The 115,343-nt window shown below is 72.7% G+C and carries 91 protein-coding genes (1 of these 91 running past the window's edge); 46 read left to right on the top strand and 45 right to left on the bottom strand.

Annotation, left to right across the window (positions count from 1 at the left end):
• Positions 1-739 carry the 3' portion of a sugar phosphate isomerase/epimerase family protein gene (locus ACI79Q_RS04615; protein WP_456596597.1) on the top strand. It extends 269 nt beyond the left edge of the window, so 739 of the gene's 1,008 nt are visible here — the last part of the coding sequence; its start codon lies off the left edge, out of view; its stop codon occupies positions 737-739.
• 122 nt (positions 740-861) lie between these two features.
• On the opposite strand, the gene ACI79Q_RS04610 is transcribed toward ACI79Q_RS04615, so the two are convergent.
• From ACI79Q_RS04610 to ACI79Q_RS04595, 4 genes are all read right to left on the bottom strand, one after another.
• Positions 862-1,347 carry a hypothetical protein gene (locus ACI79Q_RS04610; RefSeq protein ID WP_456614280.1) on the bottom strand — a complete coding sequence of 162 codons (486 nt, stop codon included), beginning with the start codon at positions 1,345-1,347 and terminating at the stop codon, positions 862-864.
• Between the two features lie 160 nt (positions 1,348-1,507).
• Positions 1,508-3,079 carry a DEAD/DEAH box helicase gene (locus tag ACI79Q_RS04605; protein WP_456614279.1) on the bottom strand — a complete coding sequence of 524 codons (1,572 nt, stop codon included), beginning with the start codon at positions 3,077-3,079 and terminating at the stop codon, positions 1,508-1,510.
• Between the two features lie 295 nt (positions 3,080-3,374).
• The gene (locus ACI79Q_RS04600; RefSeq protein WP_456588429.1) at positions 3,375-5,006 is read right to left on the bottom strand and encodes a GMC family oxidoreductase; all 1,632 of its coding nucleotides are present in this window, start codon (positions 5,004-5,006) and stop codon (positions 3,375-3,377) included.
• The gene (locus tag ACI79Q_RS04595; RefSeq protein WP_456598718.1) at positions 5,003-6,556 is read right to left on the bottom strand and encodes an aldehyde dehydrogenase family protein; all 1,554 of its coding nucleotides are present in this window, start codon (positions 6,554-6,556) and stop codon (positions 5,003-5,005) included. The genes ACI79Q_RS04600 and ACI79Q_RS04595 overlap by 4 nt, the downstream gene beginning before the upstream one ends.
• A gap of 124 nt (positions 6,557-6,680) precedes the next feature.
• On the opposite strand from ACI79Q_RS04595, the gene ACI79Q_RS04590 reads away from it, so the two are divergent.
• Entirely contained in the window at positions 6,681-7,196 is a 516-nt protein-coding gene (locus ACI79Q_RS04590; RefSeq protein ID WP_456614278.1) for a hypothetical protein, read from the top strand.
• 6 nt (positions 7,197-7,202) lie between these two features.
• Here ACI79Q_RS04590 and ACI79Q_RS04585 read toward each other — a convergent pair whose 3' ends face one another.
• On the bottom strand, positions 7,203-7,634 hold the full coding sequence (locus tag ACI79Q_RS04585; protein WP_456588432.1) for an ATP-binding protein: 432 nt from the start codon (positions 7,632-7,634) through the stop codon (positions 7,203-7,205).
• Positions 7,635-7,768: 134 nt separating this feature from the next.
• Between ACI79Q_RS04585 and ACI79Q_RS04580 the strand changes: the two genes are divergently transcribed.
• Positions 7,769-10,759, top strand: coding sequence for a sacsin N-terminal ATP-binding-like domain-containing protein (locus tag ACI79Q_RS04580; protein ID WP_456614277.1), 2,991 nt, complete (start codon positions 7,769-7,771; stop codon positions 10,757-10,759).
• Between the two features lie 55 nt (positions 10,760-10,814).
• Here ACI79Q_RS04580 and ACI79Q_RS04575 read toward each other — a convergent pair whose 3' ends face one another.
• Positions 10,815-11,186 (bottom strand): hypothetical protein, encoded by a 372-nt coding sequence (locus tag ACI79Q_RS04575; protein WP_456598716.1) that lies wholly within the window; start codon positions 11,184-11,186, stop codon positions 10,815-10,817.
• Positions 11,187-11,395: 209 nt separating this feature from the next.
• A complete protein-coding gene (locus tag ACI79Q_RS04570; RefSeq protein ID WP_456588435.1) occupies positions 11,396-11,719 on the bottom strand; it encodes a hypothetical protein in 324 nt (107 codons plus the stop codon).
• A 207-nt stretch (positions 11,720-11,926) separates the two neighbouring features.
• Here ACI79Q_RS04570 and ACI79Q_RS04565 point away from each other — a divergent pair, with 207 nt between their 5' ends.
• The 3 genes from ACI79Q_RS04565 (at position 11,927) to fabG (ending at position 14,478) form a co-directional block, all read left to right on the top strand.
• Entirely contained in the window at positions 11,927-12,331 is a 405-nt protein-coding gene (locus ACI79Q_RS04565; protein ID WP_456588436.1) for an STAS domain-containing protein, read from the top strand.
• Between the two features lie 117 nt (positions 12,332-12,448).
• Positions 12,449-13,660 carry an acetyl-CoA C-acetyltransferase gene (locus ACI79Q_RS04560; RefSeq protein WP_456596608.1) on the top strand — a complete coding sequence of 404 codons (1,212 nt, stop codon included), beginning with the start codon at positions 12,449-12,451 and terminating at the stop codon, positions 13,658-13,660.
• A 47-nt stretch (positions 13,661-13,707) separates the two neighbouring features.
• Positions 13,708-14,478: a 3-oxoacyl-ACP reductase FabG gene (gene fabG / locus ACI79Q_RS04555; RefSeq protein WP_456588438.1), complete on the top strand. Its 771-nt coding sequence runs from the start codon at positions 13,708-13,710 to the stop codon at positions 14,476-14,478.
• Positions 14,479-14,550: 72 nt separating this feature from the next.
• Here the strand turns inward: fabG and ACI79Q_RS04550 are convergent, their stop codons facing one another.
• The gene (locus tag ACI79Q_RS04550; protein WP_456612397.1) at positions 14,551-15,417 is read right to left on the bottom strand and encodes a DUF1206 domain-containing protein; all 867 of its coding nucleotides are present in this window, start codon (positions 15,415-15,417) and stop codon (positions 14,551-14,553) included.
• Between the two features lie 35 nt (positions 15,418-15,452).
• Positions 15,453-16,304, bottom strand: coding sequence for a DUF1206 domain-containing protein (locus ACI79Q_RS04545; RefSeq protein WP_456614276.1), 852 nt, complete (start codon positions 16,302-16,304; stop codon positions 15,453-15,455).
• Between the two features lie 117 nt (positions 16,305-16,421).
• Between ACI79Q_RS04545 and ACI79Q_RS04540 the strand changes: the two genes are divergently transcribed.
• Genes ACI79Q_RS04540 through ACI79Q_RS04530 form a run of 3 tightly spaced genes read left to right on the top strand, consistent with a single transcriptional unit; the run spans position 16,422 to position 20,019 of the window.
• Complete coding sequence (locus ACI79Q_RS04540; RefSeq protein ID WP_456614275.1) at positions 16,422-17,084, top strand: hypothetical protein; 663 nt, start codon at positions 16,422-16,424, stop codon at positions 17,082-17,084.
• 42 nt (positions 17,085-17,126) lie between these two features.
• A complete protein-coding gene (locus ACI79Q_RS04535; protein ID WP_456588442.1) occupies positions 17,127-18,749 on the top strand; it encodes an SIR2 family protein in 1,623 nt (540 codons plus the stop codon).
• 40 nt (positions 18,750-18,789) lie between these two features.
• Positions 18,790-20,019 (top strand): cytochrome P450, encoded by a 1,230-nt coding sequence (locus ACI79Q_RS04530; RefSeq protein WP_456614274.1) that lies wholly within the window; start codon positions 18,790-18,792, stop codon positions 20,017-20,019.
• A gap of 80 nt (positions 20,020-20,099) precedes the next feature.
• Here the strand turns inward: ACI79Q_RS04530 and ACI79Q_RS04525 are convergent, their stop codons facing one another.
• Complete coding sequence (locus ACI79Q_RS04525; protein ID WP_456614321.1) at positions 20,100-22,400, bottom strand: HelD family protein; 2,301 nt, start codon at positions 22,398-22,400, stop codon at positions 20,100-20,102.
• A gap of 133 nt (positions 22,401-22,533) precedes the next feature.
• Here ACI79Q_RS04525 and ACI79Q_RS04520 point away from each other — a divergent pair, with 133 nt between their 5' ends.
• Complete coding sequence (locus ACI79Q_RS04520; protein WP_456614273.1) at positions 22,534-23,205, top strand: NUDIX domain-containing protein; 672 nt, start codon at positions 22,534-22,536, stop codon at positions 23,203-23,205.
• A 269-nt stretch (positions 23,206-23,474) separates the two neighbouring features.
• Here the strand turns inward: ACI79Q_RS04520 and ACI79Q_RS04515 are convergent, their stop codons facing one another.
• A complete protein-coding gene (locus ACI79Q_RS04515) occupies positions 23,475-24,224 on the bottom strand; it encodes a hemerythrin domain-containing protein (RefSeq protein WP_456614272.1) in 750 nt (249 codons plus the stop codon).
• Between the two features lie 255 nt (positions 24,225-24,479).
• Here ACI79Q_RS04515 and ACI79Q_RS04510 point away from each other — a divergent pair, with 255 nt between their 5' ends.
• From ACI79Q_RS04510 to ACI79Q_RS04490, 5 genes are all read left to right on the top strand, one after another.
• Positions 24,480-25,280: an alpha/beta fold hydrolase gene (locus tag ACI79Q_RS04510; protein WP_456588446.1), complete on the top strand. Its 801-nt coding sequence runs from the start codon at positions 24,480-24,482 to the stop codon at positions 25,278-25,280.
• On the top strand, positions 25,277-27,520 hold the full coding sequence (locus ACI79Q_RS04505) for a SpoIIE family protein phosphatase (RefSeq protein ID WP_456588447.1): 2,244 nt from the start codon (positions 25,277-25,279) through the stop codon (positions 27,518-27,520). The genes ACI79Q_RS04510 and ACI79Q_RS04505 overlap by 4 nt, the downstream gene beginning before the upstream one ends.
• 69 nt (positions 27,521-27,589) lie before the next feature.
• Complete coding sequence (locus ACI79Q_RS04500; protein WP_456588448.1) at positions 27,590-27,895, top strand: hypothetical protein; 306 nt, start codon at positions 27,590-27,592, stop codon at positions 27,893-27,895.
• Positions 27,896-28,006: 111 nt separating this feature from the next.
• Positions 28,007-29,167: an acyl-CoA dehydrogenase family protein gene (locus ACI79Q_RS04495; protein WP_456614271.1), complete on the top strand. Its 1,161-nt coding sequence runs from the start codon at positions 28,007-28,009 to the stop codon at positions 29,165-29,167.
• Positions 29,167-30,240 carry an acyl-CoA dehydrogenase family protein gene (locus ACI79Q_RS04490; RefSeq protein ID WP_456612389.1) on the top strand — a complete coding sequence of 358 codons (1,074 nt, stop codon included), beginning with the start codon at positions 29,167-29,169 and terminating at the stop codon, positions 30,238-30,240. The genes ACI79Q_RS04495 and ACI79Q_RS04490 overlap by 1 nt, the downstream gene beginning before the upstream one ends.
• Before the next feature lie 21 nt (positions 30,241-30,261).
• On the opposite strand, the gene ACI79Q_RS04485 is transcribed toward ACI79Q_RS04490, so the two are convergent.
• The 4 genes from ACI79Q_RS04485 to ACI79Q_RS04470 form a co-directional block, all read right to left on the bottom strand.
• Entirely contained in the window at positions 30,262-30,882 is a 621-nt protein-coding gene (locus ACI79Q_RS04485; RefSeq protein ID WP_456588451.1) for a hypothetical protein, read from the bottom strand.
• 110 nt (positions 30,883-30,992) lie between these two features.
• Positions 30,993-32,468, bottom strand: coding sequence for an HNH endonuclease (locus tag ACI79Q_RS04480; RefSeq protein ID WP_456614270.1), 1,476 nt, complete (start codon positions 32,466-32,468; stop codon positions 30,993-30,995).
• Positions 32,469-32,561: 93 nt separating this feature from the next.
• A complete protein-coding gene (locus ACI79Q_RS04475; protein WP_456598703.1) occupies positions 32,562-33,080 on the bottom strand; it encodes a hypothetical protein in 519 nt (172 codons plus the stop codon).
• A 397-nt stretch (positions 33,081-33,477) separates the two neighbouring features.
• The gene (locus ACI79Q_RS04470) at positions 33,478-34,020 is read right to left on the bottom strand and encodes a DUF6318 family protein (protein WP_456614269.1); all 543 of its coding nucleotides are present in this window, start codon (positions 34,018-34,020) and stop codon (positions 33,478-33,480) included.
• 199 nt (positions 34,021-34,219) lie between these two features.
• Here ACI79Q_RS04470 and ACI79Q_RS04465 point away from each other — a divergent pair, with 199 nt between their 5' ends.
• The 4 genes from ACI79Q_RS04465 to ACI79Q_RS04450 all read left to right on the top strand — a co-directional run bounded on the left by ACI79Q_RS04465 (position 34,220) and on the right by ACI79Q_RS04450 (position 38,554).
• Positions 34,220-35,755, top strand: coding sequence for a class I adenylate-forming enzyme family protein (locus ACI79Q_RS04465; protein ID WP_456614268.1), 1,536 nt, complete (start codon positions 34,220-34,222; stop codon positions 35,753-35,755).
• Positions 35,756-35,798: 43 nt separating this feature from the next.
• A complete protein-coding gene (locus ACI79Q_RS04460) occupies positions 35,799-36,848 on the top strand; it encodes an LLM class F420-dependent oxidoreductase (RefSeq protein WP_456612383.1) in 1,050 nt (349 codons plus the stop codon).
• A complete protein-coding gene (locus tag ACI79Q_RS04455) occupies positions 36,845-37,996 on the top strand; it encodes an acyl-CoA dehydrogenase family protein (RefSeq protein ID WP_456614267.1) in 1,152 nt (383 codons plus the stop codon). Before ACI79Q_RS04460 ends, ACI79Q_RS04455 begins: the two co-directional genes overlap by 4 nt.
• Positions 37,997-38,197: 201 nt before the next feature.
• Complete coding sequence (locus ACI79Q_RS04450; RefSeq protein ID WP_456588458.1) at positions 38,198-38,554, top strand: hypothetical protein; 357 nt, start codon at positions 38,198-38,200, stop codon at positions 38,552-38,554.
• A 172-nt stretch (positions 38,555-38,726) separates the two neighbouring features.
• On the opposite strand, the gene ACI79Q_RS04445 is transcribed toward ACI79Q_RS04450, so the two are convergent.
• Both ACI79Q_RS04445 and ACI79Q_RS04440 read right to left on the bottom strand, forming a co-directional pair.
• Entirely contained in the window at positions 38,727-39,152 is a 426-nt protein-coding gene (locus tag ACI79Q_RS04445) for a hypothetical protein (protein ID WP_456588459.1), read from the bottom strand.
• Positions 39,153-39,202: 50 nt separating this feature from the next.
• Positions 39,203-40,237: a glutathione S-transferase family protein gene (locus tag ACI79Q_RS04440; RefSeq protein ID WP_456614266.1), complete on the bottom strand. Its 1,035-nt coding sequence runs from the start codon at positions 40,235-40,237 to the stop codon at positions 39,203-39,205.
• Between the two features lie 113 nt (positions 40,238-40,350).
• Between ACI79Q_RS04440 and ACI79Q_RS04435 the strand changes: the two genes are divergently transcribed.
• The 3 genes from ACI79Q_RS04435 to ACI79Q_RS04425 are packed head-to-tail and all read left to right on the top strand — an operon-like array spanning position 40,351 to position 41,944.
• Positions 40,351-40,704 carry an ArsR/SmtB family transcription factor gene (locus ACI79Q_RS04435; RefSeq protein WP_456614265.1) on the top strand — a complete coding sequence of 118 codons (354 nt, stop codon included), beginning with the start codon at positions 40,351-40,353 and terminating at the stop codon, positions 40,702-40,704.
• The gene (locus ACI79Q_RS04430; protein ID WP_456588462.1) at positions 40,701-40,982 is read left to right on the top strand and encodes a hypothetical protein; all 282 of its coding nucleotides are present in this window, start codon (positions 40,701-40,703) and stop codon (positions 40,980-40,982) included. Before ACI79Q_RS04435 ends, ACI79Q_RS04430 begins: the two co-directional genes overlap by 4 nt.
• Positions 40,982-41,944, top strand: a complete 963-nt coding sequence (locus ACI79Q_RS04425) for an NAD(P)-dependent alcohol dehydrogenase (RefSeq protein ID WP_456614264.1) — start codon at positions 40,982-40,984, stop codon at positions 41,942-41,944. Before ACI79Q_RS04430 ends, ACI79Q_RS04425 begins: the two co-directional genes overlap by 1 nt.
• Before the next feature lie 39 nt (positions 41,945-41,983).
• Here ACI79Q_RS04425 and ACI79Q_RS04420 read toward each other — a convergent pair whose 3' ends face one another.
• Positions 41,984-42,403, bottom strand: a complete 420-nt coding sequence (locus ACI79Q_RS04420; RefSeq protein WP_456612380.1) for a DUF1810 domain-containing protein — start codon at positions 42,401-42,403, stop codon at positions 41,984-41,986.
• A gap of 21 nt (positions 42,404-42,424) precedes the next feature.
• Between ACI79Q_RS04420 and ACI79Q_RS04415 the strand changes: the two genes are divergently transcribed.
• The 4 genes from ACI79Q_RS04415 (at position 42,425) to ACI79Q_RS04400 (ending at position 45,694) form a co-directional block, all read left to right on the top strand.
• Positions 42,425-43,048 carry a TIGR03086 family metal-binding protein gene (locus ACI79Q_RS04415; RefSeq protein ID WP_456614263.1) on the top strand — a complete coding sequence of 208 codons (624 nt, stop codon included), beginning with the start codon at positions 42,425-42,427 and terminating at the stop codon, positions 43,046-43,048.
• Positions 43,049-43,149: 101 nt separating this feature from the next.
• Positions 43,150-43,458 (top strand): hypothetical protein, encoded by a 309-nt coding sequence (locus ACI79Q_RS04410; protein ID WP_456598691.1) that lies wholly within the window; start codon positions 43,150-43,152, stop codon positions 43,456-43,458.
• A gap of 120 nt (positions 43,459-43,578) precedes the next feature.
• Positions 43,579-44,985 (top strand): DUF4407 domain-containing protein, encoded by a 1,407-nt coding sequence (locus ACI79Q_RS04405; RefSeq protein ID WP_456598690.1) that lies wholly within the window; start codon positions 43,579-43,581, stop codon positions 44,983-44,985.
• 208 nt (positions 44,986-45,193) lie between these two features.
• Positions 45,194-45,694, top strand: coding sequence for a hypothetical protein (locus tag ACI79Q_RS04400; protein ID WP_456614262.1), 501 nt, complete (start codon positions 45,194-45,196; stop codon positions 45,692-45,694).
• A 52-nt stretch (positions 45,695-45,746) separates the two neighbouring features.
• Here the strand turns inward: ACI79Q_RS04400 and ACI79Q_RS04395 are convergent, their stop codons facing one another.
• From ACI79Q_RS04395 to ACI79Q_RS04385, 3 genes are all read right to left on the bottom strand, one after another.
• A complete protein-coding gene (locus ACI79Q_RS04395) occupies positions 45,747-50,249 on the bottom strand; it encodes an HAD-IC family P-type ATPase (RefSeq protein WP_456614261.1) in 4,503 nt (1,500 codons plus the stop codon).
• 89 nt (positions 50,250-50,338) lie between these two features.
• Entirely contained in the window at positions 50,339-52,240 is a 1,902-nt protein-coding gene (locus ACI79Q_RS04390; protein WP_456614260.1) for a S9 family peptidase, read from the bottom strand.
• 340 nt (positions 52,241-52,580) lie between these two features.
• A complete protein-coding gene (locus ACI79Q_RS04385) occupies positions 52,581-54,518 on the bottom strand; it encodes a primary-amine oxidase (protein WP_456614259.1) in 1,938 nt (645 codons plus the stop codon).
• A gap of 142 nt (positions 54,519-54,660) precedes the next feature.
• Here ACI79Q_RS04385 and ACI79Q_RS04380 point away from each other — a divergent pair, with 142 nt between their 5' ends.
• The 3 genes from ACI79Q_RS04380 (at position 54,661) to ACI79Q_RS04370 (ending at position 58,988) form a co-directional block, all read left to right on the top strand.
• Positions 54,661-55,194, top strand: coding sequence for an NUDIX hydrolase family protein (locus ACI79Q_RS04380; protein ID WP_456588472.1), 534 nt, complete (start codon positions 54,661-54,663; stop codon positions 55,192-55,194).
• Positions 55,195-55,341: 147 nt separating this feature from the next.
• Positions 55,342-57,138, top strand: a complete 1,797-nt coding sequence (locus ACI79Q_RS04375) for a putative bifunctional diguanylate cyclase/phosphodiesterase (protein ID WP_456588473.1) — start codon at positions 55,342-55,344, stop codon at positions 57,136-57,138.
• A gap of 101 nt (positions 57,139-57,239) precedes the next feature.
• Positions 57,240-58,988 carry a putative bifunctional diguanylate cyclase/phosphodiesterase gene (locus ACI79Q_RS04370; RefSeq protein WP_456612374.1) on the top strand — a complete coding sequence of 583 codons (1,749 nt, stop codon included), beginning with the start codon at positions 57,240-57,242 and terminating at the stop codon, positions 58,986-58,988.
• An 86-nt stretch (positions 58,989-59,074) separates the two neighbouring features.
• Here the strand turns inward: ACI79Q_RS04370 and fmdA are convergent, their stop codons facing one another.
• From fmdA to ACI79Q_RS04350, 4 genes are all read right to left on the bottom strand, one after another.
• Positions 59,075-60,328 (bottom strand): formamidase, encoded by a 1,254-nt coding sequence (fmdA, locus tag ACI79Q_RS04365; RefSeq protein WP_456598685.1) that lies wholly within the window; start codon positions 60,326-60,328, stop codon positions 59,075-59,077.
• Positions 60,329-60,394: 66 nt separating this feature from the next.
• The gene (locus ACI79Q_RS04360) at positions 60,395-61,078 is read right to left on the bottom strand and encodes an AmiS/UreI family transporter (protein WP_456614258.1); all 684 of its coding nucleotides are present in this window, start codon (positions 61,076-61,078) and stop codon (positions 60,395-60,397) included.
• Positions 61,079-61,140: 62 nt separating this feature from the next.
• Positions 61,141-61,425 (bottom strand): FmdB family zinc ribbon protein, encoded by a 285-nt coding sequence (locus tag ACI79Q_RS04355; RefSeq protein WP_456588477.1) that lies wholly within the window; start codon positions 61,423-61,425, stop codon positions 61,141-61,143.
• Positions 61,426-61,646: 221 nt separating this feature from the next.
• Positions 61,647-62,903, bottom strand: a complete 1,257-nt coding sequence (locus ACI79Q_RS04350) for an MFS transporter (protein ID WP_456614257.1) — start codon at positions 62,901-62,903, stop codon at positions 61,647-61,649.
• Between the two features lie 477 nt (positions 62,904-63,380).
• On the opposite strand from ACI79Q_RS04350, the gene ACI79Q_RS04345 reads away from it, so the two are divergent.
• A complete protein-coding gene (locus tag ACI79Q_RS04345; RefSeq protein WP_456588479.1) occupies positions 63,381-64,676 on the top strand; it encodes a hypothetical protein in 1,296 nt (431 codons plus the stop codon).
• A gap of 122 nt (positions 64,677-64,798) precedes the next feature.
• Here ACI79Q_RS04345 and ACI79Q_RS04340 read toward each other — a convergent pair whose 3' ends face one another.
• Positions 64,799-65,560 (bottom strand): alpha/beta fold hydrolase, encoded by a 762-nt coding sequence (locus ACI79Q_RS04340; protein ID WP_456614256.1) that lies wholly within the window; start codon positions 65,558-65,560, stop codon positions 64,799-64,801.
• Between the two features lie 145 nt (positions 65,561-65,705).
• Between ACI79Q_RS04340 and ACI79Q_RS04335 the strand changes: the two genes are divergently transcribed.
• Both ACI79Q_RS04335 and ACI79Q_RS04330 read left to right on the top strand, forming a co-directional pair.
• Positions 65,706-66,092: a hypothetical protein gene (locus ACI79Q_RS04335; RefSeq protein WP_456612369.1), complete on the top strand. Its 387-nt coding sequence runs from the start codon at positions 65,706-65,708 to the stop codon at positions 66,090-66,092.
• Positions 66,093-66,222: 130 nt separating this feature from the next.
• On the top strand, positions 66,223-68,940 hold the full coding sequence (locus ACI79Q_RS04330) for a S8 family serine peptidase (RefSeq protein ID WP_456614255.1): 2,718 nt from the start codon (positions 66,223-66,225) through the stop codon (positions 68,938-68,940).
• Between the two features lie 73 nt (positions 68,941-69,013).
• Here ACI79Q_RS04330 and ACI79Q_RS04325 read toward each other — a convergent pair whose 3' ends face one another.
• Together ACI79Q_RS04325 and ACI79Q_RS04320 are read right to left on the bottom strand one after the other, a co-directional pair.
• Positions 69,014-70,009, bottom strand: a complete 996-nt coding sequence (locus tag ACI79Q_RS04325; protein WP_456614254.1) for an alpha/beta-hydrolase family protein — start codon at positions 70,007-70,009, stop codon at positions 69,014-69,016.
• Positions 70,006-70,869, bottom strand: coding sequence for an alpha/beta hydrolase (locus ACI79Q_RS04320; RefSeq protein ID WP_456614253.1), 864 nt, complete (start codon positions 70,867-70,869; stop codon positions 70,006-70,008). The genes ACI79Q_RS04325 and ACI79Q_RS04320 overlap by 4 nt, the downstream gene beginning before the upstream one ends.
• Positions 70,870-71,036: 167 nt before the next feature.
• On the opposite strand from ACI79Q_RS04320, the gene ACI79Q_RS04315 reads away from it, so the two are divergent.
• Positions 71,037-72,302 (top strand): histidine kinase, encoded by a 1,266-nt coding sequence (locus tag ACI79Q_RS04315; protein ID WP_456614252.1) that lies wholly within the window; start codon positions 71,037-71,039, stop codon positions 72,300-72,302.
• Positions 72,299-72,982, top strand: a complete 684-nt coding sequence (locus tag ACI79Q_RS04310; RefSeq protein ID WP_456614251.1) for a response regulator — start codon at positions 72,299-72,301, stop codon at positions 72,980-72,982. The genes ACI79Q_RS04315 and ACI79Q_RS04310 overlap by 4 nt, the downstream gene beginning before the upstream one ends.
• A 78-nt stretch (positions 72,983-73,060) precedes the next feature.
• On the opposite strand, the gene ACI79Q_RS04305 is transcribed toward ACI79Q_RS04310, so the two are convergent.
• A complete protein-coding gene (locus ACI79Q_RS04305) occupies positions 73,061-73,963 on the bottom strand; it encodes an alpha/beta hydrolase (protein ID WP_456614250.1) in 903 nt (300 codons plus the stop codon).
• Positions 73,964-74,145: 182 nt separating this feature from the next.
• Between ACI79Q_RS04305 and ACI79Q_RS04300 the strand changes: the two genes are divergently transcribed.
• Together ACI79Q_RS04300 and ACI79Q_RS04295 are read left to right on the top strand one after the other, a co-directional pair.
• Complete coding sequence (locus ACI79Q_RS04300) at positions 74,146-75,102, top strand: helix-turn-helix domain-containing protein (RefSeq protein ID WP_456614249.1); 957 nt, start codon at positions 74,146-74,148, stop codon at positions 75,100-75,102.
• A gap of 66 nt (positions 75,103-75,168) precedes the next feature.
• Positions 75,169-75,921 (top strand): hypothetical protein, encoded by a 753-nt coding sequence (locus ACI79Q_RS04295; protein ID WP_456614248.1) that lies wholly within the window; start codon positions 75,169-75,171, stop codon positions 75,919-75,921.
• 82 nt (positions 75,922-76,003) lie between these two features.
• Here ACI79Q_RS04295 and ACI79Q_RS04290 read toward each other — a convergent pair whose 3' ends face one another.
• From ACI79Q_RS04290 to ACI79Q_RS04280, 3 genes are all read right to left on the bottom strand, one after another.
• Positions 76,004-76,624, bottom strand: a complete 621-nt coding sequence (locus ACI79Q_RS04290; RefSeq protein ID WP_456614247.1) for a hypothetical protein — start codon at positions 76,622-76,624, stop codon at positions 76,004-76,006.
• Between the two features lie 247 nt (positions 76,625-76,871).
• Positions 76,872-77,900 (bottom strand): patatin-like phospholipase family protein, encoded by a 1,029-nt coding sequence (locus ACI79Q_RS04285; protein WP_456614246.1) that lies wholly within the window; start codon positions 77,898-77,900, stop codon positions 76,872-76,874.
• A gap of 133 nt (positions 77,901-78,033) precedes the next feature.
• Positions 78,034-78,657 (bottom strand): hypothetical protein, encoded by a 624-nt coding sequence (locus ACI79Q_RS04280; protein ID WP_456614245.1) that lies wholly within the window; start codon positions 78,655-78,657, stop codon positions 78,034-78,036.
• Between the two features lie 289 nt (positions 78,658-78,946).
• Here ACI79Q_RS04280 and ACI79Q_RS04275 point away from each other — a divergent pair, with 289 nt between their 5' ends.
• The 3 genes from ACI79Q_RS04275 to ACI79Q_RS04265 all read left to right on the top strand — a co-directional run bounded on the left by ACI79Q_RS04275 (position 78,947) and on the right by ACI79Q_RS04265 (position 84,006).
• Positions 78,947-79,534, top strand: a complete 588-nt coding sequence (locus ACI79Q_RS04275; protein ID WP_456614244.1) for an excalibur calcium-binding domain-containing protein — start codon at positions 78,947-78,949, stop codon at positions 79,532-79,534.
• Between the two features lie 339 nt (positions 79,535-79,873).
• Positions 79,874-83,155, top strand: coding sequence for a TM0106 family RecB-like putative nuclease (locus ACI79Q_RS04270; RefSeq protein ID WP_456614243.1), 3,282 nt, complete (start codon positions 79,874-79,876; stop codon positions 83,153-83,155).
• A 104-nt stretch (positions 83,156-83,259) separates the two neighbouring features.
• Entirely contained in the window at positions 83,260-84,006 is a 747-nt protein-coding gene (locus ACI79Q_RS04265; protein WP_456614242.1) for an enoyl-CoA hydratase/isomerase family protein, read from the top strand.
• A gap of 896 nt (positions 84,007-84,902) precedes the next feature.
• On the opposite strand, the gene ACI79Q_RS04260 is transcribed toward ACI79Q_RS04265, so the two are convergent.
• The 5 genes from ACI79Q_RS04260 to ACI79Q_RS04240 all read right to left on the bottom strand — a co-directional run bounded on the left by ACI79Q_RS04260 (position 84,903) and on the right by ACI79Q_RS04240 (position 92,017).
• Positions 84,903-85,373: a DNA phosphorothioation-associated protein 4 gene (locus ACI79Q_RS04260; protein ID WP_456614241.1), complete on the bottom strand. Its 471-nt coding sequence runs from the start codon at positions 85,371-85,373 to the stop codon at positions 84,903-84,905.
• On the bottom strand, positions 85,370-87,427 hold the full coding sequence (locus tag ACI79Q_RS04255; RefSeq protein ID WP_456614240.1) for an AAA family ATPase: 2,058 nt from the start codon (positions 87,425-87,427) through the stop codon (positions 85,370-85,372). Before ACI79Q_RS04255 ends, ACI79Q_RS04260 begins: the two co-directional genes overlap by 4 nt.
• Complete coding sequence (locus tag ACI79Q_RS04250; RefSeq protein ID WP_456554588.1) at positions 87,424-87,588, bottom strand: hypothetical protein; 165 nt, start codon at positions 87,586-87,588, stop codon at positions 87,424-87,426. The genes ACI79Q_RS04255 and ACI79Q_RS04250 overlap by 4 nt, the downstream gene beginning before the upstream one ends.
• 29 nt (positions 87,589-87,617) lie before the next feature.
• A complete protein-coding gene (locus tag ACI79Q_RS04245) occupies positions 87,618-89,624 on the bottom strand; it encodes a DEAD/DEAH box helicase family protein (RefSeq protein ID WP_456614239.1) in 2,007 nt (668 codons plus the stop codon).
• 140 nt (positions 89,625-89,764) lie between these two features.
• Positions 89,765-92,017, bottom strand: a complete 2,253-nt coding sequence (locus ACI79Q_RS04240) for a sigma factor-like helix-turn-helix DNA-binding protein (protein ID WP_456614238.1) — start codon at positions 92,015-92,017, stop codon at positions 89,765-89,767.
• Between the two features lie 262 nt (positions 92,018-92,279).
• Between ACI79Q_RS04240 and ACI79Q_RS04235 the strand changes: the two genes are divergently transcribed.
• Positions 92,280-93,716, top strand: a complete 1,437-nt coding sequence (locus ACI79Q_RS04235) for a DNA phosphorothioation-associated putative methyltransferase (RefSeq protein WP_456614237.1) — start codon at positions 92,280-92,282, stop codon at positions 93,714-93,716.
• On the opposite strand, the gene dndA is transcribed toward ACI79Q_RS04235, so the two are convergent.
• A complete protein-coding gene (gene dndA, locus ACI79Q_RS04230; RefSeq protein ID WP_456614236.1) occupies positions 93,713-94,849 on the bottom strand; it encodes a cysteine desulfurase DndA in 1,137 nt (378 codons plus the stop codon). The two genes, ACI79Q_RS04235 and dndA, sit on opposite strands and share 4 nt — an antisense overlap.
• A gap of 164 nt (positions 94,850-95,013) precedes the next feature.
• Between dndA and dndB the strand changes: the two genes are divergently transcribed.
• The 4 genes from dndB to dndE are packed head-to-tail and all read left to right on the top strand — an operon-like array spanning position 95,014 to position 100,260.
• Positions 95,014-96,249 (top strand): DNA sulfur modification protein DndB, encoded by a 1,236-nt coding sequence (gene dndB, locus ACI79Q_RS04225; RefSeq protein ID WP_456614235.1) that lies wholly within the window; start codon positions 95,014-95,016, stop codon positions 96,247-96,249.
• Positions 96,246-97,832 carry a DNA phosphorothioation system sulfurtransferase DndC gene (gene dndC, locus ACI79Q_RS04220; RefSeq protein WP_456614234.1) on the top strand — a complete coding sequence of 529 codons (1,587 nt, stop codon included), beginning with the start codon at positions 96,246-96,248 and terminating at the stop codon, positions 97,830-97,832. The genes dndB and dndC overlap by 4 nt, the downstream gene beginning before the upstream one ends.
• A complete protein-coding gene (gene dndD / locus ACI79Q_RS04215; RefSeq protein WP_456614233.1) occupies positions 97,829-99,838 on the top strand; it encodes a DNA sulfur modification protein DndD in 2,010 nt (669 codons plus the stop codon). Before dndC ends, dndD begins: the two co-directional genes overlap by 4 nt.
• Entirely contained in the window at positions 99,835-100,260 is a 426-nt protein-coding gene (gene dndE / locus ACI79Q_RS04210) for a DNA sulfur modification protein DndE (RefSeq protein WP_456614232.1), read from the top strand. The genes dndD and dndE overlap by 4 nt, the downstream gene beginning before the upstream one ends.
• A 1,818-nt stretch (positions 100,261-102,078) precedes the next feature.
• On the opposite strand, the gene ACI79Q_RS04205 is transcribed toward dndE, so the two are convergent.
• The 5 genes from ACI79Q_RS04205 to ACI79Q_RS04185 form a co-directional block, all read right to left on the bottom strand.
• Positions 102,079-102,585, bottom strand: a complete 507-nt coding sequence (locus ACI79Q_RS04205; protein ID WP_456614231.1) for a hypothetical protein — start codon at positions 102,583-102,585, stop codon at positions 102,079-102,081.
• A 106-nt stretch (positions 102,586-102,691) separates the two neighbouring features.
• Positions 102,692-105,925: a UvrD-helicase domain-containing protein gene (locus tag ACI79Q_RS04200; protein ID WP_456614230.1), complete on the bottom strand. Its 3,234-nt coding sequence runs from the start codon at positions 105,923-105,925 to the stop codon at positions 102,692-102,694.
• Positions 105,922-108,984 carry a PD-(D/E)XK nuclease family protein gene (locus ACI79Q_RS04195; protein ID WP_456614229.1) on the bottom strand — a complete coding sequence of 1,021 codons (3,063 nt, stop codon included), beginning with the start codon at positions 108,982-108,984 and terminating at the stop codon, positions 105,922-105,924. The genes ACI79Q_RS04200 and ACI79Q_RS04195 overlap by 4 nt, the downstream gene beginning before the upstream one ends.
• A 134-nt stretch (positions 108,985-109,118) precedes the next feature.
• Entirely contained in the window at positions 109,119-110,093 is a 975-nt protein-coding gene (locus ACI79Q_RS04190; protein WP_456614228.1) for a DUF4268 domain-containing protein, read from the bottom strand.
• Between the two features lie 22 nt (positions 110,094-110,115).
• Positions 110,116-111,246: a hypothetical protein gene (locus ACI79Q_RS04185; protein WP_456614227.1), complete on the bottom strand. Its 1,131-nt coding sequence runs from the start codon at positions 111,244-111,246 to the stop codon at positions 110,116-110,118.
• A 278-nt stretch (positions 111,247-111,524) separates the two neighbouring features.
• Here ACI79Q_RS04185 and ACI79Q_RS04180 point away from each other — a divergent pair, with 278 nt between their 5' ends.
• Together ACI79Q_RS04180 and ACI79Q_RS04175 are read left to right on the top strand one after the other, a co-directional pair.
• Positions 111,525-112,208: a DUF6308 family protein gene (locus tag ACI79Q_RS04180; RefSeq protein WP_456614226.1), complete on the top strand. Its 684-nt coding sequence runs from the start codon at positions 111,525-111,527 to the stop codon at positions 112,206-112,208.
• A gap of 639 nt (positions 112,209-112,847) precedes the next feature.
• Positions 112,848-113,759 carry an EcsC family protein gene (locus tag ACI79Q_RS04175; RefSeq protein ID WP_456614225.1) on the top strand — a complete coding sequence of 304 codons (912 nt, stop codon included), beginning with the start codon at positions 112,848-112,850 and terminating at the stop codon, positions 113,757-113,759.
• 46 nt (positions 113,760-113,805) lie between these two features.
• Here ACI79Q_RS04175 and ACI79Q_RS04170 read toward each other — a convergent pair whose 3' ends face one another.
• The gene (locus tag ACI79Q_RS04170; protein ID WP_456614224.1) at positions 113,806-114,297 is read right to left on the bottom strand and encodes a protein-tyrosine phosphatase family protein; all 492 of its coding nucleotides are present in this window, start codon (positions 114,295-114,297) and stop codon (positions 113,806-113,808) included.
• A partial coding sequence (locus ACI79Q_RS04165) for an ADP-ribosylglycohydrolase family protein (RefSeq protein WP_456614223.1) occupies positions 114,219-115,343 on the bottom strand: 1,125 nt, incomplete at its 5' end. The genes ACI79Q_RS04165 and ACI79Q_RS04170, both read right to left, overlap by 79 nt.

The following is a 115,343-nucleotide window of genomic DNA, read 5'->3' as shown; positions in this document are numbered from 1 at the left end:
CATGGTGCACCCGCGGGTGTGGGGCGACGGCGACCCCGAGGGGGTGCGGCAGCGCGCCGCGGAGGAGATGAAGCTGACCGCCCGCGCGGCGGCCAAGCTCGGCGTCGACGTGGTCGTCGGGTTCACCGGCAGCAAGATCTGGAAGACCGTGGCGATGTTCCCGCCGGTCCCCGAGTCGATGATCGAGGACGGCTACCGCGACTTCGCCGACCGGTGGAACCCGATCCTCGACGTCTTCGACGAGGTGGGGGTGCGGTTCGCGCACGAGGTGCACCCGAGCGAGATCGCCTACGACTACTGGACGACGGTGCGCGCGCTGGAGGCGATCGGTCACCGGGAGGCGTTCGGGCTGAACTGGGACCCGTCGCACTTCGTGTGGCAGGACCTGGACCCGGTCGGCTTCCTGTGGGACTTCAAGGACCGGATCTACCACGTCGACTGCAAGGACGCGAAGAAGCAGGTGGGCAACGGCCGCAACGGCCGGATGGGCTCGCACCTGCCCTGGGCCGACCCGCGGCGCGGCTGGGACTTCGTCTCCACCGGGCACGGCGACGTCCCGTGGGAGGCGTGCTTCCGCATGCTCAACACCATCGGCTACGCCGGGCCGATCTCGGTGGAGTGGGAGGACGCCGGCATGGACCGGCTCGTGGGTGCGCCAGAGGCGCTGGAGTTCGTCCGCCGGCTGGCCTTCGACCCGCCGTCGGCCGCGTTCGACGCCGCCTTCGCCAGCGGCGGCTGAGCTCCGGCGGTCCGGCCGCCGGTGGGGTGCAGGGAACCGGGTGGGCCGGCGGGTGACGTCCCGCCGGCCCACCCGGCGGCGTTCTCCGGCGCGGCGCGGCGACGAGCGGTGCCGCGGCAGGGTCACTCCACCTGGACGGTGACCTCGATGCCTCGTTCCCGGTCGTCGCGCTGCGAGGAGTAGAAGACGTACTCGCCGGGATCCAGGGTGACGGTGAGGGTGCCGGTCAGCCCCGGCCGGATGACACCGGTGGTCGCGACCTGCTCCCCGTCGCGATCGACGGAGAGGTCGTGCTCCTGGCCGCCCTCGTTGACGACCTCGATCTCGTAGGGTCCCGCCGCCAGCTCGGTGGGCATGACGATGCCGCCGTCCTCCAGCCGCACCGTCTCGGTGAGGACGTCGGTCTCCACGCCGGTCGAGGTCGCCGACGGCGAGCCGCCACGCCCGGAGTCACCGGGCTGGGTGGGCAGCCCCGGCGCCGTCTCGGTCGGCACGGCGTCCTCCGTGGAGCCGTTCCCCCCGCAGCCGGTGAGCAGGCCCAGCCCGACGGCGAAGGCGGTCGCCGTGACCCGGCGTCGGTGGGACGGGGGACGGGGCGATCGGGGCACGGTGCCTCCTCCGGGTGCGGTGCCCCCGGCGCGGACGCCGTCGCCCGGCCCGCGCCGGATGAGCGTCGGATCCGACGTGCAGTCCAGTGCCCAGCGATGCGCGGACCAACCGTCGACCCCTCGCCCGCGGCGGCACCGGGTCGGCGCCGCCGCGGCGCGGTCAGCGACCTCGGCGGGACCGCGAGCTGAACGAGGCGGCCGAGGTCGTCCCGGCCCGCGCGGCCAGCTCGGCGCGGGTGCGGGCCGGGCCGCTCGCGCGACCGGAGCCCCCCGAACCACCGCGGCCGGAGGCCGCTGCGGGCTTGGTCGAGCCAGAGCCGGAACCCGAGCCGCCGCGACGGCGACGGCCGCCACCGGAGCCCTGCGGCTGCGGCTCCGGGGCCGGAGCCGGCTCGACGTAGGGCGCCGCCGGGCCGGCGAGCTCGGCGATCTGCTCGGCCCCGGGGCGGACCTGGCTGACGATCGGGGAGATCCCGGCCTGACGGGTCAGGGTGCGCACCTCGCCCACCATGTCGGGGGTCGTGATCGTGACGACGGTGCCGCCGGCGCCGGCCCGGGCGGTGCGGCCCGACCGGTGCAGGTAGGCCTTGTGCTCGGTCGGCGGGTCGACGTGGACGACCAGCGCGACGTCGTCGACGTGGATGCCCCGGGCGGCGATGTCGGTCGCGCACAGCACCCGGCTGGAGCCGTTGCTGAACGCCTCGAGGTTGCGCTCACGGGCGTTCTGGCTGAGGTTGCCGTGCAGGTCGACGGACGGGATGCCCGCCGCGGTGAGCTGCTTGGCCAGCTTCTTGGCCTGGTGCTTGGTCCGCGTGAACAGCACGCTGCGGCCCAGCCCCGACGCCAGCTGGCGCACGACCTCGGCCTTGTCCGCGCTCTGCACGTGGAAGACGTGGTGGGTCATCGTGCTGACCGGCGCCACCGCGGGGTCGACCGAGTGGGTCGTCGGGTTGTCGAGGTAGCGCTTGACCAGCACGTCGACGCCGTTGTCCAGCGTGGCGCTGAAGAGCATGCGCTGCCCGACTTTCGGGGTGCGGTCCATGATGCGCTTGACACCGGGCAGGAAGCCCAGGTCGGCCATGTGGTCCGCCTCGTCGAGGATGGTCACCTCGATGGCGCCCAGGTCGCAGTGACCCTGGCCGATCAGGTCCTCGAGCCGGCCGGGGCAGGCGATGACGATGTCGACCCCGCGGGCCAGCGCCTGCACCTGTGGGTTCTGGCCGACGCCGCCGAAGATCGTCGTCGCCGACATGCCCAGCGCCCGGGCCATCGGGTCGACGACCGCGAAGACCTGGTTGGCCAGCTCACGGGTCGGCACGAGCACCAGCGCGCGCGGGCGCTTGGCCTGGCGGCGGGTGCCGGAGGCGGCGAGCCGGGCGACCAGGGGGATGGAGAAGGCGAGGGTCTTGCCCGAGCCGGTGCGGCCGCGGCCGAGGACGTCGCGCCCGGCCAGGCTGTCGGGCAGCGTGGCGACCTGGATGGGGAACGGCGCGGTGATGCCGCTGGTCTCGAGCACCTCCACCATCGGCGCGGGGACGCCGAGGGCGGCGAAGGTGGTGTCGGTGGGGAGCACGGTCGCGTCGGCCCCGACGGGGACGACGACGGGCGCGGGGGCGGCGGCGGGCGCCGGGCGGTTCTGGTTCTGCTGCTCGCCGGCCGGGCGGGTGCCGCGGCCGCGGCCGCCACGACGGCGGCGGGCGCCGCCCTCGCTGGGGGCGGGGGTGTTCTGCATGGAGGTCAATGGAGTCCTTCGACGCTCGAGTGGCTGCGCGACCACCGCAGTCGAGCGAGCGCCGGCGCACCTGCGCGTGGGCAGGGCGGGCTCGCATCGTCGGCGAGACGTCGGTCAGCCGGGCGCACCAAGGTGGCGCAGCCTCAGCCCGACGTCGATTCCTGCCGCTCCGGATGAGCGAGGGCGGCGCCGGTACACACCACTCAACCAGACCCGGCCGCCGTGTGGTCCCACCGGGAGGGAGTGTCAGGTCACATCGGGTGAGGACGCGGCACCTCCCGGAGGCGCTTCCGGCTCAGTGCGCGGCGGCCGGCTGCCCCGCGGGCGTGCGGCCGAGGATCAGGTCGGCCGCCCGCTCGGCGATCATGATCGTCGGCGCGTTGGTGTTGCCGCGCACCAGCGTCGGCATGACCGAGGCGTCGACCACCCGCAGGCCCTCGATGCCGCGCACCCGCAGCTGCGGGTCGACGACGGCCATGTCGTCGGAACCGTCGTCGGTGCCCATCCGGCAGGAGGACACCGGGTGGTAGAGCGACTCGAGGGTGTCGCGCACCTTCTGCCGCAGCGCTTCCCGCCCGTGCACCGTGCCGCCGGGCGACCACTCCTCGGCCAGCACCGAGGACAGTGGGGCGACCGAGGCGATCTCGCGGGCCCGCTCGACGCCGGAGACCAGCGCGTCGAGGTCGCGCTCGTCGGTGAGGTAGCCGGCGTCGATGGCCGGGGCCCACGTCGGGTCGGCCGAGCGCAGCCGCACCGAGCCGCGCGAGTGCACCCGCACGAGCACGACGGCCGCGGTGAAGGCCTCGGCGTCGGGGTCGACCTCCGCCTGCTTCCAGAACTTCACCGGCAGGAAGTGCAGCTGCAGGTCCGGCTCGGCCACGTCGGGGCGGGACCGGGTGAACAGCCCTGCCTCGGCGAGGTTGGAGGTGAGCGGGCCGCGACCGGCCGCCTTCCACTTCGCGAGGTTGACCGGCGTCTCGGCCAGCCGCAGGGACCTCCCCGAGCGCACGGTCCAGATGACCGGCACCAGCGGGTGGTCCTGCAGGCCGGCGCCCACCCCCGGCAGGTCGTGGACGACGTCGACGCCGACCTCGCGCAGGTGATCGGCCGGGCCGATGCCGGAGAGCATCAGCAGCTGCGGGGAGTTGACCGCGCCGCCGGAGAGCACCACCTCCCGGGTGGCGCGCACGGTGTGCAGCCGGCCGCCGCAGCGGTACTCGACCCCGGTGGCCCGCCCGTTCTCGACCAGCACCCGGGTGGTCAGCGCCCCGGTGCGCACGGTCAGGTTCGGCCGGCCGGCGGCGGGGTGCAGGTAGGCGTCGGCAGCCGACCAGCGGCGGCCGCGGCGCTGCGTCACCTGGAACGGGCCGACGCCCTCCTGCGTGGCGCCGTTGAAGTCCGGGTTGCGCGGGTAGCCGCTGGCCACCGCCGACTCGACGACCGCCGTGGTCCACGGGTGCGGCGAGCGCAGGTCCTCGACCCGCAGCGGGCCGCCGACGCCGTGCCACTCGTCGGCCCCGCGGGCGTTGTCCTCCATCCGCCGGAACAGCGGCAGCACCTGCTCGTAGGACCACGACGGGTCGCCGGTCAGCTCGGCCCACTCGTCGTAGTCGGCCCGGGCGCCGCGGATGTAGATCATCGCGTTGATCGACGACGAGCCGCCGAGCAGCTTGCCGCGCGGCCAGAAGAGCCTCCGGCCGCCCAAGCCGGGCTGCTCGTCGGTCGTGTAGTTCCAGTCGTGCCGGGTGCGCCAGACCTTGTACAGCCCGGCGGGGATCTTGACCTCGAGGACGTCGTCGGGGCCGCCGGCCTCCAGCACGAGCACCCGCAGCGACGGGTCCTCGCTCAGCCGCCCGGCGACCGCGCTGCCGGCCGAGCCCGCGCCGACGACGACGACGTCGAACTCCGCTCCGTCCGCCGTGCTCACCGGTGTCGTCCGTGCAGCATGCCCATGACCCGGGCGAGCGCGTCGGCGGCGTTCGCGGGCCGGCCGAAGCTCATCAGGTTGACCGGCAGCGGCACGCGCTGGCGGGTGATGGCCTTGGCGCGGGTGAACTCCTTGAGCCCGTCCTCGCCGTGGATGCGGCCGAAACCGGAGTCGCCCACGCCGCCGAAGGGCAGGGCGGGGACCGAGGCGAAGGTGAGCACCGAGTTGATCGACGTCATGCCGCTGCGCATCCGGCGGGCGAGGTCCATCGCCTTGTCCTTGGAGGCCGAGAAGACCGCCCCGGCCAGGCCGTAGGTCGTGTCGTTGGCGCGCTGCAGGGCCTCCTCGGCGTCGCGCACCTTCGTGATGGTGAGCGTGGGGCCGAAGGTCTCCTCGCGGATCGCCGCCGAGTCCTCGGGGACGTCGAGCAGCACGGTGGGCGCCACGTAGCCCTGGGCCGGGAACGCCTCGGCGTCGGTGCCACCGGTGACCACCCGGGCGCCGGCGGACTCGGCGTCGGCGACGTGCGAGCGGACCACGTCGATCTGCCCGGGCATGGTCATCGGGCCGTAGGTCGCCCCGCCGTCGGCACCCGGTCGCAGGGTGCGCACCTGGGCGGTGACCGCGTCCACGAAGCGGTCGTAGACCGCCTCGGTTGCGTACACCCGCTCGATGCCGATGCAGGTCTGGCCCCCGTTGCTCATCGCGCCCCAGACGGCCGCGTCCGCGGCGGCGGCCACGTCGGCGTCGTCGTCGACGATCATCGCGTCCTTGCCGCCGAGCTCCATGAGCACCGGGGTGAGGGTCTCGGCGCAGGCGGCCATGACCTTCCTGCCGGTCGCCGCGGAGCCGGTGAAGGCGAGCTTGTCGACGGGCACCCGGCACAGCGCGGCGCCGGTGGACCCGAAGCCGGTGACGACCTGGAAGGCGTCGGCGCAGTCGGGGACGGCCGCCCGCCAGGCGGCGGCCAGCCAGGCGCCGACGGCCGGCGTGTACTCGGAGGGCTTGAAGACGACGGCGTTGCCGGCGGCCAGCGCGTAGGCGATCGAGCCCATCGGCGTGAACACCGGGTAGTTCCACGGGCCGATGACGCCGACGACGCCCAGCGGCTGGTACTCCAGGTAGGCGGCGTGGTTCGCGGCCAGCAGGCCGGGGTTGACCTTGCGCGGGCCCAGGGTCTTGCGCGCGTGCCCGGCGGCCCAGGCGAGGTGGTCGACGGCGAGGGTGATCTCGAGGATCGCGTCGGCATGCGGCTTGCCGTTCTCCCGGTGCACCAGGTCGGCCAGCTCGTGCATGCGCCGGGCCAGGTAGCCGCGGTAGGCCGAGAGCCGCTCCTTGCGGCCGTCGAAGCCCAGCGCCGCCCACTGCTGCGCGGCGGTGCGGGCCCGCGCGACGGTCGCGCCGACGGCGGCCTCGTCGTGCACGGGGAAGACGCCGACGACCTCGCCGGTGGCCGGCGCCGTCGACTCGAACGTCTCGGTGGTGGCGTGCCGGCCGACCGTTCCCGCGGTGGAGCCGGTGACCGTGTCCATCTGCTCGGCGAGCGACATGTGACGCACGTTACCCGCGAGTCACAGACATCGGCGCCGGGGTTCGCCCGGTCGGGGAGAGCCACCGATCCGAGACATCGCGGTTCCGCGCATGGCATCCTCACGAGGTGGTGCGGAGGGCGGCGTGGGTGCTGGCGGGGCCCTCCTGCTGAGCGGGTGCGCGCGGAGCCTCGAGGAGCAGGCGCACGATCGGTTGCAGGAGCGCGTCGGGTCGGTGCACGAGCACTACCTCGACGATCGCGCGCGCGACCCCCTGTCCACCGGCCGCGCCGCACTCGAGTCGCTGGACCCCTACGGCGAGGCGCTGGCGTCCTCGGCCGACGGGGACGAGATCCGGCTGCTTGTCGGCGTCGGCGTCACGGTGTCGGAGACGGAGGGGTGGAAGCCCCAGACGACCACCGCGTCGCTGGGCACCTGCCTGGAGGTGCTGATCACCGTCGGCGAGGGCGGGGACGACCGCGGGACGGTGCGCACCGAACCCGTCCGGTGCCCGCCCCGTATCGAGGTCCTCGGGGACGACAACTCGCCGGTGGATGCACTGACCACTGATCTGGACGGCCGGGAGGACGACGTCCCCGAGCCGCCGTACGACCGCCCGGTCTGCTACTCCGGCGGAGACTGCACCGAGGGCGGCGGCTGACCCGGTTCAGCCGCCACCGTCCACCACGGCCCAGGCGGTCTTGGCGCCGGGCTCGGCGAACCAGCCGTGGGCCAGCGAGAGGTCGGCCACCAGGTAGAGCCCGAAGCCGCCGAGCCCGGGGTCGCGGCCCTGGGCCGGGGCCGGCGGGACGTCGGCGGCGGAGTCGCGGACGGCGATCAGCCACCGGTCGCCGTCGCGGCCGAGGACCGCCGCGACCGGGGCGCCCCCGTGCCGGAGGGCGTTGGAGGTGAGCTCGTCGGCGATGAGCACCAGCCGCTCGGACCAGTGGTCGCGCTCGGGGTGGGCGACGGTGGGGCTGCCGGTCGTGGCGGTCCGCAGCCGGGCGCGCAGCGCGGCCAGCTCACCGAGCGAGGAGAGCTCCTGGCACCACACCTCGGCGAACCGGTCCGGGGGGCGCGCGGACTCCCAGAGCGCCACCCGTCACCGCCTCCTCGTGCCGGCTCCGCTGACCGGTCGTGGCGCCACCCTGCCCGTTCCGGCGCGGGTCGAATCCTCGTCCCACCCCGAAGAGGTGACCCGGGGGTGACCGGGCGGCTCTAGGGTCCGTGCGCATGGCCGCCAGCACCCCCGGGGACCCCCGCGACCCGTTCGGCACGGCCGGGCTGCGGCGCCGGGTGCTCGCGGCCTGGGCCGACTCGCCGGCCCGGTTCCGCGAGGACGCCAACGCCGAGGAGGACCTCGTCCGGGGTGGCTACCGCGACCGGCTGCTCGTGGAGCTGGCGCAGAACGCCGCGGACGCCGCGCTGCGGGCCGGCGTGCCGGGGCGGCTGCGCCTGCTGCTGGCCGGCGACGAGCTGCGGGCCGCCAACACGGGGGCGCCCCTGGACGCCGGCGGGGTCGTGGGCCTGGCCACGCTGCGTGCCTCGGCGAAGCGGGACGCCCCCGCCGCCGTCGGCCGGTTCGGCGTGGGGTTCGCCGCGGTGCTGGCCGTGAGCGACGAGCCGGCGGTGCTCTCCCGCACCGGGGGCGTCCGGTTCAGCGCCGGGCGTACGCGGGCGGAGGTGGCGGCGCTGCCGGAGCTGGCCGCCGAGCTGGCCCGCCGGGACGGCGCGGTGCCGGTGCTCCGGCTGCCCTGGCCGGCCGCCGGTGCGCTCCCGGAGGGGTTCGACACCGAGGTCGTGCTGCCCCTGCTCCCGGGCGCGCGGGACGGCGTCGTCGCGGCGCTCCGGGCGCTCCCGGCCGAGCTGCTGCTGGCGCTGCCCGGCCTGGCGGTGGTGGAGGTGGTGGTCGACGGCGCCCGCCGCGTGCTGACCCGGGAGGGGAGCGCGCCGGAGGTGCGGATGACCGAGGACGGCGTGCCGACGCGGTGGGCCGTCGCCGAGCGGTCGGGTGAGCTGCCGCCGCAGCTGCTCGCCGGTCGACCGGTCGAGGAGCGCGAGCGCCGGGCCTGGACGGTCGCCTGGGCGGTCCCGCTGGACGACGCCGGGCGACCGCGGCCCCTGCCCGGCCGGCAGGTGGTGCACGCCCCGACGCCCACCGACGAGCCGCTGCCGCTGCCGCTGCGGCTGATCGCGCCGTTCCCCCTGGGGCCCGACCGGCGGCACGTGCTCCCGGGTCCGGTGACCGACCTGCTCGTGGCCGAGTCGGCGCAGGCGCTCGCCGACCTGGTCGCCCGCCTGCCCGCTCACCCGGAGCTGCTGATGGTCCTGCCCCGGCCGGGGCTGGCCGGCGCCGCCCTCGAGGCCGCGCTCACCGGTGCGGCGCTGGAGCGGCTGCGCGCGACCGCGTGGTTGCCGGTGGCCGGCGAGGCGGGGGAGCGGCAGCCGCCCGCCCGCGCGGTCGTGCTGGACGGCGCCACCGCCGAGCAGGTCGCCGCGGTGACCGGGGTGCTGCCCGGGCTGCTGCCGGCGGGCTGGTCGCGGCGCGCCGACGGGCCGGTGCTCGCGGCGCTCGGGATCCGCCGGTCCGGGCTCGCCGACGTCGTCGAGGCGGTGCGGCAGGTGGCCCGCCCGGCCGGCTGGTGGGCCGAGCTGTACGCGGCCTTCGCCGACGCCGACCGGGAGGAGCTGGCGGCGCTGCCGGTGCCGCTGGCCGACGGGCGGACCGCGCACGGCCCGGCCGGGGTGCTGCTGCCCGAACCCGGCCTGCCGGTGGAGCGGCTGGCTGCCCTTCCGCTGCGCCTCGCCGACCCGGCGGCGGCGGGCCCCCGGCCCGCGCGCCGGCTGCTGGAGCGGCTGGGCGCGCGTCCGGCCACGGCGGAGGCGGTGCTCACCGATCCGGCGGTGCGGGCGGCGGTGGCGGGCTCGCTCGACGCGGCCGAGGAGGACGTCGCCGGCGCGCCCGACCCCGAGGAGCTGGCCGACGCGGTGCTGGCCCTGGTCGCCGCCGCCCCGGAGGTCGCCGGTGCGCCGTGGCTGGCCGAGCTGGCGCTGCCCGACGCCGCCGGCGGGTACGCGCCGGCGGGGGAGCTGCTGCTGCCGGGCTCGCCGCTGGCCGCCGTGCTGGAGGAGGGGGCGCTGGGCGTCCTCGACCCGGCCTTCGCCACGGCGGCGGACGCCGCGGCGCTGCGCGCGGTCGGCGTGCTCGACCGGTTCGCCCTGGTGCGCGCGGACGACCCCGACGAGCTCGACGTCGACGGCGCGCTCGACTGGGCCGACGCCGTGCTCGACCGGCTGGCCGGGGAGGAGCCGCCGGTCTGGCCCGCGCTGGTCGCCGTCCGCGACCTGGAGCTGGTGGCCGACTGGCCGGGGGCGCTCGCGCTGCTCGCCACGGCCCCGGCCGAGGCGTGGGCCGACGTCGTCGTCGGTGGTGTGCCGGTGCCGGGCTACCTGCGCTGGTGGCTGCTGACCCACCCGGTCCTCGACGGGCACCGGCCGGACCGCCTGGCGCACCCCGACAGCACCGAGCTCGCCGGCCTGTACGACCCCGCTCCCCTCGGGGAGCCGCTGCTGGGGCTGCTGCGCCCGCCCGCCGCGCTGGCCGACGTGCTGGTCGATCCCGACGGCGCCCGCGACCTGCTCGACCGGCTGGCCGACCCCGCGCGCACGGTCGCGCCCGCGGTGCTCCGCACGGTCCACGCGCGGCTGGCCGTCGCGCTGGACGGGTGGGACGTCGAGCCGCCGGCCCGGGTGCGGATCGCGCCGGACCGGGTGGTGGAGCGTGCGGTGGTGCTGGACGCACCGCACCTGCTGCCGCTGGTGGACCTGCCGGTCGTGCCGGCCGGCGGGGCACCGGGGCCGGTGGCCGACCTGCTCGACCTCCCGCTGGCCGGCGAGCTGGTGCGCCGGCCGCGGGTGACCAGCGAGCCGCTGCGCTCGTCGGCGTGGGCCGAGGTGCCCGGCGCCGCGCTGGCCGCCGCCCGGCTCGGCAGCGGCGCACTGACGGGATCGGTGGCGGTGCACGCACCACTCACCGTCGACGGGCGTCCGGTGCCGTGGTGGCCGGCCGACGACGTCGACCACGTCGATGGCACGCCGGGTGCGCTGGGGCGGGCGCTCGCCTGGCGGTCGGGCGCGTGGGACCTCCGCCAGGCGCTGGCCGAGGCCTTCGCCCTGCCCGACCGCGCCCTCGACCTGGCGGCCGAGGACGCGGTCGGCTGGTGAAGGACCCCGTCCCTCTCACCGCGCGCACGCTCGCGGCGAGCCTCCGGACGGGGCCTCACTGACCCCAGCGGGGGATGGCGGCGGCGCCGGGGGCGTGGCCGTGGGGAGACGGCCGGCCGCCGCCTCGCCGGTTGCCGGCGCTGGCCGCCCCGGGCGCCGGGGACACCGACTGCCAGCAGCGGAACAGCGACAGCCACCGGTCGGCGGTCAGCGCCGTCGGCCGGGTGGTGGGCGCGAGCCCTTCCTGGCGCAGCCAGCGGACGCCGGCCGTGCCGGGCAGCTGGGCCCGCAGGAGCGGACCCAGCGGCGCCGACGGCGAGGCGAGGACGGCGTGGGCGAGGCGGTCGAACGCGGCGGTCTCGTTCTCGGGCAGCGCCGCGCGGGCGTCGGCGGCGGGACCGGAGGGGACGGGGCTGGTGCGGGACACGGGGTGCCTCCGTGGCGGTGCGGTGCGGGGCGTCCCGCGAGCGCGACGAGGCCCGGCGGGGACGCGGGGGAGCGGGCGCCCGGAGGAACCGGGCGCGGACGGCGGGCGGGGGAACCGGCCCGCGGCGCGTCAGCTCAGGAGGTGCGCAGTCGCACGGAGTACCGCATGGGGAGGGACGCTAGGCCGTCGTCGTCCGGCCGTCCAACCATTTACCGGGTGGAGTTCCGCGCCGCCTTGCGCGCCTGGTGCGCCTCCCAGCGAGCGCGGTCGCGCGCCCGGGCGTCGGCGTTGCGCTCCCACTTCTCCTTGCGCCGGCGGGCCCGGGCCAGCTCCCGCTGCTCGAAGGTCGCGTGCGACTCCCAGCCGGAGGCGGCGACGGCCAGGGCCACGGCGGTGAGCGCGGCGATCGCCACCGCGGCCGCGAGGATCAGGTCCAGCACGACGAACGCGCCCACCGCCACCGCCACCCCGGCGACGCAGCCTCCGACGAGCAGGGGGGAGGGGCGGCGGGACGAGGGGCGGGGCTCGGTCACCGGCCCAGTATCCGCCTCCCGCCGGACCTGCGGCGGAGCACCTCGCACGCGTCGGCGTCCGGGCGGCGTGCCGACCCTTGTGCCCCGACCCCGCAATGCCTACGGTCGGAGGTGCGGTTCAGCAGCAGCCGCCAACCCAGTGCTGGTCGTCGTGTCGTTCGCGTCCGCAGGCTCACTGGTCCGGCATCCGCCCCGAGAGGCATATCCGTGACCGCTTCCTCGCTCGACCGTTCGCTCACCGAGTCCACCCCGGTCCCCGTCAGGCCGGACGTCCCCCCGGCGGTTCCCCTCGCGCTCGAGGTGGCCGGCACCGCCGCCCAGCCGCGGCTGACCGTCGCCGGCGAGGTCGACTGCACCTCCGCCCCCCGGGTCGGCGCCGTCCTCGACGAGCTGGTCGACGCCGCGCCCCGCGAGGTCGTGGTCGACCTGACCGCCGTCACCTTCCTCGACTCGGCGGGGCTCTGCACGCTGGCCGCCGCGCACCGGAAGGCGCTGGCCGCCGGTGGGCACCTGCGGGTGCTGGCCGCGACGCGCGCCGTCATCCGGCCGTTGCAGATCACCGGCCTCTGGAGCCTCCTGGCCGGCGAGCAGGTCGACGCCGCCGCCTCCTGACCTCCCGGGTCCCTGCCGGACAGGGGCCGGGGGCGCGCGCCGGTCGCCCGCGGGGCAGACTCGGCGCCACGCGGCGCCGTGCCGGGCGTCGGGAGCGGACGAACGAGGAGGACCACCGTGCGCGATGCGGTCATCTGCGAGCCCCTGCGGACGCCGGTCGGCGGGTTCGGGGGCTCGCTGCGCGACGTCCCCGTCCAGGAGCTGGCGGCGACGGTGATCCGGGCGCTGATGGAGCGCACCGGGCTGCCGCCGGAGTCGGTGGACGACGTCCTGCTCGGGCACTGCTACCCGACGATGGACGCCCCCGCCCTCGGCCGGGTCGCCGCCCTCGACGCGGGCCTGCCGGTGACGGCCTCCGGTCTGCAGATCGACCGCCGCTGCGGCTCGGGCCTGCAGGCGGTCGTCTACGCGGCCCTGCAGGTGCAGTCCGGTGCCTCCGACGTCGTCCTGGCCGGCGGCGCGGAGTCCATGAGCAACGCGCCGTTCTACTCGACCGCGATGCGCTGGGGCGTCAAGCCCGGGCCCGGCGTGCTGCTGGAGGACGGGCTGGCCCGCGGCCGGGTCACCGCCGGCGGCCAGAACCACCCCGTGCCCGGCGGGATGCTGGAGACCGCGGAGAACGTCCGCCGGGACTACGGCATCGGCCGCCAGGAGCAGGACGAGTACGCCGTCCGCAGCCACCAGCGCGCCGCGGCCGCCACCGCCGAGGGGCGGTTCGCCGACGAGATCGTGCCGGTGACGGTGAAGCACCGGAAGGGCGAGACCGTCGTCGACCGCGACGAGCACATCCGCCCCGACTCGAACGTCGAGACCCTCGCCAAGCTGCGCCCGATCCTGGGCAAGAACGACCCCGACGCCACGGTGACCGCGGGCAACGCCTCCGGGCAGAACGACGGCGCCGCGGTTGCGATCGTCACGCACCCGGAGAAGGCCGCCGAGCTCGGCCTGCGCCCGCTGGCCCGTCTGGTGTCCTTCGGGGTGGGCGGCGTGCCCCCGAAGACCATGGGCATCGGCCCGGTGCCGGCCACCGCGAAGGCGCTGGCCCTCGCCGACCTCAAGCTCTCCGACGTCGACCTCATCGAGCTGAACGAGGCGTTCGCCAGCCAGGTGCTCGCCGTCGCCAAGGAGTGGGGCTTCACCGACTCCGACTGGGAGCGCACCAACGTGAACGGCTCGGGCATCTCGCTCGGCCACCCGGTGGGCGCGACCGGCGGCCGCATCCTCGCCACGCTGCTGCGCGAGATGGACCGGCGCGGCGCCCGCTACGGCCTGGAGACGATGTGCATCGGCGGCGGCCAGGGGCTCGCCGCGCTGTTCGAGCGGGTCTGAGCCAGACTCCGTCCGACCGTCCCGAACGAGCCGAGGAGCGCTGCCGCATGTCCACGTCCCCCACCGGTTCCCCCCGCGTCGCCATCGTCACCGGTGCCGCCCGCGGCATCGGCGCCGCCACCGCGCTGCGGCTGGCCCGGGACGGCTTCGCCGTGGCGGTGATCGACCTGAAGGAGGACGACGCCCGCGGCACCGTCGAGGCGATCGAGGCCGCCGGCGGCCGGGCGCTGGCCGTGGGGGCCGACGTCGGCGACGGCGAGCAGGTGCAGGCGGCGGTCGACCGGATCGCCACCGAGCTCGGGCCGCCGGTGGTGCTGGTGAACAACGCCGGCGTCACCCGCGACAACATGCTGTTCAAGATGTCCGACGCCGACTGGGACGTGGTCATGCACGTGCACCTGCGCGGCTCGTTCCTGATGACCCGCGCGGCGCAGAAGCACATGATCGACCAGAAGTGGGGTCGGATCGTCAACCTGTCCAGCACCTCCGCACTGGGCAACCGCGGGCAGGCCAACTACGCCACGGCGAAGGCCGGCCTGCAGGGCTTCACCAAGACCCTCGCGATCGAGCTGGGCAAGTTCGGCGTCACCGCCAACTGCATCGCGCCCGGCTTCATCCAGACCGAGATGACCAAGGCGACGGCCGAGCGCATCGGCGAGGAGTGGGAGTCCTACGTGCAGAAGCGGGCCGCGGCGATCCCGGTCGCGCGGGCGGGTGTGCCCGAGGACATCGCGCACACCGTCTCCTTCTTCTGCAGCGAGGGCGCGGGGTTCGTCTCCGGCCAGGTCGTCTACGTCGCCGGCGGTCCCCGCACGTAGAAGGACCCCCGTGCAGGGCCCCACGCCTCGCATGCTCGGCGTGGGGCCCTGCACGGGGGCCGTTCCAGCACGTCACTGCGACGGGTCGCGGTCGGGGTAGCGGGCGCGGGCGAGGGCGTAGACGCCGAACGCCGCGAATCCGGCCGCGACCCCGGCGAGCAGCCACGGCCCGGCGCTCACCCCGGCGATCGCCGTCATGGCGCCGTCGAGCCCGGTCGCGGTGGAGACGTCGGACGAGGTGGCCGCGCGCCACAGCAGGACGCCGACCAGCCCGAACGCGATGCCCTTCGCCAGGTAGCCGATCCGCCCGAGCGCCTCGATCACCGGCTCCCAGCGGTCGGGGGCGGCGGGCAGGTCGATGTCGCGCATGAAGCCGCCGGTGCAGCCGCGCGCGAACGTGTAGATCCCGACCGCCACCACCCCGGCGGCGACCGCGCCGACCAGCACCGCCCCGCCGGGGATCAGCAGCGTCTCCTCGGTGAGACCGCGCAGCCGCTCGTCGGCCTCGTACTCGAGACCGAACGAGAACAGCAGGGCGGTGAGCCCGAGGAACCCGTACACGGCGCCCTTGACCAGGCACTTGGCGCAGACGACGGCGGTGTGCACCCGGTGCGCGGGGTCGAGCAGGCCGTGCCACCAGAGCAGCACCTCGGCCGCCTGCCACACGGCCAGCGAGAGCATGCCCAGCCCGATCGCGACCAGCAGCAGCCGCCCGCCGGGCCCGCCGGCGACGGTGAGCAGCGCGCCGGTCTGGTCGGCGTCGGCTCCCCGCAGGCCCATCGCCAGGCGCAGCGCGAGGACGGCGATGAGCAGGTGCATGGCGCCGTAGGCGATCAGGCCGGCGCGGGCGAGGTGGGTGAGCACCGGGGAGTCGGTGACCCGGCGGACCCGGTCGACGAGGTCGTGCAGCCGACGAAGGACCCCGCTTCCCCCCACCACTCGCGAGTTCGTGGCGGGACCTCGAAGCGGGGCCATCAGGTGCGCTCGGGGTACCGGGCGCGGACGAAGCAGTAGGCACCGAAGGCGGCGATCCCGACGGCGACGAGCGTCAGCAGCACCGGCCCGGCGGGCGCGGTCAGCAGCGTGTGCAGGGCACCGTCCAGGCCGGAGGCCTTGGCGGGGTCGAAGGTGACCGCCGCCCACACCAGCAGCCCGCCCACGAGGCCGAGCGCGACGCCCTTGGCGGGGAAGCCGACCTGACCGAGCCGGGTGACCAGCCGCCGGGCCGAGGCGGAGCAGCCGGCCAGGTCGATCTCGCGGAGGAAGCGCTTCGTGACGCCCTTGTGGACGAGGTAGCCGCCGACGCCCACGACGGCCAGCCCGGCGGCCACCACCAGCCAGCGCCCGGCGGGCCAGCCGAGGACGCCGGCGGTGGCCTGCTGCTGGGAGCCGGAGCTGCTGCCCTGCCCGCCCCCGGTGGCGAACCGGATCGCCAGGACCGCCAGGGCCAGGTAGACGACGGCCTTGGCGGCGGCCTTGCCCGTCCGCTCCCACGCATTCCTCCGCCGGTCCCCGGACCCGGTGAGCCCGTGCCGCCAGCGGAGGATCTCCGCGGCCTGCCACAGCGATAACGCGACGAGGCCGATGCCCAGGACCCACAGCAGCGGCTCGCCCAGCGGCTGCTCGGCCAGGGTGGCGAGCGCACCGGACTGGTCGGCCTGCTGACCGGTCCGCCCCCACGCGAGCTGCAGCGCCAGCCAGGCGATGAGCACGTGGACCAGCCCGTAGGCGATCAACCCGACGCGGGCGAGGTGCTCCAGGCCGTCGCTGTCGGCTGCCCGTCCCGCGGCGTCCGCGGCCGACCCGGCGCTGCCCTGCACGCTCATCCCCGGTGCCTTCCTGACCTCGGTCCCGTCCGCGTGGAACGCGGCGATGATCAGCGTGGCACGGCCACCGGCCCGGTGCCTCCCCGAGCGCCGGCGGGGGTGAGGGACACTGGGCCCGTGGCGAACGGAACCGGAATCCTCTCGGCCGGCACGGTCAGCGCGGCGACCCCGGAGGTCGCGCGGCGCACCTGGCCGCGGTGGCTGGCGCTGGGCCTCGCGATGATCGTGGTCGCGGTGGTCGCCGTCGTGTGGGAGGCAGCCGGTGCCCGGCTGCTGCTCGGCGCCGTGGGTCTGTTCCTGGCCGTTCGGGGCGCCGTCCTGCTGCGCGGCGCCCGCTCGGGCGCGGTGGCGGGTGAGGTCGCCGGACGGGCGCGGTCGCTGGGCACGGCCGCCGTCGTGGCCGGGGCCGCGGGCCTGGTCGTCGCCGTCGCCTCGGCCTCCCTCTCGGCGGTGGTCCTGCTCGTCGGCGTCCCGCTGCTGCTGCTGGTCACGTCGCTCGGTCTGCTGGGCCGGGGTGGCGCGGCCCGGCGCGGCGGGCAGGCGCTGCTGGTCTGGTCGCTGCTGGTGACCGGGTTGCTGGTGGTCACCGGCCTCGCGCGGAGCTGGGACCGGGCCGCCGACGTGGCGACCGTGGTGGCCGCCCTGGCCGTGGCGGTGCTGGGTGTTCCGCTGCTGGTGGGTGCCGCGAACCTGCGCACGGTGGCCGCGACGCCCGCCCCGGCGCCGGTGCGCGCCGGCTGCGGCGGCTGCGCCTGCGGCGCCGGCGGCTGCGGGTCCTGACCGGCGGCGCATGACCCGCGGGCCGTGGGTATGGGCCCGGCCGTGAGCGGACACGTCTTCGTGGTCGGCGCGGACCTGACGCAGCTCTCCTGCGACGACGTCCTGGTGCCGACCGACCGCTCGCTGCGGGTGGCCCGCGACTGGTGCTCCCTCCTGCCGGAGGAGCTGATCACCGACCGGCAGGCCGACGGGAACTGCGTCGGACTGTCGTGGTCGGGGGACGAGCGGGTGCTCGAGGTGCCCGACGAGGGTCCGCGCCGCGCCTGGCTGGTCGACACCGTCGACGGGGGCGCGGACGGGTCGGGGAGCCGGGGGCTGTCCTGGTTGCTCGACGGGGCGCGCGAGGCGCTGGCGGCGGTCGCCCGGCGCGAGGTGCCCGAACCGGTGCACGGACGCGCGCGGCGGCTGGTGGGGCTGCCCGCGCTGGGCACCGGCTGGGGTGGGGCCGCCGGCGAGCGGGGGTCGTTGCTGCAGCAGTTGCTGCCGGTGCTGCGGGAGGCCGCCCAGGAGCACGGTTTCGACGTCGCCCTGGTGCTGCGCCGGCCCAGCGACCTGGCCGCCGCCCAGCGGGTCCGCCGGGGCGAGGAGGAGGGCTGGGACCTGCCCGGGCACCTGCGGGAGCTGGCCGAGGACCTGGGCGACCGGGCGCGCCGCGGCCAGCTGGCGCTCTTCATCGGTGCCGGGGTCAGCGCCGCCGCGGGGCTGCCGACGTGGGAGCAGCTGGTCGACGAGCTGGCCGCCCGATCGGGTCTGGACGACGAGCTGCGCGCGGGGCTGACCCGCCTCCCCGCCCAGGACTCGGCGGCGCTGCTGGCGCGTGAGCTCGGGGCGGAGGAGCTGACGGCGTTCGTCCAGGAGCGGTTCGGTCCCGGGCCCTACGCGCTGGCGCACGCGCTGATCGCCGACCTGCCGGTGCAGGAGTTCGTGACGACCAACTACGACCCGCTGGTCGAGCTCGCCGCCGACGACATCGGCCGGCAGGTGACGGTGCTGCCCTTCGACGAGGCCCGGCCGGGGGCGCCGTGGCTGCTGAAGCTGCACGGGGACGCCGCGCACCCGGAGAGCGTGGTGCTGACCCGGGAGGAGTACCTGCAGTTCGGCAACACCGGCGCCGCGCTGGCCGGGGTGCTCCACTCGCTGCTGCTGACCCGGCACGTGCTGTTCGTGGGCACCTCGATGCTGGACGACGACCTGATCCGGATCGCCCACCAGGTGCGCACCGCACTGCAGACCCAGGGGTCGGGGACGGCCCGGCGAACCGGCACCGTGCTGGCGCTGCGGGAGGACCCGGCGCGCGCCCGGCTGTGGGAGCAGGACGTCCAGACCGTGGCGATGAGCCCGGCCGACGCCTCGCCGGCCGAGGCGGCGCGCCGGCTGGAGGTGCTGCTCGACCTCATCGGCTGCCTCTCCACGCCGCCCACCGGCTACCTGCTGGACCCGGCGTACCGGGGGCTGCTCAACGACGAGGAGCGCGCGCTGGCCGAGGCGCTGGCCGGCGTCGCCGAGGTGCTGCCCGACGACGCCTCCTCCCACGTCGCGCACGAGGTGGCCGGGCTGCTGCGCCGGCTGGGGCACGGGAGCTCCGCCGCCGACGGGGACGACCCGCCCGCCGACGTCGCCACCCGGCCCCGCGACGACCGGACCCAGGAGCAGCGGTCCGGCTGACCACGGTTGTCCCCGCGCGCGGGTGGGCACCGCAGCATCCATGCCACGACTGGAGAACAGCCTGAAACTGCTGTCCAAGGGCTACGGCTGGCTGCCCGACGAGCGCCGCCGGGCCGGGAAGCACGCGGTCGGCGTCCGGCTGGGCGGGCTGCCGGCCGTCGGCATCGAGGGTCCCGAGGCCGCGCGTTTCCTCTACGACGAGGACCACGTGCGCCGCTCGCACGCCATCCCCGAGCCGGTGCAGGGCACGCTGTTCGGCAAGGGCGCGGTGCACACGCTCGACGGCGAGATGCACCGGGTGCGCAAGGCCATGTTCATCGCGCTGCTGATGCGCGAGGACGGCATCGCCTCGCTCGTGGAGCGCACCACCGCTGCCTGGGACGCCGCGGTGCCGGAGTGGGCCGCCCGTCCGCAGATCGTGCTGTTCGACGAGGCGAGCCGGGTGCTGGCCGGCTCCGTGGCGCGCTGGACCGGCGTCCCGGTGCGCGACGAGGAGGTGCCCGACCTGGCCCGCGACATGGTGGCGATGGTCGACGGCTTCGCCACCGGCGGGCCGCGGCACTTCCGGGCGCGGCGGGCCCGCGGCCGCCGGGAGAGGTGGCTGACCCAGCTGGTGCAGGACGTGCGCAGCGGGCGGACCCGGGTGGAGGAGGGGACGGCGGTCGACGTCGTGTCCCGGCACCGGGACGCCGACGGCACGCAGCTGCCGGCGAACGTGGCGGCGGTGGAGCTGCTCAACATCATCCGGCCGACGACGGCGGTCGCCTGGTTCATGGCCTTCTCCGGGCACGCGCTGATCCGCTGGCCCGGGAACCGGGAACGGCTGGCGGCCGGGGACCCGGCGTTCGCCGAAGCGTGGGCGCACGAGGTCCGGCGGTTCTACCCGTTCGCCCCGTTCATCGGCGGCCGGTCGCCGCAGCGCAACGAGTTCGCCGGCGAGGAGATCCCGCAGAACGCCATGGTGCTGCTGGACCTGTACGGGCAGAACCACGACCCGGCGCTGTGGGACACCCCGTACGCCTTCCGCCCCGAGCGGTTCCTCGACCGGGAGATCGGGGAGTTCGAGCTGGTGCCGCAGGGCGCCGGCGACCCGCGCACCAACCACCGCTGCCCGGGGGAGCAGATCACCGTCGCGCTGCTGTCGGCGCTCGCGGTGCGGCTGGCCCGGCTGGACTACCAGGTGCCCGACCAGGACCTGGAGATCGCGCTGCACCGCATCCCGGCCAAGCCGAAGAGCGGCGTCGTCCTGGCCGTCCGCGGCAGCGTCTGAGCTGTTCCGGGGACAGTCTGCCGCTGAGTGCACCTGCACTCAGCGGCAGACTCCGTGGGACACGGTGCCGGCCCGGCGGGTCAGCGCGGGTCGAGGTTCTTGAGCTCCGGCGGCAGCTCACCGGGGTGCACGACGCCGAGGCGCTGGGTGGCCCGGGTGAGCGCGACGTAGAGGTCGTTGTGCCCGCGCACACCCTCGTCGAGGATCCCGACGGGATCGCCGACCAGCACCGAGTCGAACTCCAGGCCCTTGCTGCCCTCCGGGGTGAGCACCACCGGGCCGGCGGTCAGGTCGCCGTCCGCGGAGGCCGACGGGAGCCGGTCGCGCACGGCGGCGGTGACGGCCGCCAGCCGGCTGAACGGGACGATGACGGCGAGCGTGCCCTCCGCGGCGTCGTACTCCGCGGCCGCCGCGGCGACGGCGTCGGTGAACTCCTCCTCGGCCACCTGGTGCGACCACGGCAGCTCGCCGGTCGACCGCACCGACTCCGCGGCCGCGGTGGCGGCGCCCCCGGCGGCCAGCACGTCCGCGGCCACGGCCATGATCTCGGCCGGGGTCCGGTAGTTGACGGTCAACTCCTCCAGGCGCCACGAGCTGCCGAGGTGCGGCTCCAGCACCTCCTTCCAGCTGGTCGCGCCGGCCAGCGTGGAGGTCTGGGCGACGTCGCCGACCAGGGTCATCGAGCGGGTGGGGATCCGGCGGAGCAGCACCCGCCAGGCCATCGACGAGAGCTCCTGGGCCTCGTCGACGATGACGTGCCCGTAGGTCCAGGTCCGGTCGGCGGCGGCCCGCTGGGCGGTCGACCGCCTGTCGCGCTCCTCGTGCCGCCCGGCCAGCCCCTCGGCGTCGAGCAGGTCGCCGGCCGACAGCTCCTCGGACTCCTCCTCGGTCTCCCAGTCGGTGGAGCGCGAGCCGTGCAGCAGGTCGAGCGTCTCCTGCGCGTGCCGCAGCCGGCTCTGCCGCTCGCGGCGCTCCCGGTCGCGCTCGGCGGAGTCGTCGACGCCCAGCAGCTCGTCGGCTTCCTCGAGCAGCGGGACGTCGGCAGGGGTCCACGGGGCCGATGCCGGGCGGAGCAGCAGCTCGCGGTCGGCCTCGCTCCAGCCCTTGGTCGCCGACTCGAGGCGCCGGCGGGAGGAGAGCAGCTCGCCGATCAGCCGCTCGGCGGTCAGCCGCGGCCAGAGCCGGTCGGCCAGGGCGAGCACGGCCGGCTCGGTGGCGACCTCGCGGCGCAGCGCGGCGACGTCACCCTCGCCCAGCAGGTTGGCGCCGCCGAGGACGTTCTCGCCCAGCTTGTCGGCGTACTTGCGGGCGACGATGTCGATGACCGCGCGGACGGCGGCCGGCCGGGCCTCGTTGTGCAGCCGGGAGGCGCCCCGGGCCCGGCTGCGCACCTGGGCGGCGTCGGCCTTGGCGAAGCGCACCGGCGTGCCGTCGATGGTGAGCACGACCGGCTTGTCGAGCACCGCCTGGCGGTCGCGCACGGCGGTGGTGACGACGCGGACCATGGCGGTGCGGCCCTTGACCTCGGCCACCTTGGGCGCCTCGGCCGCATGCGCCTGCAGGCCGGGCCGCAGCCCGCCGAGGTCGGTGAGCACCACGCCGGTCTCGCCCAGCGAGGGCAGCACGTCGGCGATGTACCCGAGGAAGGTGGGGGAGGGGCCGACGATCAGCAGTCCGCTGCGGGCCAGCCGCTCGCGGTGGGTGTAGAGCAGGTACGCGGCGCGGTGCAGGGCGACGGCGGTCTTGCCGGTGCCGGGGCCGCCCTGGACGACCAGGACCCCGCGGTGGTCGGCGCGGATGATGCGGTCCTGCTCGGCCTGGATGGTGCGGACGATGTCGTTCATCCGGCCGGTGCGGGTGGCGCCGAGCGCGGCCAGGAGCACCGACTCGCCGGCCAGCCCCGACCGCTGGGCGAGGTCGGGGTCGGTGAGGTCGAGGGTCTCGTCGGTGACGTCGACGACCGTGCGGCCGCGGGTGCGGATGTGCCGGCGGCGCCGGACGCCGAGGTCGTGCAGCGGCGTCGCGGTGTAGAAGGGCTGGGCCGCGGGGGCGCGCCAGTCGACGAGCAGGGGCTCCTCCCGGCCGTCGTCGGCGTTCAGCCCGATCCGGCCGATGTACCGGGGCACGTCGGCGTCGTGCCGGTCCAGCCGGCCGAAGCACAGCCCGCTGTCGGCGGCGTCGAGCGCGACGATCCGCTGGCTGTGCAGCTCGACCGCGGCCTCCCGCTCACCGACGGCCTGCGGGTTGTGCGGCACGGTGGCCAACGCCTCCTCCAGGCGCGCGACGGTGCGGGCGCGCACCTCGTCGAGCCGGCCGTGCAGGGCGCTGACGTAGGTCTGCTCCGCCGCGATCTCGGCGTCGAGGGACCCGGCCGGACGCACTGTCGTCAAAGGTTCTTCGCTCTCTACTGGAACGGTGGTGCAATTCGCTCGTCGCGCCGTTGTCGGCAACTGCCCATTGTGCCCACGGCGGCGGGGCCCCAGCACCGTGCCACGCACCACTAACGTGCTGCTCGTGACGCAGATCCCGGGCATCGACGTCCCCGACGCACGTGGCCGCACCGGCCTGGACCGGGTGGGGCGGGACCTCAGCGGGAACCCGCGGGTGCGGGTCACCGACGTGGAGCTGGTGGCCAGCGCCTGGCACGTGCTGCGCCGGACGACGTTCGAGTACCGCCGGGGGGACGGCACCTGGGTGACCGAGGCGCGGGAGACCTACGACCGCGGCAACGGCGCCACCATCCTGCTGCACGACGTCGCCCGCGGGACGGTGCTCCTCTCCCGGCAGTTCCGCTTCCCGGTCTACGTGAACGGCCACCCCGACGGCATGCTCCTGGAGGCGGCCGCCGGGCTGCTGGACGAGGACGACCCGGAGACCGCCATCCGGCGCGAGGCCGAGGAGGAGCTCGGGGTGACGGTGGGCGAGCTCCTGCACGTCTTCGACGTCTGGATGAGCCCGGGCTCGGTCACCGAGCGGCTGCACTTCTACGCCGCGCCGTACACGGCGGCCGACCGCACCACCGCGGGTGGCGGGGTGGCCGAGGAGGGCGAGGACATCGAGGTGGTGGAGCTGCCCTTCGACGAGACGCTGCGGATGGTGGCCGACGGCCGGATCGCCGACGCCAAGACGATCATGCTCCTGCAGTGGGCAGCGCTGTCGGGCCCGTTCGCCCCGGCTCGCCGTTAGCCGACCGCGCGTCGTCCGGATCGGCCGATCCCTCACCCCTTCGGGGTGTGCACGGGATTAGTTGGCGTTCCATCGCAACTCTGCGGACACCTTCTCGACACACCGGTTCCCTAGCGTCGTCGGCACGACGACGAGGGGAGGACCAGCCATGAGCACGGCGACCAAGGAGCGGACCACCTGGGTCTGCGACAACTGCCACGGGCGCGAGATGAGCGCGCGCAAGCGCTGCCGCGACTGCGGCACGTCCCGCTACTGACGGACCCGGCGGCTCAGCGAGCGGGCGGGGCGCCGCGCAGCCGGACGACGGCGGCGCGGTAGCGGCCGCCGCCGTAGAGCCGCCAGACCATCCGGGTGGCGCGCGGGATGCCGCCGAGCAGGCGGGCGCGGTCGGCGGCGCTGCAGTCCTCCAGCGCGAGGCCCAGCACGAGCAGCTGCTGGCGCCCGGAGAGCCCGCAGCGGGCGGTCCGCACGACGGCCGCCCATGCGGCGTCGGTCAGGTGGGCGTCGAGGAGGGGAAGCAAGGTCGCTTCCTCCTCGGCGGTCTGCGCGGCGACGTCGTCGGCCAGCTGCCGGCAGGAGCGGGCGAACGTCTCCCGGGCCCGGCCACTCCCGGAGCTGGCCCACTGGCGGGCCGCGGTGTCCAGGTCGCGCAGCGCGGCGTCGATGCGCCCGCACGACGACGTCCAGGTGGCGACGGCGGCCGCCACGGCGGGACGGGCCTCCTCGGGCGCGCCGCGGAGCAACGCCGGCCACAGGACGTCCCGCTCGACGGCGTGGTGGTGCAGGAGCACCCGGCAGATCAGCCCGGCGTGGCGGGTGAGCAGCCCGGTGCGGGCGCACTCGCCGTCGGGTGCCCAGGTGACGACGTCGGCCAGCGTGCGCAGCTCCCGGCGCACCAGCTGGTGCAGCACCCGCTGGTAGGCGGCCGCCCGGCCGGAGGTCGGGGGGACAGCGCGGGCGGGGTCGACCGGGCGCCGGGGCAGCGGGACGGCGGGGGGACGGACCGCGGTAGCGGTCATGGCGCGCACCTCGTTCAGCGGGTTCGGGCCGGTGCTCCGGGCCTGCCGGAGCGCGGGATGCGGGGAGGGTAGGGCCGGACGGGCGGCGTCGGCGGCGGTTCCCGAGCGGCGGACGCGCGCTGCGGCGGCGCGCGGCGGTGCGTCGTCCCGGGCTCACCGACCGTCATGCCCGGGGGGCGGGGGTCGGCGTGGACGGGTCCGCCGGGACCGTGCGGATGGAACACACCGGACGCTCGTTCCACTACGGTCGGATCCGTGGGCAGCGTCATCACGCGGAACCGGGTGAACGTCAGCGGCCCGCCCGAGGGGCGGCCGCTGGTCTTCGCCCACGGCTTCGGCTGCGACCAGACGCTGTGGCGCCTGGTCGCCCCCGACTTCGCCGTCGACCACCGGGTCGTGCTGTTCGACCACGTCGGGGCGGGGCAGTCGGACCTGTCGGCCTACGACCCGGAGAAGTACGGCTCCCTCGACGGGTACGCGAGCGACGTCGTGGAGATCTGCCGCGAGCTGGCGCTCACCGACGCCGTGTTCGTCGGGCACTCGGTGAGCGCGATGATCGGGGTGCTCGCCTACCACCGCGCGCCCGAGCTCTTCGGTGCGATGGTGATGGTCGGGCCCAGCCCGCGGTACGTCGACGACGTCGACTACGTCGGCGGGTTCAGCCGCAGCGACGTCGCCGGCCTGCTCGACGCACTGGACAGCAACCACCTGGGCTGGTCGGCGCAGATGGCGCCGGTGATCATGGGCAACCCGGAGCGGCCGGAGCTGGCCGAGGAGCTGACCAACAGCTTCTGCCGGACGGCGCCGCACATCGCCCGCCAGTTCGCCCGGGTCACCTTCCTCTCGGACAACCGCGCCGACCTGCACGGCATCGACGTTCCCACGCTGGTGCTGCAGTGCAGCGCCGACGCGATCGCCCCCGACGCGGTCGGCGAGTTCGTGCACCGGCAGATCCCGGGCAGCGTGCTCGTGCGCATGCGCGCCACCGGGCACGTCCCCCAGTTGTCGGCGCCGGAGGAGACGACGGCCGCCATCCGCGCTTTCCTGGCGCCGTGACCGGCCCCGAGAACCGCGGGGACCGGCTGGACCGCCTGCTCGACGAGGACCCGGCGGACCTCTACGAGAACGCGCCCATGGGGTATCTGTCCGCACTGCCCGACGGGCGGATCGTGAAGGTCAACCGGACGTTCTGCGCGTGGACCGGCCGTGCGCCGGATGACCTGCTCGACCAGCGGTTCCCGGACCTGCTCAGCGTCGGGGGGCGGGTCTTCTACAACACCCACCTGGTACCGCTGCTGCGCATGCAGGGAGCGGTGCGCGAGATCGCCATCGACGTCACCCGGATCGACGGCACGCTGCTGCCGTGCCTGCTCAACGCCGTCGAGGTGCGCGACGAGGACGGCGCCCCGCTGCTGGTGCGGGCCACGCTGTTCGAGGCGACGGCGCGGCGCCGGTACGAGCGGGAGCTGCTGGCGGCGCAGCGGCTGGCGGAGGACTCCGAGGCGCGCTCTCGGGTGGTGCAGAAGGTCGTCTTCGACCTGGCGGCCGCGGTGACCCCCGAGGACGTGGCGACGGTGATCGTGCAGCGTGGCCGGGGGGCCCTGCGGGCCGCCGGCGCCGCGCTGGTGCTGGTGGAGGGCGAGGCGGACGACCCGCGCGAGCTGCCGGCGCTGCGGCCGGTGCGCTCCGAGGGGGTGTCGCTCGAGCTGCTGCGCCGGCTGCGGGAGGCGGCGGGCAGCCGGCTGGCGCTGGAACTGGCCCAGGGGCTGCGGTCGATCGTGCTCGACGCCCGGCTGCGCGCTGACCAGCCGGAGCTGGCGGCGACCATGGCGGCCGACGGGCTGACCGACCTGGTCATCGTCCCGGTGACGGCCGACTCCAAGCGGCTCGGGGTGCTGGTGCTGGCGCGCGGTGCACCGTCGCGGGGCGATCTGATCAGCCTGGAGGAGCCGGGGGAGCACCGGCCGCTCAGCCCGGCCGAGGTCGACCTGCTGTGGACGCTCGGCCGCCAGGCCGGGCAGGCGCTGGAGCGGGTGCGGCTGCACGAGGAGACCCGTCACCAGGGTGAGCGGGCCGCCTTCCTGCTGGAGGCCTCGCGGCTGATGAGCGAGGCCCGGGACGTCACCGACACGGTGCAGCGGCTGGCCGGGCTGGTGGTGTCCCGGCTGGCGGACGTCTGCGTCGTCGACCTGGTCACCGAGCACGGGGTGCACCGGCCGGTCGTGCGGCACCGGGACCCAGCCCGGCAGCCGCTGCTGGACCGGCTGCGTGCCCACCCGCCGGTGCGGTCACCGCTGCACCCGTCGGTGCGGGCGTTGCGGGAGGGGCGGACGCAGTGGATCCGCGACCTGGCGCAGGCGCGGGCGGTGGGCGACGCGGTGGCCCCCGACGACGTCTTCCGGGAGGTGGTCGGGCAGCTGGAGCTGGTCGGGGTGGTCAGCGTGCCGATGATCGTGGACGGCCGGCGGCTCGGCGTGGTGACGTTCGGGGCCGACCGGCAGCGGCCGCCGTTCACCGCCGCCGACGTCGAGGTCGCCGAGCAGCTGGCGCTGCAGCTGTCGCAGGTGGTGGACAAGGCGCTGCGCTTCGAGTTCGAGGAGCAGACCTCGCACACGCTGCAGGCGAGCCTGCTGCCGCCGTCGCCGCCCGGCATCCCGACATTGGCCACGGCGGTGCGCTACCTGGCGGCGACGCAGGGGGTCGACGTCGGCGGCGACTTCTACGACGTCCTCCGGCTGCCCGGGGACCAGGTCGGGCTGACGGTCGGGGACGTGGTCGGCCACGACATCACGGCGGCGGCGACGATGGGGCAGCTGCGCAGCGTGACCCGCGCGATGTCGGTCGACAGCCCCTCACCGGCCGTGCTCATCGACCGGCTGCAGCAGAACTGGGAGCTGTTCGAACTGCAGCGGATGGCGACCGCGCTGTTCGCGACGCTGGACCCGGCGTCGGGGGAGCTGCGCATCGCCTCCGCCGGGCACCTGCCACCGCTGCTGTGCGCGGACGGCGGGGCGGAGCTGCTGCCGGTGCGGCCCGCCCGCATGCTCGGTGCGCCGCCGGGGCCCGCCCAGGAGTGGACCGGCGTGCTGCCGAGGGGGGCGGCGCTGCTGCTGTTCACCGACGGGCTGGTGGAGAGCCGTGGGGCTGACATCGACGCCGGGCTGGCCCGGCTGGTGGAGGTGGCGGCGCGGTCGTGGACCGGCGACCCCGAGCAGCTGTGCGACCGGCTCCTCGGCGAGCTGACCGGGGAGCACCGGGCCGACGACATCGCCCTGCTGGCGCTGACCCGCGCCTGAGGCCGTCGACCACCTACCGGATGCCGGTGTTTCGGGTCACCATGGAGGGCGACCCCGGAGGTGGCGGTGATGGACGCATCGGCTCGTGGGAACCCGGTCACCGAGGCGATCGACGGCGCGACCGGTGACTGGACGCTGTCGGGGGACGCGATGCGCTGGTCACCCGACCTGGCGGAGCGGAGACCGGCCACCGGTGAGCTCGGGGGCCTGGAGGCGGGATCCGGCGTCGGGTCCGCGCTCGGGCTGGACGTGCAGGGGGTGCGGCGGCTGGTCTCCGGCGCGCTGGTCTCGCTGGGCACGGTGGCCACCGACGTCGTCACCGAGCTCCGCCAGCTGACCCGCGGCCCGGCGGACGGGGACGACGCGGAGGGGTGAAGCGTCAGCCGGAGTAGGTGGGTCCGGGCTCCCTGTGGGGAGCCCGGCGGTCCGGCGTCCGCGGCAGCCCTGTAGAACGGCGGTGAGCACGGCCACCCCCGAGGGAGTCGCATGAGCAACTCGTTGACACTGGCGCCCGCACCGCGGTCCGAGGCAGCCGAGCAGGTGCGGGCCGAGGTGCGCGAGTTCCTCGCCGCCGAACTGGCCGCCGGCACGTTCCGCACGCACGTCGACACCTGGCTGTCCGGCGTCGACCCGGCGTTCTCCAAGAAGCTGGGCGAGCGCGGCTGGCTGGGGATGACCTGGCCGAAGAAGTACGGGGGGCACGAGCGCTCGGCGATGGAGCGCTACGCCGTCACCGAGGAGCTGCTGGCCGCCGGCGCCCCGGTGGCCGCGCACTGGATCGCCGACCGGCAGTCGGGACCCAACCTGCTCACCTACGGCACCGAGAAGCAGCGGCAGGAGATCCTGCCGCGCATCGTGGCGGGGGAGTGCTACTTCGTCATCGGCATGAGCGAGCCGGACTCCGGCTCGGACCTCGCCTCGATCCGCACCAGGGCGACCCGCAACGCGGATGGCGACTGGGTGGTCAACGGCGCGAAGGTGTGGACGTCGAACGCGCACCACTCCCACTACGGCATCGTGCTGGTGCGCACCTCGCCGGCGGACTCGGCCAACCGGCACGCCGGGATGTCCCAGCTGCTGATCGACCTGTCCCTGCCGGGGATCACGGTCAACCCGATCCGCATCCTCGACGGCGGCCACCACTTCAACGAGGTGGTGTTCGAGGACGTCGTCGTCCCGGGCGACATGCTGCTGGGCGAGGAGGGCAACGGCTGGCACCAGGTGACCGCGGAGCTGGCGTTCGAGCGGTCGGGCCCGGAGCGGTTCCTGTCGACATATCCACTCGTCGCCGAGTTCGGGCGTCGATGTGTCGACTCGGGTGACCCGGCGCAGCTGGCGGTGCTGGGGCGTCTGTCGGCGCGGCTGCTGGCGCTGCGGCAGATGTCGCTGCGGATCGCGGCGGCGCTGGACCGCGGGGAGCTGCCGAACATCCCGGCCGCCCTGGTCAAGGACGTGGGGACGACGTTCGAGGCGGACGTCATCGAGGAGATCCGGCGGGTGGTCGACCTGACGCCGTCGCTGGCCTCGCCGGACCCGCTGGCGCGGGCGCTGGCCGAGGCGCAGCTGCACCAGCCCGGCTTCACGCTGCGGGGCGGGACCAACGAGATCCTGCGCGGGATCGTCGCTCGTGGATTGGGGCTGCGCTGATGGCATCGGACCAGGACCTGGTGGTCGAGACCGTCCGGGACATCCTCTCCGGCTTCGAGCCGTTCGTGCTCACGGCGGAGCGGTCGTGGGACGCCGGGCTGTGGTCGGCGCTGGCCGACGCCGGGCTGACCGGGGTGGGGCTGCCCGAGGAGGCCGGTGGCTCGGGTGGCGAGCTGGCCGACGCGGTGGCGATCGTGCGGACCCTCGCCTCCGGTGCCGCGGCGGTGCCGGTGGCCGAGCAGCTGCTGGTCGCGGGGCCGGCGCTGCTGGCGGCGGACCTGGAGCTGCCCTCGCCGGAGGAGCCGACGACCTTCGCGATCGCCGACGAGGTGGCCGTGCACCCGGTCGACAACGGCGACGGCCCGGGGCGGTTCACGCTCTCGGGCACCGTTCCCGAGGTGCCGTGGGCGGGCGCGGCGCGGCGCGTCGTCGTCCTGGCGCCGGCCCCGGCAGGGATTCAAGGGGCGGTGCTGGCGCTGGTCGATGCGTCGTCCCTGCCGGTGGGTGACGCGGTCAACCTGGCCGGTGAGCCGCGCGGGTCGCTGGTGCTGGACCAGGCCGGTGCCGCCGGTGCTCTGCTGACCGAGGCGCAGGCGCAGGCGGTGCGGGCCCGTTACGCGCTGGCCCGTTCGGTGCAGCTGGCCGCGGCTCTGGAGCAGGTGCTCGCCTGGACGGTGCAGTACGCGGGGGAGCGGCACCAGTTCGGCCGGCCGCTGGGCAAGTTCCAGGCGATCCAGATGGAACTCGCCGAGATGGCCGGTGAGGTGACCGCGGTGACGGCGCTGACCGACGCCGCGGTGCAGGCGCTGGACCGGGGCGAGAACGTCGTCCTCGCCGCTGCGGCGGCGAAGGTGCGGGCCGGTGCCGCCGTCGAGGTGGTGGCCCGGCTGGCGCACCAGGTGCACGGCGCGATCGGGTTCACCCAGGAGCACAAGCTGCACCACCTGACGCGGCGGCTGTGGTCGTGGCGGGACGAGGCGGGCAGTGAGCTGGTGTGGTCGCGGCTGCTGGCCTCGGGGCTGCTGGCCGGGGGGCCGGACGGGCTCTGGCCGGCGCTGACCCGCGCGGTCTGAGCTGGTCGACCGCCGCCTCGATCAGACGGTCTCGGGTACCCGGAGTTCGGCAACCACGAGGTCGTACGTGGCGACCTCGACGACCTGGGCGCCCATCTGACGGGTGAACTCCTGCCGCAGCTCGGTGGCGCGTTCGAGTGCCTCGTGCATGGCGTCGCGGGAGTCGTAGGTGACGGCCGTGGTGGCGCGCCCGGTCTCCGGCTGGACGAGCAGGCTCACCGAGCAGAAGCCGGGGAGATCCTCCAGCCGCGGGAGCATGCTGACTCCGAATGCGTCGGTCATCCGGTCGAGTCGTTCGGGCTTGCCGCGGGTCCAGGTGACGCGGGCGCAGGCGCCTTCCGGTGCGGAGTGCATGCGGTGGAGGACGGCGATCGACCACTCGTCGACCACCGCCGGGCCGCCGAGGATGTCGCTGGCGCGGGCGCGCATCGCCTTCACCTGGTTGGCGCTGCGGTGCAGGGCGGTGGAGTCTTCCCAGGCGGTGGTGACGATGCAGCGGCCGGAGTGCCGGTCGACGAGCATGGAGAGGCCGATGAAGCCGTCCATGCCCATGACGGCGGGGAGCACGCGGTCGCGGATGTAGACAATGCCCCGATCGATCTGCACGGGATTGCCGGCGATGGTGGTGGAACGCGCGTACATGCGACGGGTCCTCTCGCGACAGCCGAGCCTCCGGTGGGCGTTGCTGGGCTGCCCACTGTCCTCGCTCGAGCGCCGCTTGGGAACAGATCCGGACGTGCGCGTTCCGCCAGTCAGCGGAGCAGGGGATCGGGCGGGGCCTCCTCCTCGAGCCAGGGCGGGTCGGGCTCGGGCTCGTAGCACCAGCCCGGTGGCCGGGTGGTCCGGGAGACACCGCTCGGGGTGCGGACGACCAGGCGTCCGTCGTCCAGGAGTTCGAAGCGCCAGCCGCGGGCGAAGGTCTTGATGCGGTGGTGCCGTCGACACAGGCAGCAGAGGTTCCAGCAGTCGGTCGGGCCGCCGTCGGCGTGCGCGACGCCGTGGTCGATGTCGCAGCGGCCGGCGCGCCGTCGACAGCCGGGCATGCGGCAGTGCCGGTCGCGGACGTGCAGGAAGCGGCGTTGCGCTGCGGTGGGTTCGTAGGCGTTCGTCGGTGCCGGTGGGCCGAGACCCGTTCCGGGCTGCCGCCCGTCGCCGGGTGCGGTCCGGCCTGCCGACGTCGTCGCGCCGCCCTTCCCCCGGGATCGACGGCGGCGGTGCCCGGCGGCGCGGCGGAGCTGGCTGTGGGTGGCGACGGCGAGGAGGCGGCCGTCGAGCGGGTTGCCGATGGCGACCTGCACGCAGCCGCCGGCGGGTGCGGCGCCGACCCCGAGCATGTCGAGCTCACGCAGGATTTCCCGGCACTGGGCGGCGGTGACGATCTCGCCGGCGACCTCCGCGGCCGGCTGCGTCGCGCCGTCGCCGTCCGGGTCGTGGAGAGAGCGCAGCGGCGCGTGGATCGTCAACTGAGCGGTGACCGGCGGGCGGGAGGTGTCCCAGGGCCGCAGGATCAGGTCCGCGGCGACGGCCGCTCGGATGACGCCGATGGGACGCTGATCGCCGTCGGCGCGGAGCAGTTGGGCGTACTGGTCGATCGCGTCGGCGCAGGCCGCGGCCACGTGGACCGGCAGATCGGCGACGAGCTGGCTCATCCCGTCGCCGGTGGGGCGGGTGACGACGTCGGCACGCTTGGCCGCTTCCTTGCGGCGCTTGTCCAGGGCGGCCGCGTCGAGCCGGGCCAGCGCTCGGCGCACCCGCCCGCGGAGCTGGGGGACGGTGAGCCGGCCGGCGTGGGGGAGCACGAGGCGTTCGACCTCCGCCACGACGGACGGCTTCGCCGTGGCCAGGAGGTCGACGAGCACGCGCATCTTCCGCTCGTTGATCACGCCGGCGTACAGCGCGTCCCAGGTGCCGGTGAGCACCGTCGTGAGCAGGATCGACTCGACGGCGAGGGCTTCGGCCTCCGCCTCGGTGCAGCCGCGGATCATCGCCAGCTCGGTCACGAACGTCGCGCTGACCAGGGCGAGGACCTCGGAGCGACGGAGACGGCTGTCGAGCCCAGGGCCGCCGAGCGGGCCGAAGTCGCGGTCGCGCTCGATGGACCGGCGCCTGGCGAGTGCGGTGATCGCCTCCGCGCGCTGGGCGGCGTACCGGGCTGCCCGGGCATCGGAGGCCCAGATGTCGGCGACCAGTTCGAGATCGCTCAGCCCGGGAGCGAGTGTGTCGGGCACCCAGGGGACCGGGACGCCTTCGTCGGGTGCGCGGGGTGGCTCACCGGGGAACACACCTGCACGGTAGAGGCGACCACCGACAGTTTTCGCAGGTCAATCGTATGGATTGGTGAGGACGGTGCGGGCCTGCAGGACGTCGAAGGTGACCGGTGGTCCGTCGGTGGTGGTGGTGCCGGGGACGTCGGCTTCGGCGCTGCCGTCGACCGTGAAGGTGGCGCCCCAGGTGACGGTGAGGTGGGCGGTGTAGGTGCCGGGGCGGTAGCTGTGCTCGATGGTGTGGTCGGGGTACGGGGCGCCGGGATCGGTGGTGGTGATCTGGCCGGTGGAGGGGTCGCCGGTGTGCCAGGTGAACTGCTCAGCGGTGGCCTCGATGACGACAGTGAAGCCGCGGATGTCGACGGTGAAGGTCTGGGTCGTGGGGGAGTCGGTGTAGAAGATGACCGGCAACCCGGTCAGGCCGTCACCGGGTGGCTGGTGGTGGGTCGTCAGCTGCGGGAGCGGCAGCGTCTGGAAATAGCGGAACACCTCGTCCGGCGACGGCGGTGGGTTCAGCGCGGTGATGTCGATGCAGGCGCGCGTCCCGACGATCCACGGCCCGACTGGCGTGCCCACGGCGGCGTCTCCGGTGGGGAAACCATCGATAGTCCGGGTGGTGTCTTCCGGTCCCGAAAGCGCCAGGCGTCGCTGCTCGGCAACGAGGTCCTCCACCACCCGTCCGGGTGGCGACGGGCACTGGAAGAAGTCACTGGGTCGGCATCCGCCGTTTTCGCGATCACTGATGACGCATGGCCTGGACAGTCGGTAGGTGTAGGGGTGCTCCGCTGGAGCGCTGTTGGACGCCATCCAGAATCCACCCGGCGTCTGCTCCAAGTACGAGGCGGTAAGGGAGCCCGGGGCAGTGGTGACGCCTGGGCCATCGCAGTCGAGGCCGACGCAGGCCAAGGCCGAACTTGTACCCCCTACGAGCAGTCCGATCACGACTCCGAGTGCGAGCAGTAGACGCCGCACGTCAGCCCACCGTCAGCCCGGTGATGACCCAGCTGTGGACGTCGTCCTTCCACGAGAGGCTGGCGCCAGACTGCAGCTCCTCAGGCGTCGCGGCGGAGCGGTCCTGCACGACTTGCCCGCTGGGGTCCACAGCCGTGATTGGGCCTTGTACATAGCGAAACCCCATCTCGGCTGACTCGCCGTTGACGAGGGCCGGACCGTACTCTTCGAAGACATATGTGTACTCCGAATAGCGGTAGCTGGCTGCGAGATCAGCCGCCAAGGACTGAGCAATCTGATCGCAGGTCCGGCAATCCTCACTGAGCTGCAGCAGAGGTTCGGGCTCCCTTGAGTTCACGGCCAAGTACTTCGTGAGCTCTACGTAGTAGCGGACAAACTCGACTGCACCCTCGGGTGTCTTCTCTCGTGCTTCGTCGGGCACGGGGAAGTCGGCTGGACCCAGTGGCGGGAGCGTTTCCGTCGTCGGAGCGGCCTCCGTCGTCGGCAGGGTGGCGCTCGCTTCCTGCTTCTCCGCGCACCCGGTGAGCAGCACGGTGCCGGCCACGAGGCAGCCGATCGTCATCCGGACCAGGCCCCCACGGAGATCACGCACAGCGGGAGACTACGCAGAGTCCGGCTGTATCCGGTTCCGTAACTGTGGACAGCCGCCATGTGCCGCCGGATCGGGTGACCGCCCCGGCGCACGAGACGTGGCTCACCGGCGCACAATCCGGAGCCGACGAGCACCGCAGACTGGGGGACGCATGAGCACGGACAGCGCCGCGACGGGCAAGCAGCCCTTCGACACCAGCGGCATCGAGCTCGGCGCGGACGGCATCCGCCGCTACACCGGGCTCTCCGTCAACCTCGTCCGCGTGCTGCTGGCCCAGGCGACCACGCGCGCGGACACCACCGCCATCGTCGAGCTCGGCGGCGGCGAGCTCACCTACGGCCAGCTGTTGGAGCGAGCCATGCGCGTCGCGGGCGGCCTCCGCGACGCCGGCGTCACCCCCGGCGACCGGGTGGCCGTCCAGCTGCCCAACGGCATCGACTGGGTGCTTGCCTTCTGGGGAGCCCACCTCGCCGGCGCCGTGGTCGTCCCGATGAACACACGCCTCGCGCCGGCCGAGGCCGACTTCATCCTCGCCGACTGCGGCGCCGCCTACGTCGTCCGCCCCGGGCTGCCGCTGCCCGACGGGGAGCCGGGGGAGATCCCGGACCCGCAGCACACCGACGTCGCCGCGCTCTTCTACACGAGTGGCACGACGGGCCGCCCCAAGGGCGCGATGACCACCCATGAGAACTTCCTGTCCACCATCGAGTCGGTCATCCGCTGCCGGGAGCTCAGCCGCGACCCCGCGGTGCGGCACGCGACCCTCATCTCGGTGCCGCTGTTCCACGTCACCGGCTGCAACTCCCAGTTCCTCACCCAGATCGCCCTGGGCGGCACCTCGGTGCTGATGCCCCGCTTCGAGCCGGGCGCCTTCCTCGCCGCGATCCCCGAGCACGGCATCACGCTCATCACCAGCGTCCCGACCATTTACGAGCTGGTGCTGCGCCACCCGGCCCTGGCGACCACGGACGTCTCCACCGTCCGCACCCTCAGCTACGGCGGCGCACCGATCGCCCCCGAGCTGGTGCACCGCCTGCGCCAGGCCTTCCCGAACGCCCGGCTGGGCAACGGGTTCGGCCTCAGCGAGACCTCCGCGCTGGCCACCTTCCTCCCGCACGAGTACGCCGAGACCCACGCCGACGCCGTCGGCTTCCCCACGCCGGTGAACGAGGTGCGCCTCGACAGGGCCGACCCGGTCACCGGGGTCGGTGAGCTGCTGGTGCGCGGCCCGAACGTCGTCGCCGGGTACTGGGGCGACCCCGTCCGGACGGCGGAGACGTTCGTCGACGGCTGGCTGCACACCGGCGACCTCGCTACGATCACCGACGGCATCGTGCGCATCGTCGACCGCGCCAAGGACATGATCAACCGCGGCGGCGAGAACGTGTACAGCGTCGAGGTGGAGAACGCCCTCGCCGAGCACCCCGACGTGCTGGAGGTCGCGGTCGTCGGCGTCGCGGACCCGGTGATGGGGGAGAAGGTGGGCGCCGTCGTCCTGCCGAAGCCGGGTGTGGACGCCGGGCAGCTGGTGACGTCGCTGAACGACTTCGCCCGCCAGCGGCTCGCCGACTTCAAGTGCCCGCAGTTCGTGCGGCTCATCGACGGCGCACTGCCGCGCAATGCCGGGGGGAAGGTGCTGAAGGGCCCGCTGCGCGAGGCGGAGGGCTGGGTCGCCGTCCCGCGGTAGCGCTACGTTGCCGGGGACCGCGTCCCCGGCAACAGGAGCCCCCGTGCGCATCGGCATGCCCATCTCCTACAGCGGCGGGTTCGACGAGACCGCCGCCGTCATCGCCGAGTACGAGGCGGTGGGCCTCGACACCGTGTTCGTCGCGGAGGCCTACTCCTTCGACGCCGTCAGCCAGCTCGGCTACCTGGCGGCGCGGACGACGACGGTGGAGATCGCCTCCGGCATCCTCAACATCTACTCGCGCACGCCGGCGCTGCTGGCGATGACCGCCGCCGGTCTGGACTTCGTCTCCGGTGGCCGCTTCACCCTCGGGATCGGGGCGTCGGGCCCGCAGGTGGTCGAGGGCTTCCACGGCGTCCCCTACACCGCCCCGCTGGCCATGACCCGCGAGGTCGTCGACGTGTGCCGCGCGGTGTGGCGGCGGGAACGGCTCGAGCACCACGGCACGTACGTCGACGTGCCGCTCACCCCCGAGCGCGGCGGCAGCGGGCTCGGCAAGCCGCTCAAGCTGATCAACGAGCCGGTCCGGCCGCGGATCCCGATGGTGCTGGCGGCTATCGGGCCGAAGAACGTCGCCCTGGCCGCCGAGCTGTTCGAGGGCTGGCAGCCGGCCTTCTTCCTGCCCGAGGGCAGCGCGACCGCGTTCGGCGACGCGCTCGCGCAGGGGACGGCGCGGCGCGACCCCGCGCTCGGTCCGCTGGGCATCGTCGTCGACACCCAGCTGCTCATCAGCGAGGACGCCGACGAGCAGGCCGCCGCGCTCGCCCGGGTCCGGGCACAGCTCGCGCTGTACGTGGGCGGCATGGGCGCCCGCGGCAAGAACTTCTACAACGACCTCGCCGTCCGCTACGGCTACGCCGACGAGGCGACGACGGTGCAGGACCTCTACCTGGCCGGGCGCAAGGACGAGGCCGCCGCCGCGCTCCCCGAGGCGTTCGTGCGCGGCGTCTCCCTCATCGGGCCCCGCGGCCACGTCGCCGAGCGGGTCGCCGCCTTCCGCGATGCCGGGGTGACGACGCTGAACGCGACGCCGCTGGCCGCCGAGCACGCCGACCGGCTGCGGGCGATCGAGACCCTGAAGGCGCTCGCGTGACGGCGCTGCCCCCGCACGAGGAGGAGTTCGTCGCGCTCACCGCCGAGTTCGTCGACCGGCGGGTGCGCCCGCGGGTAGCTGAGTTCGAGGCCGAGGACCGCTACCCGCACGACTTCGTCGAGGAGATGAAGGCGCTCGGCCTCTTCGGCCTGCTGGTGCCCGAGGAGCACGGGGGCAGCGGCGTCAGCACCGCCTGCTTCGCCCGCGTGACCGAGGAGTTGGCCCGTGGCTGGATGAGCCTGGCCGGGGCGATCGGCGGGCACTCGGTCATCTCGCACCTGCTCGCCACCGTCGGCACCGAGCAGCAGCGCGCCGGCTACCTGCCCCGCATGGCCACCGGCGAGGTCCGGGCCACGATGGCGCTCACCGAGCCCGGCGGCGGCAGCGACCTGCAGGCGATGCGCACGCACGCGGTCCGCACCGGCGACGGCTGGGAGATCACCGGCAGCAAGACCTGGATCTCCAACGCCCAGCACTCCCAGCTGATCGGCCTGCTCTGCCGCACCGACCGCGACGCCGTCCCGCCGCACACCGGCATGAGCGTGCTGCTCGTCGAACCCGGTGACGGCCTGCAGATCTCGGCGAAGATCCCCAAGCTCGGCTACCGCGGCATCGAGGCCTGCGAGCTGACCTTCGACGCCATGCGGGTGCCGGGCACCGCCGTCCTCGGTGGCGAACCCGGCCGCGGCTGGGTGCAGATGATGCGCGGTCTGGAGGTCGGCCGCGTGCAGGTCGCCGCCCGGGCGGTCGGTGTCGCGCAGGCCGCGCTGGCCGCCGCCACCCGGTACGCGCAGGAGCGCGAGTCCTTCGGCGTCCCCATCTGGAAGCACCAGTCGGTCGGCAACCTGCTGGCCGACATGGCCACCAAGGTGCAGGCCGCCCGGCTGCTCACCGCCGACGCCGCCGGGAAGCTCGACGGCGGTGCGCGCGCGGACATGGAGGCCGGCATGGCCAAGCTGTTCGCCTCCGAGACGGCGATGCAGGTGGCGCTGGACGCCATGCGCGTGCACGGCGGCTACGGCTACTCCAAGGAGTTCGACGTCGAGCGCTACTTCCGCGACGCGCCGCTGATGATCCTCGGCGAGGGCACCAACGAGATCCAGCGCACCGTCATCGCCGCGCAGTGGATCGCCCGGCACCAGATCTAGGTCGCGTCTCCCACGTGGGTGGCGCCTGTTGCCGAGTCCTGCACGGATGCGCGTGCGTGCGGAGCTGGGTGACACGCCGACGCGGAGCCGTCGCCTCAGCGGCCGTTCCTGCCCGGGCCCGCAGAATCAATCGAAACGAAGCGGTGCTGCGTCACTGGCCGTCAGAACCCCACCGGGCCACCGCTCCCTGAGAGGACCCTGGTGCGCATCAGGAAGCTCGCCCTGCTCACCGCTGCAGCGACCCTCCCGCTCGGCCTGACCGCGTGCGGGGGAGCGAGCCTGGCGGACTTCTGCGAGGAGTGGACGACCCTCAACCAGCTCGGTGAGGCCGAGCCGGCCCAGGCCCGGGATGCCTTCGAGGAGCTGGCCGAGAGCGTGCCCGACGAGGCGGGGGCGGAGGTCGAGGACGCCGCCCGGTTCCTCGCCGACACCTACCCGCCCGAAGGCGATCTCCGGCGGGCCGTCGAGAACGGAAGCGTGACCCAGGAGGAGGCGGATCGGTTCCAGTCGGCCATCGAGACCGTCTCCGCCTACGCCGACGAGAACTGCGCGAGCTGAGCGCACGGCACGTCCCTGCCGCGTCACGACCCGGCCAGCCCCGGTCGCCGATCCGGATCCAGAGTGACCCCGATCTGCCACTCCGGACATCAACGGGTGCGACGACTTCGCAGCTCGAGCGGAGTGCCCACCGGCTCCCGCGCCGGGCGCCATCGTGCTGGCACGACATCCGCTAGGCGCCCCACGCCTCGACCAGCGGCAGCACGCTGCCCGAGGCCCCCACGTGCAGGCTCCAGGTTCCGGCCACGCCGTCGTCGTCCAGCACCGACCGGAGCCCCTCGGCCCAGGCGTCGTCCTCCGCGGTGACCACCGGCTCGCCCGCCCGGCACAGCGCCAGCGCCAGGTGGCCGCGACCGCCCAGCTGGTCGTCGACGACCGAGCCGTGCACCTCCCGCAACCCCACCAGCAGCCCGGGGTCGGGGAGCGGCGGCAGGTCGTCGACGGGCACGACCACCGGCAGCTGGCGGCCGTCGGTGCCGAACCAGGTCAGCCAGAGGCGGCGCCCGGCGAACTGCACCGGGTCCAGCACGGCCCGCCAGCGATCGGTGAGGTCGGCGGCCGAGTGGATCCGGGCGTCGGCGAGCGGGGACGTCGTCATGCCCGTCACCGTGGCAGGTCGCGGAGACCCCGGACCCGGTTGTCCACAGGTCAGCGGTGGCCGAGCCCCCCGGGGCCGTGGTCGGCCGGCACCCGATCGCCCGCCGGCGGTGGGCCGGGCGGGGTGCCGTCGCCCCACGGGCGGTCGCTGAGCTGGTCGCGGTTGTGCTGCATCAGCCAGCCGGAGGTGTCGGGGCCCTGCGGGATGATCTGCGTCGGGTTGATGTCGGCGTGGACGACGTAGTAGTGCTCCTTGATCTGCGGGAAGTCGATCGTGTCGCCGAACCCCGGCAGCTGGAACAGGTCGCGCGCGTACGCCCACAGCACCGGCATCTCCGACAGCTTCTGCCGGTTGCACTTGAAGTGGCCGTGGTAGACGGTGTCGAACCGCGCCAGGGTGGTGAACAGCCGGACGTCGGCCTCGGTCACCTGCCCGCCCATCAGGAAGCGCCGGTGCTCCAGCCGGTCGCTGAGCCAGTCCAGTGCGGTGAACAGCCGGTCGTAGGCGTTGTCGTAGGCGCGCTGCGACCCGGAGAACCCGCACCGGTACACGCCGTTGTTGACCTCGGTGTAGACCCGCTCCATGACCTCGTCCATCTCGTCCCGCAGGTGCTCGGGGTAGAGGTCGGGGGCGCCGTCCCGGTGGTGGGCGGTCCACTCGGTGGAGAAGTCGAGGGTGATCTGCGGGAAGTTGTTGGTGACGACGGCCTTGCTGGGCACGTCGACGATCGCCGGCACCGTGATGCCCTTGGGGTACTCCGGGTCGCGGGCGAAGTAGGCCTGCTGGAGCCGCTCGTAGCCCAGCACCGGGTCCACGCCGCCGGGGTCGAGGTCGAAGGTCCAGCTGCGCTCGTCGTGCGTCGGCCCGCACAGCCCCATGGAGATGGCCGACTCCAGTCCCAGGAGCCGCCGCACGATGATCGCCCGGTTCGCCCACGGGCAGGCGCGCGCCGCGACCAGCCGGTAGCGACCGGCCTCGACCGGCCAGCCGTCCCGGCCGTCGGCGGTGATCCGGTCGGAGATGTACTTCTCGTCCCGCGTGTACTCCGGCTCGACGTATCCGGACCCTCTGGTGTCTGCACTCACTGCTCAAGCGTTCCCGATGCCGGCGGGGCTCACACCCGTGGGGTCATTGCATTCGGATGACGAGCAGGTCTACCTTGCACGTGTCAGAAAGCACTTACACATGGTGGAGCGACATGACAGAGGACCGGTCGAGCGGCGACCACCTGGTCGAGATGCTGGCGGCCCTCGCCCATCCCGTCCGGCTGCGCATCCTCGCCACCCTCACCGGCGGGCGTGACTACGTGAGCCACCTGGCGCGCGAGATCGGCATCAGCCGACCGCTGCTGCACATGCACCTGCAGCGCCTCGAGGCCGCCGGCCTCGTCGTCGGAACGCTCGAGCTCTCCGACGACGGCAGGGCCATGAAGTACTTCGAGATCGCCGACATCGACCTGCACCTCACCGCGGAGTCGCTCGCGCAGGCCGCCGCAACCCTCACGCGTCCGGACCCGGCTCCGGGCCCGGCAGACAAGGAGAAGCCCCGATGAATGCCGTCGACAGCGGCACCACCTGGCCGGAAGCGGTCCTGATCCTCGGGATCGTGTTCGCCGTCCTCCTCCTGATCGGGGGCGCAGCGGCCACCGTCCTGGAGGCGCGCAAGCTCCGGATCACCGCGCAGCAGGAGGCCGACCTGCGCCAGCTGGTCAGCCGCTACGAGCAGCTGGCCGAGAAGACCCTCGACGCCCAGCAGCGCACGGCCGCCGACGTCTCCGAGCTGCGCTCCCGGACAGCGTCCATCGAGCAGATCCTGCGGACGGTCGACTGATGAGGGCCGTCGTGCAGGAGACGTACGGGTCGCCGGACGTCCTGCGGCCGGGAACCGTCGACGAGCCGGTCATCGGCGACGACGACGTGCTCCTCCGCGTGACCGCGGCGGGAGTCGACCAGGGGGTCTGGCACCTCGTCGCGGGGCGCCCGCGAGTGGTCCGGCTCGGCACCGGCGTCCGGAAGCCGAGGAACCCCGTGCCCGGCATGGACGTCGCCGGCGTGGTGGCCGAGGTCGGCGCGAACGTGACCCGCTTCCACCCCGGGGACGAGGTCTTCGGCAGCGGCACGAGCACCTATGCCGAGTACGCGAAGGTTCCGGAGAAGAACCTGATCCCCAAGCCGGCGAACGTGACGTTCACCGAGGCTGCAGCCGTCCCGATCTCCGCGCTCACCGCCCTCCAGGGTCTGCGGAAGGGCAAGGTCGAGGCGGGGCAGCGAGTCCTGGTGATCGGCGCCGCCGGGGGAGTGGGGAGCTACGCGGTGCAGCTGGCCGTCGCGGCCGGCGCGGACGTCACCGGCATCTGTCGCACGGAGAAGATGGACTTCGTCCGGTCCCTCGGTGCCGACGACGTCCTGGACTACACCCGCGAGGCCATCGCCGACGGCGGACGGCGCTACGACCTGATCCTCGACACCGGCGGCAACCGCGCGCTGCGCGAGTTGAGGCGCGCGCTCACCCCGACCGGCACGCTCGTCATCGTCGGCTCGGAGGTCGGCGGCCCGATGGCCGGCCTCGACCGGCCGATCCGGGCGATGCTGGTGAACCCCTTCATCCGGCAGCGTCTGCTGAGCTACGTGTCCATGCCGAACCAGGAGGACCTGCAGACGCTCGCCGACCACCTCGCCGCCGGGACGCTGCGCGCACCGGTCGACCGGACCTTCCCGCTGGCTGACGCAGGCGCGGCGATCCGGTACATGCGGGACGGCAGAGTCAAGGGCAAGGTCGTGCTCACCGTCTGAACCGGGAGCCGTTCCCCCGCGCCCGGCTGCGGGCCACGGTCAGAGCTTGCTGGTCGTCGCCTCGTCCTCGGCTCCGCCGAAGTAGTGGTCCAGCACCTCCCGGAACACCGGCTGGTCGGGGGCGGCGTGCGCGAAGAGCGTCATCGACGACCGCAGCTTCTGGGCATCCACCGGGCCGAGGACCGCGTCGGGGTCCGCGGTGTCCAGTGCGGTGAGCACCCGGGCGCACTCGACCAGCCGGCGCCCCAGCACGGGGTGCGCCAGGTACGCCCGGGCCTCGTCGAGGCCGGAGAGCGCGAAGCGCTGCGCCATGCCGCTGCGGCCCAGCCCCGAGATCTGCGGGAAGACGAACCACATCCAGTGGGTGCGCTTCGCGCCGGCGCGCAGCTCGGCCAGCGCCTGGTCGTAGGTCTGGGCCTGGGCGTCGAGGAACCGGCGGAGGTCGAAGGGGTCGCTCACCGGCCCAGCCTGCCGCACCCGATGAGTTCCCGGCGCCCGGGGCGTCTGCACCGCATGGAGACGACGACCGTGGACCTGGGACCGACCACCGCTGAGCTGGCGCGGGTGGTCGCCGGCGTCCGGGACGACCAGCTGCAGGATCCGACGCCGTGCGCGGGCATGCCGGTGGCCGGCCTGCTCGACCACCTGCTCGGCCTCGCCCTGGCGTTCCGGCTGGCCGCGGAGGGGACGCCGCCCGAGGGTGGCCCGAAGGCGGACGCCGCCGACCTGGCGCCCGACTGGCGCACGCTGCTGCCGGCGCGGCTCGAGGCGCTCGCCGCCGCGTGGCGGCGGCCCGGCGCACGCGACGGCGAGGCCGAGGTGGCCGGGGTGCGGATGCCCGCGGCCGCCATGGCGCTGGTCGCCCTCGACGAGGTGCTCGTGCACGGCTGGGACCTCGCCGTCGCCACCGGGCAGCCCTACCGCCCGGACCCGGCGGCCGTCGAGGCGTGCCTGGAGTTCGTCGGCGACCGCAGCGATCCCACCGACGAGCCCGACGGCCTCTTCGGGCCGGTGGTGCCGGTGCCCGATGACGCCCCCGCCCTGGACCGGCTGCTCGGCCGGACCGGCCGGGATCCGCGGTGGACGGAGCCCGGCGCGGCCTGACCTGGCTTCATGTCGAAGCCGTGTCATCTCCCGTGCGGGGCGCGTGGGCGCGGCGTCACCGGGCACCGGAGCGGCAGGCTCGACGAACCAGAGGGGGACCCATGCGCAGGACTTCGAGGATGCTCGCCGGTGCGGTGCTCGCCGCCGGACTGGGGTTGACCGGCTGCGGCGGGGACGACCAGGCGGACCCGGGGACGGGCGTCCCGGACGTGTTCCAGGAAGAGGAGGTCGGCAGCCCCGACCCGGTCGACGGTGGCGAGGAGGACGCCGACGGGATCGACCGCGGGACCGGTGGCATCGACGAGGACGACAACACCGGGACCGACGACGGCACCGGCGAGGAGGATCCCGGCAGCGTCGACGGGGAGGACGGCACCCCCAGCACCGAGGAGGGCGAGGCCAACAGCTGACGCTCCGGTCGACTGGGAGCTTGCTCACGTCGTGACCGTCCCGTCACAGTCCCCGGCCTGCCGATAAGGGCTGGTGGGTAGCGGTCTTCTCACGACCCCCGCTGCCCGGGGGGGCACTGCATGAGCGAGCGACGACGGCGCATCGGCGACGGGCTGGCCGTCCTGGCCGGCGCGCGGCCGGATGTGCTGGCCGCCGCGCCCGGGGCCCGGCCGAAGTTCGTGGCGCTGGGCGGCGTCCTGCTCAGCACGGGGGCGCTCGCCGCGGTCTCCGCGGCGTTCGCCGTCGCCATGGCGCTGGGTGTGTGGTGGCCGCTGGCGGTGCTGGTCGGGCTGGGCTGGGGTGCGGTCGTGGTCAACCTCGACCGGATGCTGCTGGTCGGGATGGCGCACGACGCCTCCCTCAAGCGCAACGTCGCGATGGCCGTGCCCCGCGTCGGGCTGGCGCTGGTGCTCGGTGTCGTCGTGGCGACGCCGCTGACCCTGCAGGTGTTCCACAAGGAGATCGACGCCGAGATCGTGGCGATGCAGGCCGAGGCCGCCGACGCCCACCGCCTGGCGCTGGAGTCCGACAGCCGCTTCGCCGGGCTGCCCGCGCTGCGGGAGCGCATCGCCGCGCAGGAGGCGGTCGTCGCCAGCGGGGGAGCGGCCGACCCCGGGCTGGAGGTGGTGCGCGCCGGAGTCACGGAGAAGCAGGCGGCCTACGACCGGGCGGTGGCCCTGCAGCGCGACCTGGACGCCAAGGCGCAGTGCGAGCTGGACGGCACCTGCGGTACCGGCGACGCCGGTACCGGGGAGGCCTACCTGCAGGCGCGGGCCGCCGCCGACGCGCAGACCGCCGTCGTCACCTCCGCCCGCGCGGAGCTCGACGCCGCCGTCGCCGCGGTCGGCGCCGCAGAGGGGCGCAGCGCCTCGCTGGCGTCGTCGTCCCTGGACGGCGACCGCGCCGAGCTGACCCGGCTGACCGCGGAGCTGGACCGGCTGCAGGCCGCGTTCGACACGCAGAACGAGGGCTCCGGCGGCATCCTGCTGCGCCTGGAGGCCCTCGACCGGCTCGGCGACCGGAACGGCACCCTGGCGGCCGCGCAGTTCATGCTCTCGCTGCTGTTCATGTGCGTCGAGGTGCTGCCCGTCCTCATGAAGCTGCTGCTGAACTTCAGCCCGCCGACCGCCTACGACCGGCTGGTGCAGCTGCGCGACTCCGGCGACGTCGAGCTCGAGGAGATGGCGCAGGAGTCCCGGCGCACGGTGGCCGCGGCCAAGGAGGAGCTCCTGGTGCTGGCCGAGCGCGAGCGGGTGGACCGGCAGAAGGAGGCGATCCTGGCCCGCCGCCGGGCGGCGCTGGCCGAGGTCGCCGCCCGCACCGAGGGCGCCCGCAGCGAGGGGGTGCGCACCGCACAGCCGGTGGCCGAGGAGCCGGCGGAGGCGCCACGGCAGATGTGGGACACCGGCCCGATCCGCGAGCTCGCCGCCCGCACCGTCCGCTCGGTGCGCCGCCGCCCGGTCGACCGGACGCCGACCACCGTCTGACCACCCAGCGCCCCGGACCTCGCCGCGAGGTCCGGGGCGCTGCGCGTCCGCTGGCAGTTCACTGTGGATCGCAGCCCGCGCCGCCGTTCCGCCGCGCGGCTGTGGCAGGGTTCCCCGCGTCAGCCGAGCGGGCCGCCGCCCCGGCTCCCCGCGTGCCCGCGCGCGGCGAACCCGATGACTCCCGCACCCCGATGAAGGACGTTCCGCCATGAGCACCGACAACCCGAACCCGACCGGCGCCACGGCGGGCGCGGGCCGGCCCGATCCCGCGACCGTGCCGCCCCTGCCGGCCGCCGCCGGGCCCACCGACGGCGTGGGCACCGGCGTCCTCCCCGGCGGGGTCGTGCCCGGTGCCGGCGTCCCCGGCGGTGCGGCGCCCGCGCCGGACGGGCAGCCGGAGCCGTCCGGCGACCCCGGCTGGGCGAGCCGCAACCGCGGCCTGCTGACCGCTGCGCTGATCGCCGTCGTGGTGGCCGCGATCGCCATCGCCGGTCTCATCCTCTGGCGGGGCGGGGTCGACGACGACAACGCCGCCACCGAGGCCGCGGTCACCCGCGCGCTCGCCGAGCAGGGCGGGCAGGTGGAGACCATCGAGTGCGACGGCGACACCTGCGCGGCGATCATCGGTGGCCAGGCCTACACCGTGCTGGTCCAGCAGGACGAGGACGGCCAGCAGCACTTCGGGGTCGCCGCCTACACCGGCGACTGATCCCCGCACCGCCGCGAGCCCCGCACCTGCCGCAGGTGCGGGGCTCGCGCCGTCACGGGGTCCGGGCGCCCATCCGGCGGGCGAGCAGGGCCGGCACCACCTCGGCGCCCGCGGCAGCCAGGACGGCCGCGCCGAGCACCACCGTCCACGAGAGCGGGTCCAGCGGGGTGCAGCCGAAGAACAGGTTGATGCCGGGGGTCTGCACGATCGCCAGCAGGGCGGCCAGCGAGCCGGCGACGGTGACCAGCACGAGCGGGCTGCGCCGGCCCGACCACGCGGTCTGCGCCAGCTGGGTGGTGATCAGCGCCGCGAGCCCCATCGTGCTCGCCCGGCCGGGGAAGACCGGGGTCACCCGGCCGACCGTCCAGGCGGCCGTGGCGCCGGCCGCCGTCGCCGCGCCCCGGACGACGACCATGCGGCGCACCGCCGCGGTGAAGCCGCGGTGCGGGCCGGCCCGCAGCACCGGCGCGAGCGGGTGCCCGGCGAGCGGGCCGTCGTCGTCGCCCACGGGCACCTGCCGCGGAGCCGCCACCGCCACGGCGAGCGCCGGGAACATGTCGGTGAGCAGGTTGACCAGCAGCAGCTGGCGGGTGTTCACCGGTGCGCGGCCCCCGACCGCGGTGCCGAGCACGGTGAACGCGACCTCGCCGGCGTTGCCACCGACCAGCACCGACACCGCGTCGCGCACGCGGGACCACATGGCCCGGCCCTCGGCGATCGCGTCGACCAGGCGGGTGAGGTCGAGGTCGGTGAGCACCAGGTCGGCGGCGGTGCGGGCGGCCGGTGACTCCGCGCCCTCGACGCCGACGCCGACGTCGGCCAGCCGGATCGCGGCGGCGTCGTTCACCCCGTCGCCGGTCATCGCCAGCGTCGCCCCGGCACGGCGCAGGGCGGCCACCAGGGTGACCTTCTGCTCGGGGGAGAGCCGCGCGAAGACGGCGGTCTCCGCGACGAGTCTCGCCCGCTCGGCGTCCGTGGCCCGGGCGAGCTGCGCGCCGGTGACCACCCGGTCGGCGTCGGGGACGCCGGCCTGCGCGGCGATGGCGCCCGCCGTCTCGGGGTGGTCGCCGGTGGCCACCACCACCCGCACGCCGGCGGCCCGCAGCTGCTCGACGGCGCGCACCGAGGACTCGCGCAGCGTGTCCGACAGCCCGACCAGCCCGCGCAGGGTGAGCCCGGTGGCCGCCTCGTCCAGGTCGTCGGGCGTGCCGTCGACGGCGCGGTCGGCGACGGCGAGCACCCGCAGCCCCTCGCCGGCCAGCTGCCGGACGCGGTCGCGCAGCTCGGTGGCATCGGCGCAGCGGCGCAGGACGGTCTCCGGGGCGCCCTTCACGACGAGCCGGCCGTCGCGGACGGCGGCGGAGAAGCCGCGGCCGGCGGCGAAGCCCAGGCAGGCGTCGGGCGGGGAGTCCCAGGCGTCGCCCGCCGCGTCCAGCACGGCGCGGTCCGTCTCGTGGGACAGGTCGTCGCCGTTGCCCATGCCCGCGGCGGCCAGCCGGAGCAGCTCCTCCTCGCTGCCGCCGTCCAGGGGGACCAGCCGGGTGACGCGCAGCCGGTTCTCGGTGAGCGTGCCGGTCTTGTCGAAGCAGACGGTGTCGACCCGGCCGAGCGCCTCGAGCACCCGGGCGCTGCGCACCACCGCGCCGCGCCCGGAGAGCCGCCGGGCCGCGGCCTGCTGGGCGACGGTGGCCACCAGCGGCAGACCCTCGGGCACCGCGGCGACCGCGATCGCCAGCCCGGCGGCGACCGACTCGCGCAGCGGGCGGCCCCACAGCACGCCGAGCAGGGTGACCGCCCCGCCACCGGCGAGGGTGAGCGGGAGGACGGCGCGGGTGAGCTCGGCCAGCCGCGCCTGCACGCCCGCCGGTGGCGCCGCACCGCCCGCGGCGCGGGCGGCCCGCCCGGCCTGCGTGGCCGCGCCGACGGCGACGACCACGGCGCGGCCCCGCCCCGCGACCACCGTGGTGCCGTCGAAGAGCATGCAGGTGCGGTCGGCGAGGTCGGCCCCCGGCGTCGCGGGCACCGACTTGGCGACCGACAGCGACTCCCCGGTCAGGCTCGACTCGTCGACCTCCAGGTCCTCGGCGTCCAGCAGCCGGGCGTCGGCGCCGATGACGTCGCCGGGTTCCACGAGCACGACGTCGCCCAGGCGCAGCGCGCTCGCGGGCACCTCCTCGGACCCGCCGTCGGTCTCCCGCCGGGCGCAGCGCGACTGCTCGAGCAGCAGCGCCTCCAGGGCGCTCTCGGCGCGCATCCGCTGCAGCCCGCTCACGACGGCGTTGATGGCGGTGACGCTGCCGACCAGCACCGCGTCGGTGATCTCGCCGAGCACCGCGGTCGCCGCGGCCCCGGTGGCCAGGATCGGGGTGAGCGGGTCGGCGAGCTCCGCGGCGACGGTGCGGCCGAACCGGGCCGGGACCCGGACGGCGGGGAGCGCGGCCGCCCGCCGCGCGGCCGCGGGCAGCCGGCCGGGCCGGTGCTCGGGCCCGGCCGGGACGTCGGCCAGCCGGCGGAGGACGTCGTCGGGGTCGAGCGCGTGCCAGGGGGTGTGCACGGTCGGGGCCGGCACCGGACGGCGGGCGGCGCGGACGGCGGCGCGGGTACCGGCCACCATCGTGCTGAGCGCGGCGTACTTGCCCGGTGTCGTGGCCCGGCGCTGGCCGAGCCGCGGGCTGCCCACGGCGGCGAGCAGCCCGCCCAGGACGTTGCCGGTGAGCGCGGCGCCGGCCGACCGGCGGCTGGTGGCCTTGGCGTCCGGGACGGCGGCGACGACGCGGCAGGCGTCGGCGAGCCCGGGGTCGGTGACCAGGTCGGCGCCCCACGCCGGGGCGTGGCCGGCGAGCACCGGGGCGAGGCCGACGTCGGCGGCCATCAGCGCGGGCCCGTCGGTGGCCGACACCACCAGCACGCCGTGGCCGTCGGCCTGCAGCGCGCGCACGGTGTCGACGAGCGCGCCGTCGTCGGCGACGTCGTCGGCCAGCCCGGTGACGTCGCGGGCGCCGACGTGCCGGGTGAGCACCAGGCGCAGCTCCGCGTCGGCGACGGTGGTGAGCAGCGCCTCGGCGTGCGGGTCGAGCGCGGCGGCGACCGTCACGGTGCCGACCCGGCGGCGGCCCTCGAGCAGCGAGCGCACCTCGCCGCCGGGCGCGTCGCCGGTGCGGCGCACGGGGCCCAGCCGGTGATGGTCGTCGGCGGGGGCGTCGCCGGTGAGCAGCCGGGTGGCGGCCGACCAGACGGCGGCGTCGTCCCACCCGTCGGCGTCCGCGGTGGCCTCGACGACCACCGGTGGGCCGGTGCAGAGCGCGGCGGCGTCGACGACGACGGTGTCGACGCGGTCGAGGCGGCGGTAGGCCGAGCCGTCGAGCGGGAGGACGCCCTGGCGGCACAGCAGCAGGTCGAGGGTGGCGGCGAAGGACTCCCGGCCCTGCACCGCGGCCTTGGGGGTGAGCGCCCGCAGCAGGTCGGCGGCGCGGCCGGGGCGGCGGGTGAGCGCGAGCAGGCCCAGCGCCGCGCCGAGCTCGGTGGGCCCCAGCCGGTCGCGGTAGGTCTCGATCGGCCCTCGCGGCAGCTCGCCGGGGCGCGGGCCGGGCGGGGGCTCGGCGGCGCGGTCGTCGTCGGGCTCGGGGCCGCACAGCTCCCGTTCGCGGCGGCGCCACACCTGTCGGCGGGCCCGCATCTCCAGGGCCCGCTGGGCGGCGGCGGCGGCGTTGAGCGCCGGCACCGTGGGGCTCTGGGTGAGCGAGTGCAGCACCGCGCTGGTGCCCTCGAAGACGAGGTCGGTGCCCACCGGGCCGATGCGGTCCGACAGCGCCTGCTTGAGCCACTGCTGGGTGTCGAGCAGCGCCATGACGAGGGTGGCGTGCCGGTGGACCGCGGGGACCGGCAGGTACTTGGCGGCGGTGGCGACGCCGAAGGCCACGGTGTCGACGGCGGCGGCGAGGACGGCGGCCAGCAACGGCTCGACGTCGGCCGGGTGGTCGGGGCGCTGCGGGAAGACGCCGGCGCCGCCGCGGGCCTGCTCGATCTCGGTGACCACGCCGACGACGTCCTCGAGGCCGACCCGGCGGGCGTCGACGGCGACCAGCACCCGGCCGACGACGTCGTTCACCGTGGCCCACTCGACGCCCTCGAGCCGCTCCAGGTGGCGGCGCAGCGCGGCGCGGGCGGCGGGGGCGTCGTCCTCGGCGGGTTCTTCGAGCTCCACCTGCAGACGGTCGCGGTCGCCCCAGACCCGGCGGGTGTGCCGGGTCGGCGCCGGCTCGAGCAGGCCCCGGGCGGCGTCGACCAGGTCGTGCAGGTGCCCGCTGGGCAGCGGGTCGGCGCCGGTGACCAGGGTGCCGACCGCGCGGGTGCCGGAGACGGCGGCGCCGTGGGCGAGGTGCAGCGACCCGCTGACCCCCGCGCGGGCGAGCCGGGTGGTGGCCGACGCCGTCCCGCCCAGCAGACCGGCGCCCACGACCACGGGCACGGCGGCCAGCGCGGCGGCGCCGGTGGCCGCGCGCGCGACCTCGTGGGCGGCCCGGCGGGCCGAGTCGAGGCGGCGGAGCAGAGTCATGGATCTCCCGTGACGACGGTCACGGGAAACGGTACGTGTCCAGCGGGTGAACCGCAGGGGGCGGTGCGCGGCGGATCAGCGGCGCAGCGTCACCCGCCGCTCCCGTCGTGGCCGGGCTGGATCGCATCCCGGCACAGGTGGGTGTGGAGGAAGCGGGTCATCGCGCCGGCCAGCGCCTTGCGGGACTTCGCCTGGCGGAAGACGTGCCCCTCCCCGGCGAGCTCGAGGTACTCGACCGCGCGGCCCAGCTCGTGCAGGACCCGGACGATCTGGTGCGCCTCGCCGATCGGCACGTTGGTGTCGTGCTCGCCGTGCACGACGAGCAGAGGGGCGTGGATGTTGCCGGCCGAGGACAGGGGGGAGATGTCCTCCAGCAGCGCCCGGTCGCGCTCGGGATGCCCGTACTTGGTCACGGCGGCCGCGGCGATCCACGGCTCGCTGTCGCGGTAGAAGGTGACCAGGTCGGACATGCCGCAGACGTCCACCCCGGCGGAGAACACCCCGGGCGAGAAGGCCAGCGTCGCGAGGGTCAGGTAGCCGCCGTAGGAGCGGCCGGTGACCGCGAGCCGGCCGGGTTCGGCGATGCCGGCCTCCACGAGGTGCTCGGCGGCAGCCAGGACGTCGGCGAATGCGTCGTACCGGCCGTGCAGGTCGTCGGCGTGCACGAACTCGCGGCCGAAGCCTGCCGAGCCGCGGATGTTGAGCGCGAACACGCTCACGCCGGCGGCCGCCAGCGACTGGTGCTGCGGCGCGAAGGCGGGCCGCTCCTGGTCCTCGGGGCCGCCGTGCAGGTAGATCGCCACCGGGCCGGGGCCGTTGAGCCGGCCCGGGGCGCGGTAGAGCCAGCCGCTCAACGGCAGGCCGTCACGGCCGGTGAACCTCTCCAGGCTCGGGACGACGAGCCGGCGCCTGGGCAGTGGCGGCGCGGAGGTCACCCGTGTCCAGGCGTGGGTGGTGGTGTCCAGGTGCCACAGCTCCCGCGGGCGCGTGGGCCCCTGCACGCCGAGCACGACGCTGGAGCCGTCGCGGCTGAGCACCGGGTCGGCGGCCACCAGCCCGGGCAACCCGGAGATCGGTGTGCGCCCGCCCGTGGCGGTGTCCATCAGCTCCAGCTCGCTGCGCCCTGCCACGTTCCACACCAGGAGCAGCAGCCCGCCGGCGTCGTCGGCGTCGATGTCCTCCAGCTCGGCGTCCTCCCGGGCCGCGAGGGTCCGCGGCTCACCACGCCAGCCGTTCGGCCCGAACGGCAGCCCGATGAGCTGCCGGCGGGGCAGGCCCACGTCCGAGGCGAGGTACACGTAGACCGGCCCGCTGTGGTCCTCCGGCGCCGGCCGGATCAGCGCCACGTCCGTGGAGCCGGTGGCCCCGTGGGGGAGTGCGCTGAAGTCCTCGTCGCTGAGCCGGTCGACGACGACGACGTACTGCTGCCCCCGCTCGCCGTCGCGGATGACGATGAACCGCTCCTCGAGGGAGACGTCGAGCACGTGGATCAGGTCGCCCTCGGCCAGCGGGTCGAGCCGGCCGGTGGCGGGGTCGGCGAGGTAGGCGCGGGTGGGGACGCCGGCCGCCATCCCGGGAAGGGTCACCACGACGCGGTGACCGCTACGGGTCCACGGGCCGAGCTCGGCGTGCTCGTCGGAGTTGCCGGCGATCCGGAGGGCGTCCGAGCCGTCGGGCCGGACCACCCACACCGCCGTCCGGACGCCGCCGTCGGTGGCCACCTCGCACGCCAGCCAGCGGCTGTCGGCCGCCCACCGCACCGAGATGACCGGGTCGTCGGACAGCGGGATGTGCCGGGCCGGCGGCTGCTCGCCGTCGAGGACGACGTCCTGGAGCCAGAGCTGCGGAGTGCCCGAGCGGTCGCTGATGAACGCGACCTGCCGGGCGTCCGGGGTCATGTTGGGGCCCCAGCTGCCCCAGGCGTCGACGAGGTCCTCGGCGAGCGCCACGGCTTCCTCGACGTGGGGGGACACGCTCGCGCCGATCGTCACCGTGCGACGTCCTCCACCTTCTGCAGCCGATCTCCGGGGGACCAAGCTGCCACACGCGCCGCACCCCGTGGTGGTGCAGGTCCCGTCGGGCTCCCCGCAGCATGGCCTCCGCAGCGCCGGGAGGGAACGGCCCACGCCGCCCGCCGGCGGAATCGGCCAGGCTCCGCGTGCTCGGGACGCGGCACCGCCCCGGAGCCCGTGCGGACCCCGGGGCGGTGCGCGGCGGGTCAGCGGCGCAGCGTCGCAGTCGCTGCGACCAGCAGCTGGCCGGAGACGAGCGCCGGCCCGGGCGACATCAGCGCGCCCGCGGGAGACGCGACCGCGCGGGCCACGGCGGCGGTCACGAGCAGTGCCCGCTCGGGGCCTCGTCCGCCCCCGACGCGCAGTGCGACGACGCCGACCTCGGCACGCCCAGGCCGGGGTTGCGGTCGAAGAACCCGACCGGCTTGAGCGTGAAGCCGGCGTAGTCGACCGGCATCACCGGCCAGTCCTCCGGCCGCGGGAAGTGCGTCAGCCCGAAGGTGTGCCACAGGACGACGTCGGTGTCGGTCAGCGGCGCGTCGTCGGCGACGAACGCCGGGAGGCCGGCCGAGCCGGGGTGCTGGTTGACGAAGTCGCCGGCCGCGTACTTCTCCGCCGGGTCGTACTGCGTGACCCACAGGTGCTTGGTGGAGAAGGTGGCCCGGGCGTGCACCGACGAGGACTCGTCGGCCAGCAGCACCGGGCCGCCCTCGGGGTGCAGCGCGTAGCCGACCGGCTGGCCCAGCCGGTTCCTCCTCGACTCGTTGACCACGTGCCACACCCGGCCGACGGTGCCGTCGGCCAGCCGCGCGGCCTCCGCCTCGGAGGTCAGCGGGGTCATCCGGCGGGTGAACGCGTTGCCGTACGGGTTGACCTCGCTGACCGGCTGCCGGACGGCGTCGACCTCGTAGACGGTGTTGTCGACGCCGTCGACGGCCATGTCCAGCCGCGCGGAGAACAGGTGCTGGTGGTACGGCGCGCCCAGGCCGGGGGCGATCTCGGTGGCGTACGGGTGCTCCTCACCGCGGTAGGCGGAGGTGAACACGATGCCGGTGGCCTTGCTCTCCAGCTGGATCGTGCCGTCGAGGTAGAGGTACCAGTAGAAGCCGTAGTCGTAGTTGCCGATGGTGGTGAAGAAGCTGATCACCAGCCGGCGCTGGCGCCGTGTCTCGGCCATCCCGTTAAACATGTCGGTGTGCTTCCAGAGGACGCCGTAGTCCTCCTCGTGCATGCAGACGGCGTTGCGGATCGTGCGCGGGGCGCCGTCCTCGTCGGCGACCGTGGCGTCGAAGTAGCGGATCTCGCCGAGGCAGTCGCAGCCGAGCTCCAGGGAGTTGGTGTACCGGGCGAAGAGGTACTCGCCGGTGTCGAAGTAGTTCTGCCAGAACCGCACCGGCGAGGGGTCGGCGTAGGGCACCACCATCTCCGAGATGGAGGCGCGGTGGATGACCGAGCGGCCGTCGATGGAGAGCTGGTTGAGGATCAGCCCCTCGCGCATGTCGAAGCCGATGCGGAAGCGCCAGCCGGCCCAGGTGACCTCGTCGTCGTCGACGGTGAAGCTCGGCCCCTCCGGCTGGACGATCTCGATCGGCTTGAGGTCGCGGGCCGGCGCCGGGTGCACGTCGGGGGTCAGGTCGGCGCGCTCGGCCGGGACGGCGAGGTCGAAGTGGTCCTGCACCGCCGTCGCCACGCCGCGGGTGATGTCGACGAACGCGACCACGCCGTCGACCGGGTGGGCCCAGGGCAGGTCGGCCTCGTCGGCCTGGTGGAAGCCGAGCACGCGGACGATCCGGTGGCCTCGCTCGTCGGCGAAGTAGGAGCCGGCCGACAGGGGCACGGCGCGGACGTCGGCCACGTCGAACCCTCGCTTGGCCATCGCGGCGACCCAGCGCTCGTCGGCGGCGAGGATCGGCTCGATCGACTCGAACTCGGCGTCGAGGATCGGCACCTGCCCGTCGGCGACGGCGTCGAGCTCGACGTCCCGGACGACGGTGCCGGCGGTCAGCGAGACGGTGACGTCGCGGCCGGCGCCGGTGGCGCGGTCGAGCAGCAGCGCCCGGACGAGGCGCTCGACGGCGTCGCCCGGCCGCCAGGCCAGCACCTGCGCCTTGTGCGGCTCCTCGAGCCCGACGTAGACGAACTTGCTGGACTCGGCGCAGAGGCCGGCGGCGCGGACGATCGCCGTCGCGGCGGTGATCTCCTCGCCCGTCAGCCGGGCGAGCGGGTGGGTGGTCGTACCGGTTGTGACGGCGGTCATGGTGACGTGCCTACTCCTGGGGGTGCGGAAGGGGAAGGGCTCCGGTCGGGGCTCGGATCGGCGCCGCCACGTGACGGGGAGCACGTCCGCCGTCCAGCCGCGCGGGTGTCGGCCTGCTGGGGGCATCGGCTAGACAGTTCCCATGACCGAGCTGACGACGGCGACAGGCGGGGGCTGGCTGGCCCGCGAGGAGATGGACGCGGCGCGCGAGCGGCTGCCGATCCTGTACGTCGACGTGGTGCCCGTGCGGGTGGACGAGCAGGGCACCGTGACGTCGATCGGGCTGCTGCTGCGCGCCGGTGAGGACGGGCAGATCAAGCGGGCGCTGGTGTCGGGGCGGGTGCTGTACCACGAGCGGGTGCGGGCGGCGCTGCTGCGGCACCTGGAGAAGGACCTCGGCCCGCTCGCGCTGCCGCGGGTCCCGCCCGCGCCGCAGCCGTTCACCGTCGCCGAGTACTTCCCGACGCCGGGGGTGACGCCGTTCCACGACCCGCGCCAGCACGCGGTGTCGCTGGCCTACGTGGTGCCGGTCGAGGGGGACTGCTCGCCGCAGCAGGACGCGCTGGAGCTGACCTGGTTCTCGCCGCTGGAGGCGCGCGATCCTGCGGTGCTGGCCGAGCTGACCAACGGGCAGAGCACCCTGCTGCTGCAGGCGCTGGCGCACCTCGGGGTCTGACCGGCCACCGGCCCGGGGCCGTGGCGGCGCCCCGGCTCGGCGCGGGAGGTGACCCGCACCACGGGAAAATCGCAGGTCAGCCACCCGCCCGGGTGAGATTTGCGGCCCGCCCTCCGGTTCCGCACCTCCGCGCGTCGATGTGATCTTGTGATCACTCACCTGACGACGGTCGAGGACGGTCTCGGTGCCCTGCACCCGGAGGGCGAGGCCGGCGAGACCTTCACCCTCGGCGTCCTGGCCCGTGCGGTGCCCGTGCTGCCCGGTGCCGGCAGCTGCGAGGAGCTCGACCGGGTCTTCGGGCGGGCGCGCGACGCCGGGTGCGCGGTCATCGCCCACCCCGACGTCGACGGCGTGGTCGGGCTGGTCGAGCGCAGCCGCTTCGAGGCGCTGATGAGCGGGGCCTACGGCTACGGCCGCTCGCTGTACGGGCGCCGGCGGTTGTCCGACGTCGCCCAGTGGGATGCGCTCACCCTGCCGGCGACGACGACGGTCATCGAGGCGTCCAGCCGGGCGATCACCCGGGACCCTGAGCACGTGCAGGACCACGTCCTCGTGCTGGGCGCCGACGGCGTGCGGGCCGTCCCGATGCCCGTGCTGCTCTCCGCGCTGGCCCGCGCGCTCGCCGGCCAGGCGCTGCGCGACCCGCTCACCGGCCTGGCCAACCGGCACGCGTTCTTCGGCCGGGTCGAGGAATCCTGCCGGCGCAGCGCCACCCAGCCCGGGCACCAGACCGCCGTCGTCTACTTCGACCTCGACGGGTTCAAGCTGGTCAACGACGACCTCGGGCACGACCGCGGGGACGCGCTCCTGCGCGACGTGGCGGCCGCGCTGACCGAGGCCGCCCGGCCGGTGGACCTGGTGGCGCGCCTCGGCGGCGACGAGTTCGCCGCGTGCCTCGACATCGACACCTCCCTGGCCCGCCGCGACGGCGCACCCGACACCGACATCGCGCGCTCGATCGCCGTCCGCATGCACCGGGCCGTGGCCGCGATCAGCCGGGACGACGGCGTTGCGCAGCGGGTGCGGGTCAGCGCCGGGCTCGCGGTGAGCGCCGGCGGCTCCGTGGACCCGGGTGAGCTCGTCCGGGCGGCGGACCTGGCCATGTACACGGGCAAGCGCAACGGCGGGGACCACGTCAGCGGCCCCGTCCTGGTGACGACGGCGGTGGACGCCGATCCGCTCGCGGGTACCAGCGTGGCCCAGGCCGTGGCCCGCGGGGAGTTCCTGCTGCTCTACCAGCCGATCGTGCGGCTGGCCGACGGCCGGCTCGGCAGCGTGGAGGCGCTGGTCCGCTGGCAGCACCCGCGCCTGGGCCTGCTGGCGCCCGACGCCTTCCTCGCCTCGGCCGCCCGGTCGGGTCAGCTCACCGCCCTCGACGACTGGGTGCTGCGCACCGCGACGCGGGAGTTCGCCGCCTGGCAGCGGGAAAGTGGCCCGGAGGCGGGCTGCGTCGCGCTGAACGTCAACGTGAGCACCGACCGGCTGCTCACCCCGGGCCTGGGCACGGTGCTCTCCGACGCCACAGGTGCCGCCGGCCTCGACCCGGCGCTGGTGCGGGTGGAGGTGCCGGAGTCGCTGCTGGTCGACCAGCTGCACGCCGCGGTCGAGCCGCTCGAGCAGCTGCGCGCCGCCGGCTACAAGGTCACGTTCGACGACGTCGGCGCCGGCGGGACGTCGCTGCGCCACCTGCGCGAGGTGCGCGCCGACGGCCTGAAGATCGACCGCTCGTACGTGCAGGGCATCCTCACCGACGACCGCGACCGGGCCCTGGTGCAGCTGCTCGTCGACTTCGCCGACGGCGCCGGCCTGGTGGTCACCGCCGAGGGGGTCGAGACCGAGGGGCACCGCGCGGCGCTGCAGGCCATGGGGTGCGACTACGCGCAGGGCTGGCTGTTCTCCCGGCCGGCCCCACTGAACGAGCTGGGGACGCACTTCCCGTCGTGACCGGGCTCGGCGCCGCACCCCGCCCGCCTGCGGAACCTGCCCGGACGGGGGAGGCGACCCTCCAGCTCCGGTGGCGCACAACCGATTAGACGGTCATGCGCATGAGTCGGATGGCCCCGGAGGTGGCCACCCCGCGAGTGGTCGCCCGGACCGCCGGGCTGCTGACCGCTCTGGGCGGGGTAGCGGCCGTCGGGTTGGTCCTCGGCACGCCCGGCGGCCTCGACCACGTGCACCCGGCCGTGACGGCGCTCGGGCCCGTCACGACCCTGGTGGGTCTGGCGGTCGTGCGCTGGGGCCACCTGGTGCCGCGGGGCTTCTTCCAGGCGCTGCTCGTGCTGGGCGTCGTGGGCATCGGGATCTTCGGGCTCTCCGCGCCGACGGTGAGCGGCGCGGTCGCGGTGCTGGCGCTGTCGGCGTTCGCGGCGATGGTCGCCTTCCTCTTCTTCCCGCGGCCGTGGGCGCTGGGCTTCCTGACCGAGATGCTCGCCATCGGCACGGTGGTCGTCGCCGTGCGCGGTGACGTCCCCGTCGGGACCGCCGTCGTCCTGGCGGTGCTGGTGCTGGGCTCGGCCGGCGCCGTCGGGGTGCTGGCGCGGCGGGCGGCCAGCGCCGAGGAGGACGCGCTCACCGGGCTGGTCAACCGGCGCGGCTTCGACGAGACGCTGGACGCGGCGGTGCGGACGGCGGTGCGCTCGGGCGAGCCGCTGTCGGCGGCGCTGTTCGACCTCGACCACTTCAAGACCGTCAACGACACGCAGGGACACGCGGCCGGCGACGAGCTGCTGCGCGCGGTCGCGGCCACCTGGCGGCCGCTGCTGCCCCGGGGTGCGGTGCTGGCGCGGCACGGGGGCGACGAGTTCTCCCTGTTGCTGCCCGGCTCCGACGGCGAGCGGGCGCTGGCCGTCGCGGAGTCGCTGCGGGCGGCGCTGCCGCAGGTGGGGACGTCGGTGGGCGTGGCGCAGCTGGCGCTCGGCGACTCGCCGTCGGACCTCATGCGCCGGGCCGACGCCGCGCTGTACCGGGTGAAGACGCTCGGCCGCGGGCGCAGCGAGCTGGACGCCGACGGGCAAAGCCCGCTGGCGCGCGACCTCGCCGCCGCGCTCGCGGCCGGCCGCTCCGGTGGGCTGTCGGTCCATCTGCAGCCGATCGTCACCCCGGCGGACGGCGACGTCGTCGGCGTGGAGGCGCTGGTGCGCTGGGCGCACCCGTCGCGCGGGCCCGTCCCGCCGGCGGAGTTCGTGCCGGTGGCCGAGCAGGAGGGCCTCGTCGGCGCGCTGGGCGCGTTCGTGTGGACGGCGGCGTGCGAGGACGCGCGGACGCTGTCGGAGGCGACCGGGCGCACGCTGTTCCTGACGGTCAACGTGTCGGGTCTGGAGCTGGACGACCCCGGGTTCCCCGACCGGGTGCTGGCGACGCTGGCCGCGACCGGCTGGCCGGCGGAGCGGACCGTCGTCGAGGTGACCGAGAGCCTGGTCGAGGCGGAGACGACCCGGTCGGTGGCGGCGCTGCACGCGCTGCGCGAGCACGGGCTGCAGGTGGCGATCGACGACTTCGGCACCGGCTACTCGGCGCTGGCGCGGCTGGACACGCTGCCCACCGACTTCCTGAAGCTGGACAACTCCTTCGTCTCGGCGATCACCACCTCCAGCCGGCGGGCGCGGCTGCTGCGCAGCGTCATGGCGCTGGCCGACGCGCTGGAGCTGGTCCTCGTCGCCGAGGGCGTGGAGACACCGGAGCAGGCGCGGGCGCTGGTCGACCTCGGCTGCCCGCTGGCGCAGGGCTACCTGTACGGGCGGCCGAGGCCGGTCGGAGAGCTCATCGCCGAGCTCGCACCCGGCGTCCGGGTGTAGCCGGCCGCCGTCGCCCGCCATACCGCCACGGCGCACGTACGGCCCCGGCCTGCGTGGCCGGGGCCGTCCGTGGAGAGGTGGCCGGCTCAGAAGCTGGACCGCGGCACCCCCATGCCCGGGTCGATGCGGGTCGGTCCCGACGCCGAGGGCTCCACGTCGAAGTCGAAGATCCCGGTGGGCAGGTAGACCGTCGAGCACGAGTTCGGGATGTCGACGACCCCGGAGAGCCGGCCCTCGATCGGTGCGGCCCCGAGGATCATGTAGCCCTGCTCCGGCGTGTAGCCGAACTTGGTCAGGTAGTCGATCGCGTGCAGGCAGGCGCGCTGGTAGGACAGGTGCGAGTCCAGGTAGCGCTGCTCGTCGTCCAGGGTCACCGACGTGCCGGAGAACGCCAGCCAGCGCTCGTACCGCGGGTCGACGTTGCCGGGCAGGAAGATGGCGTTCTCGCTGACGCCGTAGGTCTCCATGCCGCCCTTGATGACGTCGACGTGCAGGTCGATGAAGCCGCCCATCTCGATCGCGCCGCAGAAGGTGATCTCGCCGTCGCCCTGCGAGAAGTGCAGGTCACCGAGCGAGAGCTTCGCGCCGTCGACGAACACCGGGTAGAAGATCCGGCTGCCCTTGGTGAGGTTCTTGATGTCCTGGTTGCCGCCGTTCTCCCGCGGTGGCGCGGTGCGCGCGGCCTCGCCGGCCACCCGGTCGTAGTCGGCGCCCTGCAGCGTGCCCAGGATGGCGTCCTGGGGGAGCGGGGGCAGCGCCAGCGGCGGCACCCGGTCGGGATCGGTGTCGATCAGCGCTTGCTCGCGGCGGTTCCAGCGGGCGAGCAGCTCGGCCGACGGCGCGGTGCCCATGAGCCCGGGGTGGACGATGCCGGTGAAGGAGACGCCCGGGATGTGCCGGGAGGTGGCGGTCTGCCCGGAGAAGTCCCAGATCGTCTTGTAGGCGTCGGGGAACTGGTCGGTGAGGAAGCCGCCGCCGTTCTGCCTGGCGAAGATCCCGGTGTAGCCCCAGCCCTGGCCGGCGAGCGGCCCGGAGTCCTCCTGGGGGATCGGGCCGACGTCGAGGATGTCGACGATCAGCAGGTCACCCGGCTGCGCGCCCTCCACGTGGAAGGGTCCGCTCAGGCAGTGCACCGTCGACAGGGGCGCGTCGCGGATGTCGTCGGCGGAGTCGTCGTTGTGGATGGCGCCGTCGAACCACTCCCGGCAGTCGACGCGGAAGGTGTCACCCGGGCGCACGGTGACGTTGGCCGGGATGTCCGGGTGCCAGCGGTTGTGCCCGACGTACTGCTGCTCGGTGAACTTCTTCGACGAGTCGAGGGGGTACACGACTTTCGGCACGGGGGACCTCCAGGTCACAGGTGGTGCGCGTCCGGGTGCGAGCGGGTGCGGCGTGCGGGATCGGCGTCACCGCCTCTCGTGGGCGGTGGGGGTCCCGGAGCGGGGGGACGGCGGCACGTCGCCCTCCCGCAGCTCCGGCGCGGGCGCCGTCGCCTCGGTGGCCGCCGGTTCGCGCAGCCGCGGGGCGAGCGCCAGCGACGCCAGGCAGATGACGGCGAGGGCGATCGCCGACTCGGTGAGGTAGTCGCCCCAGACGCCGGTGAGCAGTAGGAACGCGGGGACGGCTGCGGTGAACACACCGGCGACGACGGCCACGAGGCCGGTGAACCGGGTCCACTCCTCGCGCTTGAGCCCGAGGACGACCCAGAACAGCGCCCACAGGACCGCCCAGTAGAGCCAGATCACGCCGAAGGCGGGGTCGTCCAGGCGCCCGAAGTTGAGCCCGGCGTAGACCAGGGCGCAGCAGGCGACGAACGCGGAGAACCAGCCGAGCCCGGTGCCGTCCAGGTCGCCCAGCAGGTTGAACCCGACGTAGAGGTAGGTGAAGCCGAACAGGTACAGGCCCGAGGCGGCGAGGATCGTGTCGGGGTCACCGCCGGAGGTGACGATCAGGAAGGTCGGCGTGAGCACCTGCAGCCCGCCGACGAAGAAGTTCAGCGGCGCGGCCGCGCGGGCGTCCACCCACCCGAGCAGCATCAGCCCGTTCAGGATCAGCACGGCCCCGACGTAGAGCAGTCCGACGCTGGCCATGGGGACGTCCCTTCATCGCGGGAGGCGGAGCGGGCTGCTCGTTCTGGTGGGCGACGCCCGGCTCAGGGCCGGGGCAGGCGGCGGAGCGCGGGGTTGGCGGCGACCGGGGAGCGGCGGGCCGGTCGCGGACCGGGGGAGGACACCACCTCGGGTTCGTCGCGGGTCCGCTCGGTCCGGTCGATCAGGGCGCGCCGCGTGGGGTCGCCGAAGGAGAGGCGCGGCGGGGTGAAGACCCGCACCGCGGCGGACCCGCAGGTGGGGCAGCAGGTGGTCGGCTCGGCGGTGCCGATCGGGAGCGAGCGCTCCGTCAGCCCGTGGTCGTCGCATCGGTACACGTAGGAAGCCATCGCCGTCCTCGTCACTCGCGGTGTTCGAGCAGGCGACCCACGCTCTCGGGGGCCGGAGGACCGGTCAAGGCCTCCGGCGATCCAGCGGCAAGCGAGCTCGTTCCGGTACGTGAGAGCTCGCGCGCGCCCTCACGCAATGTGCGGTCCCGCGCGGGCTCTGCCTCTGAGTGCCGTGGCACTCAGAGGCAGAGCGGCCGCGGACCTGCTGTCGTCCCCGGTCGCTATACCTGGACGGGGACCGGCTCGGGCTCCGGACGCACGGCGCTCCGCTGCACCGATGCCGCGTGCGCCGCGCCGGCGGCGACCACGAGGGCGGCTGCCACGGCGGGGGCGGCGAGCGCGGTACCCGCGCCCAGCGCATCGGCGAGCACGCCGGTGAGCGCGGAGGCGACCGCCTGGCCGACGACGACGGCGGACCCGAGCATCGTCATGGTGGTCGCCGAGCGGCCGGCCGGGCTCAGCGCCGCGGCAAGGCTGTACAGGGTGACCAGCGTCGGCCCGACGCCGCAGCCGAGCACCGCGAGGGCGGCCACGAGCGCCGGCACCGACCCGGCGCACGCGTAGGCGATCGCGCCGGCGAGCAGCAGCGACCCGAAGGCGAGCCACCGCGCCCGCAGCGAGAAGCGCACCGGCAGGGCCGCGGTGCCGAGCGCGAGCACGGCCGACCCGATGCCCATGACGCCGTAGAGCAGGCCGGCGCTGTCGCCGTCGCCGTCGACGGCCAGGAAGCCGGTGAGCGAGGTCAGGGTGGCGCCGAAGAACAGGCCGACGCCGAGGGTGCCGACGACGACGGTGAGCAGCGGGAAGCGGGTCAGCTCGCGGACGGGCGCCCGCGCGGCCACCGTCGGGTCCGTGCCGGGGTGCAGCCGGCCGGTGGGGTGCAGGGCGAACGCGGTGACGAACACGAACGTCAGCGCCGAGGCGCCGGCGATGGCGACCCACGGGGCGATCGCGGTGGCGAGCAGCCCGACGAGGAAGGGGCCGATGATGAAGACCATCTCGTCGGCGGCGGACTCGTAGGCCATCGTGCCGTTGACCACCCGCTCGCGGCGGTCGTGGTGCACCGACCGGCGGATGATCGCCATGAGCCGGGTGCGTGACATGGGGGCGATCTGCGGTGCGGAGGCCCCGATGAGGACCGACAGCGCCAGCAGCGCGGCGTCGGCCGCGGTGCTCGCGACGACCAGCGGGAAGACGCCCAGCAGGCTCGCGTTCACCAGGCCCACCGGGACGAGCACCCGGCGCTGCCCGAAGCGGTCGACCGCGGCACCGAGCAGGGGGCCGGCGAGTGCGGTGCCCAGGCCGGCGCAGGCGGAGTTGAGGCCGCCGAGGGTCACCGAGCCGCGCTCGGCGACGACGAGGGTGAGGACGCCGACGACCATCATCGCGAACGGCAGCCGCGCGATGAACGCGAGCGGGAAGTAGGAGAGACCGGCGGAGCGGAGCACCGCGGAGTCGGTGGGGCGCGTGTGGAACATGACCTCTGCTGGGCGGATCGGGCGTGCCGCCTTGATCCGCCGGCGGGGCCGGCAGCAGGTAGTTACACACGGACGTTCGGAACGACGACCGAGCCTATCGTAAGTTGGTACCGAGCGTCCTCAGGACGGCAATGTCATGGCGGCCGTCCCGTCATGGCGCCCCTGCGAACGCGGTCAGCATGCCGCCTCCCTAGTTCCGTTGTGATGGTGTTCTGGGGCAGGCTGTGACGCATGCGGCTCAAGCGAAGCAGGAGTCTCGCAACGTCAGGGGAGATTCGACACTCGTCCGCGTCCCGGAGCGGGTGCTTTGGCTCGTTAGTGTCCTGAAGCACCGTTGTGGGCATTGAGCAAAGGACGTAGAGCGGGATGGCGGAAGAAGCCTGGCACGAGGCGCGACTGATCCCTACTTCTGGGATCAACGGTGCGGAAGAGCAGGAGCGTCGCGCAACTTCGGCTCTCCTCGCCGTAGTGACTGCCGTGAGGGAGTTCGGCCGCGGTTTGACGCAGCCGCTCGGTGCACCGGCGGGCAACATCGAGGCCTTCATCGAGGTGCCGTTCCTGCTAGGCGACAAGCGCTGCTACCCCGACGGTTTGATCAGGGTGACGCGTGGCCAGCGGAGCTGGACGGCGCTCGTAGAGGTGAAGACGGGTACCAACGAGTTGGCTCCCGAGCAGCTGGAGAACTACCTCGATATCGCCCGGGACAACGGCTTCGATGCGCTGATCACGATCAGCAACGAGATCCCACCTTCAGCCGACCAGCACCCGACCAAGGTCGACAAGCGCAAGCTTCGCAAGGTCGCCTTGCACCATCTCCCGTGGAGCCAGATCTTGGCCGAGGCCGTGGTCCAGAAGGAGCACCGGGGCGTGGCTGACCCTGACCAGGCATGGATTCTTGGTGAGTTGATCCGGTATCTGGAGCACCCCCGGTCCGGTGCGCTGGAATTCGAGGACATGGGGCCTTCGTGGGTCGCCGTCCGAGATGCCGTGAGCGCCGGGACGTTGCGTGCCACGGACAAGGGCGTTGCGGACGTAGCAGCCCGCTTCGATGCTCTGCTGAGGTATGCCTCTCTGAGGCTCGGGCGCACCTTAGGCACTGAGGTCGTCCCGGTCGTCAGTAGGCGGGAAGCCGCAGAGCCTGCCCTACGTACTGCGGCTCTCATCGAAGGTCTCGTCAAAGAGGGGCGTCTGAGCGGTGCAATTCGGATCCCCCACGCCGTCGCGCCGCTCAACATCGACCTCGATCTGCGGGCGAGCCGAGTAACTCTTCACGTGGATGTCGACGCGCCACGAGAGGGTCGGTCGACGACGAGGGTGAACTGGCTGGTGCGACAGCTGAAGGCGGCGCCGGATTCGGTTCGTCTGGAAGCGTTCGCCATGCACGCGCGAGGGCCAGGAGCGGCGGATCTGCTCAAGTCGGTTCGCGAAGACGCCAATCTCCTCATCCAGGACCCGAAGAGAGACCTCCGTTCTTTCCGTGTGGCGCTGACCAGCCCGCTTGGAACCAAGCGCGGCCGCGGTCGGGGTGCGGCCATCGATTCAGTGCTGGACGCGGTCGACACCTTCTACGGAGAAGTTCTGCAGCATCTGAAGGCGTGGACGGCTGCCCCGCCGAAGATGCGAGAGGTGGCAGACCTGCCCGGGCAGTCTCGGACGGACCTGGTGAGCACGGCGCTGTCGTCGCAAGACGGGGCGGAGCCGGTCGGCGACGCCGAAGCGGACGCCGCTGCTGACGACTCCGCCGACGAGTCGCAGGAGAAGTCAGTCTCTTAGCGGAGGTAGTCGGTCCCAGCCTTCGTCGGCCTGCGACGGGTCCTACCGACGGGGCGAAGTCCGTAGGACCGTTGCAGGCTGGCGCCAGAGCCTGCTGGCCCCTTGGAGAAGCAATTCCGGCGTCACGCGGGGAGCGGCGGGGCGCCGGCGAGCTCGGCGATGGGGGCGGACCACGCGTCGGGTGCCGTCCAGACGAAGCTGTGCGCGCCGGGGACGCTGCGGAACCGGCCGTCCCTCGCCCGGGTGCTGAGCTCGCGCGCCCAGGCCTCGGTGCAGAGGCGGTCGCGGTCGCCGTGGAGGACGAGCACGGGGCAGTCGACCCGCTGGATCGTGTCCTCCAGGCGGTCGGCGAGGTGGGCGGCCAGGGCGTGCCGGACCCGCCGCAGCCCGGCACGGCGCCGGTCGGGGGTGTGCTGGACGTCGAGCTCCGGAGGCTCGAGCTCGTGGTTGCGCCGCCAGGCGAGCAGGACCCGGCGCATGCTGCGGTAGGCCGGGTCGACGGTCGGGCTGGCGAGCACCAGCGCGCGCACCCGCCCGGGTTCGCGAGCCGCGACGTGGGCGGCGACCTGCGTGCCGCTGGAGTGCCCGACGAGCACCGGGTTCTCGGGCCCGCCGGCGGCGAGCCAGGAGGCGACCGCGTCGGCGTGCTCCACGACGTCCATCGGGTGCGGCGGCTCACCGCTACCGGAGAAGCCGGGCAGCTCGACGAGGTGCGCGCGGGTCCAGGTGCCGAGGGCCTCGACGGCGGGCTGCAGGTAGTTGGCGACGGCGAGGCCCGGGACGACGACGACCTCCGCGACACCGGGGCGAGCCGTGCCGGTCACGCGGCTGCGCAGCACGCCCCACGGGGTGGGGCGGTGCTGCAGCTCGACGGCCGGCGGCACGGTCTACCGGGAACGGCGGTCGGCGGTCATGGTCGGGACGCTAACGGCGGAGCGCCCGGCTCGCGCTGCGGGCGGGGCGCGGCGCTGGTTGAGTGGCCGGTGGCGGTGAGCCGACGCCGTCTGTCCTCGTACCTGGGAGTTCGCGATGTTCAGGAAGAAGACCGCAGCCGGAACCTCGAAGAGGTCGATGGCGCAGGCGCTGGGCGCCGTCGGGGCGGCGTTCGGGGCGATGAGCGTCCTGGCGCCGCGGGCGGTGGCGAACAGCTACGGCGTGCCGGTGACGCCGTCGGGCCTGCAGCTGCAGCGGCTGTTCGGCAGCCGGGCGCTGGTGGTATCCGCGCTGGCGCTGACCGCGAAGACCGACGAGGAGGTCGACCGCGGGCTGGCCGCCGTGGCGGCGATGAACCTGCTCGACACGCTGACCGCGCTCGCGGCGGCGGGCCAGGCGGGTGGCCGAACCACGACGCGGGCGATCACCAGCTCGCTGGGCTACGGCGCGGCGGCGCTGTGGATCCGCTCGCTGAAGGACTGACCCCACCCGCCACCTACCGCCGGTCGACGGGGTAGCCGGTGCCGTAGTTCCCTCCTTCGAGCTATCCAGCACCGTCCGGTGCGCGCCGAGGTCCTCCAGGAAGAGGTCTCGACGACGGATCGGGTGACACATGAGGGACACGGCAGGCCGATCGGCCGGCAGGGGGTACCGCGGGATCGCGGTCCTGGCGGCCGCGGCACTGGGATTCGGGGGCACGGCCGTCATCGGCACGCTCGCCTCCGCGGCACCGGCGGTGCCGGTCCTCGAGGACTTCGGCCCGGCCGGCGACGGGCTCACCCGCCTCGTCGTCACGCTGGACGGCGGGGTCACGGCCGAGCAGGTGGCGCTGCTGGACGCCCACCCGGCGATCGCGTCGGCGCAGTCGCTGTTCGACGGCTCCGCGCTGGTCGCCGGGAAGGACCTCGTTCCCTCCGTCGTCACCGACCTGCTGGCCGGCGCGCAGGTGCAGCTCTCCGAGCCCGGCGAGGTGTTCGGGGAATCCGTCTCCGACCCGTACTGGGGCACCTACGGCTGGAACCTCAGCAACACCGGCTCGAACTTCCACGGGCAGGGCGGGGTGGCCGAAGCCGACGTCTCCGCGCCGGAGGGCTGGCGGGCCGGCACGGGCCGGGGGCTCACCGTCGCCGTCCTGGACAGCGGGTTCGCGGCCGGCCACCCCGATCTGCAGGGCGCGCTGTGGACCAATCCCGACCAGCCCTGCGGCACCGGTGACACCGACGCCAACGGCAAGCCGGGCGACTGCCACGGCTGGAACTTCTACACGAACTCCGCCGACGTCACGAACGCCGGGCTGGACAACTCGCACGGCACCACGGTGGCCGGAGCCGTCGGCGCCCGCGCCGGGAACGGCCAGGGCACCGCGGGTGTGGCGCCGGACGTCTCGATCATGCCGCTGGTCATCGGCGCCGGGCGGAGCGTCGACCTCTACCTCGGCGCGCAGGCGATCCGCTACGCGGCGGACAACGGCGCCGACGTCATCAACGCCTCCTGGGGCGGCCCCGGGGGCGCGGCGATCCTGACCGAGGCGATCGACTACGCCAATGGCAAGGGCGTCGTCGTCGTGGTGGCGGCCGGCAACGACAGCGCCAACCGCGACACCTCGCCGGTGTACCCGGCGAGCATCAACCGGCCCAACGTCATCACCGTGGGCGCCAGCACGGCCGCCGACACGGTCAGCGACTTCTCCGCTTACGGGGCGGGCACGGTGGAGCTGTTCGCCCCCGGGACGCTCGTGTTCTCCACGACGCCCGACGGCTGGTACAAGCTCGTGAGCGGCACCTCGATCGCGGCGCCGCAGGTGGCCGCGGCAGCAGCGCTCTACAAGGGGCTGGACCGCGAGGCGTCCGCACCCGAGGTGGTGCAGCGGCTGCTCGCCGACGTCGAGCCCCTGCCGGCCTTTGCCGGCAGGTCGGTGACCGGCGGCCGGCTGTCGCTGACGAAGTTCGGGGAGACGGCGGCGCCGGTGCGGTACCGCTTCACGAACATGACCGCGATGGCCGGGACGGTGACCCCGCAGGTCGTCGCCAGCGGTTCGGTGCCGGGCGGTGCCTACGAGGCGCGGATCTCGCTGGGCTTGGAGCACGGCGGCGACGTCCTGGCGCTGACGCAGCACGCGATCACGTTGAACGGCCAGACGGCGACGACCGACGACGCCGGCGAGGCGCGCTTCTCGCTGGGCACCCGGGAGGGGCTGGGCTCGCTGGTGCTGACGCCGAGCACCGAGCTGCAGGACGGCCGGTACGTGCTGGTGGTCCAGCTGGCCAAGGACGGCGAGGCGCTCGGCATGGCCTACGCCGCCCCGCTGCTGGTCGGCGAGGAGGCACAGCGCAGCGCCGACCCGGCGCCCGAGCCGTCTCCCGGAACGCCGGTTCCGCCGTCCGGCGGGAGCACGCCGGCGCCGTCGGTCGGCAGCCCGGCGCCCGGCGGCTCGGCTCCTGCGCCGGGGACCTCCCCGACGCCGGCTCCCACGTACCCGACCGCTCCGGCGCCGTCGTCGCCGGGCGCTCCGGCGCCGTCGGCACCGGCTCCGTCCGTCGGCGCACCGGCGCCCGGTGGCTCGGCTCCTGCGCCGGGGACCTCGCCGACGCCGGCCCCCGCCCCGTCGTCGCCCGTGGTGGACGGCGGCCGGACCCCGGACGGTGGCAGCACCGCGCCGACCACGCCGCGTCCCGGCAGCGAGACGCCGTCGTCGCCGGCCCCCTCGGCCCCGGCACCGTCGGCCCCTGCTCCGTCATCGCCGGCTCCCTCGGCTCCTGCTCCTGCTCCTGCGCCGGCGGCACCCCAGCCGGCCACGGGCGGGGAGAAGCAGTACCCGTCGGTGGGGGCGTACCGGATCACCTCGATCTCGCCGTCGGTGGTGAGCGCGTCCGGTGGCACCCGGGTGCGGATCAGCGGTTCGGGCTTCCAGTCCGGGGTGCTGGTGCGCGTGGGGAGCAGTACGGGGGTGCGGATCGTCGGCCTCAGCGGCACGGAGATCGTCTTCGAGTCGCCCACGCTGGTGGCGGGCGTCTACGACGTCCACGTCTTCGCGCCGGACCGCTCGTCGACGGTGCTCGGCGGCGGGCTGACCCTGGTGACGGCGACCTCGTCGCCGGCCCCCACGGCGCCCACCCCGACGGCGCCCACCCCGACGGCGCCCGCGCCGTCGGCCCCGGGCACCGAGCCGGGGGTGGCCGCACCGGGCGGCACCCCGCCGGCCGGTGGGTCCGACGGCACGGTCCGCGGCCCGCGCGGGGAGCGGCTCCTGCCGTCCGCCCGGTTCAGCGCGCTGGCCCGCTCGATCTGGACCGTCGACTGCAGCAGCGGTTGCGGCGGGTTGAGCATCTGAGGTGAGCGACGGCAGCCCCGCGACGACTCCGGTCGTGGCGGGGCTGCCGCGTTCCCGGTGCCGGTCCTCGGCGTCACAGCATCCGGGCCCAGTCGTCGGCCAGGCTCATGCCATAGCGGTGCCCGGCGCCGGGCGGGTGGTCGAGGGCCGTGACCAGACCGGCGGTCACCTGCCAGAACGTCACCGCCGGCAGCCACGGCAGGTCACCGCGCGGGGCCAGCACCAGGCCGGGGTGCCATTCCGGGATGGGGTCGTCGTCGTTGCGGACGTCGGTGCACCCGGGGACCGGGGACGAGCCCGCCGATCCCGGCCGCCCGGCCAGCAGGCAGCCGTCGACGCCGCCGAGCTCGGCCACCGCCGCGGCCGCGGCGGTCGCACCCAGGCTCTCCCCGAAGATCAGCAGCCGCGGTCGCTCGCCGGCGGGCAGGGTCGCCAGCTGGGCCCGGACCGCATCCAGGAGGGCCGTCGCCGACCGCTCCGCCCGGTCGGTGCCGAGCAGGTACTCCACCCAGCTCGGGCGCTGCGCGTACTGCACGGTCGCGGTCGCGAGGTCCCCGCCGGTCAGCTCCTCCAGCGCGGCGATCGCCCCCTCGTCCACCCAGCCCGATCCCGTGGGGACGGCGATCACCACCGTCGAGCGCGTCAGCCCGCCGGCGCCGACAAGCTCCTCGACGGCCAGCCGGGCCCGCGTCTCGTCGGTCGGCGCGTCGGCCAGGTCGATCCGCACGCGGACGGGTGTTCCGGCCGGCACGTGGGGCGCCGACGCGACGACCGGCACCCAGGCGGGCGCCTCGGCAGGTGCGGGAGGGGGCGCTGCCCCGCACCCGGCGACCACGAGCACCGCCGCCATGCCCACGGTCAGGCGGGCCGACCGCGCCCGCCCGTGGAGCACGTTCCGCACCCCCTCGACGACGGCGCCGACCAGCCGCGCCGCGCACCACCACGTCGCCGCGGTCAGCAGGCCGGCCAGCAGCCGCACCCACAGCGGCGGTTCCAGCATCCACGGGGTGACGACGCAGACGATGCCGGCCGAGGTGGCGACCGCCGTCGCCACGGGATGCCGCCTCACGCCGTCGCCCCGTCCCGTGCCCCGGTCACCACGCCGGCGATCGCGGCGAGCACCGCCGAGCCCGGGCGGAAGTAGCCGTCGTGCCGCCGGACGTCGTCGGCCGGGATCAGCCGCGCCCCGAACTCCGGTGCCGCCGGGTCCGTACCGTGCCCGAGGTCGCCGACCGCCAGGTGCGGGACGAAGCGGATCCAGTCCTCGGCGCCGCGCGCCGCGAACACCCGCGCGGACGTGCGCAGCCCGGTGACGTCGCGCGCCCGCGCGCCCGGGCTGGCGAGCAGCACCACGTCGTCGGCGGTCAGCTCCGGTGCCGCCAGCGCGACGACGACGGCGCCGTAGCTGTGCCCGATCACCGTGACGTGCGGCGCCGTCCCCGACCGGAACCGGAGTTCCGCGACGGCGTCGACGAGGGCCGGCGCGGCCGCCCGCGCGAGCCGGCCGGTCGCCGCGTCGACGCCCGGGCCCCGCGGTGACTCGTAGCCGACCCAGAGGACGACGGCGGTTCGCGGGCCGGCGGCCGATGCCAGCGACCGGGCCCACCCCCACGGCCGGCGCAGCGGAGCGGCGGGGTCGTGCAGGGTGGCCAGATCGGTGTCGGCGCCGGGCACGAGCACCGCGACGGAGTCCGCCGTGGCCAGGTCGCCGAGCGCGACCACCGCACGTCCCCGGCCGGCCGGGTCGCAGCCGAGCACGCGCACCGCGGCGTCGGAACCGGCGGTGAGGCGAGCGGACAGTTCGTCGGCGCAGCGGCGGTCGAGGCCGACCGGGGACCCACCGGAGGAGGCCCGCGGCTGGGCGAGCAGCGACAGGCTTCCGACCAGGGACAACAGCCCGACGAGGAGGGCGAACAGCGGGGTGCGCATGCCGTCCGATCGAAGCTTCGCGAGCGAGCGCCGTCGTCACGCTGCGGAGCCGTCCTGGCGCGCTACCGGCGTCCGACGTGAGCGGAGCGTGCTACTCCGGTAGGGGGCGCACCTGCCCTTCCGGAGGGACGCGGGAGGGCGTTCTCCGTGGCTAGGCTCGCAGCGCGATGAAGCCGACCACCCTGCGCCGCATGACCGCCACCGGCGCCTCCGGTGCGTGGTCGGCGGTGCTCGCGGCGGTCCGGCCGGAGCAGCCGGCGTGGTCCGCGCCGTGGTCGAGGCTCCCGCGGGCCGGCACGGTCGGTGCGGTGCTGTTCGGCCTGTACGGGCTGGTCGTGGCCATCGCGGTGTCGAGCGCGGTGCTCAACGAACGCGGCGGGCTGCTCGGCGGGGTGGCCTTCCTCTACCTGCTGCCGGCGGCCCTCGGGCTCGCCGTCGCCCCCCGTCGCCCGCTCGACGGGTGGCTGGCCGTCACCTGCTGGCTCGTCGTCCTGCGGTTGCTCATCCCGGCGTCGCCGGAGCCGCTGCCGGTGGTGGAGGTCTGGCACTGGCTGTTCTGGCTCCCGGTGCTGCTGCTGGCCGCGTGGGCCGCCCGCGGTCGCGCGCTCCTCGGCGTCGCCCTGGTCTCGGTGGTCGCGCTGCTCCTGTTCGGGATCGTCGACGCGGAGGCGGTGGACGCCGGGTCGTGGTCGACGGCGCTGGTGGGGGTGGCGGTCCCGCTGGTGCTCGGTGGCGCGCTCGGGGCCCGGCAGCGGGCCCGCGCGGCGCTGGCCGGCGAGCAGGAGCGGGCCGAGGAGGCGCTGGCGCGGCAGGGCGCGCTGGCCGAGCGCGCGCGCATCGCCCGGGAGATGCACGACGTCGTCGCCCACCACATGTCGCTGATCGCGGTCCGCGCCGAGACCGCGCCGTACCGGCTCGACGAGGTGACACCGTCGGTGCGCACCGAGTTCGCCGAGGTGGCGACCGCGGCGCGGCAGTCGCTGGCGGAGATGCAGAACCTGCTCGGCGTGCTGCGCTCCGACGACGGCGCCGAGCGGGCGCCCCAGCCCGGCCTGGGCGACCTCGAGGACCTGCTGCGCGCGGCGCGGGCGGCCGGCGCCGAGCTGCAGTGGGAGCTGCGCCTGCCGGAGGCGCCCGCGGCGCTGGGGCTGTCGGCGTACCGGATCGTCCAGCAGGCGTTGGCCAACGCCGCCCAGCACGCGCCGGGTGCACCCGTGCGGGTGCGCGTCGCCGGGGAGGGCGGGGTGCTGCGGATCGAGGTGGTCAACGGCCGGGGAACGGCGACGCCGGCCGCGTCGGGCGGAGGGAGCGGCCTGCCCGGCATGCGGGAGCGTGCGGCTCTGCACGGCGGCACGGTGGAGGCGGGCCCGACGGCCGACGGCGGCTTCCGCCTCGTCGCCGAGCTGCCGCTGGTCGTGGGGGTGGACGCGTGATCGGGGTGCTCGTCGTCGACGACCAGTCGATGGTGCGGGACGGGTTCGCCGCGCTGCTGAACGCTCAGCCGGACATCGAGGTGCTCGGCACGGCCGGTGACGGGCAGGCGGGCGTGGAGCTGGCAACCGAGCTGACCGCCCGGGGGCGCGGTCCGGACGTCGTGCTCATGGACGTGCGGATGCCGCGGCTGGACGGCATCGAGGCGACCCGGGCACTGCTCGGCGGTGCGCTGGAGCCGGCGCCGCGCGTGCTGGTGCTGACCACGTTCGACCTCGACGACTACGTCTACGCGGCGCTGCGGGCGGGGGCGAGCGGCTTCCTGCTCAAGCACGCGCCGGCCGCGGAGCTGCTGCACGCCGTGCGGGTGGTGGCGGCGGGGGAGTCGCTGCTGGCGCCGGAGGTGACGCGCCGGCTGATCGCGCACTACCTGGCGACGGGCCCCGCGTCCGGGAACGACCGGCGGCCGGCGCAGCTGGAGGCGCTGACGCCGCGGGAGACCGAGGTGCTGGCGCTGGTGGGCCGGGGCCTGTCGAACCGGGAGATCGCCGAGACGCTGTTCGTGGTCGAGCAGACGGCGAAGACGCACGTCAGCCGCGTCTTTGCCAAGCTCGGCCTGCGCGACCGGGCCCAGGCCGTGGTGCTCGCCTACGAGACGGGGCTGGTCCGCCCGGGCGGGTGACCTCGGCTTCGCCGTTCGCCGTCGAGGTGGGGCTGGTACGGGTCGGCCCCCCGCCGTGGGACGACCGACCCGGCAACCTCACCCGAGGTGCGTGGCGAACCAGCGCAGCTGGGCGGGCGCGGAGACCGCGAACGCCTCGTCGACGTAGGCGTCGAAGTGGCCGACGGGCAGCACGAGGAGCTCCTTGGGCTGTCGCGCGCGCTCGTAGTACTCCAGCGTCAGGTCCGCGACGGTGAGGTGGTCCTTCGCGGCGACCACCATCATCAGCGGCGTGGGGGAGATGGCGCCGATGTAGGCACCGGGCTCGTACTCGACGAACATCTCCACCGAGCGCAGGGTGACCTCGTTGCGCCAGTTCGGGGCCCGGTCCTGGATCGGGCCGAAGAAGAAGTCGTGGGTGTCGTCGGTGGGCAGCGCCGCCATCTCGGTCGGGTCCTTCTCGTACGCGACCTGGATCGTCGCCGGCGGCTCACCTGCGTAGCGTGCGGCGCGGTCGCCGTCGAAGGCGGCGCGCAGGCCCGCGAAGGCGTCGGCGCGGATGAGCCGGCGGGCGTTGGCCAGCCCGCTGACCAGCGGCACCTGGGAGACCACGCAGCGCACCCGCCGGTCCAGCGCGGCGACGACCAGCACGTGGCCACCGCTGTAGCTGGAGCCCCACACGCCGAGGCGGTCGGGATCGGTCCACGGCTGCGTGGTCGCCCAGGTGATCGCCGTCCGGTAGTCGCGGATCTGCTGCCAGGGGTCGATCTCACCGCGCGGCGTGCCGTCGCTGGCGCCGAGGTTGCGGTTGTCGTAGACGAGGACACCCAGGCCGCCCGCGGAGAAGTGCGCGGCGTAGTCGTCCAGCAGGTGCTCCTTCACCGCGGAGAAGCCGTGCGCCATGACAACCAGCGGAGCCGGCCCGTCGACGCCCTGCGCCGGGTAGTGCCAACCGCGCAGCGTCACGCCGTCCTCGGTCGCGAACTCGACGTCTTCCCGCATGACTCCTCCTCCTGCGGCCCCGGCGGGCCTCGAGGTCCGCACTCTGCTCCGCGCGGGGGCTCCCGTCGTGACGATCCCTGCACGTCCCTTGTCGATCCGTGCACCGTCGGCCCTTGCGCGCGGGGTGGTGCCCCCGGTTCCATGCGGGACGACGGCAGCGTGGCCGGCGGCGGGAGGACTCCATGGCCCTGGCAGCGGAGCGGTGGCGCCCGGAGTCGCTGCCCGAGGCCGACCGGCTCGATGCCCTGCTCGACCTGATCAGCGCGACGCACCTGCCGTGGTCGGTGACCCCGGAGGACGACGCGCCCGCCGGGACCGACGCGCTCGTCCGCTACCGGATCGGCGACCTGGCGCTCGTCGACTGCCGCTGCGGTCCGTGCAGCGGGCACCGCGGCCGGTCGCAGATGGCCGCGACCGACGAGGACGCCGTCGGGGTGCTCTTCGTGCGGGCGGGGGAGGAGCACGTGGAGGTGGGCGGCGAGCGCTCCGTGCTCCGGCCGGGGTCGGCCTTGGTGTGGCGCAGCGACGAGCCGGTCCGCTTCCGGGTGCCCGGCCGGTTGCACAAGTGGACGCTGCTGGTGCCGCGGAGCCGGTTCGCTGCCGACGTCGAGGGCGGCCGGGTGCTGGAACCCGCGGCGGCCGACCTGCTGGCCGGGCTGCTGGGGAGCACCCTGCGGACGGCCGGTGCGCTGGACCCCCGGCTGGCGGTCCCGGTGGCCGACGCCGCCGTCGGGCTGCTGGCCGAGGCGCTGCCGGGGCGGGTCACTGCCGAGCCCCCACCCGACGCGGCGTGGCTGCGGATCACCGCCTACGTGCGGGCGAACCTGCGCGACCCCGACCTGACGCCGGAGCGGATGGCGGGCGCGGGATACGTCTCGCTGCGCGCGCTCTACGTGCTCTTCGCGGAGCGCGGCGAGACACCGGCCCGGTACGTGCGCCGGCGGCGGCTCGAGGCGGCGCGCCGCGAGCTGCAGCGTCGAGGCACCGGGGTGAGCGTCGCGGAGGTCGCCCACGGCTGGGGGTTCCGCGACTCGGCCACGTTCAGCCGCGGCTTCCGTGCCGCCTACGGCCTGACGCCGGACGACGTGCGCCGAGGTGCCTGCGGGGCCGGGTGGGTACGTCCGCCGCTGCCCTCCTGAGCATCGCTGCCGGTGCACGTGGTCCGGTCTCGACACCGCGGCACCGGCACGGCAGCATCCGGCGACGTGACCGCTCCCGGACCCCACCGCTTCGTGGCCCACGTCGTCGAGGAGTCGACCAACAAGATCCACGAGGACGACGTCGCGCGGCGGTACGGCTTCGCCGGGGCGCTGGTCCCCGGCGTCGAGCTGTTCGCCCGCACGACGACGCCGCTGGTGGCGGCCTGGGGGACCGAGTGGCTCTCCCGGGGCAGGATCGACCTGCGTTTCCGGCGGCCCACCTACGACGGCGACGAGCTGCTGGTCGAGCCGGCGGACGGCCGGCTCATGGTCAGCGACCCCGCTGGGGAGGTGCGGTGCGTCGGCTCGGCCGGGCTCGGCGCGGAGAGGCCCGATCTCACCGGCTACCGGCCGGTGGACCCACCGACCGAGCCGGTGGCCGACCCGGTCATCGGCCCGATGGGCAGCGTCACCGAGGCCGGCACCGTGGAGCGCAACGACTGGTACCTGGACGCGATCGGCGAGCCGCTGGACCTGTACCGGCGGGAGGCGCTGCTCCATCCCGGGCTGCTGCTGCGGCTGGTCAACGAGCTGCTCATGCGCAACGTCGCCCTCGGGCCGTGGATCCACACGTCCAGCGACTGCCGCTTCCTCGGCGTCGCCCGGCTGCCGGTGGAGCTGACCGCGCACGGGGTGGTCACCGGAGTGGGCCGCCGGGGCCGCCACGACGAGGTCCGGTACGACGCGCTGGTGCTGGCCGGCGACGAGCCGGTGCTGCAGGTGCACCACACGGCGCTCTACCGGCTCGACGCGTCCTGATCCCGGCCGGCGCCGTCACTGCGCAACACGAGAGCGGAGGTGCGGCCGGCGCGCGCTCGGTGGGCGCGCCGGCCGCCGTCCCTCAGGCCATCTCAGGAACGCGCAGGTGGTGGATCACCAGCTCGAACTCCGCGATGTCGGTGATCTCCAGCCCCATCTGCTGGGTGAACTGCTCGCGCATCCCGCGCACCGCCTCGGCGGACCGCTCCAGGGACGCGCGGTCGTCGTAGGTGGCGGTGAGGACCCCCATGCCGGTCTGCCGGTCGCCCATCAGGCTGACGCTGCAGAACCCCGGGATGTCGTCCAGACGCGGGATGAGGCCGGTGCGGAACGTCTCGGTCACGTCGTCCATGCGGGCGGGATCACCGCGGGTCCACGTGACGCGGCAGCAGGCGCCCTCGGGCGCCCGGTGCGCGCGGTGCAGGACGGTGATCTCCCACTCCTGGACGTCGAACTGGCCGCCCATGACGTCGACGGCCCGCTCGCGCATGGCGCGGACCGCGTCCCTGCTGGCGCTCATCGACTCCGCGGAGTCCCAGCTGGTCGTGACGATGGAGCGGCCGGACCCGCGGTCGCACAGCATGGACAGGCCCATGCAGCCGGGCATGCTCATGACCGCGGGCATGACCTCGTCGCGGGCGAAGGCGATGCCGTCGTCCATGCGCTGCGGGTCGGCGTGGACGGTGTTCGATCGGGCGTACATGCCGCCCTCCTCTCGGGATGGCGGGCGGCGCCCTCGCGGCGTCGCCGCAGCGGCCATGCTGCTCGCGGTCGGGAGGCTGTCAACGGGTCCGCGCACGGGCGGGACGCCGCTCGGCGGCGGCCGGGTCGCGGACCGTGCGCCGCTACCGGGGGTCGGTCGGACCTGATGGACGGTGACGCGGGCGCGCGTCCCCGCCCTCGGCGCCGTGGCCTCGTCCTCGGCCCGCCTGCTGGTCTTTGCGGGAGAGCTACGCCGGCGTCGGCCGGGACGGTCCCGGGGGGAGGTCGACGCCGCGGCAGTCGCGCAGGTAGGCGTCCCAGTCCCAGCCGGCCAGGAACTCGCGGGCGGCCCGTTCGCCGGCCGCGATCAGCCGGGCCCGCTCGGCCTCGTCGATGTCGAACTCGGTGAGCCCGGTGCCGCTGGTGCCGATCGAGAAGGCCCGGCGGCGCACGCAGGGGGAGGCCAGGTAGGTGCGGTCCCGCCCGGTGACCGTGGTGGCGACCAGGGAGTCCAGCAGCCGCAGCGGCGGCGGCAGGTGCCGGACGCCGAACACCGCGACGTCCTCGTCGGCGAGCGTATCGCCCACCCCCACCCCGAAGGTCGGCCAGCGGGGTGTGGCGGCGTCGGTGCGGTCGAAGATCTCGATCGGGAAGTTGGACAGCACCCCGCCGTCCACCAGGGTCGACCTCCGCCCGGTGCGCGGGTCCCGCAGGCTCCGGGGCGCGAAGAAGTAGGGGATCGCCAGGGACGCGCGGACGGCGTCGGCCACCGGCTGGCGGTCGGGATCCAGGCCGAACTCGCGGTAGTCCCACGGCAGTCGCAGCAGCCGGCCCCGGGTCACGTCGGTCGCCGTCACCACCAGCCGGTAGCGCTGCCACGGCTCCAGCGCGGGGTCGTCGCCGGGGTCCTCGCGGCGCAGGTCCCCGAAGGTCACGATGCCGAGCTCGGCCAGCTCCCGGCGCACCCACTCGGTGAGGTAGCGGCCCGGGTGCAGCCCCGACCGGAGCAGCAGCCCCGCCGCCGGCGCCAGCAGGGGCACCGGCGCCCAGGAGTCCGGGATGCGGTCGTACTCCAGCCTGTCCTCTGCCGCCCGGATCCCGTCGGCGGAGAGCCCCGCAGCGAGGAATGCGGCCAGCACGGCGCCCGCCGAGGAGCCGGCCACCCGCTCGAACCGGTACCGGCCCAGCAGCTCGACGGCGGCGCCCGTGAGCGCGATGCCCTTGACGCCGCCGCCCTCGAGCACCAGGTCGGCCGGCAGGGGTCGCGGCGAGGTCATGCCTCACCGTAGGGCCGTCCCACTCCGTCGATGCCGCGGTCAGAACGAGCGCCGCCGACGGGGTGGGAGGCCTGGTCGCCGGCGCAGCGGGATGTCGGGACGAGCGAGCGGGCTTCCGCTGCGGCCCGGGCCCTCAGACCAGTTCGGGGACGCGCAGGTGGTGCAGGACGAGGTCGAACTCGGCGACGTCGGTGGCCGACATGCGCAGCCCGCGGCGGAACTCGTCGCGGATGTACGTGGCCCGCTGGCGGGAGGCCTCCATGGCGCGGCGGTCGGCGTAGACGGCGGTGAGGGCGTTGTCGCCGGTCTGCCGGTCGAGCATGAGGCTGAGGCTGCAGAAGCCGGGCATCTCGTCCATGCGCGGGATGAGGTCCGCGCGGAAGACATCGAGGACGCGGTCGATGGTGGCCGGGTCGACGCGGGACCAGGTGACCCGGGCGCAGGACTCGTCGCCTGCGGGGTGCAGTCGGTGCATCGCCGCGATCTCCCACTCACGCACCTCGGGTGCGGGAGCGCCGAACTGCTCCGTCGCCTGATCGCGCATCCGGAGGACCGCCTCGCGGGTCGCGGCCATCGCATCCTCGGTCTCCCAGGCGGTGGTGACGATGCATCGGCCGGAGCTCCGGTCGCACAGCATCGACAGCCCGACGTAGCCGTCCATGCCGCCCACGGCGGGCATGACGTCGTCGCGGACGCCGGCGATGCCGGCGTCCAGGCGGTTCGGGTCGGCGGTGATCGTGGTGCTGCGGGCGTACATGCGCCCTCCTTCCGCGGACAGGCGCGGCGCCCGGCGACGTCGCCGCGCGACTCATCGTTCTCAGCTGCCTGGCGCTGTCAACGGGTTCGCGCGCGGGCCGTGTCCGTGCTGACGTCGGATGGACATGGCCGAGATCCAGCGGACGACGTTGGCGGCGCGACTCCCTCGGCCCGTTCGTGCGCCTCATCGTTCCCACCGACCCCCGGCGCAGCAGCGTCCTCTGGTCCCCCACCCACCGGAGCCCGGTAGCGATACCGTCCCGTGCCACTACGGGGAATGGAGAACGATCGTGTCCGATACCGCTGTCATGCCTGGTGCCTCCGCTCCTGCGCCGGCCGAGTCCGAGAAGAGCCCGAAGCGGTGGCTGAAGTGGGGCATCCCGCTGCTGGCATTCCTGATCGGCGTCGGCGTGGGCGGTGCGGGTGACACCCCCGAGGTGGAGGCGTCGCCGGCGTACCTGACGCTGAAGAGCGAGTTGACGGACACCCAGCAGGAGGCGGCGGAACTCGAGGACGAGGTCGCCGAGGCGGAGTCGCGGATCCGTCGGGTCACCGCCGAGGGGGAGTCGCGCCTGGCCGCGCGGGTGACCGAGCTGGACCAGCGGAGTGTCGCGCTCGACCAGCGGGAGCGCGACCTCGTGGCGCGTGAGGCGGCTGCTTCCGTTGCGCCGGCACCGCAGGCGACGGTGCGTTCGACTGCTCCCGCACCGTCCGCTTCCTCGGCGCCGGTCGCTCCGGCTCCGGCACCTCAGGCTCCCAGCACGTACTTCAAGAACTGCGACGCCGCCCGAGCCGCGGGTGCAGCCCCCGTGCGGGTCGGGGACCCTGGCTACGCCGGTCACCTGGATCGGGACGGCGACGGCGTCGGCTGCGAGTAGTCCAGCCTGACCTGCGGTGCTCCGGCCCGGTGCCGGTCCGTCGCGGACGGGCACCGGGCTGTCGCGCAGCTGGTGCGGCGACGCGTCTCGGACCGTGGGGGTGGAGACCCCGCGTCGGTGGGGCACGTCCCGCCGCGGAGCCGTGCAGGGCGGCGTCGGTGGGATGCGGTGCACCAGAGCCGGCTCGAAGTGTCTGCGCCGGCGTCACACGGTGGGGTGACCACGTCGGCTGTCGCGGCACCGGGCGCCCGATCGTGTCGGAGGCGTCCGCTAGAGCTGCGGCGAGGCAGGACACGTCCACGGGTTGCCGGTTGGACGGTGATCGGGAGGTACGGGGCGATGCAGCGACTCGACGGACGGCTGGTGCTCAGCCCGACCGATCTGACGCACCACCAGGAGTGCCGGCACCTGACCCGGCTGGACCTCGGGGTGGCCGCGGGGGAGTGGGCCGCGCCGGAGGCTCCGGCGTCGGACGAGGTGCAGTTCGTCTTCGACCGCGGGCTCGAGCACGAGCGGAAGTACCTGGCGTCGCTGGTCGCGGCCGGTCGGACGGTCACCGAGATCGCGGCCGCCTCCGGTGCCGACGGCCGGCGGGAGGCCGAGGCCGCGACGGTCGAGGCGATGCGCTCCGGCGTTGACGTCGTCTACCAGGGGACCTTCTTCGACGGCGCCTGGGGCGGGCAGGCCGACTTCCTGCTGCGAGTCGAGGTGCCCTCGCTGTTCGGCGGCTGGTCGTACGAGATCGCCGACACGAAGCTCGCCCGGAAGATGAAGGTGGCCGCGCTGCTGCAGATGGCGACCTACGCCGAGCGGCTCACCGTTCTGCAGGGGGTGGCGCCGGAGCGGATCTCCGTCGTCACCGGGGACGGCGAGTCGCGGCCGTGGCGGCTGGTCGACGTCGCCGCGTACGCCCGCCGCGCGCGGGCCCGGCTGGAGGCGTTCACCGCCGCTCCGCCTGCCACCACTCCCGCGCCGGTCGCCTTCTGCGACCAGTGCCGGTGGGCGTCGCGCTGCGACGGCGAACTACGGGACGCCGACGACCTCGGCCTGGTCGCCTTCATGCGCGGTGACCACCGGGACGCCCTCCGTGCGGCAGGCATCCCGACGCTGGCGGCGTTGGCCACCGCGTCACCGGAGCAGCTCGCGGCGTCCGGCATCGGTGCCGACGCGCGCACCCGGCTGCAGCAGCAGGCGGCCGAGCAGCTGAAAGAGCGGACGACGGGCGCGGCGTCGCGGACGCTGCTCGACCCGGTCGACGGCCTGGGGCTGCTCCGGCTGCCGCAGCCGAGCGCCGGCGACCTGTACCTCGACTTCGAGGGCGACCCCTGGTTCGAGGACGGCGCGGGTATCGAGTACCTCGCCGGCATCGGTGACCGGTCCGGCGGGTTCTCCGCGCTGTGGGCGCACGACCGCCCGGCGGAGAAGCAGCTGGTCGCCGACCTGATCGACCGGATCGTCTCGGCGGTGCAGGCCGACCCGGCGATGCACGTCTACCACTACGCGCCCTACGAGGTGACCGCGCTCAAGAAGCTGACCGGCGGCTACGGCGTCCGGGAGGCGGAGCTCGACCAGCTTCTGCGCGAGGAGCGGTTCGTCGACCTCTATCCCGTCGTCCGGCAGTCGATGCGGATCAGCAAGGAGTCGTACTCGATCAAGAAGGTCGAGGCGTTCTACGGACGGTCGCACGAGGGCGCGGTGGCCAGCGCGTTGGGCAGCGTCCTGGAGTACGAGGCGTGGCTGGAGGATGGCGACCAGGCGCGGCTGGACGGCATCGAGGCTTACAACAAGGACGACGTCGACTCCACCCGCGAGCTGCACGACTGGCTGGAGCAGCAGCGCGCCGAGCTGGAGGCGGTGCACGGGCCGTTGCCGCGGCCGGCGGTCTCGGTGGTGGCGCCGGACGCGAAGGTGACCGAGGCGCAGGCCGCCGAGCAGGAGCTGACCGACCGGCTGCACGCGGCCGGGCACGAGCTGCTGGGCGACCTGGTCGGCTGGCACCGCCGCGAGGACCGGCCGGCGTGGTGGGAGGTCTACCGCCTGCAGGACCTCGACGCCGAGGAGCTGGTGGGGGACGGGACGGCGCTGGGCGGGCCGTCCTTCGTCCGGTACGTGGGTCCGGAGAAGAAGAGCTCGCTGTACGAGTACTCGTTCCCGGTGCAGGACACGAAGCTCTCCGCCGGTGACGACGCGCTCGACGTCGAGACCGCGAAGAAGGTCGGGACGGTCTTCGAGCTGGACGCTGCGGTCGGGCGGCTGGTGCTGAAGACGACGGCTGCGGAGCCGCCGGGGCCGCGTGGGCTCGGGCCCGGTGGGCCGCTCAACACGGCCAGCCTGCGGGCGGCGATCGCCGACACCGGTGAAGACGTGCTCGCCGGCCGGGACTGTCTCGGCCAGGCGCTGGTGCAGCGGCGCGTTCCTGCGGGATCGCGCCTACTGCCGGGCGAGACGACGACGGACGCGATCGTGCGCCTCGGCCTAGCGCTGGGCGGTGAGGTGCTGGCGATCCAGGGGCCGCCGGGCAGCGGCAAGACGACGGCGGCCGCCGCGCTGATCCGGGAGCTGCTGGACGCCGGGAAGAAGGTGGGCGTGACAGCGACGTCCCACGCGGTGATCGGCAACCTGCTCAAGGCGGTGGGGCGGCCGGCGCTGCAGAAGTGCGATGAGAGCCAGCACTGCGGTGCGCCCGGCGTCGCGTGGTCTGCGGACAACGGGTTCGTCGCCCGGGCGCTGGCGGACGGCAGTGCCCGGTTGGTCGGCGGGACAGCGTGGTTTTGGACCCGGGCCGATGTGGCGGAGGCGGTGGACGTGCTGGTGGTCGACGAGGCTGGGCAGTTCTCGCTGGCGAACGCTGTCGCCGTGGCGCGGGGAGCTCGGTCGATGGTGCTGTTGGGCGACCCGCAGCAGCTGGCGCAGCCGACCCAAGCGGTGCACCCGGGCGGCTCCGGGGCTTCGGCGCTGGAGCACCTGCTCGACGGCCACGCGACCATCCCGGCCGACCGCGGGGTGTTCCTCGACCGCTCGTACCGGATGCACCCTTCGCTGACGGCGTTCGTCTCCGACCTGGCCTACGAGGGGCGGCTGGAGGCGGCGGACGGCCGTGAGCGGGTGGCGGTGCTGGGGGAGGGGGTGCTCGCCGGCAGCGGGCTGCGGGTGCACCCGGTCGAGCATTTGCTGACGGCGGCGGACAAGAGCCAGCAGGAGGCGGACGCCGTCGCGCGGCTGTGGCATTCGGTGCAGGGCTCGAGGTGGCGAAACCACCTGGGGGAAGAGGCGCCGATCGGGCCGGCGGACGTGCTGGTCGTGGCGCCGTACAACGCCCAGGTCGCGCTGATCAAGGCGGCGCTGCCGGATGGGGCGCGGGTCGGGACCGTGGACAAGTTCCAGGGGCAGGAGGCGCCGGTGGTCCTCTACTCGATGACCAGCACCAGCGCCGACGACGCTCCCCGGGGCGTGTCGTTCCTCTACGACCTGAACCGGCTCAACGTGGCGGTGTCGCGGGCGCAGGCGCTGGCCGTCGTGGTGCTGAGCCCGCTGCTGCTCGACGCTCCGGTGCGCACAGCGGAGCAGCTGCGGCGGGTCAACGCGCTGTGCCGGCTGGTGGAGTCGGCAAGCGTCGTTTGAAGCCGACCGCAGTGCGCGGGCTCGTGCGGGCCCGTGGTGTGATGCCTGTCAGGTGATGTGCGGGTCGGCGCTGGGGCCGGTCCGCTCGGCAGGAAGGTGGGCTCGTGGCCGGTACCGGTGAGGTTCAGCTCGAGGTGGACGGCGGCGTCGCGGTCGTGACGCTCAACGCGCCCGACCGGCGCAATGCGCTGACGCCCGGGATGGCCGACGAGCTGATCGCGACGTTCGACGAGGTGGACGCCAAGCCGGAGGTCGGTGCGCTGGTCATCCGGGGTGTCGGCAAGTCGTTCTGCGCGGGGGGCGACGTCGCGACGCTGACCTCGGCCGGCAAGGACCCGGCGGCCCCGGACGCCTACGAGGGCATGGGCAAGATCTACGACTCCTTCTACCGGCTGGGCCAGGTCAAGGTGCCCACGGTGGCGGCGGTGCGCGGCTCTGCGGTGGGCGCCGGCATGAACATGCTGCTGGCGACCGACCTGCGGATCATCGCGCGTGACGCCCGGCTGCTGGCCGGCTTCCTCAAGCGCGGCATGCACCCGGGCGGCGGTCACTTCGTGATTCTGTCCCGGCTGATCGGCCGCGAGGCGGCGGCGGCGATGGCGCTGTTCGGCGAGGAGATCAACGGGGCGAAGGCCGTCGAGCTCGGGCTGGCCTGGGATGCGCCGGACGACGCCGCGGTCGAGGACCGGGCGCGTGAGCTGGCGGCGCGTGTCGCGGCCGACCCGGAGCTGGCGCGGATCGCGGTGAGCAACTTCCGCAAGGAGGCCGTCACCGGCGCCATCCCGTGGGACGTCGCCATGCAGTCCGAGCGCCCCGCCCAGATGTGGTCCATGCGCCGCTCGGCTCAGTAGCCGGGCAGCCACCGCCGGAGCTCGTTGTCCACCGCGACGTCGGAGACGTTCAAGTGCTGGACGCCAAGGCTGTCGGCGGCGGCGTGCGATACCGCGCGATGGAGGGAAGGGGGCTTATTGTCGAAGCTCCATTGCCTAAGCCCCTTGAGGTGGTTGTGATCATGCAGCATTATGGTGATCTTGTAAGTCGAGCAGAGGTGCAGCTCAACTGGTAGACACTGACTCACGCGAACTGCGCCGTCGGTATGGTATGGCCCTCGCGTATCACAAGTATGTGGCGGATCATGCGGGCGCCGACTGGCAAACCTGGATGCAACTCGATGAGACATCGAGACTCGTAGGCGACTTGCCGCTGGCGCTAGCCTTGTTGAATCGCGAGGTTATGCCGATCGACGATTCCGGATGGAGCGCGCTACGGGGTGGGCGATCCTTCTCGTATTCGCCTCGGGCCAAGCATATGAAGTGTGCGAGTCAGACAGTCTGGGGTTATCGGTGTCCGTATACCAAGCAGTCGCTTCAGCTGGACCATGCTTGGCCATATGCGCTTGGCGGCCCTGCCACGGTCGACAATGCCGTGTGGCTATGCGGTCTTCACAACCGAGCCAAGTCGGATGATGTGCACGCGTACGGCTGGCCGGACCTTCCCTGGCCCAGCTGGGTGAACATCCAGCTGCAACGCGTGCGAAAGGCATCCGCGCTCTAGGTGCCTTGTCCTGACACGGTGCTCACGCGGCGAGTCGGCTGATCCGTGGGTGACGCTGCAGGTTGCGGTAGATGCAGCTGGTTACGGCGCCCACCGGCATAGATCTGCGCCCCCGCCCCAGCTAGGGGACGGAGGCGCAGCAACTACCTTAGGCGCAGGCGTTAGCCGACGAGCACAGTGCTCGCGAGGTCGATCACCAGTTGACCCCGTCGAGGAGCTCCTCCACGGATGCCGGTGATGCCCCTCCGCTCTCGGTGAGAGCGTTGGTTACTTCATCGACCACAATCACCGAGATCGGCTGGTGCCGAACATTCACCTGCTCCTGCAGGTACTCGAGACCGCCGTTGGCGTACTCCTCGAAGATCCGGACTCGTTCCTCGAGCCGTCGGTCATCCATGATCTCCGGGTCGTCTGGGGCCTCATTCGCCGCGATCATGCTGACTAATGCTTCCGCGTAGGCCGGCCCGGTGAGGGTCTCGTACCGGATCGGGTCGCCGGCCGACTGGCCAATGGGTGAGCGACGTCCGTGGCGCACTCCCAGCGCAGCAGCAAAGAGCAGACCGTCTCGGAAGGTCGAAAACCCTGCCTCGTCACGCATCTCCTGGAGGAGGGCCTCGTGCTGCTGCGGACGACGAATTCGGACGTCGGCCGGGGGCGCGGTCACCTGATCACCTCAAGCTCTGCGTGGTTGGAGACTGCGTCGGACTTGATGTACGGGTAGGTCATGCCCTCTAGCTCGATTGTTTCCGACACGTCGGCTTGAGACGTGTGAGTGACGATCACACCTAGGTGGCTCACGTGAGGCAACAGGTTCTCGACCACGTGGCCCAGTCCCTGACTCTTGCTGACCAGGACGACAAGTTGAGGGGCCATCTCAGCCAGGGCTCGTGAGACCTCCTTCTGATAGTTCTCGTCAAGGGACCCAAAGGCGGCGTCCATCACGATCGGGTATGAACCTGCATCCTGGGGTGCGTCGCCCTCGGCGCGGCGCTCCTTGCGGATCTCACGAGCCAGCTCGGACACCGCGGCGACGAAAGACAGGCTCAGGATCTGGTTCTCACCCGTTGACTTCGGGACCGGCAGCTCAACCCCGTCGATCGTCTGCGTCAGAGAGAGCTCGAAACGGTCAGTCAGGCGAGGAACGTACGGCTTGATCGAGATGTTTGCGAAGACATCCTTGAGCTTGCGGTCAAGTCGCCGGCGCATCTCCTCGGAACGAATGGCGAGGATCTCCTCAAGGGCACGACGCACAGACTGCACGAGCTCGGACCTGGACCGCGCCTTGGCGGCGAGCTCATCGGTCACGGCCGCACGGTTCCGCTCGACCTCCTTCTGCTCCAGCTGCTTCACGATCGAGTCCAGGTTGGACCGGACGACCCCCAGGCGCTGTTGCTTGGTGGCCATGCGGCTCTCGAGGTCCAGTCGCTTGCTCTCCAGGGACTGGACCTCTTCCAGGCGGCTGTCTTTGAGTTGCCGATCCAGTTCCGTCTTCCGTGCTTCCAGACGGTCGACCCGTTCGTGCTCGCTGGTCATGCGCTTGGCGACCTGCTGGAGGTCCTCATGGAGCTGGTCGCGTGCCTTGCCGAACTGCTCGAGCTGACCGTGTAGCCGCTGCCAAGCGGTTTCAACGGCCTGAAGCCCCGCGCGCTGGCGCCACTCTTCAACGGAGTGGCGAGCGGGGGAGTGCTCGGCCAGTGGCGTGCCGCAGATGCACGATTGTTCGTCGAGCAGCTGGTCGACGAACTCTCGCTTTAGAGGGGCTGGCAGAGCTCCGCGCTGGTAGAGCTTCTGCGCCAGGCTGATGGTCGTATCGGCGAGGTCATCCGAGAAGGCGATGAATCCTCGCGTCGCGATGAGCGTCGCTTGCTCAACTTCGGCCGCACGACGGGCGCCACGAGCCTCCTCGAGCTCCCGTACTACGGAGTCACGCTCCCGCTGGAGCGGTGCCGCGGTCGCGTTCTGCCGAAGCAGTTCGGTGACCTCCTCGCGTTCCTCGCTGAGAAGAGCGAGGTCGTGTTCGAGGACCGAAAGCTCGTCCCGGCCGGCAGCCTGCTGGTCGAGCAGATTGTCGATCGCCGTCTGGATCTCGCTGGCCCTGTCCCCGCCGTGCTTCTTCAGGTCCGCTGTCAACCGGCGGTCGACCTTCGGCAGGTGTTGGAGAGCTCGTTCCACCTGTTCGAGGTCCAGGAGGACCTTGATGTCCTGCTGGACCTCGCTGTAGGCGCCCTTCTGCACCAACTTCTCAATGCGCTCACCATTGAAGAAGAAGAATCGGCTTACGCCCATCGGGAGAATGCTCAACACCCGTTCTTGCGGTGCGCTCACAGCCTCGGATGAGCCGTCAGGCATCGTTTCCCACAAGTGCAGCGTTGCGGTCGGCGGCCTCTGCTCGTCGGACTCCTTTTGCAGACTGGCGGTGCGAAGAAGTCGGTAATTCCGATCATCGTGGTCGAAGTGCAATTCTACGGCCAGCTCCGCGACGCCCCCGATAGGCGTCGCACGCCAGACGCCGTCATTGATCATTCGGTGCTGTTCCTCGACGTCCTCGGAGACGACACCGTAGAGACCCCACGTGAAGGCGTTGAGCAGCGTCGTCTTTCCCGCACCGTTCGCTCCAAACACGAGCGAAACCGGACGCAGTTCATCAGACGCGAGTGGCAAGGTCTGCTGTCCCGCGAACTGGCGGAAGTTGGTCAGTGTGATTTGGTGCAATCTCATGGAATGATCTCCTTGACCACGCGGACGAGATCGTCGGTCGGGTCATGCGCGGTAATGTGCAGCTTGGCGCGTTCGATCTCCAGAATGCGCTTCAATAGTGCGCGCTCGATATCTGTCATCTGCTGGAGAACTTCATGTTCGGAGCGGCTTGATTGGGTCATTGCTTCATCCTTTATCGCCGGACGCCGGGTCACAGGTGCATTAGCTGGTAGCGCTCTTTGAGCGGGCGCAGTGCGGCCAGGGTGTCACCGTAATTCTCGGCGAGCTTCCCGAACTCGTTGACGCGAGCCAGCTCACGAATCAACAGCTTGCGCTCGACATCAAAGTTGACAGAGGCGCCCTCCTTAGGGACGGCGATGTAGTCGAGAATCTCCGCCCGTTCTTTGCCTGGGGCTCGCCGGAGGATGCGACCCCGTCGCTGGATGAACTGCCGGGGATTGCTGCTGCTGGCGAGCAGGTACGCAAGCCGGGCGTCAGGTACGTCCACGCCCTCGTCGAGACACCGCATCGCTACGAGCGCCCGCAAGTCCGCGCCGGATGCAAACCGGCGCAACAACGCGGCGCGCTCTCGGCGGGGTGTGTCGGAGACATAGGTGTGAGCGCTGACGCCAAGCTGATTGCCGAGCAGGTCCATCACCTGGTCGATTTGCTTGGGACCAGGTGGGTCGCCCGGTTCGCTCGGACGCCGGCCCTCGGCGCAGTAGACGAGCTGGAACCAGTCGCGCGCTCGCTGCTCTACGTCTTGGCGCAGCGCGGGCAGCTTTCCGGCTGCATGACCGAGAACGCCCGTCCGCTTGCGGAGCAACTGACCCAGGGCGGAGTCCGAGTCGTCGGAGAAGGTCTCACCGGCCGCAAGGCGCAGAGCAATCTGCGCAGTCAGGTCCGCGTAGAGCGTGGTCTCAGCTTCCGTGAGCTCGACCAGGCGTGGAACGTACCGGTACCGGCACAAGGCGCCTAGCTCGATGGCGCCACCCAGGTCAAGCTCGTAGACCACGGGGCCGAAGTAGTCGGCCAGGGCTGCCGTGCCCTCGTCGTCTAACCACCTCTCCGGGGTGGCGGAGAGCGCCAATCTGTATGTCGCCCGTTCTGGTAGAGCGGTGCGGTACGTCGTCGAACCTAGGTTGTGGGCTTCATCGGCGATAACCAGCAGCGGTTGGGAGATGCGGCTCAAGACATCCTGGAATCGAGGGCCGGCGAACGAAGCATTCGTCGCCACAAGGGCGACGACGGGTCGCTGCCCGAGGCGGGACGCCATCAGTTGTTCCTCGACGACGGGCAACCATCGATCGCTGGACTCGTAGATGGCAATCGGCCGGACGCCGAAAGCCTCCACTTCTTCCAGCCACTGATCGACGAGGTGCTGAAGGGGGGCGAGAACGAGGACGACGAGCGGTTCTTCGCGTCGGGCGAGCACACGACTCAACTGTGTCGCGGCCATGAGCGCGGTCTTCGTCTTTCCCGTCCCCGTGGCCATCTTGAGGATGCCCCGCCCTTGGTTGCGTAGCCACCTTTCTACGGCTTCTCGCTGATAGGGCCGTGAGGTCACGCTGGACGGGATGTCGAGACGGCCGGTGTCCTTCGTTGACTCCATCCCTGTGATGAGAGTTTCGTCCGCCTCGGGTAGCTCTGCACGCGGCCTCTCGCGGGCTACCTCGATGAGTCGGTCCCGGGCGACCTCGGGAAAGTCCAATACCCTCAGGTTTGGCGTAGCGTCATTCCACAGTTCCTCGAAGTCCGCCTCGAGGCGAAGAGCCCTCGAGCCGTCTCCAGGCACCCAGCCGTGATACACCTCAATAGATTCAAAGTTGGCCAGCAGACCTCCCATGGTTTCGTTTGCGCTGCCTGTGAAGGCAACCAAATCACCGGCGCCGTCGCGAAGGACGCCCAACTTTTCATGGTAGAGACCGATTCGACCATGGCGCTCAACGAATGCAAGCTTGATGTCCAGCACGCCGTCAGCAATGAGCCGGCCCACAAGGCTTAGCCCATCGAGGAGATGGGGTGACTCTTCACTATCCAATTCGCGCAAGGTGGCCCGTTCGACAACTTTCCGTAGTTCGTAGCCTCGCTCAATGTCCGCGATGTCGGCTGGATCGAGGTGCGGTGACGCGATTAGTCGCATGCTCCCGCCCCGTTCGGCGAGGCGATTAATGCCCCGCGCGAAAAGGGCGAGACTGGTCGAGGTGAAGTAGCCCACGGCGCGGCTGTAGCTGATCGCTGATGAGAGAGCCGGGACATAAAATGACTGGACGACATCTTCTCGGTCGCTGCGGTAGCGCCCAGCGAGATGGAGCGATCTGAGGCCCGTGGACGGAACTGAATCAGCGAGGGGTCCCGTCACAGCAGGTCCAAGATGTCGCTGATGTCCGTCACTGCGACGGGCGTGGTGGACGCGGCACCGGTGAGCTGATCACGGACCTGTACCAGCAGATCGGCGACGTCCTCGTCGCCGCGTTCCCGATAGCCGCCGATGACGGTCACCGGGGTGGCGCCCTCGGGGAGGCATATCGCAGCGCCCAGTGCGGCAAGCGCTTCCTCGCCGAGCAGCCTGTCGTCATGACCGACGAGCCGGAGGGCGTCTGCGAGGAAGTCGCCGGTCAGCGGCGCAACGCGCTGAACATCGAACCGCCCGTCGTCGTGGATGACGCAGAACACCTGTTCACCAGTTCCCACGTCGTCGTGTACGAGGAATCTACGGATGGTGCCGAAAGCCGGCTGGAGACCAGTCCAAGCAATGGCTTGAGGACCCAGGGGGGACTCGAGGTGCCGAGTCGTCCCCGGCTCGACTCCGGCGACGCTGGCAACACCGATAGGTGCAACCGAGCCGCTGCCGCGGAGGTGGTCCGTCGTGACGGGCACTCGGTACAGCCAGCTGTCACCGCGTCGGTAAAGCCGGCGAGTCCGCTCAGGCGATTTCTTCGCCGTCCGGTCTCCTCGGGAAATCCGCACGGTGCCATGGCCGTTTTCGAATGGGTGGGCGCTCGCGTACGCGATCACGCTGCTCGCAGAGACGCTGTATCGGCTGGTGATGTACTCGATGAGCTCCTCGAGCGCGACCTCGCCACCGTGAGCGGCGACCTGCTGCCGGATCACGTCGCGGATCCCGCCGTAGGACTCATGGCCCCACTCGCTCAGGGACCAGCGGTCCCGATCCACGCGCACAAACCGGCTGTCCGTCGACATGGCGTTTTTTAGTGAACCGGTGCTCCGCTCCACGCCGAAGCGGTCGACCAGTTCCTGTGCAGACATGGGAGAACCCGTGACGGACAGGATTGCGGCCGCGCGGTCCCCGACGGACTCCGTGCGGGTGTAAACGAATGCGCCATCAACGATATAGCCGCAGTGCTTTACCCACGCCTCGAGCTCTCCAAGTGGGTCTCGAAGAGTCCCAGCCGGCGCTATGTCGCCGTAGTCCTCCAAGCGGACAACGCCATACCGGTCAGCCAGGTCCTCCAGACGTGCATGAGTCTTTGCCGTGGCGCTGGCCATGGATGGTGTTGCGCACCACCCAGCGTCGATCTCATAGCTGTCGTCTAGGCGGTCGAGCACGCGCCACACTGGCCACCCGACACTCTCGACCTCGTCGGCGAGCGACGGCATCGCGGTGAGCACGTCTGCGAGCGGGAGTACGCCCTGTATCTGTGCGCGGACCGCGTCGCCGAGGTCAGCGAGGGGACCCTCGGGTTCGAGGAGATCAACCAATTTGGCGCGGGCCTTCGCCTCCAGCTGGCGCACGCGCTCGCGGGTGACGCCGTGGAGTTGACCGAGGTCGTCGAGGGTCTCGGGCGTGTCTGCGAAGAATCGTCGGGCGAGGACGTCTAGTACACGCGGTTCGAAAATGCTGAAAGCCGACTCGATTAGTGCGGCGGCGCTGAGGCGCTCGGTCTCCTCGCCGAGGACGTCGGTGGCACTGACCTCGCTGAGTTGCCGCTGGAGGTCTTGTAGGTCGTCGGGCATGCCCACAAGCGGCGGATCGGTCAGCATGGGGGTGCCGGTGCGCCCGAGGAGAGCGAACCACGTGGCGAGACGGTTGAGCTGGCCCACGAGTGGGGCAGCTGAGGAGGGCATCGCCCACTCTGTCGGCCACTCCTTGCCCGTCCAGTCGAGCATGTCCTGTTGGAGCGGGGGACGGTAAACAGGAGGTCGCTCGACGAGCGGCTCGGTGCGCGCCGTTGCCGCGTCTCCGAACGTGCGAAGGACGCTCTCCACACTGCCGATGCCGACGCTCCGCCAGTCCAGCATCTCTCCGAGCCAGATGTGCTGAAGGTCGGAGACGGTCCGATAGCCGAAGCGTGCGAAGACGTTCCTGATCCTCGTGCTGAGGTTCAAGCTTTCTAGGACGACGTCTCCGGGAAGACCCGGGAAGATCTGTCCGATCGTCCAGCGGCTGAGCCGCTCCAGGGCGAGGTCCGTCACTCGTGCGAGGTGATGCGAGCGAGAGCTGCTCCCGACCGGGTCGATGGGCTGGAGCCACCACGCGTTGACGTCACCTCCGACCTCTCGGGCGGCGGTGTCGAGCCACGGGAAAGCGTCGACCCAACGGAGGAGGGGTTCCCCGACGGTCGAGGCGTCCTCGTTCGCTGGTGCCATGACGTGCCCCCGTGCGCATGCAGTGGCCCTCGGGGTCTGCTGCGCATCCCCGGAGCCAGTCCCGTGGTCGGCTGATCGGTGTCCGGTCGGCATTGTGCGCTGGCTCGGGCGCAACAGGCGCTGCGACGCCCAGCGTGTGCCCCGATGGAGTAGCGCCTGCGACGCAGGTGGCCAATGGGCCACAAGTGCCGGGGCCGTGCAGGACGACCAGGCCGCTACATCGGGAGTCACTTGGAGCGGTCCGGTCGCCTAGCCTCCCGCTGTGGCCCCCTACGAACTTGAGGTACTGCGCCACCGCACTGCGATCGCCCGCCAGCAGCTTTCGATGCCAGTGCGCCGGGCCCTGGAGGACGGGGTCCTGCGTCGTGACTCGTCGGTGCTGGACTTCGGGAGCGGCCGCGGGGGCGACGTCGCACGACTCCGTGCCATGGGCATGGAGGCGCATGGGTGGGATCCCCATTTCGCACGCGAGGCGATTCCCAAGCAAAGTGATGCCGTCCTACTGGTCTACGTGCTCAACGTGATCGAGGACCAGACCGAGCGGCTCGACACCCTCCGCAAAGCGTGGTCACTCGCGGGAGACGTGCTAGTCGTGAGCGCTCGGCTCTCGTGGGAGAAGCGTCGGGTCACGGGGGACGGCTTCGCTGACGGAACCGTGACGAGCCGGCGCACTTTCCAGCGACTTTTCAGCCCCGGTGAGCTTCGCACCCTCGTGGAGGCTGTGACCGGAGCCCGCACCGCGGCCGGCGCTCCCGGGGTCGTCTATGCGTTCAAGGCCGAGACCGAACGGCTGAGATTCCTTGCTCGACGGACGACTGGCGAGGGCGATTGGTTGGGTAGTGAGAACGAGACGTCGGCTCTCGCAGCCGTCATTGACTACTTCGAGCGCAGAGGGCGTCTGCCCGCGATCGAGGAGTACCCCGATCGCCTGTTGCCCTTGCTGCGTCACGTCCGGCAGTCGGAGCTGCGGCGGATGGTCGTGGATGGGGCGACGCGTGAACGGGTTGAGCATGGTCGAGCCCGCACGTTATTGGACACGCTCCTGTTCCTAGGGGTGTCTGTCTTCTCGGGGCGGCCGCGGATGAACGACCTGCCGCTCGGCATCCAGCTGGACCTTCGCGCCTGTTTCAATAGCTATCGAGAGGCGTGCGCCCGGGCCGACCGACTACTCCTCAAGCTGCGGGATGACTCGTATCTACGGGGCGCCATGCGAAACAGCGTCGGCAAGCTGACCCCGACAGCTCTGTACGTGCACCGCCGAGCGGTGAACCAGATGCCCGTGGTGCTTCGCTTGTACGAGCACTGTGGAGCCGTGGCGGCTGGCCGTCCTGAAGGCTGGGCGATCCTTAAACTTAATCACAGCGGGCGCCAGGTGGCCTGGTCGTCGTATCCCACCTTCGAAACAGAGCCGCACCCCCGTCTCGCCTGGTCTTACGCAGTATCGATGTCATCTCTCGACGCGTCATTCACGTCCTACGAGCAGCGGGACAACCGTCCCCTGCTCCACCGAAAAGAAGAGTTCCTCGCCCCAGAGGACGCGGCGTCGCCGAAATACCGCCGACTCACGGCGCAAGAGGTCCGGGCGGGCCTCTACGACCGGCCCGAGGTCATCGGGTTAGAGCGGGGCTGGGAAGCCGAACTGGCTCGCTGCGGTGTCGAGCTGCGCGGTCATCGCCTCGTCAGATCGCGCGCCCACTAGATCCCGCGGAGCCCGTTGACCCGGCGAGCTGCCTGGGACCAGTCGACCGGTTCCGCGTCGTGCCACCACGACAGCCGCACAGCACCACGGATGCGTGGCTCAGGCAGATTCATGGCCGTCAAGACGTGACTTGGCTGGTAGCTGGCTGACGTGCACGCGCTCCCGTTGGATACCGCGACGAGGTCTCTCCACGCCAGCATCACGGCCTCTCCATCGGCGCCCGGGAACGAGACGTTAAGGATGTGGGGCAAGCGTCGGTCGGGGTCGCCATTAAGCTGGGGCTCCGCGGGGCTCAGTGCGTCGAGGACCGCGGTCCGTTGCGCCTCGGTCGCCCGGCGACGCTCGTCCCGCTCCGAATTGGCAAGTGCAGCCGCCAGACCGAAGCCGGCAATAAGCGGTACGGGCAGCGTGCCGGGGCGCAGGCCACGCTCCTGGCCCCCACCGTAAGTCAGCGGCTCCAAGGGCGGCCGCCGCCACCCCCGGCGTCGTGCAATGAGAGCGCCCACTCCCTTGGGGCCGAAGACCTTGTGTGCGCTCAACGACAACAGGTCGATGCGCGGCAAGCCGAGTTCGTCGTTGAGCTTGCCGAAGGTCTGAGCGGCATCAACGTGGAGGTACGCGTCTCGGTTAGCCAGTCCCCGGCAGATGTCCTCGATCGGTTGGATGGCACCTGTCTCATTGTTCGCGTGCATGACGGACACGAGGAGCGTGTCGTCGCGCACCGCATCCAGGACCCGCTGGGCATCGACGATGCCGTTGGTCTGCGGCGGGATGAACTCAACCTCGAAACCGACCTTCGCCAGCTGCGCGACGGGTTCCAGCACAGCCTTGTGCTCGATGGCGGTGGTCACGACGTGGCGCCGTCCGGTGGACTCGCCATGTGCGCGCAGGCCCAGGATGGCGAGGTTGTCCGCCTCGGTAGCGCCGGATGTGAAAACGACTTCCTCGGGAGCAGCACCGACGCTCTCGGCGATCCGCCGACGTGCTGTCGACACCTCCGAGAGCGCCTCCGCGCCGTACTCGTGCGTGCGACTGCCGGCGTTGCCGAACTCCTCGGTCATCAACCGCAGCACCACGTCGGCCACCCGGGGGTCGACAGGAGTGGTGGCACTGACGTCCCAGTAGGCCGGCATGTCTGCTCCTCAGGGCTGTGGACAGGAGGCTTGCGGGTCCTCGGCAGGCCGCATGCTATCGGCGATGGGCGACACGTTACGTGAAGTTTTTGACGTAGAACCGTCTCGAGTTTAACGTCTCCTCTGGCAGATGCGGCCGGGGCGCGGGGAGGAGTGGCACGAGCATGACAGGCAGCCAGGACACTTCTGCGCAGGCGACAGGTGCCGAGCTGATGGAGTCGGGCACGACAGGCGACGAGCCCTTGCAGGCCGGGACATACGGGGACGCAGGCGAGTCGGCCTATGAGTACGTGTTGCCCGCCATTCGAGGGGTGCAGGCCGGAACGACGTTCTTCGTGACCATGATCCCGTTGCGTGTCATCGCGAAGCTCTTCGTGTTCGACGGCGACGAGCTGGCTCCCGAGCTCCGAGCCCAGCGCAGCCTGAACAAAGGGCGCCTGCCGGAGCTCGTGCGGTACATGGTCGAGAACCCGACGAGCTACACGTTCTCGGCGTTGACGGCGAGCATCGACGGCACGGTTCGGTTTGAACCAGCGGGAGACGACCCTCAGACCAGCCTGCTCGGCAAGCTCCGCGTCCCGATGGAGTCCCGCTTCGTCATCAATGACGGCCAGCACCGGCACGCCGCGATCAAGGAAGCCCTCCAGCAGCTCCCGTCGCTTGGCCAGGAGATGATCGCTGTCGTCTTCTACTTGGACGTTGGTCTGCAGCGGTGTCAGCAGATGTTCGCCGACCTGAACAGACACGCCGTCCGTCCGTCGAAGTCCATCGGCGTCCTCTACGACCACCGCGACACCCACGCCAGCCTTTCCCGGCTCCTGGTCCTGCGTTGCCCGGTGTTCCGCGGGTTCGTCGAGATGGAGAGCTCCAGTCTGGCTAAGGCCTCGCGCAAGCTCTTCACGCTCTCGGCGGTGCACGGAGCGACGCGCACCCTGCTGGAGGGGCTCGGCGAGATGGATCAGGAGCAGGCGTTCGATCTCGCCGACCGATGGTGGCGGGCAGTTGACGAGCAACTACCCGAGTGGCAGGGCGTGCGAGCTCGGGAGATGCGTTCGCCAGAGGTCCGGGCGGACTTCATCCACACGCACGGAATCACGTTGGCCGCGCTTGCCCGAGCCGGGAACACGTTGCTGCGAACCGATCGAGACGTCGAGGCGTGGCGCCCAAGGCTCGCGGGGCTCCGGACACTGGACTGGAGCCGGCAAAACCCCCTCTGGGAGGGCCGGGCCCTGGTCGGTGGCCGGGTCGTCAAGGGGCAGACCAACGTCCTCCTGACCACAGCCGCAATTCGTCAGCACCTCGGTATGGACTTGCCACCCGACGAGCGACGTGCGGAGGACGCCCTCATGGGCGCGGGGGCACACCACAACGCAGACACGGGAATGAGGAGTGACCAGTGACCACCAGCCCCGAGAGCCCAACGGCTGTTCCCGGCGTCGGCGGTGCGAAGACCGTTGCCGTCAGCCTGAGCCGACGGTCGGCGTTCGCAGATGGCATGCGCACGGCTGTCGACGCGCTCGTGGACGAGACGGCCCGGCTGTACCTCGAGGACGACGTGCCTTGGGTCGTCGGTTACTCGGGGGGAAAGGACTCCACGGCCGTGCTCCAGCTGGTATGGATGGCAATTTCCAGCATCCCGGCCGAGCAACGGCATAAGACCGTGCATGTCATCACCACTGACACGCTTGTCGAGAACCCGATCGTCGCGGCGTGGGTCAGCCGCAGTCTGGATGTGCTGGGTGAGACGGCGACAGCGCAGGGACTTCCGATCGAGCCGCACCGCCTCACTCCGGCGGTGGAGGACAGTTTCTGGGTCAACCTGATTGGCCGCGGCTACCCGGCGCCGCGGCCGAAGTTCCGCTGGTGCACGGAGCGGCTGAAGATCAAGCCGAGCAACGCCTTCATCCGTGGTGTCGTTCGCCGCCACGGGGAGGCCATCCTCGTACTGGGCGTCCGCAAGGCCGAGTCGCAGGCCCGAGCGAAGACGATGGCTGCCGCGGCGGCAGCGGGACGGGTCCGCGACCGGCTGTCGCCGAACGTCAGTCTGCCCAACTCACTCGTGTACTCACCTGTTGAGGACTGGACCAACGACGATGTCTGGACCTTCCTCATGCAGGTGGAGAATCCCTGGGGCTATTCGAATCGGGACCTTCTGACCCTGTACCAGGGGGCGAGCTCGGATGGTGAATGTCCTCTGGTGGTCGATTCCACGACGCCGTCATGTGGGTCGAGCCGGTTTGGCTGCTGGACCTGCACCCTGGTGGACCAGGACAAGTCCATGACGGCCATGATCACGAACGACGCGGACAAGGAATGGATGAGCCCACTCTTGGAGCTCCGCAACGCACTTGACCTCAGTGACGACCGGGATCTGCGCGACTTCCGGCGGATGAACGGCACCGTGCAGCTCTTCCACGACCAGCCGATCCACGGCCCATACCTGCAGTCGGCGCGGCACGACTGGCTGCGCCGACTCCTGAGCGCTCAGACAGAGATCCGAAAGTACGGTCCGGACAACGTGCGGGACATCGAGCTGATCACAATGGCCGAACTCGAAGAGATCCGGCGTATCTGGGTGGTGGACAAGCACGAGTTCGAAGACGCCTTGCCTCACATCTATGAGGAGGCGACGGGTCGGCCCTACACCGGGCCGGAGCTCAGCGAGCGCCTGGCCCTAGGGCGTACAGAGGTCGAGATCCTCGCCGAGCTCTGTGGCGACGACCGGGTCCATTTCGAGATGGTGCGCGAGCTGCTCGACGTCGAGCAGCGACACCGCCTGAAGGTGCGACGCAGTGGGCTCTTTGGGGCCCTCGAGTCTGCGTTGAGCAAGGGCTTCTACGACGACGTCGTGGATGCCGCCGACCGCGCTCGACACCGAAAGGCCGTGTTGGCAGGCGCGACTGGCGCGAGCGTCGATCCCTTGGATGTCGCAGACGGTTGGGTGCAGCGCAGCGATGAGGAGAGCAACGGAGCAGCCGAGTGATCCTCGACGAACTGGTGCTGAATGACTTCGGCGCGTTCGCTGGTCGCCAGGTGCTCCCCCTGGCTCCGCAGGATGACCGACCGGTCGTCCTCGTCGGTGCACTGAACGGCACAGGTAAGACCACGGTTCTCGAGGCGCTGCAGCTGGCCCTGTTCGGCGCGCTCGCCCCCCAGGGCGGACGTCGGGGGATGAGCTATGAGGCTTATCTTCGTGCGGCCATCAACGACAAGCAGGACCCTGCCGTGGGGTCCGCGGTCGAGCTCGCCTTCCGGGCGCACATGGACGGTGCCTTCCGATCCCTGCGGGTCCGTCGCAGCTGGTGGAGCACACGGAACGACAAGATCCGCGAGCAGGTGCGGGTGGAGGTGGACGGCAAGCCTCATGCCGCCCTCTCAGAGCGGTGGACTGAGCACGTCGAGGCATTCGTACCCCGCGGAGTCGCGCATCTCTTCTTCTTTGACGGCGAGCAGATCGAGGCATTCGCTGACTTGGAGGTCAGTCGAGGTCTCCTCGAGACGGCCATCGGCGGGCTTCTCGGGCTCAACCTGGTAGATCGGCTGGTTGCGGACCTGGAGGTGCTCGAACGCCGCAAGAAGTCCGAGGCCGTCCAGGATGAGGAGGACGCTCGCTACTTGCACAGCCTCGAGGTCGCGCTCGAGGCGACTCGCCGGCGGGAACGTGACGCTCGGCAGGCGGTCGACCAGGCTGCGCAGCGTCACGCTCGGTCTCTAGAGCGCAAGGCGGCTGCTGAGGATCGCTTCCAGCGGGAAGGTGGTCGTTCGCACGAGGTCCGTTCGGAGATTGAGATGCGGGCCCGTGATGCTCAAGTGGCACGGGGTCTCACTGAGTCCCGTCTGGTGGAGGTCATGGGCGACCTGACTCCACTCTTGATGGTTCCCGAGCTCGTCCACTCCACAGCCAAGCGGGCCGCCCAGCTGCAGCGTCAAGAGGAGGATCGCCGGGTGGTCCAGGTCCTGGCTCGGCGAGACGAGGAGGTCCTCGACCTCATTCGGCAGCTCGCGGACGACGGTCAGCTGGGTGCAGGTGCGATGGAGAGTGTTGAGGGCCTGCTCAGCGCAGATCGGGAACGCCGGTCCGGCACGCATGTTGACGCCGTCTTCCAGGTCACCTCGGAGATGACCGACCTCCTTCAGGGGCTCGTCAACGGAGGGCTCGATCGCCTCGCCGAATCCGTACGCGAGCTGTTGATGGCCCATGAGGAATCCCTCGACGCCGTTGACCGCGCTGACGTAGAACTCGCCTCCGTGCCCAACGCCGACGCTCTGCACGAACTGATCCTCGAGCGGGAGCGAGCGGCAGAGGAAGAGCGGGAGGCCGGGGAACTGCTAGCGGCTGCTCGGGAGACTCATGCAGCCATTGAGGCGGAGCTCAGCAAGGCTTTGCGTAAGCAAGAACAGCAGCTTGAGCGAGCAGCCCGGGAGCGCCTGGCAGCCGAGGATGGTGAGCGGTTGCTTCGTCACTCGGAGAAGGCCCGCGCGACCCTACGACGACTCCGCGAGGAGGCGACCTCGCGTCACGCGCAGCAGATCCAGGCGCACGTGCTCGAAGCTGCACACAGCTTGCTTCGAAAAGACAGCCTGCTCAGCAGCGTAGAAATCGATCCCTCCACCCACCGTCTCGCTCTGCTCGACGCGGAGGCCAGGGAGATCATCCCTTCGAAGTTGTCCGCTGGCGAGCGTCAGATGATCGCAGTGAGCTTGTTGTGGGGCCTCGCTAAGGCTGCCGGCCGGCCGCTCCCCGTGGTCATCGACACACCGCTTGGCCGCTTGGACCGCAGTCATCGCAAGACCTTCGTCGAGACCTACCTGCCCAATGCGTCGCACCAGGTGATCGTCCTGTCGACCGACGCGGAAGTCGACGGTGACGCGATCCAGCGCCTCGGTGCTGCAGTGAGCCACACCGTCCACTTGGTGCATGACCCCAAGACGCGAAGTTCTCGCATCGAGTCCGGTTACGTGACCGAGCTAACGGGAGACGTGGCGTGATTGAGCAGCGAAGTGACCTCAGTGGGGGAAGCCACGAGGCACCAGCACCTCCGGCCACCGTGCGGTTGTCAAAGCAGACGCGGGAGCAGATAGCCACGCTGAAGCGGCGAACGGGTATCCGACACATGAACGTGCTTTGTCGGTGGGCACTTTGCCGGTCGTTGTCCGAACCGTCCGACCCCTCGGTGCAGTCATCAGACACGGCGACGGAGATCGAGTGGGATGTGTTCGCCGGGGCGGGAGGGCGTCTGTGGTGGAGCCTGCTGCTCGAAGCCGGATGGAGCCGTGGCGTGAATCCGTCGTCCTCGGAGGCTGATGCTCTTCTTCGTGCTCACATTGCCCGAGGCATGTCCTACTTGGTCGGGGATCCAGCCATCAAGGACGTCACGAGCCTAGCGAGGCTGGCCCTCGCACCGATGTAGGTGGTCGGCGGCGTTGTGTGGAGAGCGATGTCTCTTTCCCCGACCGGATGGCTTCTGACTCGAAAACGCTGGCTTTGGCCTGGACATAGCGGGCGCGACAGTTGAGCATGCCCTCTCGCTGTGACTACCAAGCCGGACCGGGACCGTCACATTTTGGTACAGACAGATCCGCTGGATGGACCCGGGGCGCGGAGTCGGGTAGTTTCCTTTGCGTTTCTCTTGGGGCGGCGAGGGGCGCTGATCTCAGGCGCAGCGATGACGGGGGAAGGTTGACGGCGAGGTTTGAGTCGGATTCCGGGACCCGACCGACGCCTGTAACGGTGGACGAGTTGGTGGCGCTGCTAGCCCCTGGAGACATCGGTGGGCAGGTGCACGGGAGCCAGTCCGGTGCAATAGGCGGGCATGCCCGAGTCAACTCTCGGCGTTCTGGCGACGTAGTCGACGGGCGCATGCGCCAGAGAGTCCTAAAGCTGGCAGCCGAGAAGGACCTCACGAACGAGAGTGTCCGGGAATGCCTGGGTGTTGACCGTACTGACGCTCTTCGGATCCTCCGCGGGTTGACCGCCCAGGGGATCCTCGAGCGCCGAGGCGCGAAGCGGGGCACCCATTACGTAGTAGCTGCTACCTATGTGCCCGAGGAAACTCATGGCGGTCCTGGCGACGATGGCCAAATCGAGCCATCGTTGCCTACTGAGGCATTACGGTCGGATCCTTCTCTGGAGGCGGGCTTCAACGCGCGCATTTGTAGCGACGTTGAGGTTATACGACCACTCTTGAATGGTTGGTATCTCGAGATGCTGGATAAGCTCGGAGGCGTTGAGTTCGCCCGGTATGCGCTGCGGCGAGCGAAGCCGCTTCGTCTACTGCGAAGACTTCACAGGAGAGAACTCCTGGGCTACAGCATAGAGGCCGCAGTCCTCGACCCTTCATTTGAGCGTTTGTTCACGAAAGATGAGTTGCACACGGCTAGGCTGCGAATGATAGAGCTTGCTTCTACGCGATAAAATCCCTGGCGAAATTTGCACACGCGTCGTGGCGAAAAGGCGGGTGCCGTGCTGCTAACCGGGGGCTGAACGGCGGCAAAGCGCAGGTCTTTGCCCTGGAGCTGCCACTGGAAGCGGTCCACCCTGGTCGGAAGGCCACGGTGACCGGTCGGATGGCGGGGCAGAGCCACGATGAGCGGCATCCCGCGTGCCACGTTCGTCACGACGGCCGAGCTGCCCGCGTGTTCGGCCTCCAGGCGCTGGCGTACTGAACCAACGACGTATCCGGCGCGCGCCTTGACCAGGAAGTGGTGGGCGTGGACTCACTGCAGCTCTGCGATGACGGCCTTGTCCAGCAGGAGGGACTGGTCGCAGGCTCGAGGTCGATATCGAGGAAGTTGACGGGTGCCCGAGCGCTCACGTCCTGTATCGCCTGGAAAGCCGTCAGCACGTCGGCGCCAGCACAGTCCTCCGGGAAGAGCGGGACGACCTGGTAGTGGCATCCGCGCGCTCAGCAGCGCGGGGGCCAGGCAGTCGAGCGGCGTCAGGACATCCGGTTCCCCGAGTAGGTCGTAGGCCCAGAACCCCGGGGAGCGATTGCGCTGGGTGTATTGGTCGAGTGCTTGAGCGCGCATGCTCGAAGCGCGGCGATGCTGGAGTGAGTGCTCGACTGTTCGTGAGAAGGGGCATGAGGTTCTTCCTATTTGATGCCGCGTCCGGCACAGGCTCGCCACGGGGGCTATGAGAACTGGGCATGCCCAACTTCCCGCACATGTCGCCAACAGCGTCATGCCTCTGGTGAGCTGCCCGACGACGGTTCAGCGGTATGAAGCGGTTAGGCGCAGTAGTCGCAGCGACCGCTGGCGGGAAGCACCAGATTGTGGGTGGAGCAGATCTTGGGCGAAGGGAGCGCGGGCTTCTGCCGGGGTGTCCGCTCGACGGTGTAGAGCGACGTCTTCTTGGCGATGAAGAGCGCCGTCATCTGTGGTGCTGCGTCGTCGGGGACGTGGTCGCAGTACGCGCGGTAGCAGGTGAGGCGGTCGACGGCGGCGGCACGCTGCCGCTCGGCGAACGAGGCGAAGCCCCCGGGGTGCTCGTGGTTGACGTACCCGTCGCCCACGCCACCGGTCCCGGTTCTCACGACCAGGGCTGACAGCGGGGGCTTGCCCTCGGTGAGGGTGGCAGCCTGCACCGGTCCGAGCACCTGACCGATCCAGTGGCCCAGCATCATGCGGGTCCGGTAGCCGGTCTTGTCGAACAACTGCTGAGCGAGTTGCTCGTACGTGAGCGAGCCGCCGTAGGTGGATGCGACCGTCTCGAGAATGCCTTCCGTGGCCTGCACCCAAGCAGCTACCGCCACATGCCAATCGACCTTCTTCGTCGGGTCCGAGTCGTGCCAGGTGCCAGGTGCCTCAGCCATCAGCGCCTCCGAGATCCATCAGTTGTCTTCAGCTCCTCGACGACGGCGCAGGGACGACGTGAGCCCCGGCTGGTGCCAGGAACGCGAGCTGCTCGTCCACGGAGGTCGCGCCGCCAGCGGCCATCAGCAAGCGCCCGTATGTCCGGATCTGGGGCGCGTAGTACTGCACTCGGGCAGCGACCGCCTCGGCCGGGATGGCGTCGGTCTTGTAGTCGACGACCACGAGTGAGCCGTCGTCCTCCCGGTAGACGAGGTCGACGTAGCCCTCGAGCACGGTGCCGTCTTCCTGCACCGTGCCGACGTACATCTCCCGCCAGTGCTCCCTCGCGGCCGCCCGCTGCAAGATCGTCGACTCCAGCGCCGAGCGCACCAGCGCCGTGACGACGTCGGCGTGCGTCTCGACACCCTCGGCCACGCACTGCGCCGCCACGGCGTTGTCCAGACCGCGCCCCGTGGCCAGCTCGATCTGCTGCAGCACCCCGTGCACCGCCCGGCCGATCGCCGTCCCGTACCGGCCCTTCGACCAGGCCGGCAGCTCGACGTTGAGGGCGCCCTTCGCTGAACCGGTGTCGGCCCCGCCGAAAGCGACCGAGGGCTCCGTCCCCTCGAGCCCCGAGGCCGACATGGCGGAGGCGACCGCGCTGGCCGAACGCACCCGGGTCAGCTCCGCCAGCCAGTCGCCGTACTCCTCCGGAACTCGGGGCGCGACGGGCTCGACGAAGACCGACGAGCCGTCGCCCAGCTCCGCCACCGACCACGACTCCGCGCCGGACGCGCCACCTCCGCCGTCCGCGATCAGCTTGGCCGCGGTCTCGGTGCGCGACACCGCCGAGCGGTGCAGGGACACCACGAGGTGGTCCCGGGCCCGGGTCGCCGCGACGTACAGCAGCCGCCGGCGCTCGCGCTCGTCCATCTGCTCGTCCACCGGCTGGGCGGCGTCGAAGTCACCCGTCGTCACGCCCTTGCGCAGGGACACCTCGTAGCCGCCGGACGCCGGCCACAGCACCCGGACCCCCGAGGGGCTGCGCGGCCCCGCGGTCAGGCCGCTCATCACGACGATCGGGAACTCCAGCCCCTTCGCCGCATGGATCGTCATGATCCGCACCGAGCTGGCGTCGGTCTCCGGCAGCGATGCCTCGACGACACGCGAGCTCTCCTGGCCCTGCAGCTCGGCCCACGCGAGGTAGGCGCGCAGCCCACCGTGCTCCGACTCGGACCACGCCCGCGCCTGGTCGACGACGAACCGCAGCCGCCGCCACTGGTCCCGCGCCCGTGGACTGGTCGCGGCGACCTCGAGCATCCGGCGGTCGGTCACCAGGGCGGCCAGCACCTCGGCGGGCGACAGCCACCGCGAGTCGTTGTGCAGCCGCCGCAGGTAGACCAGCGCCCGCGCCACCGGGTGGTTGCGGCGGTCGTCGGGGACCGGTGCCAGCAGATTGAGCACCCCGCCGTCGCGCTTCCAGGTCCAGAGGTCGTCGTTGCCGCAGCCGAACAGCGGTGAGCGGAGCGCGGTGACCAGGGCCAACCCGTCGCTCGGGTCGGCGACCGCCCGCGCGGCGGCCAGCAGGTCGCGGACCTCCTGCGCCTCGTAGACGAGCGAGCTCGCCTCGGCGCGGTAGGGGATGCCAGCGTCGTCGAGCGCCTCCTCGAGGAAGGGCAGGGACGTGCGCGCCGGCACGAGGATCGCGACGTCGTCGAGCCGCGCCGGCCGCCACTCCTTGGTCTCGTCGTCGCAGACCTGCCAGCCCTCGGTGATCGCCCGGCGGACCACCCCGGCGACGTCCGCGGCCTCGAGCTCGCGGAGCTCCGCCGCCGACAGTTTGTCGAGGTGCGCCTCCGCGCCGAGGGCCACGACCGACGGTGAGTCCCCGAGCGGCTCACGCACCGCGTCCAGGGCGCGGTACTCCGGCTGCCTGTCCGGCTCCGCCACGATCAGCCGGCCGAAGACGTCGTTGACCCAGGAGAGGATCGGCTCGGTGGTGCGGAAGTTCGACGTCAGGCTGACCTCGCCGCCGATCACCCGCTGCGACCGCAGGTACATCGCGATGTCGGCCCGGCGGAACCGGTAGATCGACTGCTTGGGGTCACCCACGACGAAGAGGGACCCAGGTGGGACGACGACGTCCTCCCACTGCTCCTGGCTGGCCTCGGCGCCACCCGCGATGCGGACCGCCAGCTCGATCTGGATGGGGTCGGTGTCCTGGAACTCGTCCAGCAGCAGGTGCGAGTAGCGGTCGTGCAGCGCCGCTCGCACCGCAGGCTCGTGCCGAAGGAGGTCCCGCGAGATCACCAGCAGGTCGTGGAACTCCAGGCGGCCGGCGGCCTTGCGCTGCTGGGCGGCGTCGATGACCCGCGCGGCGATCCACCGCGACAGCAGCCGCAGCGTCGTCTCCAGCACGTCTTTCACGACTGCGTCGGCGTCGGCGATCAGCTGCTTGCAGGCGTCCTTGAGGCCGTCGAGGGCCGCCTTGCCGCCCCAGTTCTTCGCCTGGCCGTGCCGGTGCTTCAGATCGGCGGCCTCGCGCAGGACCTCGAGCCGCTGGGCCGCGTCCACCGCCGCACCCAGCCGGGTGCCCCACGCGCCGAAGGAGGCAAGGTCGGGAAGGAGCTTGTCGGCGGCGTCGGTGCACTCGTCGGTGCGACCGGCCAGCTCGGTCGCCGTCCGCACCAGCTCGTCGAGGTCGCGCAGCTCCGGGACCGGCAGCTGCTCGTCGGTGAGCACCCGCTCGGACACCAGGTCCCAGTCGGCGTTGAACAGCTTGGCCAGGGAGCGCAGGTGGTCCAGCGTCACGCCGGCCGACATCGCCAGCAGCAGCGGCTGCGCGATGGCGTCGTCGTCCAGCAGCCGGGTCCGCTGCTCGGCCCACCGCTCCTCGAAGGAGACGGAGCTGCTCAGCTCGTCGGCGACCTCCAGCAGCGGCGGCAGGCCCGCTTCGATCGGGTGCTCGCCGAGGATCCGCTGCGCGAAGGAGTGCAGCGTGCCGATCGCGGCGCCGTCCAGGTCGTCGAGCGCCTGCTCGGCGAGATCGCCGCCGTCGCGCTCTAGCGCCGCGCGCAGCCGGTCGCGCAGCTCGGCGCCGGCCTTCTCGGTGAACGTGACCGCGGCGATCGACCTCATCGGGACGCGCGCCTCGGTGACCAGTGCGGTGATCCGGTCGACCAGGCAGGTCGTCTTGCCCGAGCCCGCACCTGCCTCGACGAAGAGGGTGCGGTCGAGGTCCTCGCGGATCGCGCGGCGGGCGGCGTCGTCGTTCAGGTTCATGACTGGCCTCCATCGGCGGGCAGCGGCTCGATGAGGGCGACCAGCTCGGCCAGCCGCGGGTCGGTCTTGGTGCGCAGCCAGCGGGCGCGCGCGTTGCCGTGGCCGATGCCGTCGGGGTTGCAGAAGGCGCACTGGACGTAGGCGAAGTCGTCCTTCTCCGGCGGTCGGGCCGGGAAGAGACCGGTGCGGATGCCGGTGACCAGCACCTGCAGGGTCTGCGCGTACCGCTGCTCCACCTCGGAGGTGAGCGGGACGGCGATGCGCCCCTTGTCCCGTCGCACGAACCAGTAGGCGGCCTCGACCTCAGCGTCTGGCCGGTCGAGGACCTGCCGGGCCGCGTGGGCGTAGACGGGCAGCTGCATCTTCGAGCCACCCAGCACCGGGTCGTCGGCGCAGAGGCCGGCGAACGAGCGGGCGCTGCCGCTCTTGATGTCGGTCACCACGAGCCGGCCGTCGGCGGTCTCGTCGACCTTGTCGGCCGAGCCGCGCATGAGCACGGTGCCGCCGTCGGGCAGCGGGACGGCCACCGGTTCTGCACCGTTCATGCCGAAGGCCAGCTCGCTGGCGAGAACGCGGGCCTGCTGCTCGGCGCGCCACACGTCGTCGGCGGCGAGCATGGCCTGCAGGTCCGCCTGGATGCGGACGAGCACCTGCTGCCACAGGCGCGGATGACCGGTGCGCCCGTCGGCGGCCATCTCTGCGGCCCGGGCGTCGGCGATCTCGGCGAGCCGGTGGCGGTGTTCGTCGGTCCAGGGCTCGCCGTGGCCGGGCAGGTCGTCGGCGAACTCGGTGACCAACTGGTCGAACGACTCGTGCATCAGGGTGCCGATGTCGGCGGGGCTGATCGTGAGGACGTCCTCGGGCTGCTCGATCGGCTGGATGCCCAGCACCTTGTCGATGAAGTAGGAGTGCGGGCAGCCGGCGTACTTCTCCAGCGCGGTGGGGGAGACGGCGCGCTCGCCGGCGGCGAAGTCGGGGAGCCCGTCGGCGACAGCGGAGAGGTCACCGTCGAACCGGGTGAACGCGTCGCTCTCACGGCCCTCGGAAAGTGTGTGCGCCGCCGTGACGACGGCGTCGTCCAGCTGCAGACCACCGTGTGCCGCCTGCGTCCGCCACTCTTGCTCGCAGGCCGGCTGCTGGGCCGTGGCCAGGGAACCGGCGAAGGATGGCGAGGTGGTGAGGTGGTCCGCGGCCGTCTCCCACTTGGTGGCGGTCAGCCCTGGGTTGCCGGAGAGCATCCGCAGGGTGGGCAGCAGCCAGCGGCTGGGCAGGTACCGGCTCTTGGTGCGCAGGTCGCCGCGGGGGAACGACGCCACGACCTGCGGTGCGGCGGCGAAGGCAGCGAGCAGGTGGCGGTGGGCGGCGTCGATGCGTTCCCGGTAACCGAGCAGCTGGCCGGCGGTCACCTCGCGAGCGCGCTCCGGCAGCAGCGGGTCCTCGCGGAGCCGGCCGGGGTACACGCCCTCGGCGAGGCCCAGGACGAAGACGACGTCGACGTCCAGCCCGATGGCTGCGGAGACCGGGGCGACGAGCACGCCGTCGCCGAACCGGCCGACGCGGGGGAGCGCGGCTTCGAGCTGGCTGGCCAGCGTCTCGCGCAGTTGCCTGAGCCCGGCCGGGGCACCGAGGGCATCGAGGGCGCCGAGCGTGCGGAGCGACTGCTCCAGGGCGTTGGCCGCGTACTGCTCCTCGACGGGAAGGGCAGTCAGCTCCTCGGCCTCGCCGATCAGCGAGTGGACGAGGTCCAGCGCCCAGCCGGACAGCTCCGCCCAGCTCAGCAGGGCCGCGCCGCGGTGCAGCTCGGCGCGCAGGTGGACGGCGAAGCCGCGCAGCCGCTCGGCGTTGTCGATGTCGACGGCCAGCTTCTCGCGCCGTCCCTCGCTGTCGCTCTCGGCCAGCTCCTCGCGGTGGGCATCGGCGTAGTGCTGGAGCCTGGTGTCCCAGTCGTCGCCCTTGACGACGCCGGCCGCACGCGACAGCCGCTCCCAGCGGGAGACGGGGATGCGCTGCCCGTCGGCGGTCCGCATCGGGACGGCGGCGAGCACGCGGAACAGGTCGCTGCGGGGCAGCTCGTTGGCCGCCAGATCGAGCAGCTCGAGGACGGCTCGGGCGACGGCGCGCTCGTGCACCGGGCGGGTGCCGGGCCCGTTCACGGTGACGCCGGCTGCGCCGAGGTGCTCGTGCAGCAGACGCGCGTAGGGGTTGCCCTTCGCGTAGAGGACGGCGACGCGGTGGGCCTTCGTCCTCTTCAGGGCGGTGACGACCTCGCGGACGACGCAGCGGACCTCGTCGTCGGCGTCGGAGGCGGTGAGGACGCGGGTGGCGGTGGGTTCACGTGTGCTGTCGCCGCAGTCGGCGCCGACCCGGTGGAGGGACCGGAGGACCGCGGCGTCCGCCTTGTCGCTGCCGGTGCGGCCGGCGACGACGCGCAGCGTGCCCGCCGTGGCGACCGCATTGATGACGTCGGCTTCCGCCTGGGTGAGCTGCTGGGGCAGGTAGAGGATGAGGGTGCCGACCTCTCGGATCCGTTCCGGCTGCTCGCGCGCGATGTTCGTGGCGGTGCGCAGGAGGTCGGTCTCGTCGTACCAGGCGGGGGAGAGGCCGGCCCGCACGTCCCGGTGGAGGCGGACGAGGCCGGGGCCGAGCGTGGTGGCGCCGGCGACGGCATCGAGGGCGGCGTCGTCGAGGTCGCGCAGCTCACGGCCGGCGCGTACGAGGGCCTCCACGGTGGCCGGGTGCTCGGCGACCGCCTCGAAGACGCCGGGCTCCTTGCTGAGCGCGGCCCGCCACGAAGCAGCGACGACTGCCGTGGTGGCGGGGCGGCGTGGGTGCAGCGCCGGGGCCGCGAGCTGCTCGGCGAGGCGGACGACCGTCGTGGGGAACAGCGCCGCGACTCCGGAGTGGCCGTCGTGGAGGCCGTGGGCGAGGAAGCGGCGGGCCACGATGCCGGCGATGTTGTTCGGCACGAGGACCGTCACGGGTGCGAGCGGGTCGCCGTCCTTGGCCTCCCGGACGGCGTCTCGGAGTTCCTCCAGCGCAGCGCGGCCGTACGCGGTCATGCATCCCCCCGTGGTCAGAACCACGGCGGACCGTAACAACGACGGCTCGGCAGACCGGGGTACCGCACCGGATGCTGCCTGGCGTCTCCCCCTATCGGGTCACAGCAACCTCACGCATCGCCTGAGCGACCGACTCAGCCGCCCACGACATAGCTGATGCCGCCCACGCACGCGAAGGCCCTTCGGAGCCTCGTCTGCGTCTCGACCATCCAGTCGAGGTAGGCGGGCCAGCTCTCGCGCTGGTCGACAGCGGCCGGCCCCGTCTGATCCTCGATCCGGCAGGCCTTCTTTCCCTCCAAGGGATCGAAGTGGAGCCGTCCGCCGTACTCGGCTTCGAACTGCTCGCGCACGTCCACAAGTCGGTCGAACATCGCCTGGTTCTGCTGAGCGCTGGCGTTGTCGAAGTAGAGCTCGCTGCGCAAGCGGGAGTCCTTCGCGAAACTTACGCCCCAGATGAGGCCCTGGCCGCCGCCAGGCATGTCGAAGTGGCTGGTGGTCGGCGCCTTACCCTTCGACCAGTTCAACTTCTCCGCCTTCAGACGATCCAGCAGCTCCTGCCAGAACTGCTGGTACAGCACACCCTTCACGCCAGGGGACTGCTGCTGGCTCTGGGCGGCCGTCTTCTTCGACTTGGCCCAGTCGTTGGGCTGGCTGACGACCGTGAACAGCGGTGCAGGTGCCGAGTCGCCGATCCGCACCGCGGAGATCTGGACGCCGAAGAATCGGGTGCCTTCCTGCGTGTGGGTGTTGAGCCAGTCGAGTGCGGCCCGGTGCTCCTGCCTGAACTCAGGTGCCACCCAGACGATGTTGCTCACCTCATCCACACCGGCGGCGTAGGTGAGCAGCTGGCCGAGGTGACTGTGATCCGTCTTCTGGAGCTGATTCTCGACGATCACGGTCTCGCCCGTGCTGATGTCGTGGCCCAGCAGATCCAGGTAGAAGTCGCCGATCGGGTGCTCGTTCACGGTGAGCTCGAGGTCCATCCCGAGGGCGTCACCGAGCCGATCGGCGTTCTCCAGCAACCACGGGGTGAAGACGTACGCCTCGTGTGACCAGACCTCGGTCACCGGGACCGTCTCGAGCTTCCCCAGCAGCGGCACGTGGGTCACGGTGCGATCCTCAGCAATCAGTTCAGACAAGAGCGCCGAATCCTGCATCGAAGATGTTCGATGGAGCATCTCGCGATGAGGAGGGCCCGCACAGTCGTTGGGCGGCAGCCACGATGGCGGTGCGCAGATGGGAGCGCTTCAAGAGATCGAGAGGCACCCCGGGCCGCTTCTTGAACTCGGCTTGGGCGATGGCATCGGTCGCGAGCGGAAGGCCCGCGGCCGAGAGATCTTCCAGGAAGCGAGCCAGAGCTGCGGGGTCGGCTCCGCGCGCCCATTGGAAGTTGCATGAGAGCGATGTGGGGGATCCGCAGTGCACGCTGAACGGAGCAATTTCGGCGCCGGACGCTGCGGTACCCCAGAGCGAGTAGCTCGGGTAGGCACCCGAGCCGCCGCCTCGGACATGAAAGCCCTGAGCCGCGAGGTCCGCGGCGAACGATGCGACCGCGTCCGCGAGTCCGGGATCGCGTTCCCGCAACCAGGCATCGACGTCCGTGTGGTTCCACCGGACGGTGCTGGCTGTGCTGCGTCTCGCGTTCTTGTCATCGGCGGACTCCGAGCCGTACACGGTCGGGATGAGGATCTCGGTGTCGCTGTGCACGGCGTGGCGAAGCTCGATGGCCAGCAGGCGCATCCCCGCTGTGGTGTGCGTATTGAGGTAGCGGACGATTCGTCGGAGATCCGTGCTGATCGAGTCGACCGCCAGCACCAACGTGAAGACCCCGGCCGCGAGGTTCGTCTCGAAGGCGCGGCGCGCGTCATCCGGCTGGCCATCAAACAGGGCGTCGAGGGACGGACCGCCGCGCGACTGCCACAGTTCCTCGAACATCTTTGGAGTGAGCTCGGCGAGACGTGCTGCGTAATCGAAAATCTGCCCGACGATGGTCCGGCGAATGTCTGCGTCAGTCGCCAGCTTGCATTCGACGATGGTGATGGTGCCGTCGCTGTCGACGACGACGAGGTCGGCGCGACCAACGCTGGTGGCCAGTTCGCGGACCGCGATGGCCTCCGCGCTGACGCCCTCGATGAGGCTCGGCTGCTCACACAGGATCTGTTGCAGTTCAGCTTCGTTCATGTACCCGTAGCTGTTGGGCTCGGTCCACCTACCACCGTGGTCCCGAACGCGGATTTCGACGGCGCTGCGCGGTGAGGACACGGTGGCACTGTGGCACGGCTCTGACACGACGCTGGCGAGGTTGACCGGAGGCGCGCCGGTCCTGGCGGCCGTCGAGGAGCTGTCGACGCTGCGGACGTGCTGCCCGGACCGTCCCGCCGACGGCCCACATGTGCAGGACTCGTCCACGCCGCAGAGCTGGGCCATGACCGCCATGAACGGCGATCCGTCCCTGGCAGCAACGACACACTGCGCGCTGGTTCGACGGGTCTCATTGGCGTGTCCGCGACACCCTGGCTCGTATCCATAACAGTCGAGGGGTGATCCGAACTCCGATCGAGCTCTCCCGGTTGCTGTCCATCGTCGAGGACCCGCGGACGACCGAAGACCTCCGCAAGTACTTCGAGCCCACGCGCGCTCCGGGGACGATGCCGCGCTACTCCGGCAGCCGCTTCGAGTTCTTGGCGGGTGGCGGCGACCGGCCCGAGACGGCTGACCGGATCACTGTCGACGATCTCGTGGCGGTGACCCTCCTGTCGGTCGACGTGCCCGGTGACGTGGCGCTGCAGCTGCTGGAAGGCGACCTAGGGTGCGACATCAGCCGGCATCTTCAGCGCATCCCCACCGACATGGCGATCAGCGATCACGCTGCCGCCCAGCACTTCGCCAGTCACTCGCACGCAAGGGTCGCTTGGGATCTGCTGGAGGAGCCGTACGGCATGGGCTGGGTGATCACAGGCAAGTTGCTGGCCCGAAAGCGGCCCCGCCTCCTCCCGGTGTACGACCGGGTGGTCCGCTGTGCCTACGGGCGCCCAGACGGACTGTGGAGCTGGCTGTTCGCGATGTTCGCGGATGACGGCGCCCGGCTGAGCGACCGTCTCCTGGCGGCACGTGAGGCGGCAGGCGTGTCGCCCGGGGTGTCTGCACTCCGGGTGCTGGACGTCATCGTCTGGATGCGCCACCGACCCGTTCACTTGCTGAACGGATGTCCTGGGCTGCTCTGAGGATGCGTGGATCACGCGCGGGAGACCGCGTGGTCACCCCGGCCAGCCGAGCAGGTGGTGTGCGTGCCGCCCGGCGAACCACCGACCGGTCGTCCTGGATTTCCGGTAGGCGCCGAGGTAGCCCACCGGTTTCACGGTCGTGGACCTGCCAGGAGCGGCCGTCGGATCGGTTTGGCAGCTCGTTGCCCAACCGAGCGATACGGGCATACCAGCCTGCGTAGGCATCTCAAGCGAGTGACCGGAACCAGGTCGAGGTGGTACCGGGCAACAGTGGAGCCCAGAGCGGGGACGTGCCATGGACGACGTCGGCGTCGTGTTGTGAGCCGTCCCGTGAGCACTCCAGGTGGGACAGGTACAGAGGGCACCCAGCCATTCGAGCCGAGCGGTGAGGCGCCGTCAAACCCGTGGCTCGGTCAGCCGCCGACCTTGCCCGCTCCCGCAGCACCGTCGCGACGCTTCCCCCACGTCGCACTCCAGCCCCACGCACCTCGGACTCGCGCGCCGCTGTCGTGATCCTCGCCTAGCCTCCTCCGAATGATCGGAAGCGGGCCCAGCCTGAACCCCATGTCATCTTACGAGCGAGCCAGGTGGGATGAGTTGCAGTCGCATTGGGGGGAGAAGGTCGCGAGGAGGCAGTTGATGTCGCCGCGCGTCAGGGCAGCGCTGGATACGGCTGCACAGGCTTCCAAGGACACGGCATCGAAGGCCGGTCGTGCGGTCTCCGAGGTGACTCCGGACAGGGTCAAGGAGGTCGCGGGTCACGCGCTGGATGCCGCCCTCGTGCCCACGGTTAAGGGCGTCGTCCACCTGCTCGAGCTCATCAACGACTGGGTGGTCGAATTGACCGACCAACAGGCGGTGATCGATCACCATCGGAGCAAGGGCCGCGACGTCACGCACTTGAAGGACCTGAAGAAACTCGATCTCCAGCTTCTGGAGGAGTTCACAGAGGGGATGGTTCTCCGCTGGCGAACGCTCGGGGCGGCTCAGGGTGCGAGTTTTGGCGCGCTCGCCATGATTCCGGTGCCGGTCGTCGGCAGCCTGGCGGCGATCACTCTTGACATGGTGGCCATGCAGGCGCTCAGCGGCGCCATCGCCACTCGCATCTGCTACGCGTACGGCTTCGACGCGGGCGACCCAGCCATGCGGCACATGATCGACCGCATGGTCGTACGCGCCTATCGGAATCAGGCGCCCAAAGCCGGAACCGTCAAGAGCGCCGGCGCGGCGTTCAGCGCCGCAAAGGGCCGCATCAATTGGAGCCAGAAGCTCCGCGAAGACCACCGCCTCATGGCTGCGGTGGAAAAGCTTATGAAGCAGATGGGTGGTGGCGGCCGAGTGCCCGTGAAGAACGTCCGCATGGGCATGCCGTTGATTGCCATCTTCGCGGGTGCAGGGACCAATGCCCATGTGCTCGGCGACATCGCCAAGCAGGCGCGTCACTACGGGGCGACCATGCTGCTCGCGGAGAAGTACGGTCTCGAGTTGCCGCCGAACCTTCGTCAGGACCTCGACACTGAGGAGCCCATCGAGGGTGGCGACGAGCGATGACGGCCTGACGAGCGTCAGGCGGTGCCCTCGTGATCAAGACCGGCGGTCAGCGAGCGAGTTGATGCAATGCAGCGGTGAAGCTGCTGTTCCACAGCCCGAGGTGCGGCCAGCGGTCGGCGACGTGCGCAGTCGCCTCCTCGACGGACATGCCCCGCTCGCGCACCAGCCAGCCGCGCAGCACCAGCCCGGTGCGGGAGGCGCCGCCGTGGCAGTGCACCAGCAGCCGGTGTCCCTCGTCGCGCAGCGCCTTCATGTCGTCCAGGACGTCGGCGAGCATGACGTCGAGGTCGGCGTTGTGCTCGTTGTCGGCGATGTAGGCCATCCGGTGCACCGGGTGCGGGAACGGCTCACCGAGCCGGCACAGCGAGATGACGGCGAAGTCGTCATCGCTGTAGCGCGCGCCGTCGAGGTTGCCGGCCCAGATGCCGGGGAGGACCTCCGTCGGGCCGATCCGCGGAATCACGCCCGGGTCGTAGTTCTGCTGCACCCCGCCGTCCAGCGAGGCGGCGAGCTGCTGCAGATCGGCCAGCCGCCACACGCGATCGCCGTGTCCGGGCACCCGCCCGTGCACCGCCGACGCCCACCGGCTCGGGGTGCCGCCCATCCCGTACACCGCTCTCGCCAACGCGCCGGCGACGCACGCCACCGTGTCGGTGTCGCCACCCAGGTCGACACCCGCCGCAGAACCTCGGCGAAGTCCCGCCCGTGCCGGAGAGCCCACACTGCCTGGCCGAGCGTCGGCCACACCGCGCCGTTCGACTCGGTGGCCCGGTCAGGCGTCCAGTCGGGCGTGAGCACCGCCGCCCACCGCTCCCGGTGCTCGGGCAGTACCGCCTCCAGCGCGGATGGGATCCCGAACAACGGGTCTTCACCATCGAGAGCCACACGCATCAGCTCGTGGAAGACCGCGCATCCCTCGCCGGCCGACGGGTCGCCGTGGGTGAGTGCCGATGTACGGCGGGCGGCGTCCATGGTCGCCTCGCGTCCGTCTCGCGAGAACCGGATCGCCGCAGGCGTCGTCCGCATCAGCGAGCCGCTGCCGGCCGCGTGCCCGGACCGGGCGAAGTGCTCGGCCGCGGCGACGTCCCACGACCGGCCGGAACCAAGGACGGCGCGCGTCTGGTTGCCGATGTCCGGCGGCCCGGCCTCGGCCCACGCCCGGAACCGGTCGAAGACGTCGGCCTCGTCGAACCCGTTCCTCTCCAATAGCGACGTCGCCACGAGCAGCGCCATCTGGGTGTCGTCGGTGAACTCGCCCGGCTCCCAGCCCAGCGAGTCGCCCCCGCACATCTCCGTCTTCGATCCCCGCGCCGGCACCGGGAAGCAGGTGGAGAACTGCCTGGGCGGTCCGAACTCGAACGGGGCGCCGAGGGCGTCGCCGACGGCGGAGCCGACGAGCGCGCCGGCCACTCGGTGGGAGCGGTGCATGCGCGGGTTCACCCAGGCATCCTGGCCGACGGCGGTGATGAGCGCCCGGGCGAGACCGGTGAGCGGCCGGTCGGCGACCAGGGGGACGCGCACCCGGGTCCAGACGTCGGCCGGCCCGGGCTCTTCCGGCGACCCGGCGGTGTAGCGCCAGTCGAT

The organism is Blastococcus sp. SYSU DS0828 (genome assembly GCF_054050975.1).
The sequence above is the reverse complement of the archived record's forward strand: the minus strand, read 5'-3'. Positions and strand labels throughout refer to the sequence as shown.

Coding starts and splice junctions, on each gene's coding strand:
- ACI79Q_RS04605 (WP_456614279.1), bottom strand. CDS start 3,079: ATGCAGAACACCCCCGCCCCCAGCGAGGGCGGCGCCCGCCGCCGTCGT.
- ACI79Q_RS04595 (WP_456598718.1), bottom strand. CDS start 6,556: ATGTCGCTCGCCGAGCAGATGGACACGGTCACCGGCTCCACCGCGGGA.
- ACI79Q_RS04580 (WP_456614277.1), top strand. CDS start 7,769: ATGGCCGCCAGCACCCCCGGGGACCCCCGCGACCCGTTCGGCACGGCC.
- fabG (WP_456588438.1), top strand. CDS start 13,708: ATGTCCACGTCCCCCACCGGTTCCCCCCGCGTCGCCATCGTCACCGGT.
- ACI79Q_RS04545 (WP_456614276.1), bottom strand. CDS start 16,304: ATGAGCGTGCAGGGCAGCGCCGGGTCGGCCGCGGACGCCGCGGGACGG.
- ACI79Q_RS04530 (WP_456614274.1), top strand. CDS start 18,790: ATGCCACGACTGGAGAACAGCCTGAAACTGCTGTCCAAGGGCTACGGC.
- ACI79Q_RS04515 (WP_456614272.1), bottom strand. CDS start 24,224: ATGACCGCTACCGCGGTCCGTCCCCCCGCCGTCCCGCTGCCCCGGCGC.
- ACI79Q_RS04500 (WP_456588448.1), top strand. CDS start 27,590: ATGGACGCATCGGCTCGTGGGAACCCGGTCACCGAGGCGATCGACGGC.
- ACI79Q_RS04495 (WP_456614271.1), top strand. CDS start 28,007: ATGAGCAACTCGTTGACACTGGCGCCCGCACCGCGGTCCGAGGCAGCC.
- ACI79Q_RS04490 (WP_456612389.1), top strand. CDS start 29,167: ATGGCATCGGACCAGGACCTGGTGGTCGAGACCGTCCGGGACATCCTC.
- ACI79Q_RS04485 (WP_456588451.1), bottom strand. CDS start 30,882: ATGTACGCGCGTTCCACCACCATCGCCGGCAATCCCGTGCAGATCGAT.
- ACI79Q_RS04465 (WP_456614268.1), top strand. CDS start 34,220: ATGAGCACGGACAGCGCCGCGACGGGCAAGCAGCCCTTCGACACCAGC.
- ACI79Q_RS04445 (WP_456588459.1), bottom strand. CDS start 39,152: ATGACGACGTCCCCGCTCGCCGACGCCCGGATCCACTCGGCCGCCGAC.
- ACI79Q_RS04435 (WP_456614265.1), top strand. CDS start 40,351: ATGACAGAGGACCGGTCGAGCGGCGACCACCTGGTCGAGATGCTGGCG.
- ACI79Q_RS04430 (WP_456588462.1), top strand. CDS start 40,701: ATGAATGCCGTCGACAGCGGCACCACCTGGCCGGAAGCGGTCCTGATC.
- ACI79Q_RS04425 (WP_456614264.1), top strand. CDS start 40,982: ATGAGGGCCGTCGTGCAGGAGACGTACGGGTCGCCGGACGTCCTGCGG.
- ACI79Q_RS04415 (WP_456614263.1), top strand. CDS start 42,425: ATGAGTTCCCGGCGCCCGGGGCGTCTGCACCGCATGGAGACGACGACC.
- ACI79Q_RS04410 (WP_456598691.1), top strand. CDS start 43,150: ATGCGCAGGACTTCGAGGATGCTCGCCGGTGCGGTGCTCGCCGCCGGA.
- ACI79Q_RS04405 (WP_456598690.1), top strand. CDS start 43,579: ATGAGCGAGCGACGACGGCGCATCGGCGACGGGCTGGCCGTCCTGGCC.
- ACI79Q_RS04400 (WP_456614262.1), top strand. CDS start 45,194: ATGAGCACCGACAACCCGAACCCGACCGGCGCCACGGCGGGCGCGGGC.
- ACI79Q_RS04395 (WP_456614261.1), bottom strand. CDS start 50,249: ATGACTCTGCTCCGCCGCCTCGACTCGGCCCGCCGGGCCGCCCACGAG.
- ACI79Q_RS04385 (WP_456614259.1), bottom strand. CDS start 54,518: ATGACCGCCGTCACAACCGGTACGACCACCCACCCGCTCGCCCGGCTG.
- ACI79Q_RS04380 (WP_456588472.1), top strand. CDS start 54,661: ATGACCGAGCTGACGACGGCGACAGGCGGGGGCTGGCTGGCCCGCGAG.
- ACI79Q_RS04370 (WP_456612374.1), top strand. CDS start 57,240: ATGAGTCGGATGGCCCCGGAGGTGGCCACCCCGCGAGTGGTCGCCCGG.
- ACI79Q_RS04360 (WP_456614258.1), bottom strand. CDS start 61,078: ATGGCCAGCGTCGGACTGCTCTACGTCGGGGCCGTGCTGATCCTGAAC.
- ACI79Q_RS04355 (WP_456588477.1), bottom strand. CDS start 61,425: ATGGCTTCCTACGTGTACCGATGCGACGACCACGGGCTGACGGAGCGC.
- ACI79Q_RS04350 (WP_456614257.1), bottom strand. CDS start 62,903: ATGTTCCACACGCGCCCCACCGACTCCGCGGTGCTCCGCTCCGCCGGT.
- ACI79Q_RS04335 (WP_456612369.1), top strand. CDS start 65,706: ATGTTCAGGAAGAAGACCGCAGCCGGAACCTCGAAGAGGTCGATGGCG.
- ACI79Q_RS04330 (WP_456614255.1), top strand. CDS start 66,223: ATGAGGGACACGGCAGGCCGATCGGCCGGCAGGGGGTACCGCGGGATC.
- ACI79Q_RS04320 (WP_456614253.1), bottom strand. CDS start 70,869: ATGCGCACCCCGCTGTTCGCCCTCCTCGTCGGGCTGTTGTCCCTGGTC.
- ACI79Q_RS04315 (WP_456614252.1), top strand. CDS start 71,037: ATGAAGCCGACCACCCTGCGCCGCATGACCGCCACCGGCGCCTCCGGT.
- ACI79Q_RS04305 (WP_456614250.1), bottom strand. CDS start 73,963: ATGCGGGAAGACGTCGAGTTCGCGACCGAGGACGGCGTGACGCTGCGC.
- ACI79Q_RS04300 (WP_456614249.1), top strand. CDS start 74,146: ATGGCCCTGGCAGCGGAGCGGTGGCGCCCGGAGTCGCTGCCCGAGGCC.
- ACI79Q_RS04290 (WP_456614247.1), bottom strand. CDS start 76,624: ATGTACGCCCGATCGAACACCGTCCACGCCGACCCGCAGCGCATGGAC.
- ACI79Q_RS04285 (WP_456614246.1), bottom strand. CDS start 77,900: ATGACCTCGCCGCGACCCCTGCCGGCCGACCTGGTGCTCGAGGGCGGC.
- ACI79Q_RS04280 (WP_456614245.1), bottom strand. CDS start 78,657: ATGTACGCCCGCAGCACCACGATCACCGCCGACCCGAACCGCCTGGAC.
- ACI79Q_RS04270 (WP_456614243.1), top strand. CDS start 79,874: ATGCAGCGACTCGACGGACGGCTGGTGCTCAGCCCGACCGATCTGACG.
- ACI79Q_RS04255 (WP_456614240.1), bottom strand. CDS start 87,427: ATGAGATTGCACCAAATCACACTGACCAACTTCCGCCAGTTCGCGGGA.
- ACI79Q_RS04250 (WP_456554588.1), bottom strand. CDS start 87,588: ATGACCCAATCAAGCCGCTCCGAACATGAAGTTCTCCAGCAGATGACA.
- ACI79Q_RS04240 (WP_456614238.1), bottom strand. CDS start 92,017: ATGGCACCAGCGAACGAGGACGCCTCGACCGTCGGGGAACCCCTCCTC.
- dndA (WP_456614236.1), bottom strand. CDS start 94,849: ATGCCGGCCTACTGGGACGTCAGTGCCACCACTCCTGTCGACCCCCGG.
- dndB (WP_456614235.1), top strand. CDS start 95,014: ATGACAGGCAGCCAGGACACTTCTGCGCAGGCGACAGGTGCCGAGCTG.
- ACI79Q_RS04200 (WP_456614230.1), bottom strand. CDS start 105,925: ATGAACCTGAACGACGACGCCGCCCGCCGCGCGATCCGCGAGGACCTC.
- ACI79Q_RS04195 (WP_456614229.1), bottom strand. CDS start 108,984: ATGACCGCGTACGGCCGCGCTGCGCTGGAGGAACTCCGAGACGCCGTC.
- ACI79Q_RS04175 (WP_456614225.1), top strand. CDS start 112,848: ATGTCGCCGCGCGTCAGGGCAGCGCTGGATACGGCTGCACAGGCTTCC.